This is a genomic window from Prauserella sp. PE36 (assembly GCF_003311655.1).
Taxonomy (GTDB): Bacteria; Actinomycetota; Actinomycetes; order Mycobacteriales; family Pseudonocardiaceae; genus Prauserella_A; species Prauserella_A endophytica.
Map to the genome: position 1 here is coordinate 1 of NZ_QEQT01000107.1, position 115343 is coordinate 115343.

At 71.3% G+C, this 115343-nt stretch carries 106 protein-coding genes, 1 rRNA gene and 1 other RNA gene (1 of these 108 running past the window's edge); 33 read left to right on the plus strand and 75 right to left on the minus strand.

Translation table 11 applies throughout. The annotated features are described in order from the left end of the window. Positions 1-112 precede the first annotated feature (112 nt). The 3 genes from DI005_RS34300 to DI005_RS34310 all read right to left on the minus strand — a co-directional run bounded on the left by DI005_RS34300 (position 113) and on the right by DI005_RS34310 (position 4648). Positions 113-1639 (minus strand): 16S ribosomal RNA (locus tag DI005_RS34300). Positions 1640-1998: 359 nt separating this feature from the next. Then, positions 1999-3342, minus strand: coding sequence for a type I glutamate--ammonia ligase (glnA, locus tag DI005_RS34305; protein WP_112276160.1), 1344 nt, complete (start codon positions 3340-3342; stop codon positions 1999-2001). Between the two features lie 28 nt (positions 3343-3370). Further along, positions 3371-4648, minus strand: coding sequence for an MFS transporter (locus tag DI005_RS34310; protein WP_228714170.1), 1278 nt, complete (start codon positions 4646-4648; stop codon positions 3371-3373). Positions 4649-4719: 71 nt separating this feature from the next. Between DI005_RS34310 and DI005_RS34315 the strand changes: the two genes are divergently transcribed. Both DI005_RS34315 and DI005_RS34320 read left to right on the plus strand, forming a co-directional pair. Then, positions 4720-5709, plus strand: a complete 990-nt coding sequence (locus DI005_RS34315; protein ID WP_113644850.1) for a GlxA family transcriptional regulator — start codon at positions 4720-4722, stop codon at positions 5707-5709. Between the two features lie 10 nt (positions 5710-5719). Next, on the plus strand, positions 5720-6412 hold the full coding sequence (locus DI005_RS34320; protein WP_112276156.1) for an LppX_LprAFG lipoprotein: 693 nt from the start codon (positions 5720-5722) through the stop codon (positions 6410-6412). On the opposite strand, the gene DI005_RS34325 is transcribed toward DI005_RS34320, so the two are convergent. Continuing rightward, on the minus strand, positions 6409-7989 hold the full coding sequence (locus DI005_RS34325) for an alpha/beta hydrolase (RefSeq protein ID WP_369973651.1): 1581 nt from the start codon (positions 7987-7989) through the stop codon (positions 6409-6411). The two genes, DI005_RS34320 and DI005_RS34325, sit on opposite strands and share 4 nt — an antisense overlap. 84 nt (positions 7990-8073) lie before the next feature. Between DI005_RS34325 and secA2 the strand changes: the two genes are divergently transcribed. From secA2 to DI005_RS34340, 3 genes are all read left to right on the plus strand, one after another. Beyond that, positions 8074-10398, plus strand: coding sequence for an accessory Sec system translocase SecA2 (secA2, locus tag DI005_RS34330; protein WP_113644851.1), 2325 nt, complete (start codon positions 8074-8076; stop codon positions 10396-10398). 154 nt (positions 10399-10552) lie between these two features. After that, complete coding sequence (locus DI005_RS34335) at positions 10553-12277, plus strand: NAD+ synthase (RefSeq protein WP_112276222.1); 1725 nt, start codon at positions 10553-10555, stop codon at positions 12275-12277. A gap of 147 nt (positions 12278-12424) precedes the next feature. Then, entirely contained in the window at positions 12425-12970 is a 546-nt protein-coding gene (locus DI005_RS34340; RefSeq protein WP_199543474.1) for a methylated-DNA--[protein]-cysteine S-methyltransferase, read from the plus strand. Here the strand turns inward: DI005_RS34340 and DI005_RS34345 are convergent. Both DI005_RS34345 and DI005_RS34350 read right to left on the minus strand, forming a co-directional pair. Continuing rightward, a complete protein-coding gene (locus DI005_RS34345) occupies positions 12937-13515 on the minus strand; it encodes a DinB family protein (protein WP_113644852.1) in 579 nt (192 codons plus the stop codon). The genes DI005_RS34340 and DI005_RS34345 overlap by 34 nt on opposite strands. A gap of 27 nt (positions 13516-13542) precedes the next feature. Further along, positions 13543-14232, minus strand: coding sequence for a DUF998 domain-containing protein (locus DI005_RS34350; RefSeq protein WP_112276150.1), 690 nt, complete (start codon positions 14230-14232; stop codon positions 13543-13545). 188 nt (positions 14233-14420) lie between these two features. Between DI005_RS34350 and panB the strand changes: the two genes are divergently transcribed. Together panB and pip are read left to right on the plus strand one after the other, a co-directional pair. After that, positions 14421-15293 (plus strand): 3-methyl-2-oxobutanoate hydroxymethyltransferase, encoded by an 873-nt coding sequence (gene panB, locus DI005_RS34355; protein ID WP_113644853.1) that lies wholly within the window; start codon positions 14421-14423, stop codon positions 15291-15293. Between the two features lie 53 nt (positions 15294-15346). Then, a complete protein-coding gene (pip, locus tag DI005_RS34360) occupies positions 15347-16306 on the plus strand; it encodes a prolyl aminopeptidase (protein WP_112276146.1) in 960 nt (319 codons plus the stop codon). On the opposite strand, the gene DI005_RS34365 is transcribed toward pip, so the two are convergent. Next, positions 16307-17755 (minus strand): PucR family transcriptional regulator, encoded by a 1449-nt coding sequence (locus DI005_RS34365; protein ID WP_113644854.1) that lies wholly within the window; start codon positions 17753-17755, stop codon positions 16307-16309. It lies immediately after the preceding gene. Between the two features lie 75 nt (positions 17756-17830). Between DI005_RS34365 and gabT the strand changes: the two genes are divergently transcribed. Both gabT and DI005_RS34375 read left to right on the plus strand, forming a co-directional pair. Continuing rightward, complete coding sequence (gene gabT, locus DI005_RS34370) at positions 17831-19162, plus strand: 4-aminobutyrate--2-oxoglutarate transaminase (protein WP_112276142.1); 1332 nt, start codon at positions 17831-17833, stop codon at positions 19160-19162. Then, positions 19159-20586 carry an aldehyde dehydrogenase family protein gene (locus DI005_RS34375; RefSeq protein WP_113644855.1) on the plus strand — a complete coding sequence of 476 codons (1428 nt, stop codon included), beginning with the start codon at positions 19159-19161 and terminating at the stop codon, positions 20584-20586. Before gabT ends, DI005_RS34375 begins: the two co-directional genes overlap by 4 nt. On the opposite strand, the gene DI005_RS34380 is transcribed toward DI005_RS34375, so the two are convergent. From DI005_RS34380 to DI005_RS34390, 3 genes are read right to left on the minus strand one after another with little or no spacing between them, the layout of a single operon-like run. After that, positions 20558-21328: a helical backbone metal receptor gene (locus DI005_RS34380; protein WP_113644856.1), complete on the minus strand. Its 771-nt coding sequence runs from the start codon at positions 21326-21328 to the stop codon at positions 20558-20560. The genes DI005_RS34375 and DI005_RS34380 overlap by 29 nt on opposite strands. Further along, positions 21325-21705, minus strand: a complete 381-nt coding sequence (locus tag DI005_RS34385; RefSeq protein ID WP_112276136.1) for a DUF4326 domain-containing protein — start codon at positions 21703-21705, stop codon at positions 21325-21327. The genes DI005_RS34380 and DI005_RS34385 overlap by 4 nt, the downstream gene beginning before the upstream one ends. Then, a complete protein-coding gene (locus DI005_RS34390) occupies positions 21692-23104 on the minus strand; it encodes an RNB domain-containing ribonuclease (protein ID WP_113644857.1) in 1413 nt (470 codons plus the stop codon). Before DI005_RS34390 ends, DI005_RS34385 begins: the two co-directional genes overlap by 14 nt. A gap of 113 nt (positions 23105-23217) precedes the next feature. On the opposite strand from DI005_RS34390, the gene DI005_RS34395 reads away from it, so the two are divergent. Continuing rightward, positions 23218-24165 (plus strand): AAA family ATPase, encoded by a 948-nt coding sequence (locus DI005_RS34395; RefSeq protein ID WP_113644858.1) that lies wholly within the window; start codon positions 23218-23220, stop codon positions 24163-24165. A gap of 258 nt (positions 24166-24423) precedes the next feature. Here the strand turns inward: DI005_RS34395 and DI005_RS34405 are convergent, their stop codons facing one another. The 10 genes from DI005_RS34405 to DI005_RS34450 form a co-directional block, all read right to left on the minus strand. Further along, a complete protein-coding gene (locus DI005_RS34405) occupies positions 24424-24633 on the minus strand; it encodes a hypothetical protein (RefSeq protein WP_110335235.1) in 210 nt (69 codons plus the stop codon). A gap of 38 nt (positions 24634-24671) precedes the next feature. Next, positions 24672-25874 (minus strand): hypothetical protein, encoded by a 1203-nt coding sequence (locus DI005_RS34410; RefSeq protein ID WP_113644859.1) that lies wholly within the window; start codon positions 25872-25874, stop codon positions 24672-24674. 21 nt (positions 25875-25895) lie between these two features. After that, the gene (locus DI005_RS34415; protein WP_112276128.1) at positions 25896-26888 is read right to left on the minus strand and encodes a C40 family peptidase; all 993 of its coding nucleotides are present in this window, start codon (positions 26886-26888) and stop codon (positions 25896-25898) included. 1 nt (position 26889) lies between these two features. Next, positions 26890-27486, minus strand: coding sequence for a hypothetical protein (locus DI005_RS34420; protein ID WP_112276126.1), 597 nt, complete (start codon positions 27484-27486; stop codon positions 26890-26892). Positions 27487-27495: 9 nt separating this feature from the next. Then, positions 27496-29574 carry a magnesium transporter gene (locus tag DI005_RS34425; RefSeq protein ID WP_113644860.1) on the minus strand — a complete coding sequence of 693 codons (2079 nt, stop codon included), beginning with the start codon at positions 29572-29574 and terminating at the stop codon, positions 27496-27498. After that, positions 29571-32453, minus strand: coding sequence for an ATP-binding protein (locus DI005_RS34430; protein WP_113644861.1), 2883 nt, complete (start codon positions 32451-32453; stop codon positions 29571-29573). The genes DI005_RS34425 and DI005_RS34430 overlap by 4 nt, the downstream gene beginning before the upstream one ends. A gap of 3 nt (positions 32454-32456) precedes the next feature. Then, positions 32457-32984, minus strand: coding sequence for a hypothetical protein (locus DI005_RS34435; protein WP_112276120.1), 528 nt, complete (start codon positions 32982-32984; stop codon positions 32457-32459). A 15-nt stretch (positions 32985-32999) separates the two neighbouring features. Further along, the gene (locus DI005_RS34440) at positions 33000-33263 is read right to left on the minus strand and encodes a hypothetical protein (protein ID WP_110335228.1); all 264 of its coding nucleotides are present in this window, start codon (positions 33261-33263) and stop codon (positions 33000-33002) included. Between the two features lie 502 nt (positions 33264-33765). Next, positions 33766-34635, minus strand: a complete 870-nt coding sequence (locus DI005_RS34445; protein ID WP_113644862.1) for a hypothetical protein — start codon at positions 34633-34635, stop codon at positions 33766-33768. Between the two features lie 107 nt (positions 34636-34742). Then, a complete protein-coding gene (locus DI005_RS34450) occupies positions 34743-36371 on the minus strand; it encodes a serine/threonine-protein kinase (RefSeq protein WP_199543475.1) in 1629 nt (542 codons plus the stop codon). A gap of 185 nt (positions 36372-36556) precedes the next feature. On the opposite strand from DI005_RS34450, the gene DI005_RS34455 reads away from it, so the two are divergent. Together DI005_RS34455 and DI005_RS34460 are read left to right on the plus strand one after the other, a co-directional pair. Next, on the plus strand, positions 36557-36931 hold the full coding sequence (locus DI005_RS34455) for a hypothetical protein (protein WP_228714169.1): 375 nt from the start codon (positions 36557-36559) through the stop codon (positions 36929-36931). A gap of 14 nt (positions 36932-36945) precedes the next feature. Then, the gene (locus tag DI005_RS34460; protein ID WP_113644864.1) at positions 36946-37137 is read left to right on the plus strand and encodes a hypothetical protein; all 192 of its coding nucleotides are present in this window, start codon (positions 36946-36948) and stop codon (positions 37135-37137) included. Positions 37138-37261: 124 nt separating this feature from the next. On the opposite strand, the gene rnpB is transcribed toward DI005_RS34460, so the two are convergent. From rnpB to DI005_RS34480, 4 genes are all read right to left on the minus strand, one after another. Further along, positions 37262-37653: RNase P RNA component class A (gene rnpB, locus DI005_RS34465), an RNA gene on the minus strand. 128 nt (positions 37654-37781) lie between these two features. Beyond that, positions 37782-38891, minus strand: coding sequence for a bifunctional RNase H/acid phosphatase (locus DI005_RS34470; RefSeq protein WP_112276114.1), 1110 nt, complete (start codon positions 38889-38891; stop codon positions 37782-37784). After that, entirely contained in the window at positions 38888-39625 is a 738-nt protein-coding gene (locus DI005_RS34475) for a zinc ribbon domain-containing protein (protein ID WP_112276112.1), read from the minus strand. The genes DI005_RS34470 and DI005_RS34475 overlap by 4 nt, the downstream gene beginning before the upstream one ends. Continuing rightward, the gene (locus DI005_RS34480; RefSeq protein WP_113644865.1) at positions 39622-40443 is read right to left on the minus strand and encodes a Nif3-like dinuclear metal center hexameric protein; all 822 of its coding nucleotides are present in this window, start codon (positions 40441-40443) and stop codon (positions 39622-39624) included. Before DI005_RS34480 ends, DI005_RS34475 begins: the two co-directional genes overlap by 4 nt. A 127-nt stretch (positions 40444-40570) precedes the next feature. Between DI005_RS34480 and DI005_RS34485 the strand changes: the two genes are divergently transcribed. Continuing rightward, positions 40571-41806, plus strand: coding sequence for a cytochrome P450 (locus DI005_RS34485; RefSeq protein WP_112276108.1), 1236 nt, complete (start codon positions 40571-40573; stop codon positions 41804-41806). Here DI005_RS34485 and DI005_RS34490 read toward each other — a convergent pair. The 5 genes from DI005_RS34490 to DI005_RS34510 form a co-directional block, all read right to left on the minus strand. Continuing rightward, positions 41772-43007, minus strand: coding sequence for a cytochrome P450 (locus DI005_RS34490; RefSeq protein WP_112276107.1), 1236 nt, complete (start codon positions 43005-43007; stop codon positions 41772-41774). The genes DI005_RS34485 and DI005_RS34490 overlap by 35 nt on opposite strands. Continuing rightward, positions 43004-43558, minus strand: coding sequence for an ATP/GTP-binding protein (locus DI005_RS34495; RefSeq protein ID WP_199543476.1), 555 nt, complete (start codon positions 43556-43558; stop codon positions 43004-43006). Before DI005_RS34495 ends, DI005_RS34490 begins: the two co-directional genes overlap by 4 nt. 34 nt (positions 43559-43592) lie before the next feature. After that, the gene (locus DI005_RS34500) at positions 43593-43952 is read right to left on the minus strand and encodes a DUF742 domain-containing protein (RefSeq protein ID WP_113644866.1); all 360 of its coding nucleotides are present in this window, start codon (positions 43950-43952) and stop codon (positions 43593-43595) included. Continuing rightward, positions 43952-44368 carry a roadblock/LC7 domain-containing protein gene (locus DI005_RS34505; RefSeq protein WP_113644904.1) on the minus strand — a complete coding sequence of 139 codons (417 nt, stop codon included), beginning with the start codon at positions 44366-44368 and terminating at the stop codon, positions 43952-43954. The genes DI005_RS34500 and DI005_RS34505 overlap by 1 nt, the downstream gene beginning before the upstream one ends. Before the next feature lie 69 nt (positions 44369-44437). After that, positions 44438-45757 (minus strand): sensor histidine kinase KdpD, encoded by a 1320-nt coding sequence (locus DI005_RS34510; protein WP_233520423.1) that lies wholly within the window; start codon positions 45755-45757, stop codon positions 44438-44440. Positions 45758-46024: 267 nt separating this feature from the next. Here DI005_RS34510 and DI005_RS34515 point away from each other — a divergent pair, with 267 nt between their 5' ends. From DI005_RS34515 to DI005_RS34525, 3 genes are all read left to right on the plus strand, one after another. Continuing rightward, entirely contained in the window at positions 46025-46483 is a 459-nt protein-coding gene (locus DI005_RS34515) for a low molecular weight protein-tyrosine-phosphatase (protein ID WP_113644867.1), read from the plus strand. After that, a complete protein-coding gene (locus DI005_RS34520) occupies positions 46480-47355 on the plus strand; it encodes a fructosamine kinase family protein (RefSeq protein WP_113644868.1) in 876 nt (291 codons plus the stop codon). Before DI005_RS34515 ends, DI005_RS34520 begins: the two co-directional genes overlap by 4 nt. A gap of 231 nt (positions 47356-47586) precedes the next feature. Beyond that, positions 47587-48411: an SURF1 family protein gene (locus tag DI005_RS34525; protein WP_113644869.1), complete on the plus strand. Its 825-nt coding sequence runs from the start codon at positions 47587-47589 to the stop codon at positions 48409-48411. Between the two features lie 104 nt (positions 48412-48515). Here the strand turns inward: DI005_RS34525 and DI005_RS34530 are convergent, their stop codons facing one another. From DI005_RS34530 to DI005_RS34545, 4 genes are read right to left on the minus strand one after another with little or no spacing between them, the layout of a single operon-like run. Beyond that, entirely contained in the window at positions 48516-49466 is a 951-nt protein-coding gene (locus tag DI005_RS34530; protein WP_113644870.1) for a cobalamin biosynthesis protein, read from the minus strand. Between the two features lie 49 nt (positions 49467-49515). Next, on the minus strand, positions 49516-50517 hold the full coding sequence (gene nudC / locus DI005_RS34535) for an NAD(+) diphosphatase (protein WP_113644871.1): 1002 nt from the start codon (positions 50515-50517) through the stop codon (positions 49516-49518). Continuing rightward, the gene (locus DI005_RS34540; protein WP_112276091.1) at positions 50514-51896 is read right to left on the minus strand and encodes a pitrilysin family protein; all 1383 of its coding nucleotides are present in this window, start codon (positions 51894-51896) and stop codon (positions 50514-50516) included. Before DI005_RS34540 ends, nudC begins: the two co-directional genes overlap by 4 nt. Then, positions 51893-53179, minus strand: coding sequence for a pitrilysin family protein (locus tag DI005_RS34545; RefSeq protein WP_112276089.1), 1287 nt, complete (start codon positions 53177-53179; stop codon positions 51893-51895). Before DI005_RS34545 ends, DI005_RS34540 begins: the two co-directional genes overlap by 4 nt. 101 nt (positions 53180-53280) lie before the next feature. Between DI005_RS34545 and DI005_RS34550 the strand changes: the two genes are divergently transcribed. Next, positions 53281-54087, plus strand: a complete 807-nt coding sequence (locus DI005_RS34550; RefSeq protein WP_113644906.1) for an SDR family NAD(P)-dependent oxidoreductase — start codon at positions 53281-53283, stop codon at positions 54085-54087. Here DI005_RS34550 and DI005_RS34555 read toward each other — a convergent pair. Beyond that, on the minus strand, positions 54080-54928 hold the full coding sequence (locus tag DI005_RS34555; RefSeq protein ID WP_113644872.1) for an RDD family protein: 849 nt from the start codon (positions 54926-54928) through the stop codon (positions 54080-54082). The genes DI005_RS34550 and DI005_RS34555 overlap by 8 nt on opposite strands. A gap of 52 nt (positions 54929-54980) precedes the next feature. On the opposite strand from DI005_RS34555, the gene DI005_RS34560 reads away from it, so the two are divergent. After that, positions 54981-55988, plus strand: a complete 1008-nt coding sequence (locus DI005_RS34560; RefSeq protein WP_113644873.1) for a stage II sporulation protein M — start codon at positions 54981-54983, stop codon at positions 55986-55988. 282 nt (positions 55989-56270) lie between these two features. On the opposite strand, the gene DI005_RS34565 is transcribed toward DI005_RS34560, so the two are convergent. The 5 genes from DI005_RS34565 to DI005_RS34585 are packed head-to-tail and all read right to left on the minus strand — an operon-like array spanning position 56271 to position 61177. Then, positions 56271-57566 carry a DUF58 domain-containing protein gene (locus tag DI005_RS34565; RefSeq protein ID WP_113644874.1) on the minus strand — a complete coding sequence of 432 codons (1296 nt, stop codon included), beginning with the start codon at positions 57564-57566 and terminating at the stop codon, positions 56271-56273. After that, positions 57566-58525, minus strand: a complete 960-nt coding sequence (locus DI005_RS34570; RefSeq protein WP_112276081.1) for a MoxR family ATPase — start codon at positions 58523-58525, stop codon at positions 57566-57568. Before DI005_RS34570 ends, DI005_RS34565 begins: the two co-directional genes overlap by 1 nt. Then, positions 58522-59601: a DUF4350 domain-containing protein gene (locus DI005_RS34575; RefSeq protein ID WP_113644875.1), complete on the minus strand. Its 1080-nt coding sequence runs from the start codon at positions 59599-59601 to the stop codon at positions 58522-58524. The genes DI005_RS34570 and DI005_RS34575 overlap by 4 nt, the downstream gene beginning before the upstream one ends. Next, positions 59598-60224, minus strand: a complete 627-nt coding sequence (locus tag DI005_RS34580; RefSeq protein ID WP_113644876.1) for a DUF4129 domain-containing protein — start codon at positions 60222-60224, stop codon at positions 59598-59600. The genes DI005_RS34575 and DI005_RS34580 overlap by 4 nt, the downstream gene beginning before the upstream one ends. Further along, positions 60221-61177, minus strand: coding sequence for a hypothetical protein (locus tag DI005_RS34585; protein ID WP_112276074.1), 957 nt, complete (start codon positions 61175-61177; stop codon positions 60221-60223). Before DI005_RS34585 ends, DI005_RS34580 begins: the two co-directional genes overlap by 4 nt. A 130-nt stretch (positions 61178-61307) precedes the next feature. Here DI005_RS34585 and DI005_RS34590 point away from each other — a divergent pair, with 130 nt between their 5' ends. Then, positions 61308-62402 carry a neutral zinc metallopeptidase gene (locus DI005_RS34590; protein ID WP_113644877.1) on the plus strand — a complete coding sequence of 365 codons (1095 nt, stop codon included), beginning with the start codon at positions 61308-61310 and terminating at the stop codon, positions 62400-62402. Between the two features lie 108 nt (positions 62403-62510). Here the strand turns inward: DI005_RS34590 and DI005_RS34595 are convergent, their stop codons facing one another. The 4 genes from DI005_RS34595 to DI005_RS34610 all read right to left on the minus strand — a co-directional run bounded on the left by DI005_RS34595 (position 62511) and on the right by DI005_RS34610 (position 70565). Further along, entirely contained in the window at positions 62511-62951 is a 441-nt protein-coding gene (locus DI005_RS34595) for a hypothetical protein (RefSeq protein ID WP_112276070.1), read from the minus strand. A 107-nt stretch (positions 62952-63058) separates the two neighbouring features. Beyond that, positions 63059-64063 (minus strand): TrkA family potassium uptake protein, encoded by a 1005-nt coding sequence (locus DI005_RS34600; RefSeq protein ID WP_112276210.1) that lies wholly within the window; start codon positions 64061-64063, stop codon positions 63059-63061. A 78-nt stretch (positions 64064-64141) separates the two neighbouring features. After that, the gene (locus DI005_RS34605) at positions 64142-67345 is read right to left on the minus strand and encodes an ATP-dependent DNA helicase (RefSeq protein WP_113644878.1); all 3204 of its coding nucleotides are present in this window, start codon (positions 67343-67345) and stop codon (positions 64142-64144) included. A 34-nt stretch (positions 67346-67379) separates the two neighbouring features. Beyond that, positions 67380-70565, minus strand: a complete 3186-nt coding sequence (locus tag DI005_RS34610; RefSeq protein WP_233520424.1) for an ATP-dependent DNA helicase — start codon at positions 70563-70565, stop codon at positions 67380-67382. 88 nt (positions 70566-70653) lie between these two features. Here DI005_RS34610 and DI005_RS34615 point away from each other — a divergent pair, with 88 nt between their 5' ends. Together DI005_RS34615 and DI005_RS34620 are read left to right on the plus strand one after the other, a co-directional pair. Beyond that, positions 70654-70944 (plus strand): MGMT family protein, encoded by a 291-nt coding sequence (locus DI005_RS34615; protein WP_112276066.1) that lies wholly within the window; start codon positions 70654-70656, stop codon positions 70942-70944. Between the two features lie 13 nt (positions 70945-70957). After that, positions 70958-71806: a siderophore-interacting protein gene (locus DI005_RS34620; RefSeq protein WP_113644879.1), complete on the plus strand. Its 849-nt coding sequence runs from the start codon at positions 70958-70960 to the stop codon at positions 71804-71806. 99 nt (positions 71807-71905) lie between these two features. Here the strand turns inward: DI005_RS34620 and DI005_RS34625 are convergent, their stop codons facing one another. Both DI005_RS34625 and DI005_RS34630 read right to left on the minus strand, forming a co-directional pair. Continuing rightward, on the minus strand, positions 71906-72712 hold the full coding sequence (locus DI005_RS34625; protein WP_113644880.1) for a uroporphyrinogen-III synthase: 807 nt from the start codon (positions 72710-72712) through the stop codon (positions 71906-71908). Next, positions 72705-73670: a YafY family protein gene (locus DI005_RS34630; RefSeq protein WP_112276060.1), complete on the minus strand. Its 966-nt coding sequence runs from the start codon at positions 73668-73670 to the stop codon at positions 72705-72707. The genes DI005_RS34625 and DI005_RS34630 overlap by 8 nt, the downstream gene beginning before the upstream one ends. Positions 73671-73731: 61 nt before the next feature. Here DI005_RS34630 and DI005_RS34635 point away from each other — a divergent pair, with 61 nt between their 5' ends. Beyond that, positions 73732-74133: a DUF3224 domain-containing protein gene (locus DI005_RS34635; protein WP_113644881.1), complete on the plus strand. Its 402-nt coding sequence runs from the start codon at positions 73732-73734 to the stop codon at positions 74131-74133. Between the two features lie 9 nt (positions 74134-74142). After that, on the plus strand, positions 74143-75261 hold the full coding sequence (locus tag DI005_RS34640) for a DNA glycosylase AlkZ-like family protein (protein WP_113644882.1): 1119 nt from the start codon (positions 74143-74145) through the stop codon (positions 75259-75261). A gap of 75 nt (positions 75262-75336) precedes the next feature. Here DI005_RS34640 and DI005_RS34645 read toward each other — a convergent pair whose 3' ends face one another. From DI005_RS34645 to DI005_RS34695, 11 genes are all read right to left on the minus strand, one after another. Further along, the gene (locus DI005_RS34645) at positions 75337-76011 is read right to left on the minus strand and encodes a sirohydrochlorin chelatase (RefSeq protein WP_113644883.1); all 675 of its coding nucleotides are present in this window, start codon (positions 76009-76011) and stop codon (positions 75337-75339) included. Further along, on the minus strand, positions 76008-77126 hold the full coding sequence (locus tag DI005_RS34650) for a uroporphyrinogen-III synthase (protein ID WP_112276052.1): 1119 nt from the start codon (positions 77124-77126) through the stop codon (positions 76008-76010). The genes DI005_RS34645 and DI005_RS34650 overlap by 4 nt, the downstream gene beginning before the upstream one ends. Then, positions 77123-77467, minus strand: coding sequence for a nitrite reductase small subunit NirD (gene nirD / locus DI005_RS34655; RefSeq protein ID WP_113644884.1), 345 nt, complete (start codon positions 77465-77467; stop codon positions 77123-77125). Before nirD ends, DI005_RS34650 begins: the two co-directional genes overlap by 4 nt. Beyond that, entirely contained in the window at positions 77464-79983 is a 2520-nt protein-coding gene (nirB, locus tag DI005_RS34660) for a nitrite reductase large subunit NirB (protein WP_113644885.1), read from the minus strand. The genes nirD and nirB overlap by 4 nt, the downstream gene beginning before the upstream one ends. Before the next feature lie 127 nt (positions 79984-80110). Then, complete coding sequence (locus DI005_RS34665; protein ID WP_113644886.1) at positions 80111-81478, minus strand: NarK/NasA family nitrate transporter; 1368 nt, start codon at positions 81476-81478, stop codon at positions 80111-80113. Between the two features lie 138 nt (positions 81479-81616). Further along, positions 81617-83062, minus strand: coding sequence for an FAD-dependent oxidoreductase (locus DI005_RS34670; protein WP_112276044.1), 1446 nt, complete (start codon positions 83060-83062; stop codon positions 81617-81619). Then, positions 83059-85149 carry a molybdopterin oxidoreductase family protein gene (locus DI005_RS34675; RefSeq protein WP_113644887.1) on the minus strand — a complete coding sequence of 697 codons (2091 nt, stop codon included), beginning with the start codon at positions 85147-85149 and terminating at the stop codon, positions 83059-83061. Before DI005_RS34675 ends, DI005_RS34670 begins: the two co-directional genes overlap by 4 nt. A gap of 220 nt (positions 85150-85369) precedes the next feature. Next, entirely contained in the window at positions 85370-86170 is an 801-nt protein-coding gene (locus tag DI005_RS34680; RefSeq protein WP_113644888.1) for a TIGR02569 family protein, read from the minus strand. A 294-nt stretch (positions 86171-86464) separates the two neighbouring features. Beyond that, positions 86465-87643 carry an adenylyltransferase/sulfurtransferase MoeZ gene (moeZ, locus tag DI005_RS34685; RefSeq protein WP_112276206.1) on the minus strand — a complete coding sequence of 393 codons (1179 nt, stop codon included), beginning with the start codon at positions 87641-87643 and terminating at the stop codon, positions 86465-86467. Between the two features lie 99 nt (positions 87644-87742). Next, positions 87743-88855 carry a DUF3152 domain-containing protein gene (locus tag DI005_RS34690; RefSeq protein WP_112276038.1) on the minus strand — a complete coding sequence of 371 codons (1113 nt, stop codon included), beginning with the start codon at positions 88853-88855 and terminating at the stop codon, positions 87743-87745. A 90-nt stretch (positions 88856-88945) separates the two neighbouring features. Then, positions 88946-89950 (minus strand): alpha/beta fold hydrolase, encoded by a 1005-nt coding sequence (locus DI005_RS34695; protein ID WP_113644889.1) that lies wholly within the window; start codon positions 89948-89950, stop codon positions 88946-88948. Positions 89951-90036: 86 nt separating this feature from the next. Here DI005_RS34695 and DI005_RS34700 point away from each other — a divergent pair, with 86 nt between their 5' ends. Beyond that, entirely contained in the window at positions 90037-90705 is a 669-nt protein-coding gene (locus DI005_RS34700) for a TetR/AcrR family transcriptional regulator (RefSeq protein WP_113644890.1), read from the plus strand. A gap of 128 nt (positions 90706-90833) precedes the next feature. Here the strand turns inward: DI005_RS34700 and DI005_RS34705 are convergent, their stop codons facing one another. Then, positions 90834-91778 (minus strand): alpha/beta fold hydrolase, encoded by a 945-nt coding sequence (locus DI005_RS34705; protein ID WP_233520426.1) that lies wholly within the window; start codon positions 91776-91778, stop codon positions 90834-90836. After that, positions 91775-92680, minus strand: a complete 906-nt coding sequence (locus tag DI005_RS34710; RefSeq protein WP_112276031.1) for a diiron oxygenase — start codon at positions 92678-92680, stop codon at positions 91775-91777. Before DI005_RS34710 ends, DI005_RS34705 begins: the two co-directional genes overlap by 4 nt. 56 nt (positions 92681-92736) lie before the next feature. Here DI005_RS34710 and DI005_RS34715 point away from each other — a divergent pair, with 56 nt between their 5' ends. After that, positions 92737-93498, plus strand: coding sequence for a TetR/AcrR family transcriptional regulator (locus DI005_RS34715; RefSeq protein ID WP_369973652.1), 762 nt, complete (start codon positions 92737-92739; stop codon positions 93496-93498). Continuing rightward, entirely contained in the window at positions 93495-93818 is a 324-nt protein-coding gene (locus tag DI005_RS34720) for a DUF4873 domain-containing protein (protein ID WP_113644891.1), read from the plus strand. Before DI005_RS34715 ends, DI005_RS34720 begins: the two co-directional genes overlap by 4 nt. Positions 93819-93874: 56 nt before the next feature. Here the strand turns inward: DI005_RS34720 and DI005_RS34725 are convergent, their stop codons facing one another. After that, entirely contained in the window at positions 93875-94114 is a 240-nt protein-coding gene (locus tag DI005_RS34725) for a DUF3107 domain-containing protein (RefSeq protein WP_110335174.1), read from the minus strand. Between the two features lie 45 nt (positions 94115-94159). Then, positions 94160-94816: a ferritin-like fold-containing protein gene (locus DI005_RS34730; protein WP_112276027.1), complete on the minus strand. Its 657-nt coding sequence runs from the start codon at positions 94814-94816 to the stop codon at positions 94160-94162. A 406-nt stretch (positions 94817-95222) separates the two neighbouring features. Between DI005_RS34730 and DI005_RS34735 the strand changes: the two genes are divergently transcribed. The 3 genes from DI005_RS34735 to DI005_RS34745 are packed head-to-tail and all read left to right on the plus strand — an operon-like array spanning position 95223 to position 99069. Continuing rightward, positions 95223-96806: a DEAD/DEAH box helicase gene (locus DI005_RS34735; RefSeq protein WP_369973653.1), complete on the plus strand. Its 1584-nt coding sequence runs from the start codon at positions 95223-95225 to the stop codon at positions 96804-96806. A 5-nt stretch (positions 96807-96811) separates the two neighbouring features. Then, the gene (locus DI005_RS34740; protein WP_199543479.1) at positions 96812-98194 is read left to right on the plus strand and encodes a hypothetical protein; all 1383 of its coding nucleotides are present in this window, start codon (positions 96812-96814) and stop codon (positions 98192-98194) included. Then, the gene (locus DI005_RS34745) at positions 98191-99069 is read left to right on the plus strand and encodes an alpha/beta fold hydrolase (protein WP_113644893.1); all 879 of its coding nucleotides are present in this window, start codon (positions 98191-98193) and stop codon (positions 99067-99069) included. The genes DI005_RS34740 and DI005_RS34745 overlap by 4 nt, the downstream gene beginning before the upstream one ends. Position 99070: 1 nt before the next feature. Here the strand turns inward: DI005_RS34745 and DI005_RS34750 are convergent, their stop codons facing one another. From DI005_RS34750 to DI005_RS34775, 6 genes are all read right to left on the minus strand, one after another. Then, a complete protein-coding gene (locus tag DI005_RS34750) occupies positions 99071-99427 on the minus strand; it encodes a hypothetical protein (RefSeq protein WP_233520427.1) in 357 nt (118 codons plus the stop codon). A 20-nt stretch (positions 99428-99447) separates the two neighbouring features. Continuing rightward, positions 99448-100302: a PD-(D/E)XK nuclease family protein gene (locus DI005_RS34755; RefSeq protein ID WP_113644894.1), complete on the minus strand. Its 855-nt coding sequence runs from the start codon at positions 100300-100302 to the stop codon at positions 99448-99450. 135 nt (positions 100303-100437) lie between these two features. Continuing rightward, the gene (locus DI005_RS34760; protein WP_112276023.1) at positions 100438-101064 is read right to left on the minus strand and encodes a MarC family protein; all 627 of its coding nucleotides are present in this window, start codon (positions 101062-101064) and stop codon (positions 100438-100440) included. A gap of 5 nt (positions 101065-101069) precedes the next feature. Then, positions 101070-101939: a PHP domain-containing protein gene (locus tag DI005_RS34765; RefSeq protein WP_113644895.1), complete on the minus strand. Its 870-nt coding sequence runs from the start codon at positions 101937-101939 to the stop codon at positions 101070-101072. Between the two features lie 24 nt (positions 101940-101963). After that, positions 101964-102524: a PH domain-containing protein gene (locus DI005_RS34770; protein WP_112276021.1), complete on the minus strand. Its 561-nt coding sequence runs from the start codon at positions 102522-102524 to the stop codon at positions 101964-101966. Between the two features lie 19 nt (positions 102525-102543). Then, entirely contained in the window at positions 102544-102705 is a 162-nt protein-coding gene (locus tag DI005_RS34775) for a hypothetical protein (RefSeq protein WP_168213889.1), read from the minus strand. A gap of 158 nt (positions 102706-102863) precedes the next feature. On the opposite strand from DI005_RS34775, the gene DI005_RS34780 reads away from it, so the two are divergent. After that, a complete protein-coding gene (locus tag DI005_RS34780) occupies positions 102864-103274 on the plus strand; it encodes an NUDIX hydrolase (protein WP_112276020.1) in 411 nt (136 codons plus the stop codon). On the opposite strand, the gene DI005_RS34785 is transcribed toward DI005_RS34780, so the two are convergent. From DI005_RS34785 to DI005_RS34795, 3 genes are read right to left on the minus strand one after another with little or no spacing between them, the layout of a single operon-like run. Beyond that, on the minus strand, positions 103271-104890 hold the full coding sequence (locus DI005_RS34785; RefSeq protein ID WP_113644896.1) for an acyl--CoA ligase family protein: 1620 nt from the start codon (positions 104888-104890) through the stop codon (positions 103271-103273). The genes DI005_RS34780 and DI005_RS34785 overlap by 4 nt on opposite strands. A 24-nt stretch (positions 104891-104914) precedes the next feature. Further along, positions 104915-106030, minus strand: coding sequence for a DUF2332 domain-containing protein (locus DI005_RS34790; RefSeq protein WP_113644897.1), 1116 nt, complete (start codon positions 106028-106030; stop codon positions 104915-104917). Next, positions 106023-106526: a MaoC family dehydratase gene (locus DI005_RS34795; RefSeq protein ID WP_110335161.1), complete on the minus strand. Its 504-nt coding sequence runs from the start codon at positions 106524-106526 to the stop codon at positions 106023-106025. Before DI005_RS34795 ends, DI005_RS34790 begins: the two co-directional genes overlap by 8 nt. Positions 106527-106832: 306 nt before the next feature. Here DI005_RS34795 and DI005_RS34800 point away from each other — a divergent pair, with 306 nt between their 5' ends. From DI005_RS34800 to DI005_RS34810, 3 genes are all read left to right on the plus strand, one after another. After that, entirely contained in the window at positions 106833-107921 is a 1089-nt protein-coding gene (locus tag DI005_RS34800; RefSeq protein ID WP_113644898.1) for a magnesium and cobalt transport protein CorA, read from the plus strand. A gap of 167 nt (positions 107922-108088) precedes the next feature. Continuing rightward, on the plus strand, positions 108089-108742 hold the full coding sequence (locus DI005_RS34805; RefSeq protein WP_112276012.1) for a metallophosphoesterase: 654 nt from the start codon (positions 108089-108091) through the stop codon (positions 108740-108742). After that, complete coding sequence (locus tag DI005_RS34810) at positions 108739-109584, plus strand: ParB N-terminal domain-containing protein (protein WP_113644899.1); 846 nt, start codon at positions 108739-108741, stop codon at positions 109582-109584. Before DI005_RS34805 ends, DI005_RS34810 begins: the two co-directional genes overlap by 4 nt. A gap of 86 nt (positions 109585-109670) precedes the next feature. On the opposite strand, the gene DI005_RS38400 is transcribed toward DI005_RS34810, so the two are convergent. From DI005_RS38400 to DI005_RS34840, 6 genes are all read right to left on the minus strand, one after another. Further along, positions 109671-110546 carry a hypothetical protein gene (locus DI005_RS38400; protein WP_112276008.1) on the minus strand — a complete coding sequence of 292 codons (876 nt, stop codon included), beginning with the start codon at positions 110544-110546 and terminating at the stop codon, positions 109671-109673. Beyond that, a complete protein-coding gene (locus DI005_RS34820; RefSeq protein ID WP_233520428.1) occupies positions 110543-111238 on the minus strand; it encodes a DUF998 domain-containing protein in 696 nt (231 codons plus the stop codon). Before DI005_RS34820 ends, DI005_RS38400 begins: the two co-directional genes overlap by 4 nt. A gap of 254 nt (positions 111239-111492) precedes the next feature. Further along, a complete protein-coding gene (locus DI005_RS34825) occupies positions 111493-112674 on the minus strand; it encodes an ABC transporter ATP-binding protein (RefSeq protein WP_112276006.1) in 1182 nt (393 codons plus the stop codon). Between the two features lie 4 nt (positions 112675-112678). Continuing rightward, positions 112679-113521 carry a carbohydrate ABC transporter permease gene (locus DI005_RS34830; protein ID WP_113644901.1) on the minus strand — a complete coding sequence of 281 codons (843 nt, stop codon included), beginning with the start codon at positions 113519-113521 and terminating at the stop codon, positions 112679-112681. Then, on the minus strand, positions 113521-114465 hold the full coding sequence (locus tag DI005_RS34835; protein WP_112276002.1) for a carbohydrate ABC transporter permease: 945 nt from the start codon (positions 114463-114465) through the stop codon (positions 113521-113523). The genes DI005_RS34830 and DI005_RS34835 overlap by 1 nt, the downstream gene beginning before the upstream one ends. After that, positions 114462-115343: the 3' portion of an ABC transporter substrate-binding protein gene (locus tag DI005_RS34840; RefSeq protein WP_112276000.1), read on the minus strand. It continues 444 nt past the right edge of the window; only the last 882 of its 1326 coding nucleotides appear in the window; its start codon lies off the right edge, out of view; its stop codon occupies positions 114462-114464. Before DI005_RS34840 ends, DI005_RS34835 begins: the two co-directional genes overlap by 4 nt.

Consider the following 115343-nt stretch of genomic DNA (forward strand, 5'->3'; position numbering starts at 1 on the left):
AATAGTCTTTGGTCCACAAATCCTCGAGCAACCACCATCCGAACACTCGCCGGATCCAGTGGCCACCCCCACACCAGCCAAAACCAGCGCGGGAAGTGAAAATGCTCCTTAGAAAGGAGGTGATCCAGCCGCACCTTCCGGTACGGCTACCTTGTTACGACTTCGTCCCAATCGCCAGTCCCACCTTCGACCACTCCCCCCGGGCGAACCCGGTTGGGCCATGGGCTTCGGGTGTTACCGACTTTCGTGACGTGACGGGCGGTGTGTACAAGGCCCGGGAACGTATTCACCGCAGCAATGCTGATCTGCGATTACTAGCGACTCCGACTTCACGCAGTCGAGTTGCAGACTACGATCCGAACTGAGACCGGCTTTAAGGGATTCGCTCCACCTCACGGTATCGCAGCCCTCTGTACCAGCCATTGTAGCATGTGTGAAGCCCTGGACATAAGGGGCATGATGACTTGACGTCATCCCCACCTTCCTCCGAGTTGACCCCGGCAGTCTCCCACGAGTCCCCGGCATAACCCGCTGGCAACATAGGACAAGGGTTGCGCTCGTTGCGGGACTTAACCCAACATCTCACGACACGAGCTGACGACAGCCATGCACCACCTGTACACAGGCCACAAGGGAACCGACATCTCTGCCGGAATCCTGTGCATGTCAAGCCCAGGTAAGGTTCTTCGCGTTGCATCGAATTAATCCACATGCTCCGCCGCTTGTGCGGGCCCCCGTCAATTCCTTTGAGTTTTAGCCTTGCGGCCGTACTCCCCAGGCGGGGCGCTTAATGCGTTAGCTACGGCACGGGATACGTGGACAGCACCCCACACCTAGCGCCCAACGTTTACAGCGTGGACTACCAGGGTATCTAATCCTGTTCGCTCCCCACGCTTTCGCTCCTCAGCGTCAGTATCGGCCCAGAGACCCGCCTTCGCCACCGGTGTTCCTCCTGATATCTGCGCATTCCACCGCTACACCAGGAATTCCAGTCTCCCCTACCGAACTCAAGTGATGCCCGTATCGACCGCAAGCCCCAAGTTAAGCCTGGAGTTTTCACGGCCGACGTGACACACCGCCTACGAGCTCTTTACGCCCAATAATTCCGGACAACGCTCGCACCCTACGTATTACCGCGGCTGCTGGCACGTAGTTAGCCGGTGCTTCTTCTCCAGGTACCGTCAGTCACCCTTCGTCCCTGGCGAAAGAGGTTTACAACCCGAAGGCCGTCATCCCTCACGCGGCGTCGCTGCATCAGGCTTCCGCCCATTGTGCAATATTCCCCACTGCTGCCTCCCGTAGGAGTCTGGGCCGTGTCTCAGTCCCAGTGTGGCCGGTCGCCCTCTCAGGCCGGCTACCCGTCACCGCCTTGGTAGGCCATCACCCCACCAACAAGCTGATAGGCCGCGGGCTCAACCTGTACCGCCGAAGCTTTCCACCACCACAGATGCCTGCAATGGTCCTATCCGGTATTAGACCCAGTTTCCCAGGCTTATCCCAGAGTACAGGGCAGATTACCCACGTGTTACTCACCCGTTCGCCACTCATCCACCCAGCAAGCTGAGCTTCAGCGTTCGACTTGCATGTGTTAAGCACGCCGCCAGCGTTCGTCCTGAGCCAGGATCAAACTCTCCAACAATGCTGTCAAAGAAACCTGGCTATCAAACAACAATAGCCTCAAAGAAACCCACAAAAAAGGGGCAAAACTATCAAAGACTACAAGCTCACAAACACACTGTTGAGTTCTCAAACAACACGATGTTGTATTTCCAGCTTTTTGACCCGAAGCGTCGTGCAACTTCAAGACTTATGTCGGAAGACTTAGCTCGGAAGTTGTACCCGCTTCAGGGCCGACCAGTAACGCTACCCGGTACGTTTCGCGGTGTCAACCCGCTCGTCCCGGCCGCTCCTGGCGACGAAGAGAAGATTACACGCCCTGGAACAGGCCGGAACGAGGGGGGTACCTAACGTGAGTATTCGCAGGTCAGGGCCTGTTTCTCACAGCACGGGCAGCAGCGTGCGGAGTTCGTAGGGAGTGACCGCGCTCCGGTAGTTGTCCCACTCGACGCGCTTGTTCCGGAGGAAGAAGTCGTAGACGTGCTCGCCGAGGGCATCCGGCAGCAGCTCCGACTGCTCCATCTCCGTGAGCGCCTCACCCAGGTTCTGGGGCAGCTCGGCGTAGCCGGCGGCCTTGCGCTCGGAGTCCGACAGCGTCCAGATGTTGTCCTCGGCGGCGGGCGGTAGCTCGTAGCCCTTCTCAACGCCCTTCAGTCCGGCGGCGAGGATCACCGAGTACGCGAGGTAGGGGTTGCACGCCGAGTCCAGCGTGCGGATCTCCACCCGGCGCGACGACGCCTTGCCGGGCGAGTACATCGGCACCCTCACCAGCGCCGAGCGGTTCGCCCTTCCCCACGACACCGTCGTCGGGGCTTCTCCGCCCCTGATCAGGCGCTTGTAGGAGTTGACCCACTGGTTGGTGACCGCCGAGATCTCCCTCGCGTGGTGCAGGAGCCCCGCGACGAACGCCTTGCCCGTGTCCGACAGCTCGTACGGATCCTCCGGGCTGTAGAAGGCGTTCTGATCACCTTCGAACAGCGAGACGTGCGTGTGCATACCCGAGCCGGGCTGGCCGGTGAAGGGCTTCGGCATGAACGTCGCGCGCACGCCCTGCGTGAGGGCGACCTCCTTGACGACGTACCGGAACGTCATGACGTTGTCGGCCATCGTCAGCGCGTCGGCGTAGCGCAGGTCGATCTCCTGCTGGCCGGGAGCGCCCTCGTGATGGCTGAACTCCACCGAGATGCCCATCGCCTCGAGCGCCTCGATGGCGTGCCTGCGGAAGTGGGTCGCCGTGGCGTGGCTGGCCTGGTCGAAGTAGCCGCCGTTGTCCGCGGGCTCCGGCTCGCTGCCGTCCTCGGGGAGGCTGGCGAGCAGGAAGAACTCGATCTCCGGGTGCACGTAGCAGGTGAAGCCGGCCTCCCCCGCCTTCGAGAGCTGCCTGCGCAGCACGTGCCGGGGATCGGCCCACGACGGCGAGCCGTCGGGCATCGCGATGTCGCAGAACATCCGCGCCGAGTAGTGCCCGCCCTCCGGCGTCTCCCAGGGCAGCACCTGGAACGTCGACGGGTCGGGCTTGGCGACCATGTCCGACTCGTAGACGCGCGCGAAGCCCTCGATGGCCGAGCCGTCGAACCCGATCCCCTCGCTGAAGGCCCCCTCCAGCTCGGCGGGCGCCACGGCGACCGACTTCAGAAAACCGAGCACGTCGGTGAACCAGAGCCGCACGAACCGGATGTCGCGTTCCTCCAGCGTGCGCAGCACGAACTCCTGCTGGCGATCCATGCCGCGACCCTAAACGCGGCTTGTTAACTCAATGTTTCGGGGTTGCGCGCTCGTTCGGGCGAATCCGCAGCGACATCAGGGCCGCGAACGCGCAGAGCCCACCCGCGACGTACCACGCGAGGTCGTAGGAGCCGAGGTGGTCGCGGGTCACCCCGGCACCGAACGCCGCGAAGGCCGCTCCCACCTGGTGCGAGGCGAACACCCAGCCGAACACGATCGGGCCCGCCATTCCGAAACGTTCCCGGCACAGCGCGACCGTCGGCGGGACCGTGGCCACCCAGTCCAGGCCGTAGAAGACGATGAACGCCCACATCGGCGGTTCGGTGGTGGGCGCGAAGAGCTGCGGCAGCACGATCAGCGAGGCGCCTCTGAGGGTGTAGTAGGCGCCGAGCAGCCAGCGCGGGTCGACGCGGTCGGTCAGCCAGCCCGACGCGATCGTGCCCGCGATGTCGAAGAGGCCCACCAGCGCCAGCAGTCCGGCCGCGGTGGTGTGGGGCATCCCGTGGTCGTGTGCCGCGGGCACGAAGTGGGTGCCGATGAGACCGTTCGTCGAGGCACCACAGATCGCGAATCCGCCAGCGAGCAGCCAGAACGTCGGCGTGCGGGCGGCGTCGCGCAGCACGGTGAGCGCACGGACCGCGCTGCCCTTCGGCGCCGGGGGCGGCTCCTCCTCCGCCTCTCCCCCGTACGGGGTCGTGCCGACGTCACTGGGCCGGTCACGCAGCAGGAGCAGCACCACCGGCACGACGGCGAGCGCGGCACCGGCCACCGTCAACGACGCGGGTCGCCAGCCGTGCTCGGTCGCCAGCGCCGCGATCAACGGCAGGAAGACGAGCTGTCCGGCGGCGCCCGCCGCCGTGAGCACCCCGCTCACGAGTCCCCGGTGCCGCACGAACCACCTGCTCGTGACGGTCGCGACGAACGCCAGCGCCATCGCACCGGTACCAGTGCCGACCAGCACACCCCAGCACAGCAGCAGCTGCCAGCTCGCCGTCATGAAGACCGTGAGCCCGCTGCCCGCCGCCACGAGCAGCAGCGCACCGGCGACGACGCGCCGCATGCCCAGCCGCTCCATCAGCGCGGCGGCGAACGGGGAGATGAAGCCGTAGAGCAGGAGGTTGATCGACACGGCCGCCGAGATCGTGCCCCGTGACCAGCCGAACTCGTGATGCAGCGGGTCGATCAGCACGCTCGGGGCCGCCCGGAAGCCGGCAGCGCCGACGAGGGCGACGAACGCGGCCACGGCGACGAGCCAGGCCCAGTGGACACGGCGGGAACGCAGCGGTACGGCGCGAACTTCGGTCACGGGCAACAGCCTGAAGAACAACGATGATCCACACGAGCGGCAAGAATGCCAATATGTGCAAGAATCTTGCCATGCACAGGGTCGTCGTACTCGCGATCTCCAAAGCCGTCGGCTACGACATGCAGATTCCGCCCGCGATCTTCAAGGCCGCCCGGCGGAACGGCCGACCGCTCTACGACGTGCGGATCTGCGGGGTCGACGACCAACCGGTGCGCGTCAGCGCCGGCTACAGCGCCGTGCTCGAACACGGGCCGGAGGCGCTCGACGACGCCGACACCGTGATCATCCCCGGCACGCACGTCGAAGGACCCCGCCGCCACGGCACGCTGCCCGACGACATCGCGGCCGCGCTGGATCGCGTGCCCGCGCACGCGCGGATCATGTCGATCTGCACGGGTGCCTTCGTGCTCGGTGCGGCCGGCCTGCTCGATGGCAGGCCCGCCACCACGCACTGGGCCTTCGCCCAGAACTTCCGCGCCCTCTACCCGAAGGTCCGTCTCGACGAGAACGTGCTGTTCGTCGACGACGGCGACGTGCTGAGCTCGGCCGGGCTGGCCGCGGGCGCCGACCTTTGCCTGCACGTCATCCGCGCCGATCACGGCAGCGAGGTCGCCAACTCCGCCGCCCGCTACTGCGTGGTGCCGCCGTGGCGGGACGGCGGGCAGTCGCAGTTCATCGACCGGCCGCTGGTCGAGGCCGGGGTCGGCAGCACGGCGCCGACGAGGGCGTGGGCGCTGGAACGGCTCGGCGAGCCGCTCGATCTGGCCACGCTCGCGGCCCACGCCAACATGAGCCTGCGGACGTTCAGCAGGCGCTTCCGGGAGGAGACCGGCCTGCCGCCGCACACCTGGCTGACGCGGCAGCGAGTGCTCCACGCGCGGCATCTGCTCGAGACGACGGACCTGCCCGTCGACCGGGTCGCCGCCGAGTCGGGTCTCGGCAGCGCGGCGTCGCTGCGCCAGCACCTCAACGCGGCGATCGGGGTGTCCCCGCTGGCGTACCGGAAAACGTTCTCCCAGCGAGCGGGAGGCGTGAGCGAAAGGGTCGAAACGCACCGCTAACGTAGGTCGCATGGTGTCCCGACGGATCCTGCTCGTCGTCCTCGCGCTCGGGTTGCTCACCGGCTGCACGTCGGCGCCGGGCACCAGCGGCCCCCTGCCCGACGGAGCCACGCTGGTCGACGCCTCGGCCGATGCCCTGCGCGACCTCGAGAGCGTGCGGTTCGACTTCCGCGTGAGTAGTGCGATCCCCGGGCTTTCCATCCGCGCCGTCGACGGCGTGGCACGGCGCTCGGACGGGCGGTACGGCTACGCGCGCGGTGACGCCGACGTGCAGCGGCACACCGACCGGGCGCAGTACGACTTCTTGCTCTCCGGCGACCGGCTACGGCTGACCGACCGCGACGGCGACCAGTTCGAGCAGGCCGTGCCCGAGCAGTTCGTGCCCGCCCGGATCCTCGACCCGGAGCACGGCCTCTACCAGCTGCTCACCCACGCGACCGCGCTGCAGACCGAGACCCGCGAGGAGCTCGACGACGTGACCGCGTACCGGGTCAACGGCGAGCTGTCGCGAAAGGTCGTCTCGCAGCTCGTGCCGGGCATCCAGGCCGACGTCGACGTGAAGTTCTGGGTCAGCGAGCAGCAGAACCGCAACCTTCTCCGGCTCTGGATCCAGGTGCCGCCGCGGCAGAAGAACGAGGGCTCGGTGATGCTCGAACTCGCGCTCTCCGACCACAACCGGCCCGTCGAGAGCATGCAGGACTAGCAGCGGGCCCCTTCTTCGGGGAGTGTGCCCTCGACGAGGTACTCGACGCCGATGTCGTCGACGCAGGAGACGCCCTGCAGGAACACCGTGTGCTGGTTGCCCTCGTACGTGAGCAAAGCTCCCTTCATCGCCTTCGCCAGGTTGACTCCGGCCTGGTACGGGGTCGCCGGGTCGTTGGTCGTGGAGATGACGAGGGCGGGCGGCACGCCCTCGACGTTCGGCAGGTGGGGCTCCGAGGTGTTGGGCACAGGCCAGAAGGTGCACGCGTCACGGGCCGACGACGGGGGCGTTCCCGGGTCGAGGAACGGCGCGACCTTGGCGTAGCGCTCCTGCGCCTCGCGGATCTTGTTCTTGTCCGTGACCCTCGGGTCGTCGACACAGCGGACGGCGACGAACGCGTCCTGCGTGGTCGAGTACTCGCCGTTCGCGCTCCGCTCGTTGTACATGTCGGCGAGCCCCATGAGCGCGCTGCCCCGGCCCTGCCTCAGCTCGCCGAGCGCGCTGTTGAGGTGCTCCCACAGCTGCTCGGTGTAGAGCGCCTGGATGGTGCCGGTGGTGGCGTCCTCGTAGGAGAGGCCACGCCCGTCGCCGACCTGGACGGGGTTGTCGATGAGCGGGCGGGTGAGGTCCTGGTAGGCCTTGGTCGCGCCGGCGGGGTCGCTGCCCAGCGCACAATCCTGCTGCTGCGCACACCAGCCGGCAAACTCGCCGAACGCCTTGCCGAAGCCCTCGCCCTGCGCGACCAGCGACTCCACGAGGTCCTGCTCCGGGTCGAGCGCACCGTCGAGCACGAGCGCGCGCACGTTCTTGGGGAACGCCTCGGCGTAGGTGTAGCCGATGCGCGTGCCGTAGGAGTAGCCGAGGTAGCTGAGCTTCTCGTCGCCGAGCACCGAGCGCAGCACGTCGAGGTCCTTCACGACGTCGCGCGTGCCGAGGTGGGCCAGCATGTCCTTGCCGTGTTCGGTGCGCTGGGCACACCGCTGCGCGAACTCCCGCTCCTGCCGCTCCGTCTCGGCGACGCCCTGCGGGGTGCCGTCGAGCTCGGAGTCGTCGCCGCGATCCGCGTCGCGCTCGTCGCCGGTGAGGCACTGCACGGCGGGCTCGCTCGCGCCGATCCCGCGCGGGTCGAAGCCGACGATGTCGAAGCGCTCGCCCAGCTCCTGGTTCGCGACACCGGGGGCGAGCGAGGCCGCGGCGGTCATCCCGGACGCACCCGGACCGCCGGGGTTGAGCACGAGGGATCCGATCTTGTCGTCGCCGCTGGCCCGCTGGCGCAGCACGCCGAGGGTGATCGTGGTGCCCTCGGGATCGGAGTAGTCGAGCGGCACGGTCAGCCGCGCGCATTCGAGGCCGTCGCCCTGAAACGTGGAGCGGGCGCTGTCCGATGTCGCGTAGGGCGCACAGTCGCCCCAGTCCAGCGCCTGGCCGTAGAACCGGTCGAGGCCGGCGGGCACTGGGCCGGTCGGGCCGGTCGGCTCCGACCTCGGCTCCGAGTCCGAGGCCGACGAGCAGGCCACCAACCCGCTCAAGGCGAGTAGACAGGCAGCCAGGGACAGGTAGCGTTTCTGCGCGGGCACATGTCGATCGTGCCATTGGCACAGGAACTCGACGGCACCAGCATTGCGTTGGGCGTGGCAGAGACTCGAGATGGGAGACCACGGGTGGCGTTGATGAGCCGGGTGGGCAAACGGCTGCGCAGGATCATCCAGCGCCCGGGGAGCGTGGAGCTCACGCGCTACGAGGCGCTGCTCCCCGCGATCGAGAAGCGGGAATCCGAGCTGGAGGGCCTCTCCGACGAGCAGCTCACCGACGCCGCCGCCGCGCTGCGGAAGGTGGACCCCTTCGGCAACGAGCAGCTGATCGCCCTGTGTGCGCTCGGCCGGGAGGCGGCCCGCCGCGGGCTCGGCGAGCGCGCGTTCGACGTGCAGCTGCTCGGCACGATGGGCCTGCTGTCCGGCCACGTGGTGCAGATGGCGACAGGCGAGGGCAAGACACTCGCCGGCGCGCTGGCGGCGGCAGGGTACGCGCTGCAGGGCAAGCGCGTGCACGTCATCTCGGTGAACGACTACCTCGCCCGCCGCGACGCGGAGTGGATGCGCCCGGTGTACGAGCGGCTGGGCGTGCGGGTCGGCTGGGTGGAGCCGTCGCTCACCGCGGAGGAGCGGCGCGAGGCGTACTCGGCCGAGGTCTGCTACGGCGCGGTGAGCGAGATCGGGTTCGACGTGCTGCGCGACCGGCTGATCACGCGGGAGGAAGACCGCGCGCAGGCGTCGCCGGACGTGGCGATCGTCGACGAGGCCGACTCGGTGCTGGTGGACGAGGCCCGCGTGCCGCTCGTGATGGCCGGGTCGGTGGACGCGGGGGTCGCCGACGAGGAGGTCGCCAACATCGTCCGACGGCTGCGTCCGGGCCTGCACTACGAGACCGACGCGGACGGCCGCAACGTATGGCTCACGTCGGCGGGCGCGTCGGTGGTGGAGAAGTCGCTCGGCGGGGTGGACCTGTACGACGAGGAGGGCTCCGACCGGCTCGCGTCGGTGAACGTCGCGCTGCACGCGCACGCGCTGCTCACGCGCGACGTCGACTACCTGGTGCGCGACGGCAAGGTGCAGCTCATCAACGCCTCGCGGGGCCGGGTCGCCGAGCTGCAGCGGTGGCCGGACGGGCTGCAGGCGGCCGTGGAGGCGAAGGAGCAGCTGGCGCCATCGGACCACGGCGAGATCCTCGACTCGATCACCGTGCAGGCGCTGCTGGCCGGGTATCCGCAGGTGGCGGGCATGACGGGCACGGCGGTGGCGGTGGCCGAGCAGCTGCGCGAGTTCTACAAGCTCGAGGTGGCGGTGATCCCGCCGAACACGCCGAACATCCGCGAGGACTCGCCTGACCGGATCTACGCGTCGCCCGGCAAGAAGCTGCGGGCGATCGTCGAGGAGATCCGCACCGTGCACGAGAGCGGACGGCCGATCCTCGTCGGGACCCAGGACGTTGCCGAGTCGGAGGAGCTGGCGGAGAAGCTCGCGAAGGCGGGCCTGCCGTGCGTGGTGCTGAACGCCCGCAACGACGCCGAGGAAGCGGCGATCATCGCGGAGGCGGGTACCTACGACCGGATCACGGTGTCGACTCAGATGGCGGGCCGGGGCACCGACATCCGCCTCGGCGGCGCCGACGGGGCGGACCGGGAGCGGGTGGCCGAGCTGGGTGGGCTGCACGTCATCGGCACGGCGCGGTACCCGAGCAGCAGGCTCGACGATCAGCTGCGCGGGCGCGCGGGCCGCCAGGGAGACCCTGGCAGCTCGGTGTTCTTCGCGAGCCTCAACGACGAGCTGGTGCTGGCGAACGCTCCGGACGTACCGGAGGGCATCGAGGCCGACGACGAGACCGGGGAGATCACGGACCCGGCCGCGCACCGGCAGATCAACCACGCGCAGCGGGTGGCCGAGGGCGTGGACCTGGAGATCCACCGCAACACGTGGCGCTACACCCGGCTGATCGAGCATCAGCGGGCCGAGCTGCTGAAGTGGCGGGACGAGGTCCTGAGCACCGAGGCGGCTCGGGAGCTGCTGGAGGCGGCGGAGCCGGACCGGTTCAAGGAGCTGGCGGAGACGCTGGACGAGGACGCGCTCACGCGGGTGTGCCGTGAGGTGCTGCTGTACCACCTCGACCAGCTGTGGGCGGACCACCTGGCGTTCCTGACCGACGTGCGCGAGACGATCCACCTGCGGGCGATGGCGCGGGAGACGCCCCTGGACGAGTTCCACCGCGCGGCGATCCCGGAGTTCCACAAGATCCGTGGCGAGGCTGAGAAGCGGTCGGCGAAGACGCTGGTGGAGGCCGAGATCACCGAGGACGGCATCGACCTCGCGGCGGCGGGCGTGCGCAGGCCGACCTCGACGTGGACCTACCTGGTGCAGGACAACCCGTTCGACTCCGACGCCGAGCAGGCGTTGAAGAAGGTGCGCGGGCTACTGCGGAAAAAGCGCGGCTGAGCGGAGGCTCATCGGGGAGCAAGGGAGCTTTGCTCTCGTTTCGCGGGAGTAAAGCTCCCTTGCTCCCATTTTCGTGGGGTTCCTGAGGCGGGTGGGACACCCGGGTGCGCGCCGACACATGAGCATCGGCGCGGCCGTGCGCGAGAATGGGGGCATGCCGCAACTGCGCATCGCACTGGCCCAGGTGAACCCGACCGTCGGCGACCTGACCGGCAACTCCGAACTGATCGTCGACTGGGCGCGCAAGGCCGCGGAGGCCGGCGCGCACGTCACCGTCTTCCCCGAGATGTCCCTCACCGGTTACCCGGTCGAGGACCTCGCGCTGCGCAAGGCGTTCGCACAGGCGTCCCGGGCCCAGGTCGAGACCGTCGCCCGATCGCTGGCCGACGCCGGCTGCGGCGAGATGCTGACCTACGTCGGCTACCTCGACCAGGACGAGGAGGGCCCGCGCAACGCGGCCGCCGCGCTGCTCGGCGGCGAGATCGTGGCGAGCCAGTTCAAGCACCATCTGCCCAACTACGGCGTCTTCGACGAGCGTCGCAACTTCAAGCCCGGCCACACGCTCGACGTGGTCCGGCTGCACGGGCTCGACATCGGGATGGTGATCTGCGAGGACCTCTGGCAGGACGGCGGGCCGGTGTCCGCGCTCGGCGAGGCAGGCGTGGACCTGATCGTGTCGCCGAACGCCTCGCCGTACGAGAAGTCGAAGGACGACGTGCGCCTGCCGCTGGTCGCCGGGCGCGCCCGCGAGGCTGGGGCCCCCGTCGTCTACACCAACCAGGTCGGTGGTCAGGACGACCTCGTCTTCGACGGTGACTCGATCGTCGTCGGCGCGGACGGGCAACTGCTCGCCCGCGCGCCGCAGTTCGTGGAGCACCTGCAGGTGCTGGATCTGGACCTCCCCGCGGGCGGCCACTCCGCCGAGGGCGAGTTCGCCGGGCTGCGCGTCAGCCGCCGGATACTGAACGCCGAGCCGCTGCCCGCCTACGAGCCGCTGCCGGAGCCGACGATCAGCGAGCCGCTGTCGGAGGACGCCGAGGTGTGGTCGGCACTAGTGACCGGCCTGCGGGACTACGTCCGCAAGAACGGCTTCCGCTCGGTGATCTTCGGCTTCTCGGGCGGCATCGACTCGGCCGTCACCGCCGCGCTGGCCGTCGACGCGCTCGGGCCGGACGCCGTGCACGGGGTGTCGATGCCGTCGGAGTACTCGTCGGAGCACTCCCGTTCGGACGCCGCGGAGCTGGCGCGCAGGCTCGGCTGCCACTTCCGGACCGAACCGGTGGCGGACATGGTGAAGGTGTACGTGGACCAGCTCTCGCTCGCGGGGACCGGTCTCGCCGAGGAGAACATCCAGGCCCGCACCCGGGGCATGCTGCTCATGGCGCTGTCCAACCTGGAGGGTCACCTGGTGCTGGCCACCGGGAACAAGACCGAGCTGGCCGTGGGCTACTCGACGATCTACGGCGACGCCGTCGGTGGCTTCGCGCCGATCAAGGACGTGTTCAAGACCCACGTCTGGGCGCTCGCCCGGTGGCGCAACGCCGAGGCAGAGAAACGGGGCGAGACCCCGCCGATCCCGGAGAACTCGATCAGCAAGCCGCCGTCGGCGGAGCTGCGCCCCGGTCAGCTCGACACGGACTCGCTGCCCGACTACCCGCTGCTCGACGACATTCTCGACGACTACGTGGAGGGCGACCGCGGCTTCAAGGACCTGCTCGCGGCCGGCTTCGACGCCGAGGTGGTCGACCGGGTCGTGCGCATGGTGGACAAGGCCGAGTACAAGCGCAGGCAGTATCCACCGGGCACGAAGATCACCTTCAAGGCGTTCGGGCGGGACCGCCGGTTGCCCATGACGAACGCCTGGCGCGAGACACACTGAGGCCTAGACGGGAGCAAAGCTCCCTCGCTCCCGTCTGGCCGGAGCAAAGGGTCCCCCGCTTCCGAAAAACGGGAGCAAAGCTCCCTTGCTCCCTTGCTCCCTCAGGGCGGGGCGATTCTGTCGGACCGGGGGCGTAGCGTGCGGATCGTGGCGACACAGGGGTTCGCGGTGTACGAGACGCCGATCGGGCACTGCGGCATCGCGTGGGACGAGCACGCCGTAATCGGCAGCCAGCTGCCAGAGGGCGGTGAGGAACGGACGCGCGCCCGCATCGCGCGACGCTTCCCGGATGCCGTCGAGCAGGAACCGCCCGAACACGTCCGGCGCGCCGTCGACGCCGTCAGGGCCCTCCTGCGTGGCGAGGACTCACCCGAGCTCGCCCACGTGCCCCTGGACTTCGGCCGCGTGCCGCCCTTCCACGCGCGCGTCTACGAGGTCGCGCTCGCGATCCCGGTGGGGCGGACCATGACCTACGGCGAGATCGCGGCACAGCTCGGCGATCCCGGTTCCGCCCGCGCGGTGGGCCAGGCACTCGGCAGCAACCCGTTCGCGCCCATCGTGCCGTGCCACCGCATCCTGGCGGCCGGCGGCAAGAAGGGCGGCTTCTCCGCGCACGGCGGCACGAGGACGAAGCTGGAGATCCTCGCCATCGAGGGCGTTCACGTCGAGGAGCCCACGTTGTTCGACCTGTAGCGCCACGGCTTCAGGAACGGCGTCTCCGGCCAGCCCTCGGCCGCCGCCATGAGGGGGAACGCGGTGGCCCCGTCGATCGACTCGCGCAGGATGTCGGCGTGCCCCGCGTGGCGCGCCGTCTCCTCGATCACCCGCAACAGCACCCAGCGCACCGACCACGCCCCCACGTCGTCGGGGAACCACGGCACGTCCTTGGGCACGGGCACGGGCCTGCCGAGGTCGTCGATCCCGGCGACGATCTCCTCGGTCTCCGTGGCCACGAGCTCGTACTCGGTGATCACGTCGGCGAGCGTCTCCCCAGGGGCCATCCCGAAGTCGGCTCCGCCGTCGGGGACGTGGCCGAGCACAGTGCCCAGCCAGCCCCGCTCCGTCGCCGCCACGTGCTTGATCAACCCGCCGATGCTGAGCGCGCTGACGGTCGGTGTCGCCCTCGCCTGCTCGTCGGTGAGGCCGTACGCCGCCAGGCACAGGACGTAGCGCTGCTGCGCGAGGTACCCGAGGAGCGCCTCCCGCTCATCGGCGACCGGACCGACCAACCCGGGCATGCCACCTCCTCCCCGTCCGCACGGCGCTCACCCGCGCGAATCCTCCCATCGCGTCCGCACGTGCCGACCCGTGGTGAGCAGGTACGTCCCGCCGCACACGAGCACCGCGGCGCCGCCGAGCAGCTGCATCCGCATCACCAGGCCCACGAACTGGCCGGATGCCGCCACGCTCAGCGCTACGAGCGCCACCCACGCCGCCGACTCCACCGCCACGATGATCGAGGGCACGATCCGCCAGCGCCCCTCCCACCAGAGCAGCAATGTCACCGGGCCGAGCACGTAGACCACGCTCAACAGCACGGAGATCACGAAGTTGAGGTTGTGGGACACCGAGTGCGCGGACTGCCGGCACATCGACTCGATCGACGAGGCACAGTCGAGGGGGAACGCGGCTCGCAGGATCAGCAGCGCACCGAAGACCCCGACCGCCACGATCGTCGTCCGTGCCCGCCACTGCACGGGCGCCAGCCGCGCGAGCGGCGGGCAGGCCAGCAGGAACGCGATTCCCGCCGTGAGCTCCAGGGTGCGGAACAGCTCCCCGTACGGCTGTCCCCGCGCGCTGAGGTCGTTGGGCGCGGCGTGCAGCGGGGAAAGCCCTGTGTCGAGGAAGAACTCGGCCATCCAGCCCACTTGAGCGGTGGTGCCGATGCCGACCAGCCCCACTCCGGCCACGCGGACCGCCGCGAGAGTGTGGATGCGGTTCAGGGTCGGCAGCATGGCGAAGTACTTATCACGCTGGGCGATCAGTCGGGAACCCAACAGGTTCGCCCGGACTCCCCGCTCCGGCGTGTGAAGCTGGTCGCAGGGACTTGGACGGGACCCTTCGCGGTGCCACGCTCGTGTCATCAGCGATCCACGACCCGGGGACCTCGCACGAGGCCTCGAGGGAAGGACGGTCGACGACGATGTCCATGCCTGACAACGCGGGCGAAGTCTCCGCACCTTACGGTTCCGGCCCCTCGGCGCAGGCCACTCCGCCGCGCAAGAAGGTCCGCATTCACCACCTCCGTGAGCTGAAGGAACGCGGCGAGCCGTGGCCCATGCTCACCGCCTACGACATGTACACGGCCGAGCTGTTCGACGAGGCGGGCATTCCGGTGCTGCTGGTCGGCGACTCGGCCGCCAACAACGTGTTCGGCTACGACACCTCGCTGCCGGTGACGGTCGACGAGCTGCTCCCTCTGGTCCGCGCGGTGACGCGCTCGGTCAAGCGGGCGCTCGTGGTGGCCGACCTGCCGTTCGGCTCCTACCAGCTCTCGCCGCAGCAGGCGCTCGAGACGTCCGTGCGGTTCATGAAGGAGGGCCGCGCGCACGCCGTCAAGCTCGAGGGCGGGCGCCGGTTCGCGGCGCACGTCGAGGCACTGACCTCGGCAGGCATCCCCGTGATGGGGCACATCGGGTTCACGCCGCAGAGCGAGCACAACCTCGGCGGCTACCGGGTGCAGGGCCGCGGCTCCGCGGCCGACGACCTCCTCGCCGACGCGCTGGCGCTGCAGGAGGCGGGTGCGTTCTCCGTCGTGATGGAGATGGTGCCCGCCGAAGCCGCCAAGCGCGTGACCCACGAGCTGAAGATCCCGACCATCGGCATCGGGGCGGGCCCGGACTGTGACGCGCAGGTGCTGGTGTGGCAGGACATGGCGGGCCTGCGCCGAGGCAAGGCGCCGCGATTCGTCAAGCGGTACGCGGACGTGGCGGGGGTGCTCTCCACCGCCGCGCAAGCGTTTGCCGACGAGGTCCGCCGCGGCGAGTTCCCCGCCCCGGAGCACGCCTTCCACTGATCCGGGTGCTATGAACGTCGCGGAGACGTTCAGGGCTGGAGGCGTGGGGCCACATGGAGGAGCTGTACCCGGCGCTCTCGCCGCACACCTCGGGAATGCTCGACGTCGGCGACGGCCACTCCCTGTACTGGGAGGTCAGCGGCAATCCCGCCGGTAAGCCCGCCGTGGTGCTCCACGGCGGGCCCGGCAGCGGGAGCGCTCCGTTGAGCCGTCGCCACTTCGACCCGGCCGCGTACCGGATCGTGCTGTTCGACCAGCGCGGCGCGGGGCGCAGCACGCCGCACGTCAGCGATCCAGAGGCCGACCTCTCCGCCAACACCACCTGGCACCTCGTGGCGGACCTGGAGAAGCTGCGCGAGCACCTCGGCATCGAGCGCTGGCTGGTGTTCGGCGGCTCATGGGGCGCGACGCTCGCGCTGGCCTACGCCGAGACGCACCCCGAGCGCGTCAGCGAACTCGTGCTGCGTGGCGTGTTCACCGCCAGGCGCAGCGAGCTGGACTGGATCTACAACGGCGGCGCGGCGAACCTCTTCCCCGAGGAGTGGGCCGACTACCTCGCGCCGGTGCCCGAGGACCAGCGCGGCGACCTCGTCGACGCGTACCGGCGGCTGCTCGACGACCCCGATCGCGCGGTCGCCGAGCGGGCGGCGGTGGCCTGGAGCGCGTGGGAGGGCGCGATCGTCTCGGTCGTGCCGCAGCAGGGCTACCGGGTGGGCTACAGCGCGCCCTCGTTCGCGGTGCCGTTCGCTCGCATCGCGCTGCACTACTTCGCCAACGACGCGTGGCTGGAGGACGGGCAGCTGATCCGCGACGCGGGCAAGCTGGCCGGCATCCCCGGCGTGCTGGTGCAGGGCCGCTACGACGCGGTATGCCCACCGGCGACGGCGTACGAGCTGCACCGCGCGTGGCCGGACTCGGAGCTGGTGCTGCTCGAGGGCGCGGGTCACGCGATCACCGATCCCGGGATGCTCGCCGCTCTGCGCAGGGCGCTGGACTCCTTCGCCGGCACCTGATCAGACCTGCAGGGCGAGCCACAGCTCCGCGCGCACGCCGGGCGAGCCGAGGTCGCGGCCGGTCAGCTCGGCGACCTTCGTGATGCGGTTGCGCAGCGTGTGCCGGTGCACGCCGAGCCTGGCCGCCGCGGCGTCCCAATGCCCGTTGTGCTCCAGCCAGCAGCGCAGCGACTCCAGCAGCTCGCCCCGGCCGGTCGCGTCGTGCTCGCGCAACGGAGCCAGCAGCTCGCGCGCGAACCCTCGGGCCGCGGCCGGGTCGATGAGCGCGAGAACTCCGTCCGCGGCGTGGTCGGCGTGGCGGACCGTCGGCCTGCCCGCCGACCGCGCCGCCTCTGCGGCCTGCTCCGCCCGCCGTCGAGCCAGTTCGAAGTCCACTGTGGACAACGAGACCCCGGCGTGCAGCCCGGTGATCCGCTCCGGCAGGTTCAGGATCTCCGGCTCCTCCCCAAGCACCACCACGGTCTCGCCGTGTTCGGCGAAGAACGCGCGCTCGTGCTCGCTCTCCAGGATCTCCAGTGCCGCAGCCCTCGCCCGAGCCGTGCCCACCAAGACCACCACCGGCCCCGGCCCGGCGGGCGCGTCACCGAAGACGGTGCGGGCGGTGTCGAGCGCCAGCTCCGTCCTGCCGTCGAGCAACAACCGCAGCAGCCCCGCACGCAGGCCCCGGAACATCGCTCCCCGCGCCCGGTCACGTTCCTGCGCAAGCGAGAGGAGAGCGGTCGCCGTGGTGACGATGTGCTGACCGGCCGCGTCGAGCCGCGTGGGCCTGCCCACCGCGAGGAACCCACGTGTTCGCGTGCCCAGCGCCTGCACCACCACCTCCTCGCCCGCCACGGTCGCCAGCCGCGAACCGGTGCGCACGCGGTCCAGCTCGGCCCGCAGCGGCTCCGCGAACGACCGGGCCGACGCCGGAGCGGACTCCCGCACCCCGCCCGTGCCGTCGAGCAGCAGCACCCAGCCGTCGACGAGCTGCGCGAGCCTGCGCACGAGCGCGCCGGGGCCGCTGCGCCGCAGCGCGGTCCTGGTCAGCTCCTGCTGGCCCCGGCCGGTGCGCACGACCGACTCGTACTGCTCGGCAGCCAGCGCCGCCGACACCGCCTTGGTGATCGCGATGAACGGCGTGGGCACGGGCACCTCCAGCAACGGCAGCCCCACTCGCTCCGCCGCCTCCACGAGTTCGCCGGGCACCTCGGCGTGACTGAGCCCGACCCCGAAGCCCAGGCCGGTCACGTTCGCGCCGACGAGCCTGCCGACGTAGTCGCTCGCCTGCTCGGCCGCGAAGGTGAGGCCCGTGGTGAGCAGCAGCTCGCCCCCGTCGAGGTACGGCGAGGGATCGGCCAGCTCGGTCGGGTGCACCCACGTGATCTCGCGGTCGAGCCCGGCCCGCCCGGCACGGACCCGCAGGCCGAGCGAATGCCGGGCGACGAGCGCGCGCGGGGTGAGTGCCATAGTGGCCAATTCTAGGCGCGAAATTGGACGATTCGGCAGGCTGACGGCGCTCGAACCCCGACTCATCCTGGGGGCATGACCGCCACGACACACCGCCGCTTGCGTACCGAGATCCCCGGCCCCGCCTCGCGGGCACTGCAGGAGCGCCGCGCGGCCGCCGTCGCGAACGGGGTCAGCTCGGTGCTGCCGGTCTACGTCACCTCCGCCGACGGCGGCCTGCTCACCGACGCCGACGGCAACACCCTCATCGACCTCGGCTCCGGCATCGCCGTGACCAACGTCGGCCACGGCGTGCCCGCCGTGGTGGACCGGATCCGCGAGCAGGCGTCGGCTTTCACGCACACGTGCTTCATGGCGACGCCCTACGAGGGCTACATCGAGGTGTGCGAGGCGCTCGCCGAGCTGACCCCCGGCGCGCACGAGAAGCGTTCGGCGCTGTTCAGCACGGGCGCCGAGGCCGTCGAGAACACGGTGAAGATCGCGCGGGCCGCGACCGGGCGGCAGTCCGTCGTGGTGTTCGACCACGCCTACCACGGGCGCACCAACCTGACGATGGCGCTGACGGCGAAGTCGATGCCGTACAAGCACGGCTTCGGCCCGTTCGCGCCCGAGGTGTACCGCGTCCACGGGTCCTACCCGTTCCGCGACGCACCAGGGCTCACCGGCGAGCAGGCCGCCGCTGCCGCCATCGACCAGATCGAGAAGCAGCTCGGCGCCGACTCGGTGGCCGCGGTGGTGATCGAGCCGATCCAGGGCGAGGGCGGGTTCATCGCGCCCGCACCCGGATTCCTGCCCACGCTCTCGCGCTGGTGCACCGCGAACGGCGTCGTGTTCGTCGCCGACGAGGTGCAGACCGGGTTCTGCCGCACCGGCGACTGGTTCGCGTGCGACAACGAGGGCGTGGTGCCCGACCTGGTGGCCACCGCGAAGGGCATCGCGGGCGGGATGCCGCTCGCCGCCGTCACCGGCCGCGCCGAGCTGCTCGACGCCGTCCACCACGGCGGGCTCGGCGGCACCTACGGCGGCAACCCGGTCGCGTGTGCGGCCGCGCTCGGTGCCATCGAGACGATGCGCACCCGCGACCTCGCCGCCGCGGCGCGGAAGATCGGCGAAGCCACGCTGCCCCGCCTGCGCGCCCTGGCCGCCGAGACCGGCGTGATCGGCGACGTCCGGGGCCGCGGCGCGATGCTCGCGGCCGAGTTCTGCAAGCCGGGCACCACCGAGCCCGACCCGGAGGCGACCAAGCGGGTCGTCGCGGCCTGCCACGCCGAGGGCGTGGTGGTCCTGACCTGCGGCACGTACGGCAACGTCGTGCGACTGCTGCCCCCGCTGACGCTGCCGGAGGAGCTGCTCGAAGAGGGCCTCGCCGTGCTGGAGCAGGCCGTCCGCGAGGAGGCCGCCCGATGACCACACCGTTCTGGGTCGCGGGCAAACCGGTGAGTGGCGCCGAAACCGTCACCATCCGCAGCCCCTACGACGGCGCGGAGGCCGGCCGCCACGCCGTACCGTCCACATCGGACATCGAGTCGGCCGTGGCCGCCGCGGACGCGGTGCGACACGAAGCCGCGACACTGCCCGCACACGTGCGCGCCGGTGCACTGGACCACGTCTCGCGCGTGCTCGCGGAACGGGCCGAGGAGTTCGCGGCGCTCATCACCGCGGAGTCGGGCAAGCCCCTCAAGTGGGCACGGGCCGAGGCGGGCCGCGCGGCGTCGACGTTCCGCTGGGCCGCCGAAGAAGCCCGCCGCTTCTCCGGCGAGCTGCAGCGGCTGGACACCGATCCCGGCGCGACGGGGCGGCTCGCACTCGTGCGCAGGGTGCCGAGGGGTCCGGTGCTCGGCATCACGCCGTTCAACTTCCCGCTGAACCTGGTGGCACACAAGGTGGCGCCCGCGCTCGCGGTCGGCGCGCCGATCGTGCTCAAGCCCGCGCCCGCGACGCCACTCACCGCGCTCGGTCTCGGCGAGGTGCTCGCCGAAACCGACCTTCCCGAGGGCACCTGGTCGATCCTGCCCGTCGGCAACGAGCAGTCCGCCGCGCTGGTGACCGATCCTCGGCTGCCGGTGGTGTCGTTCACCGGCAGCGTGCCGGTCGGCTGGGGCATCCGCGACGCGGCTCCCCGCAAGCACGTCACGCTGGAGCTGGGCGGCAACGCCGCTGTCGTCGTCTGTCCCGATTGGACCGAACTGGACTACGCGGCGGAGCGGATCGCCACGTTCGCGATGTACCAGGGCGGCCAGTCCTGCGTGTCCGTGCAGCGGGTCTACGCACACCGTGACGTGGCGACCGAACTCACCGAGCGCGTGATCGAGAAGGTGCGCGCGCTCGGCACCGGCGACCCGCGCTCGGCCGCCACCGACGTGGGTCCGCTCATCAACACGGCCGCGGCGGAGCGCGTGGAGTCCTGGGTCTCCGGTGCGGTCGCGGCGGGCGCCCGCTGCCCAGTCGGCGGGCAACGCGACGGCGCGACCGTGGCGCCGACCGTGCTCACCGACGTGCCCGAGGACACGCAGGTGATGGCCGACGAGGTGTTCGGCCCCGTCGTCGCGATCAACACCGTCGACTCGGTCGATGAGGCGTTCCGGCACGTCAACGCGTCGCGCTTCGGACTGCAGGCCGGGGTGTTCACGCGCGACCTGCCCACCGCGTTCGCGGCGTCGGCGCGGCTGGAGGTCGGCGGCGTGGTGATCGGCGACGTGCCGAGCTTCCGCGCCGACCAGATGCCCTACGGCGGGGTGAAGGACTCCGGCGTCGGCAGGGAGGGCCCCGCCTCCGCGATGGCCGACCTGACCGAGGAGCGGATCACCGTGCTGACCGGAGTGCGGCTGTGAGCTCGCGGTGGGCGTCGACGAGTGACGGCCCGTACCAGGTGAGGTAGCGGCCCGAGACGAGCACGTACGGCACGCCGGGGAACGCCTCGGGCCCGTCGTCGTCGGTGAACTCGTACGGCTCGTCGGGCAGCACGAGCAGGTCGGCCTCGCCAGAGTCGAACCAGCCGCGCAGTTCGTCGAGCTTCGGGCGCGGGTAGCGGTCGGTGTGGTCGCCGTACACGGTCGCGACACCGAGGCGGTGCAGCACGTCGCCGCCGAAGGTGTCACGGCCGAGCACCACCCACGGCTTGCGCCACACCGGGACCACGGCGCGCGCGGAAAGCGGCGCGGTCTCGCCCCACAGCGCCTCGGCCTCGGTCAGCCAGCCCGGAGCGTCCACGCCGAACGCCTGCGTGAGCAGCGCTCGCAGCGACACGAGCGCGGCAGGGACGGTCTCGGGCGCGGCCATGACCCACACCGGCACACCCTCGGCGCGCAGCCGCTCGACGTCCTCGGGCCTGTTCTCCTCGGAGTTGGCGAGCACCAGGTCCGGCCGCAGGTCCAGTACCTTGTCGACCTTCGGATACTTCGACCCGCCGACTCGGGGCACGGCCAGCTCCGCCGGGTGCGTGCAGTAGTCGGTGGCCCCGGCGAGCGCACCCGGCACCGCGGCCTCGATCGCCTCCGTCAGCGCGGGCACGAGCGACACCACGTGGCCCGGACTTCCGCGCAGGGGGACGTCGGCACCGAGGTCGTCCTTCATCGGCAGTACTCCAGCAGCACGTCGGCGTGACAGGGTTCGGGGGCGCACCAGCAGCCCAGCGCGCGCCCGGAGAGCTCCCCGTCACGCAGCCGCTGGATCAGCTCCGGCCTGCCCTTCAGGTACTCACGGTAGTGCCTGACCATCGCCGCCCGGTCGGTCTTGGCCTCCTTGACGAACGGGTTGGCGAAGTCGGACTGCGGCCACGAGTGCCGGTTGCCGGAGTGGCCGATGTAGACGATCAGGTCGTGCTCGACCAGCCACGGCACGAGATGCTTGTGCGGGCCGGACTTCCGCACGTTCACCACGACGCTGTGCCCCGCGAGCACCTCGTCGCGCAGCTTCTCCTCCGCTTTCGTCCACGTGTCACGCGCGCTCAAAGGACACCTTCCTCTTCTCGATGTCCACCGCGGTCAGCCGCACCGTGATCCGGCCACTGTCGGGGAAGCCGGTGCCGCCGCACTTGCCCAGCACGGGCGGGTTCTCCAGGAACACCTCCGCCTTGGTCTCCTCGGCCCGCAGCACCACCGCGTCGAACGTCCGCCCGACGTGCTCGGCGAGGATCCACGCCTCCACCTGGTCGAGGCAGGCGCGTTCCACCCTGGCCGCACGGTTGTCCGAAGCGCTCATCAGCTCGGGCAGCTCGCCGAGCGCCTCGCGCACCCAGTCCGGCACGGGTCTGCCGTGAGTGACCGCGAGGCAGACCTCTGTCGCGAACCGGTCGACCAGCCGCCGGATCGGTGCGGTCACATGGGCGTAGGGGCCGCCGATGCCTGCGTGGGCCGCGGCCGAGGGCCTGCCGCCGTCGAACGACGTGTACCCGGCGCCGCGAAGCAACCGCGTGGTGCCCGCGTAGAGCGCGAGCGACGCGGGGTTGCGGGGGTCGAGCCCGGCCAGCAGCTCGGAGACCGTCGCTCCCCGCGGCCAGTCGATGCCCAGCGCGTGAGCGGAGCGGCGCAGCCAGTTGACCGTCTCGTCGTCGGCCTCGGGCAGCGTCCGCAGCACCCCGACCCCGGCCTCGAGCATGATCGACGCCGCGACCATGCCGGTGAGCAGGGAGATCTCGGCGTTCCACGCCTCGACGTCAGGACGCGGACGGCGGGTGAGGATCCACCCGCCGTCCGGCCCCGCGACGATCTCCTGCTCGGGCAGTTGCAGCTCGACCGCGCCCCGGCGCACGGCCAGCTCGCGACGGCGCCTGCCGAGCGCGGGCAGCGCCGACATCGAGGGGTGCGCGGTGCCCGCGGCGAGCCCTGCGGCAACCGTCTCGTAGTCGAACCGCTCCGTCGAGCGCACGAGCGCGCGGCGGACGTGCACCGACACGGGCTCGCCCTCGGCATCGGTGTCGATCGTCCACAGCACCGAGGGCCGCACCATGCCGGGCAGGAGGCTCGCGGCACCCTCGCTCAGCTCGGGCGGATGCAGCGGGACGTTGCCGTCGGGCAGGTACAGCGTCTGGCCGCGCCTGCGGGCCTCCCGGTCGAGCGGCCCGCCGGGCGGCACGAACGCGGCGAGGTCGGCGATGGCGTACTGTACCCGGAAACCGCCCCCGGCCAGCGGTTCGATGAGCACCGCCTGGTCGAGGTCCTTCGAGCCGGGAGGGTCGACGGTGACGAGCGGCAGGTCGGTCGCGTCCTCCCTGGACCCGTCGCCCGCGGGATCGCCCGCGACGGACTCGGCCTCCGCCAGGACGTCGGCGGGGAAGGATTCCGGCAGCTCGAACTCGGCGCGCAGCGAGGCGAAGTCGCCGGCGCCCGGCGTGTGGACCGCGAGAGCCACCCTTGAACCCTAACGCCGTTCCGCCGTTGACATGACCTGATCGGGTCCGAGCCGCCCGGGTGTACCTTGCCACCAAAACTAATGAAAACCGGTCTCACTTTCAGGAGCTCTTCGTGAAGGTCGCCTTCGTCGGCAAGGGCGGCAGTGGCAAGACCACGCTGGCCTCGCTGTTCACCTCCTCGCTCGCCGATGCCGGACTCCCCGTGCTGGCCATCGACGCGGACATCAACCAGCACCTCGCCGTGGCGCTCGGCGCGAGCCAGGAGCAGGCGGACGCGCTGCCGACCCTCGGCGACAACCTGCCGCTGATCAAGGAGTACCTGCGCGGCGACAACCCCAGGATCGCGAGCGCGGACGCGATGATCAAGACGACCCCGCCCGGCCGCGGGTCGCGGCTGATGACGCCGAGGGAGCACAACCCGATCACCGACGCCTGCTTCCGCGACATCGCGGGCGTGCGGCTGGCCGTAACCGGCCGGTTCGCCGAGGACGACCTCGGCGTTGCCTGCTACCACTCGAAGACCGGTGCGGCGGAGCTGCTGCTCAACCACCTCGTCGACGGTCCGGGCGAGTACGTGGTGGTGGACATGACCGCGGGCGCCGACGCGTTCGCCTCGGGTCTCTTCACGCGCTTCGACGTGACCTTCCTCGTGTGCGAGCCGACAGTGCGCAGCGTCGGCGTCTACCGGCAGTACACCGAGTACGCGCGGGACTTCGGCGTTCGGCTCGCGGTGGTTGGCAACAAGGTGACCGACGAGGAGGACGTGGACTTCCTGCGTGAAGCGGTGGGCGCCGATCTGCTCGGGTGGGTCGGCACGTCGAAGCACGTACGCGCCGCCGAACGCGGGCAGACGAGGCCGATCGGCGAGCTGGAGCCGCACAACCTCGGAACCCTGCGCACCATGCTGTCCACAGTGGATGCGACCGAGCGCGATTGGGAGAGGTACCACGCGCAGGCGGTGGAGTTCCACCTGCGCAACGCGCGGTCGTGGGCGGGTCAGGAGCTGGCCGACCAGGTGGACCCCGATTTCGTCCCGGGCCCCTTGGCGGCAGTGGACTGACGGCGGCTGCCGCGAGTCCCCCGCTCCCGCACGCGAGTGGCCCGCTCCCGCACGCGAGTGGCCCGCTGCCGCACGCGAGTCCCCCGCTCCGGCACGCGACTGGCCCGCTCCCGCACGCGAGTGGCGCGTTCGGGCGCGCGGGGCGCGCGCTCGAACGGGAAACTCATGGGCTTCAACGGGAGACTCGCCGTCCTGAACGGGAGACTCGCCGTCCTGAACGGGAGACTCGCCGTCCTGAACGGGAGACTCGCGGGCTGGTCAGTCCTCGCTGTCCCAGTCGGCATCGGCTCGGTCCGCGGCCCGGGTCCGCTCGCGGGCGATCTCCAGTGCACGGCGAGCGGTCGCCTCGTCCGGGTACGGCCCCAGGCGATCGATCGAACGCGACAGCTCGCCGTGCTCGACCTCACCGGTCCGGGTGTTGTACCACCAGCCTGCGGCCGGGTTCGGGTCCTTGCTCATCGGTGCCATGTTCCGAGCCTGACACGTGGCCGCCCCGGCGGCCACCGTCAGCGGCGGTACCGATACGGGATCTCCGTGGGTTCGTCACCGGTAGGCCCGAACTCGCCGCCCTGACCCGCCTCACTCGGCTCCGCGCGGCCGGCTCGCTCGCCACCCCGATCCCCCGGCATCTCGTCGAACCAGCCCCGCTCTGACCGCGCTTGCCCAGCGGGCGGCTGCTGCGCCGCCGGCTCCGCCGCGGTTTCCGCGGGCCGTTGAACGGCGATGCCGCGTGGCGGGGTGTCCACGTCGACGTCCTCGGCGGACGGAGCCGACGGCGGCTCCGCGGGCGGCTCGGGCGCCGCGGCAGGTTCCCGAACCGCGGACGATCCGGACGCCGGAGCCGACGGGGGCACCGGACGCGCGACGGTCTCCTGCTCCGCAGGAGACTCGGCTGCCGAGGCCGAGGGGGACACCGGAGGCGCTGGGGTCACCGCCGCAGGTGGCTCCGGCTCGGGCGACACCGCCACCGCAGGTTCAGGCGCAGGGGTCACCGCCGCAGGTGGTTCCGGCGCGGCCGCCGGTGCCGATTTGGCTTCCGCGGGCGACGCCGGGGGCTGCTCCACCGACTCCCTCGCCTGCGGCGAGGACACCGAGGGCGCCGTCGGCGGAGGCGGCAACGGTGGAGCCGACGGTGCCGAGGCCGACGTCGTACGCCACACCGGCTGCGGACCGATGTTCATCGGCGCCGGCCTGCCCTGCGCGGGCGCCGGCGCCTGCTGCACAGTCTGCTGTGCACCCCGCACGATCGGGTCGAGGCACGACACCAGCACCGTCGTGTGCTCTGGATCCTCCACCTTCCGGCCGCTGCGCTCGCGGTAGACCATCTCGCCGTCAGCGTCGATCTCCACCAGGTAACCGGCCTCGGCGAGCTGCTCCTCGTCGAGGTCGATGAGCCGCTCCGGCCGCGAAGGCACCACCCGGTAGGTCGGCCACGACAGCCGGGCGTGGGTGTCGTGGAACTGGGCGAGCAGCGCCGCCATCTGCTGCTGCCACGGCAGCGGCATCGACTCCGCGATCGAGCGCGGCAGCACGACGTACCCCGCGTCGACTCCCGGCCAGCCCCGGCGCAGGTGGTCGGCGAGCGGCGTGCTGGACGCGGGCGGAGCGCTTCTCGGCGCCTGCGGGTACCCGAACATGTTCCGAGGGTCGGCGTCGAGTCCGGCGGACTGGCCACCCTGCTTTCCGCGTTTACCCCACTTCTTGGCCACGACACTCACTCCACGTAGTACTCACACGCCAGGCCTGACCGCCTGCGGAACGAGCTCGGCCTCGTCCCACGACACTTCCCTCGTGTGCACCGGCACACCACTCTGCTGCGCTTCCACCATCTTCCCGTCACCGAGATACATCGCCACGTGGTGGATGGTGCTCGGGTTCGACGGGTCGTACGCCCAGAACAGCAGGTCGCCCGGCTGGGCCTGCTCCACCGGCAGCATCGCGCCCGCCTTGTACTGGTCCCTGGACACACGCGGCAGCGTGATCCCGGCCGCCTCGTACGCCCGCAGCATGAGTCCCGAGCAGTCGTACGAATTCGGACCGGTCGCGCCCCAGACGTACGGCTTGCCCTGCTCCCCCAGCGCGAACTGGATGGCCTGTCCCGCCACCTGGTTCGGCGGCAACACCGGTCCGGCGCTCTCACCGCAGCCCGACGCGTTCTCGACCTGGCCCATGTTCTCGACGAGGTGGACCGCCATCGGCTCCCAGTTGTGGTAGCGGTCGGGGAACGCCGAGCGCTCGACGGCCTGCGCGACGTCGCCGGGCCGCATCTCCTCCCAGCCGTCGACCTCTTCCAGCACGTCGTAGAACTTGTTGACCTGGTACGGCGGATTGGTGACCTGCTCGACCGTGCCCCAGCCCATCGACGGCCGCATCTGGAAAATGCCCAGCGAGTCGCGGTCGCCGTAGTTGAGATTGCGCAGCCGCGACTCGGTCATCCCGGCCTGGATGGCGATCTGCCATGCGCGCGGGGAGAGCTTGCGTTCCTTGCCGATCGAGATGATGAGCGAGACGATGCCCCGCTGCTCCTCGTCGAGTTCGCTCGCGTCGGCCTCGCCCTTGCTCGCCAGGCCGGGTTGCGTCGGTCCGATCGCCGCGTCGCAGCTCAGCGGCGTCACGCCCTGGGCCTGCTGCCGCTGGCTGTCGATGATGGCGACCATCCCGACGGCCAGCAGCACGGTGATGACGGCCGCGGTGACACACCCGACCAGTAGCCCCGCGCGCACGCTAACCCGCCTGGTGGTAGTCGGCGACACGCCAGCCGGCGTTCGTGCTGACCACGGTGATGCTCAGGGTGGGGCCGTCCGTGGGTACCTGGACCTCGACGGAGCTGGTGAAGGAGGCGGTGGCGCTGGGCTCCCCGGTGACCTTCGTGGCCGGGATGTTCGCCGGATTCACGCTCCGCATCACCGGCAGGTACTCCTCCGTGGTGTACGGACGCAGGCCTTCGAGCCATTGCTCGTTGGTGACGCCCTGCGGGTGGTTCACCCAGGCCGCCGCCCAGTTGGCCGCGACCCGCAGCGCGGCGGGTGCTGGCGGCGCGGTGGTGGGCTTGGCGAGCGGCTCGGACAGCCGCGTCGGCAACGGGCTGGTGGTGGTCAGCCGGTCGCCAGTGGCCGAGCCGGCGGCACCGGTCGACTGGCCCGCGGGCGGGGTGGCCCCCGCGCCGGAGTCGCCGACCAGCCTCGGCACCACGATCCCCGCGGCCACGAGCACGGCAACGACCACGATGAACGTGCCGATCAGGTGCGTCGGCGAGCGCAGCGGCCAGCCCCACAGGCGGCGGTACACGGCCGCCCGGCCACGGTTGGTACGAATCGGCATCGCGACCCCCTACCGCACCACGTGGTCCGTGTCGCGGGACTCCCCGTGTTCACTGCCCCGAACCTCGAGTCCCCTGGACGGCCGGTACAGCACGAACACCGGCTTGCCTGCCACCAGCTCCGGTTCGACCCGGCGCGGTTGCGGCGGCACGGTCGCCGGTGGCGGCGGTCCCGGCATCGTCTCGCGAGGCTGGTCGGACGACGCCGACCCGACGCCCACGGACGCCATGCGCGAGGGCACGACCACCGGATCGTCGTCGCCGCGGTCCCAGCCGCGGTCGGTCACCGGCGCGGTGTCGACCCGCCTGCTCGACGCGATCACCGTCCGCGGCTGGGCATAGTCGCCCGGCGATCGGCCCGGCACGTAGCTCGCGAAGGCGCCCGCGGGCGCGCCTCCACCCGCGGGCAGCGCGGGACGCCCTTCGGCACCGCCCACCGCGGTCGGCCAGTTCGTCGAGGGGTGAGCCGCCGCCGCTCCGCCGGTGTCGAGGCGCTGGGAGTTGGCGAACACGGTGGCCTCGGGACGGAACCGGCCGCCGCTGGTCGCGCCGGCGTGACCCCTGGTCGCCGCACCGCCCGCCGCCTCGTCGTCGTCACGCACGTTGCGCCAGAACTCGTCCTGCGGCGTCGGCTCGTCGCTCTTCTTGCGGAACCGCGAGAGGAGGCCACCTCTCGGTGTCGGGACGGCGGAGCCGACCATGCTCACCGACATCTCGACCATCTGCCAGAGCCGCCTCGCCGGCCTGCCGACGAGGAACAGCAGGATCGTCACCAGGCCCGCGAGCACGATCTGAGTCAGCATCGACAGCGAGTTGCCCGCCGCGAAGATCGCCTGCAACAGCAGCGCGTGCACACCGGCGAGCACGGAGAGCACGATCAGGTTGAACGCCACCGACCCGATGACCTTGCCGACGCGCCGCAGGACATCGTGATGCAGGATCGCGACGAGCCCGATCAGCGGCGCGGTGAGCGTGAACAGGCGCACGAGGATCTGCGCCAGCAGCACGGCCGCCTTGGCGAACAGCTGGAACAGCGCGTACGCGAGGCTCTGCAACAGCGAGAGGAAACCGGCACCCGTCCGGCTGCCGTCCTCACCCGTGAAGTAGCCGGCCGCGGGACCCAGCTGCGTGGAGATGTTCTTGAACTCTTCCTTCTTGCCGTCGATGACGGCTTGGTCCGCGTCGTCGCCCGCGCGCATCTGCTCCCACGTGAACGCCTGCGCGTCCAGCAGGCGCCTGCCGAACTCCTCGGCCTGCGGCGCCTCCGGCGAGCCGAACATGCCGCGCAGCCAGCTCTCGTAGACCACCTTGTCGTGCAGGTCGGTCGGCAGCACGTGCCGGACGACGCGGTTCTCCGTCTCGTCGACGAAACCGGCCTGGATGTTGGTGGTGGTCTGGACGATCGCGCGGTCGATCTCGTCGTAGTAGCGCAACAGCGCCAGTGACGACGCCGCGAGCCAGATCCCGCCCAAAGCGAACAGCGCCCGTTTGCTCACCGTCGCGAGGTCACCGCGCCAGATGTTGCGGAACATGAAGATTGCCAGCAACAACGCCGCGAGCCCGAAGAGCTGGGCGTAGATGTTGCTGTAGACGGCCTCGGCGCCCTTGGAGACGGCGTTGTAGATGGGGTTGAGCAGCCCACCCTCGAGCACCGTGTAGTGCAGTGAGTTGGTGGCCCCGACGATGTTCTTGCCGATGTTGAAGAGCTGGTTGCCCGCCCACGTGTCCACGGTGGTGTTGGGGTCGGTGAGCCCCAGCGCACCACTGTCGCAGTCGTAGACGTTCCACACCATTCCGGCGTAGCCGTAGTCGAGGTACGTGCTGCCGGCCTCGCCCTGGCCCCTGGTCGGGTCGATCGCGCCGACCATGCCGGATCCGGGGCGTTCCGGGTTGGGGGCCTCGCAACCCTGTGCGTGGGCGGGGGGTGCCGTGACGACGGCCTGCAGACCGAGGATCGCGATGGTCGCGACCAGTGCCGCGTATCTCTTGCGGCCCCGTGCGGGGCCCTCACCTCGTCGTCGCCTCGTCCGTGCGCCGTGCCAGGCCCAGGCGCACAGGAAAACGACGAGCAGCGTCAGCACGGTGTTCATGCGGCGTCCCGGCCGGTGCCGTTCTTGCCCGCCCTCGCCGGTTGCCTCTCCTCACCCGTCCGCTCCGGCACACGGTCGGGATCGGCTTCCTCCAGCACCTGCTCCTCGGTGAGGCCTACCTCCAGCTCGGCCGCCCGCTCGAGGTCCTCCTCGAAGTCGTCCTCCGGAAGCGGGGGCTCGGGCACGTGGTACTCGGGCTCCCTCGGCTGCTCCGCGCCGGGCCTTGCCGGGGTTCGGTCCTGTGTGGAGCCGGGCGTGGTGTCGAGCGCGTTGCGCAGGTGCTCGAGGTGCGGCCCGGAGAAGTCGACACGGATCCGCTCGACGCCGCCTGCGCCGTCGGCGAAGATGAACTGCCTCGGGTCGCGGTCGCGTTCGACCTCGCGCTGCGAGCCGGGCCGCCTGCCGAGCGCCGCCACGACCTGCTCGTAGCCGACGCCGACGGGCACTTTCAGCAGGCGCAGCGCGTCGGACTGGGTCTCGTCGTCGTCGAGCCTGCCGACGAACACCGAGTCGAGCAGCGCCACGAAGCCCTGGATCTTCAGGAAGTCGGCGGGAATCTGTGACGACAGCAGCACGCGGACGTTCCACTTCCGCGAGTCACGCGCGAAGCGGTTCATCAGCACGCGACCGGTGGGCACCTCGGAGAGGAAGAACGCCTCGTCGATCCAGACGCCCTTGCGCTGGTCCTTCGGCTTCTCGTAGACCGAGCGCTGGGTGAGCCACGCGGCGAGGTTCAGCATTTCCACGCCGAGCGCCTCGGCGTCGGTCCAGTGCTCGCGCCCGACGCCCTCCTTGGGCAGCGTCAGCCCGGCCATCGTGAGCACGGTGAGCCGGTCGTCGCGGGTGTCGGAGTATGGGTCGGCACCGGTCTCGGGAATGAGCAGCGACATGCGTTCGCGCAGCTCGTCGAGGAAGTCCGCGACCACGACGGCGTGCTCGTGATGCTCGCTGGAGTCGCGCCGCAGCGCGTCGATGACCTGGCCGGGGTCGGCGTCGTAGCGGCCACCGACGGTCCGCACCGCACGCAGGAGCACGATCCGGGTCTGCGGCATCCTTGCGACGTCGTAGGGCAGCACGCCCGTGAGCACGTCGAGGACGAGACGACGCCGGGTGGCGCCTGCGAGTGCCCGCTCGCGCCGCCACGCGCGCTCCGGGTCCTCCTCGTCGAGGAAGTGGTCGAGCTGCGGTTCGGCGACCACCCGGTACGGGTTGAGGATGCCGGGCTGCGCGTTGAGCAGGTTGATCGGCCGTGCGTACGGGCGCAGCTCGGGCAGGTCGCACAGCCGCGACAGCGGTCCGGACGGGTCGAGAATCGTCCAGTGCGCCCCTGCGCGCAGTGTCTTGTAGACGATGCCGCCGCCGAGGAAGGACTTACCTCCACCGAGTCCGGCGACCATCGCGGTGAGACCGGAGCCGTCGCGGATCTCCTGCGCCATCCACGGGTCCCAGGCGACGGGACGCCGCGTGGCCGTGCAGGTCTCGCCGAGCAGGATCCCGCGCCGGTCGCCGACCTCGGCCGTCGCGGTCGGCACCGACGAGGCGGCCCAGACCACCGAGCCGCGCCGGAGGTAGGCGCCGTTCGACAGCGGCTCGCCCGGGATGAACTCCCTGGCCATCGCGTACTGCGCCTCGGGGTGCTCGATGGCGACCTTGGGCTTGTAGAGGTCCAGCAGCTGCTGGGCCAGGCGCAGGGCCTCGCGCTCGGTGGGCCCGGACACCGCGAGCCGCCACCACGACCGCACGCGGGTGGCCAGCGCGGTGAAGCCCGACGTCATCTCGTCGTCGATCTCCAGCACGCGCGACGCCTGCCGCGCCAGCGACTGCGGCGGTTCCAGCTCGTGCTCGTCGGTGTAGTGCTTGACCTGCGAGCGCACCTTGTTCATCTGGCGCTGCAGCTCTCCCGCGACCTCTTCGGGCCTGCGCACGTAGATGCGGGCCGACCACTCGACGGCGGCGGGCAGGCGGTCGGCGTGCTGCACCCACGGGTCGTCGACCTCGGGGATCTGCAGGCCGTGCATCTGCCCCACGGTCAGCACGGCGACGTGACGCTTGACGCCCGCGTTGGAGCCGGTGCGGCCGCGCACGGTGACGGTCGGCGCGTACGGGTCGCTGTGGAAGTCGGCGGCGTCGGTGAAGCTCGCGAGGTCCTCCGGCTCCCACGCCGCGCCCGGCACGGCGGGCAGGTTGCGGGGCGCGGGCAGGCCCAGCGAGCACGAGCGGTGCATCAGCCAGGACATCTCCTCGGCGTGCACCGGCCTGCCCTCGAGCCCGCTCGACCCGATGACCTGGTCCAGGTGCTCGACCTCGGAGTCCAGCGCGGTCAGCTCGGCGTCCACGGCCTCGGGCAGGATCTTGCGCAGCAGCGGCGCTGCCCGCTCGACGGCACGGTCCACGACCCGGCGGGTCTGGACCTGCACGCCGAGGTAGACCTCCTTCTCCGCCATGGAGCGGCCCATCAGCTGCTGCTGCTCGCCGACGAGGTAGTCGTCGAAGGACAGCGAGCCCGGCACGTCGGACGGCCGGTCGTGGGCGTTGTGCACGTGCGCCTCGGCCCACATCCGGATCGGGTACGGCCGCGTGGTCACGCGCAGGTGCATCCATCGGCCCTGCAACTCGGCGTACTGGCCCGCGATGGCGGCGATCAGGTCCTTGCGCTGCGAGTCGGACCGAAAGGACCAGCGTTGCGGGGCGAGCCGGTACCAGGCGTAGACCTCGTGGCCGGTCCGGAGCAGGTGCCCGTCGATCGAGCGCGCCGCGATGGACGGCGTGTAGGTGGGTATGGCCTGCTCACCGGGCAGCCGCCTGCCTCGGCGGCCGCCCTCGGCCTGCTTCGACTGTGCCGGCTGCTGTGCCTTCCGGCTGCGGTCGCGACCGAACAAGGACTACCTCCCCACCGGCGCCGAGGTACGGCGGCGGCGTGCTCGTGCTGTGCTGTCTCGGGACGGGTACCGGGCGGGGCTCGCAGTGCTCACCGGCCTTCCTGGGACGGGCGGGTTGTGGTCATAGCGTGGGGCCGGGCGCCGCGCCCTGCCCCTGGCACGCTTCGGCCTCGGCCGCTCGGTGCGCACCTTGATCTTGCTGGCGCTCGCCGCCCCGCCGGTGCCGCTGGTCTTCTCGCGCGGCGCCTGCAGCTCCCTCACCCACATCGCGAACACCGCGCTGAGCGGCCGTTCGTGGCTGATCTTCGCGGTGATCAGTCTGGTGAGGGCGATCGTGATGACGAAGGCCCACGCCGTGGTGAAGAAGCCGAAACCGAAGCCGAGCTGCCGCTCGACGCCGAGGGTGACGAGGAACAGTGGAATCCCGATGCCCCACGCCACATACCGGGCGCGCCACGGGAACGTGGCCTTCGGCGGGCCGAGCCAGACCGCGTCGACCCGGTAGACCTCGTCATCGGTTCGAATGCGCACTGCGGCGGCCCCGGGTCAGCCTGTGAACAGGCCGGCGATCCATTCGCCGACGTTGACTCCGAGACCGCTGACCGCAAGCCCGATGATCGCCAACGCGATCACCACACCGGCGAGCCTGCGCATCACGCCGGCGTTGTCGCCCTTGCCGCCGCCCAGCCAGAGCAGCAGCAGAGCGACCGCGAGCAGTACCAGCGGGACAATGTTGTCGAGGAGCCATTGCCGGACGTTGCCGGTGCCGAGCTCACCTTGCGCCAGTGCCGCAAGCGTCATCGTGGTCATCGCGTACTCCCGAGTGCCCGGAGTGTGGTGTGCGACACACTGGTGTGTGCCACACAGAGGTTCCAGCACTTGCCGTGTTCAAACAACATCATGGCGTTACGACACATAGTGGTCAAAGGGCTACGGGCCATAGTGGACCCTTGCGCCCGGTGGTCATCGCCATTGCGCTCACTGAAACTCGTCCGCCCTCCATCATCGCCGGAACAGCGTCCAGGATTAACCCTGTCCACCCGGATTTCCTAGTGTGCGCATGGACTCACTCACACGCGTAGATCCTTCTCACTGTGAGTACGGGGTTCCACCGGTTGATGCTGGCGAGAACAGTGAACCATGCCCCGATCGGCCGCAGCACCGGGCTCCGGTCCGTGACAGGGGTTGCGAGCGCCGTCGTGACCGAGCTCCAACCGAAAGAGCGAAGGGCACTACGGCGCGCACAGTCTGGCCCCCTGTTTTCGGCACTCTCCGTGACGCTTAGCCCGTTGTGGGGGTTTTCGTCAGGAGCTCACTTACGCCCAGCGAAGATGCCTGGTGGGAACGCGCCCTCGGCGAGGGCCTTCCTGCTCAGCTCTCGACCGAGCGCGTGGATCCGCTCCGCCTTGTCCGCGCCGATCCACCGGAACGGCGCGACCGCGGCGGCATTGGTCTGGTCCTCGATCCGCTGCCGCGTCTCGGCGCCGAGTTCGGTCAGTTTCCCTTCCGCGTCGAGCAGTCCTCGCTCGCGCAGTTCGTCGGCGGCCTGGGCCCACTGCTCCTCCGACCAGCCGCGCAGCGTCCTGGCGACGTCCTCGATGAAGCCCTTGCCCGTCGCGGTGTGCGTGATCAGCGCGGGCAGCCCGGCGAGGCCCTCGCTCACGAGCACGGCGATGTGCCCGTCGCCCCGGTACTCCCGCAGGAGGGAGGCGCCGTGCCAGAGGACGAGTACAGGATCGTCCGGCCAGTCCAGCGCGGCATGCGCCGCGTAGAGGACGCGGCCTTCGGCCACACAGCCGTCGGCCGCCTCGCGCACCAGCGCGGCGAGCTCGGTGAGGGTGTCCGATTCGGCGAGCTCGGAGCCGAGCAGTCTGCGCAGCGCGGCGCCCGCGGCGTCGAACCGGGCGCCGATGATCGCCTCCGGGCTCGCGATCGTCCACGCGCGCGGGATGTGGCGGGCGACGAGCTCGGGGTTGAAGTTGTAGAACGTCGCGGCGACCACCTCGGGGCCGACGGGGCCGAGCGGGGCGCCCCTGCTGGCGAAGTACTGGAGCCTGCCCCGGGCAAGGCCGACACCGGCATAGGCCTCCTCGGCCTCGGGCGCGAAGTAGACCATCGAGTGGAGGGGTTCGAGAGCACGGTGACAGCGGGCCGCGGCGGCGCGGGCTTCTGCGTGATCCATGGGGGCGAGCGTAGCGGCGCCAGCCGGCCCGGAACGGTCGGAACTGGACGGAACCAACGGCATTGGACGGACTGGGTTGGCCCGGTGGGCCGACGTGTGATCTCGGCTCAGCCGCCGTCGCCGTGGCCCTTCTTTTCCTTTTCGCCCTTCTTGTCCTCCTCGCCCTTGCGGTCCTCGTCCGCCTTCTCGTCGTCGCCTTCGTCCTTGTCGTCATCACCGCGGTCGTCCTCGGCCGGTAACGGCGGAGGTGCGGGTGCCGTGGTCTGGCTGTGCAGGATGGTGTCGGTGACGAGCCGCGGCGTGCCGTCGATGTCGGCGACGCCGAACTGGTGGAACTCGGTCACCGTGGTGCCGTCGGCCATGGTCAGCGTGACACCGGCGTGAACGGTGCCCTGGCCGGTGGCGCGGGGCGCGGAGATGATCTCGACGGCATCGACTCCCGCCCAGTAGCCGTCGAACCGGTCCTTGCCCTGCGCGCGGAGCGTGGGCGCGAGGTGTGTCCAGGCGCGGTCGGGGTGCTCGGGCAGCGCGGCGTAGAACGCGGAGACGACCTTCTGCAGGTCACCCGCGGTGAGTGCGCGCGTGGTGGGGGCTGCTGGGCGGGTCGTGGTTCCGGTGGCGGTGTCGTTGTCCCCGGTCCAGTTCGCGAGGGCGATCCCGGCCAGCACGAGCGCGACGAGCGCGCCTGCGGCGGCCAGCCACCACCGGCGACGGGGGCGAGGAGACGGCGCCGGGGTGGCGGGCTGCTCAGGTGTCAGGTCGTCCAGCGGTCGCAGGTCCAACCGGGTGCCGGACCCTCCGGGCGCAGGCCGGACGGTCATCGTGGGCGCGCTCGTGCTGGCCATCGGGTCGGTGGCGGCGTCGGGCGCTCCCGCGCCGACGAGTGCCGCCGCCGCGGGGGCGAGCATGGGCTCCTCACCCTTCGCCACGGCTCGCAATGCCTGAGCGGCCTCGGCGCCGGTGGGTCGCGCGGCGGGATCCACGGCGAGCATCGCGGTCAGGACCGGCGCGAGCGGGCCGGCCTGTCGCGGCGGCGGCAGTACCCCTGCGGCGACCTGGTGCAGGACCGCGATCGGGTTCTCCTCTCCTTCACCGAAGGGGAGAGCGTCCTCCACCGCCGCGTACAGCGTGGTGCCGAGGGAGAACACGTCCGAGGCGGCCGTGGGCGGTTTGCCCTGGGCGATCTCCGGCGCGAGATAGGCGGGTGTGCCCGCGAGAACTCCGGTCTGGGTCACGGTGACGTCGCCGGTGGCACGGGAGATGCCGAAGTCGGTGATCTTCACCGTGCCGTCGTCGCCGAGCAGGAGGTTGCCCGGCTTGACGTCGCGATGCACGATCCCGGCCTCGTGCGCCGCGGCCAGTGCCGAGGCGGCCTGCGCCCCGATGTCGGCCACCTCGATCGGGGTCAGCGGCCCCTCGGTGAGGACATCGGCGAGACTGCGACCCGGGAAGTACTCCATGACCAGCAGCGGCGAACCGTCGTGCTCGTCGACGTCGTGTACGGCGATCACATGGGGATGCCGCAGCTTGGCGGCGATCCGCGCCTCGCGCATGGCCCGCTGTCGCGCCTCTTCGGCCCGCACGGCGTCCGAGCCGGGCTGGCGGAGCAACTGCTTCACGGCGACCGGGCGGCCGAGCCGTTCGTCGACGGCCTTCCACACCACGCCCATCGCGCCGCTGCCCAGCCGACGCCGTAGCCGGTAGCGACCGGCGAGCAACTGCCCGACCTCGCTCACAACGTGCCTCGTCTGCCGTTCACCCGGACAGGGTAAAGGCCGTGAAAGGCAGAAATCGCTCCGCACCACGACAAGAATTGTGAAAAGTGTCCGTTTCCGCAGGTTATGACGCCCGTCCACCGGATGGTGGTCCATATCTCAGAGGGGGTTGTTATTCACGAACCCGGTTGTCAGAATTCGCGGCCATGACTTACGACCCCTACCACGGTTCCGACCCGTACCGCGGCGACCCGCGTGCAGCCGGATACGCCGGCCGCGCCCCCGAGCCCGAGCGGCGCCGCGACGACGGGGCCAATGCCGTCATCGCGCTGGTTCGGGCCGTTGTCAGTGTCGTCGTTGCCGTGTTCGTCCTGCACATCCTGTTCGTGGTACTGGACGCCAACCAGGGCAACGGGTTCGTCGCGACCATCTACACCGTCGCCAAGGCGCTCGTACTCGGCCTGGGCGATGTCTTCACCCCGGACGACGCGGTCCTCGGCGTGGTCATGAACTACGGCCTGGCCGCTTTGCTCTACCTCGTCATCGGCCAGCTTGTGATCAAGGCCCTTCGCCGGCACTGACCCACGAAACCACCATGAGCAGACATCGGCTCGATGACGAGCACAACCCGCACCGCTGGGGAGGTCCCGCGCTCACCTCGACGCCGGGAAAGCGCGCCGGCCGACACGACGCGGATCAGAAGACCGAGCCGCTGCCCACGGGCGCGAACCTGGCCACCGGCAGCACCACGACCCCGTCGCGCGACGGTGAACGGCCGCAGACCTGAGTCACGCGAACCCGGCGCGGCGATTGAAGCAGCCCTGTGTTCCGGCGACGGGAGTTCAGATGGCGTCGCAGGGGGTGTCTCCAGACCAGATCAGCGCATCCGGCCGAGGCCGGGACCTACTGGGTGGACGAGTTGGCATGTAAGCCGGATTCTGTTCCCGCGCGAACGCGGGCGGCGACCATCCATCTCGGCCTGCCGTCGCCGGCAGGCTCCAGCGGCCTACCCGCAGGCATCGGGCGGGCTACCCTCGAACGCCTGCGCAGGAGCGTCAGCTCCCTCTTGGCCTTGCTCCGGGTGGGGTTTACCGAGCCGTCCCGGTCACCCGGGACGCTGGTGGTCTCTTACACCACCGTTTCACCCTTACCCCGCGTTGCCGCGGGGCGGTCTGTTTTCTGTGGCACTGTCCCGCGGGTCACCCCGGGTTGCCGTTAGCAACCACCCTGCCCTACGGAGTCCGGACTTTCCTCGGCCCGGCGCCCTCGCGGGCACCGAGGTCGCGGCCGCCCTGCCAACTCGTCCACTGGACGAGGGTACGCCCGCCCTCCCGGCCCCTGCGCCAAAGGGGTGATCTCCTGCGGGAGCAAGGGAGCTTTGCTCCCGCCAAACGGGAGTAAAGCTCCCTTGCTCCCGTTCGGCGGCGTGGGTCAGCGGAGGTGGGAGATGTCGTTGACGAGGCGGACGGAGGCGTTGCCGTCCGGGTAGAAGTCGGCGATCGAAAGGGACGCCGGGTCGAGGTGCAGGCGGAACAGCAGCGAGGGGCCCGCTTCGAGCGCCACGCGCAGCAGCGACTTGATCGGCGTCACGTGGCTGACCACCACGACCGTCCGGCCCGGGTACGCCGCGAACAGCTCGTCCAGAGCCTCTCGTACCCGCTTGTGCACCTGGTCGAAGCTCTCGCCGCCCGGCGCGGCCACCGACGTGTCGCTCATCCACCGCCGGTGCACGTCCGGGTCGCGGCGCGTGGCCTCCGCGAACGTCAGGCCATCCCACTCCCCGAAGTCGGTCTCCACCAGCCCCGGCAGCGTGCTCACCCGCCCGCCGACGGCGTCCGCCACGGCCTGCGCCGTCTGCATCGTCCTCGTCAGCGGTGACGCCACGATCGGCAGCGGCTCGTCGCCGAGACCTTCCATCCCGGCGAGCCGCTTCGCCGCGGCCTGTGCCTGCCACCTGCCCTGCTCGGTGAGGCCGACGTCGCCGCGCCCCGAGTAGCGGCGCTCCACCGACATCTCCGTCTGCCCGTGCCGCAGCAGCAGCAACCGCGTCGGCGTGCCCGTCGCGCCCGTCCAGCCCGTCGGGCTCACCCGGTCGGGGCCCTTGTCCGCTGAGGGCTCCTCGGAGGAGCCGGACTCCTGGGTGTCCATCGCCTCGTTGGCGAGCCGGTCGGCGTGGGAGTTGAGGGCGCGCGGGATCCACTCGTACCGGACGCCCGCGAACCGGCCGGCCAGCTCACGCGCCCGCGTCGCGAGCGGCTGCAGGGCCGCGTTCTTGATCTTCCACCGCCCGGACATCTGCTCCACCACGAGCTTCGAGTCCATCCGGACGTCCACAGTGGACGCACCCGCCTCTTCGGCCGCCTCCAGGCCGGCGATCAGGCCCCGGTACTCGGCCACGTTGTTGGTCGCGACGCCGAGCCCCTGCTTGCGCTCGGCGAGCACCTGCCCGGTGTCGGCGTCCTTGACCACCGCGCCGTAGCCCGCCGGGCCGGGGTTGCCCCTCGACCCGCCGTCGGCCTCGACGACGACGCGCTCGGTCACAGACCCGACTCCAGCGTGCGCACCATGATCGCCCCGCAGTTCTCGCACCGCACGACCTCGTCCTCGGCCGCAGCCTTGATCTCCGAGATCGCGTTGCGGTCGAGCTCCAGCTGGCACGCCCCGCACCGGCGCGAGCGCAGCAGCGCCGCCCCGATGCCCTTCTGCTCCCGCACCCGCTCGTAGAGCGCGAGCAGGTCGGCAGGGAACCTCGGCACCAGCGCGGCCCGGTCCTCGTCGCGGCGGGCCTGGGTCGCGTCGAGGTCGGCGAACACCTCGTCGCGCCGCTTGCCCGCGTCGGCGAGCTGCTGCTCGGCGTTGCTCACCTCGGCGCTCGTGCGCTGCATGTCCAGCTCGACGGCCTCCCGCCGCTCCATCAGCTCCAGCAGGTCGTCCTCCAGCGCGGACTGCCGCCGGTCGAGCGTCGCCAGCTCGTGTTCCAGGTCGGTGAGCTGCTTGGCCGAGACCGAGCCCGACTCCATCAGCTTGCGGTCCCGGTCGGCGCGGGCCCGCACCGACTCCACCTCGCGCTCCTGCCTCTGCACCTCGCGGTCGAGGTCCGACGCCGAGGTCTGCACGGCAACCAGCGCGTCCCTGCGCTCCCGCAGCGTCTTCTCAGCCTCGGCGATCTCCGCCAGCTCGGGCAGGGTGCGGCGGCGATGCGCCACCCGGGAGAGCTCGGCGTCCACCTTGGCGAGGTCGAGCAGCTGCCGCTGCACGGCGGGGTCTGCCTTCACTTCGTACTCCCGTTCGCTCGGACGTTCCACGGGTCGGTACACCGCGTGGAGACGTGAACCTCGACGGTACCCGCAGACCGGATCACCTCGGCGGCTTGCCCGCACCACGGCCACTCGCTGGCCCAGTGCGTGACGCCGACCAGAGCGGGCGCGGGGCCGCGCTGCTCCAGGTGCTCACCCGCCGGGTGGTGCCGGAGGTCGGCGGTGACGTAGGCGTCGACGCCGGCCTCGGTCGCCGCCGCCAGGTAGCTGTCCCCCGCTCCGCCCGACACCGCGACCGTCCTGATCGGACGGTCCGGGTCGCCGGCGCCGTACACCCCGGGCGCGGTGGACGGCAGTGCCGCGCCGACGCGCTCGACGAACCGGGCGAACGGCTCCGGACCGGGCAGCTCGCCGATGCGCCCGATGCCGGTGTCAGCGTCGTCGGCGTGGGGCGCGAGCGGGCGCAGCACGGTCAGGCCGAGAGCCGCGGCGAGCGCGTCGGAGACGCCGGGGTTGGCGGAGTCGGCGTTGGTGTGGGCGCAGAACAGCGCGATGCCCTCGCGGATCATGCGGTGCACGAGCGAGCCCTTGGCCGAGTCGGCCGCGACCCCGTGCACCCCGCGCAGCAGCAGCGGATGGTGCGCGACGATCAGCCGCGCCCCGGTCTCGATGGCCTCGTCCACGGTCGCGGCGACGGGGTCGACACACACCAGCACGCGGTCGGCGGGCTCGGCGGGATCACCGCACACGAGTCCCACCGCGTCCCACGATTCGGCCAGCTCACGGGGGTACGCCGCGTCCAGCGCGGCGATCACGTCGGCAACGCTCACGGACATGCGCACGATCCTCGCACGAGCGTCACCGGCTTAGGCCAACCGTCTGAACTTGGCGCGGGACCGCCCAGCGCGACCATGATCATCGCTAGCCTCGAACGGTCATTTTCCCGGCTGACCGAGGAGAGCAATGACCGCGGCTCGCGAAGTACCCGACATCCTGTCCGCCGAATTCGCCGAGGATCCCTACTCCGCCTACCGGATCATGCTCGAGGACTCGCCGCTGATCTGGCACGAGCCCATGCAGAGCTACATCGTCTCCCGCTACGAGGACGTGGCCAGGGCTTTCAAGGAGCCCGCGTTCACCACGGACAACTACAACTGGCAACTCGAACCCGTGCACGGCAGGACGATCCTGCAGATGAGCGGGCGAGAGCACGCCGTGCGCCGGGCGCTCGTGGCCCCCGCCTTCCGTGGCCAGGAGCTGCAGGCGAAGTTCCTCCCGGTGATCGAGCGCAACTCCGCCGAGCTGATCGACGGCTTCCGCGAGCGGGGCACCGCCGACATCGTCAACGACTACGCGCGGCACTTCCCCATCAACGTCATCGTCGACATGCTCGGCCTCGACCGCGCCGAGCACGCGCGTTTCCAGCGCTGGTACACCTCGATCATCGCGTTCCTCGGCAACCTCAGCCAGGACGAGCGGATCGCCGCCGACGGCCTGCGCACCCGCGACGAGCTGGCCGAGTACATGATCCCGATCATCCGGGAGCGGCGGCGGAACCTCGGCGACGACCTCCTCTCCACGCTGTGCGCCGCCGAGGTCGACGGTCAGAGCATGAGCGACGAGGACATCAAGGCCTTCGTGAGCCTGCTGCTGGCCGCGGGCGGCGAGACCACCGACAAGGCGATCGCGAGCATCATCAAGAACCTGCTGGAGCACCCGGACCAGCTACGAGCCGTGCGCGAGGACCACGGCCTCATCCCGAGGGCGTTCGCGGAGACCCTGCGCTACACGCCTCCGGTGCACATGATCATGCGGCAGCCCGCGGAGGACGTGGAGCTCGGCGGCGGCACCGTGCCCGCCGGCAGCACCGTCACGTGCCTGATCGGCGCCGCGAACCGCGACCCCAGCCGCTTCAGCAACCCCGACACGTTCGACATCTTCCGCGACGACCTGCCCACGGACACCGCGTTCTCGGCAGCGGCGCAGCACCTGTCCTTCGCGCTGGGCAGGCACTTCTGCGTCGGCGCGCTGCTGGCCAAGAGCGAGGTCGAGGTCGGGGTGGGTCAGCTGCTCGACGCCCTGCCGGACCTGGAGCTCGCCGAGGGCGCGGCCCCGGTCGAGCAGGGCGTGTTCACGAGGGGCCCGGCTTCGCTGCCGGTCCGCTTCACCCCAACCCCGCGGGCACGTACGTCGGCGTGAACCGCACCGGCAGGCTCGCCAGACCTCGCATCCACACCGACGGATGCCACTCCAGCGCGTCCGAGGGCACCGCGAGTGCGAGGTCCGGCAGCCGGTCGAGCAGCACCTCGACGGTGGTCCGCGCCATCACCTCGGCCACCTCGGGGGCCGGGTAGGGGCAGCCGTGCTCACCGTGCCCAAAGGACATGTGGGCGTGGTTGCCGACCGAGTCCGGCGACTCCAGCCGCACCTTCGGGTCGGCGTTCGCGGCGGCGAGACCGAGCACCAGCAGGTCGCCGGTCCTGATGCGCATGCCGGCGAGCTGCGTGTCGCGCGTGGCGAACCGGCCGATGAAGTTCTGCGTGGGCGTGTCGTGCCAGAGCACCTCGTTGAGGGCCTGGCCGACGCTCTCGCGCCCGCCGGCGAGCGTCAGCGCGAACCGCTCGTCGGTGAGCATCAGCCGGATCGTGTTGCCGATCCAGTTCGCCGTGGGCTGCTGCGCCGCCGCGGTGACCACCAGCAGGTCCTGCACGATCTCGTCGTCGGTGAGGTTCGCGTCGTGCTCCAGCAGGTACGACGGGATGTCGGGACCCGGCATCGCCCGCTTCGCAGCGAGCAGCTTGCCCATCGTCTTCTGCACGCGCAGGTAGGCGTCGGCCGCGCCGGGCCCGGTGTCGAGCGACTCGGCGATGTCGCGCACCAGCTCCGGCGTCTCCGACTCGGGCATGCCGAACATCTGCGCGATCACGTTGAGCGGGATGCGCAGAGCGTACTGCGCCATGAGGTCGGCCTCGCCCCTGCCGGCGAACGCGTCGATGAGCGTGTCGGCGACCCGCTCGGAGTACTGCGCGAGCTCGAACTGGTCGAACGCGCCGAGCGCGTCCCCGATCGCTCCGGCTCTGCGCTGGTGCTCGGCGCCCTCGGTGAACATCACCGACGGGTTGTGGGCCACGTACGGCAGCAGCGGCCAGTCGGCCGGCACCTGCTCCCACATGTTCCACCGGCGGGTGTCGCGGGCGAACAGCTGCGAGTCGCTGGTGACCTGGTGGACTTCGCGGTAGCCGCACACGAACCACGCGGGCACGTCGCCGTCGAGCAACACGGGCGCGACGGGTCCGTAGGTGTTCCTGATCTCGGCGTAGAGCGCGGCCGGGTCCTGCTGGAACCGCGGCCCATAGAGCCGGACGGGGCCGTGCTGCCGGGCGTGCTGCGGGTCGGTCATGAGGCGGTCTCCCTGGCCGATGAGAGCGCGTAGAGGTGGTTGACGAGAGTGATGAGGACCTGTTTGGCGGAATCGCGCTCGCGCGCGTCGCAGTCGATGAGCGGCACGTCCGGAGACAGCGTGAGCGCGTCGCGGACGTCCTCCAGCCCGTGCTGGGGGCCCGGGAAGTTGTTGCGTGCCACGATGAACGGCGTTCCGTGGTGCTCCAGCCGGTCGATCGCGTACCAGGAGTCCTCGAGCCTGCGCGTGTCCACGAGCACCACCGCCCCGAGCGTGCCGGAGAACAACCGGTCCCACAGGAACCAGAAGCGCTCCTGGCCCGGCGCCCCGAACAGGTAGAGCACGAGCTGCTCGCTCAGGCTGATCCGGCCGAAGTCGAACGCGACCGTGGTGGTGGTCTTGTCGGCGACGCCGCCGTTGTCGTCGATCCCGAGGCCGGCCTGCGTCATGGTCTCCTCGGTGTTCAGCGGGCGGATTTCGCTGACCGAGCGGACCATCGTCGTCTTGCCGACCCCGAACCCGCCGACCACCACGATCTTCAGGCCCTCCATGGCCGTACTGGGCAGCGGCGTTCTTTCGATGGGATCAGAGATTGTGGAGTCCAACGAGCACCTTCTTGAGGAATGCGGGATCCGGCAGTTCGGCGCTGGCGCGGGGCGACGAGGGGTGCCGCGCTGAGACCTGGCCCGCGTCGAGCAGATCGGACACCAGGATCTTCACCACGCTCACGGGCAGGGCGAGCTCGGAGGCGAGCTCGACGACCGCGGTCGGGAACCGGCAGGTCCGCAGGATCTTGACGTGTTCGGACTGCATGCCCGGCGTGGGATCGGCCTCGCTCACGATCAACGTGACGAGGTCGAGATCGCGGACCTCCGCCCGGCTCCGGCCACCGGTGAGGGTGTAGAGCCGGTCGGGGTCCTCGCTGTCGACTGCCCCTCGGACCATCATGCCGGCTGGCTGTGCCGGGGGTGACGTGGCGGCGAGGTGAGGAACGCGCCGATCTGCTCGACCAGCTCGTCCATCTTGTGCCCGATGAGGCCCACGTCGGACTCCTCGGACGCGAGCACCGCGAGGTGCGCGCCCTCCCCCGCCTCGACGATGAACAGCAGACCACCGTGGAACTCGGTCATGGACTGGCGCACCCCGCCGGTGCCGTCGCCGAACTCCACCGACGCGCTCTGCGACAGCGCCTGCACGCCGGCGGCGATGGCCGCGAGCTGGTCGGCCCGGTCGACACCGAGCGCGCGGGTGTGGCACAGCTTCAGGCCGTCCCTGGACAGCACCAGTGCGTGTGTGGCACCCGGCGTGGAGTCGACCAGGTTGTCCAGCAACCACTCGAGGTTCGGATTCGTCGTGCTCATCGGGTATCCGGGGCGCGTCGTCCCGATCTTGGCACCGGGCACGGCCTCGCCCCTCACTCCAATCTGTTGCTAGCTGTCCTGGTTGGCTGAGGGGGAATCGGGTTTCTGTCCGCGCGAGGTGCTCTGCCGGAAGGCACCGAACTTCGCGCCAGCGTCGGTGCGGGGCCTCGGCGGGTGCTGGGGCCTCGGCGACGGGGACGGCTGCGGCGAGTTGGCGAGCGTCTGGCCGCGCCGCCGCTTCGGCAGGCTGCGCAGCGGCTGCTGGGGCTGCTCGCCGTCGAGCACGGCCGTCATGGTCTCGCCGGACGGCGTCCGCGTCGCGCCGGCCGAGGCCGTCCGGACCGAACCCGTGGCCGTGACCGCGGGCTGGGGCGCGGTGGGCGGGTTCGGGAACTCCGTCCTCGGCTGCGTCACCAGCTGGTTCGGAATCCGCAGCACCACACCGGTCCCGCCGCGCGAGGACGGCCGGAAGAACACGTGCAGGTCGTGCTTGCGGGCGATACAGCCGACCACGGCGAGTCCGAGGCGGGTCCCCGAGAGCTTGGTCAGGTCCAGTTTCTCGGTGGTCGAGACCGCGGTCTTGGCGCGCTCCAGCGCCTGCGGCTTCATGCCGAGTCCACCGTCCTCGATGGTCACCACCACGCCGGTGTGCAGTTCCTCCACGTAGACGTGGACCTCCTCCGACGGCGCGGAGAACTTGGTGGCGTTGTCCATCAGCTCGGCGAGCGCGTGCATCACGTCCTCGGCGGCGTAGCCGACGATCGCGGAGGTGCTGGCGGAGTGGATGCGCACGCGCTGGTAGGCCCGGATCCGGCCCATCGCACCACGCAGGATGCTCTCCATGACGATCGGTTTGGTCCAGCGCCTGCCGGACCGCGCGCCGGTGAGCACCGCGATGCTGTCGGCGAGGCGGCCCGCCTGCGCCGTGCTGTGGTCGAGCTTGAGCAGATCACCGAGCACCTCTTCGGAATGCCGGTTCTCCATCTCGCGGAGGTCGGCGAGCATGCTCGTCGCGAGTGCCTGCACGCGCCCCGCGGCATTGGCGCACGCGGCCATCGCGGCGGCGCGCTGCCGGTGCCCGACGCTGATCTCCTTGGTCAGGGTGCGCAGGATGCGTTCGTGGGTTTCGTTGTCCGGCAACGGAATCTCGGTAAAGACCGTGTCGGCCGAAGCGCCCTCGCGCAGCCTGCGCGCTGCGGCGGGCAACGTGTCGTCGGCGAGGTGGTCGAGTTCGGCCTGCAGCCCGGCGACCTCGGCGCGCGCGGCACGCACCTGCTGGTCGCGCAGCACGGCGAAGAACGCGGCGGCGCAGAGCAGCGCGGCGGTGACGCCACCGGCGACGGCGACCGGGAGGCGGTCGGCGGCGGAGGCCTGGAGGGTGACCCACACCCAGGCTCCACCGGTGACGATCAGTGTGGCGAGGAGAACGAGCAGGGCCCGGTTCTGCGGTGATCGCTGGACGTTGGCGCGGTTCGCGGTGGACAGGGAAATGGGAGCCCCCAATGACCTGTGGTGTCTGCTTGCTCCCGCCAACGAGGGCGAGAATCGAGCCGTTGACGAGATCGGGAGCTTAGTACGTTCGCCGCATCGGGGGCTAGGCCTTGCCGAAGGTGTGTCCCCCCGAGGCGCCAGGAAACCGCTTGGCACACTGGGGGCATGCACGTCTGTTTCGTGTGCTCGGGAAACATCTGCCGCTCACCGATGGCGGCGATCGTCTTCCGCGAGCACCTCCGCCGGGCGGGGCTCGCCGGGGAGGTCCACGTCAGCAGCGCCGGCACGGGGCCGTGGCACGTGGGCGAGCCCGCGGATCCGCGCGCCCGCGCGACGCTGGAGGCGAACGGCTACGACGTCGGCCACGTCGCCGCGCAGATCGGCGAACCGCACCGCGACGCCGATCTGTTCCTGGTGGCGGACAAAGGCCATCTGCGGGATGTGCGCGCGCTCGTGGGCGACCCCGGGAAAGTCGTGCTGCTGCGCGATTTCGACCCCACCGCGCCGCCGCATTCCGAGGTTCCCGATCCCTACTACGGCGACGGCGACGGCTTCACCGACGTGCTCGGCATGATCGAGCGCGCGATGCCTGGGCTGCTCGACTGGGTGCGGGAACGGCGATGACGGCCGAGGAGGCCAGGGCGGCGGTGCGGCGGCACGTCGGCGTCGAACCGGGGCGGACCTACTCGCTCGGCGGTGCCGTGGTGGTGAGCCTGTCCGGCGGCGGCCAGGTGGTCGCCAAGCGGGGCGCGGGCGTGAACGCGACGGCGGCCGAGGCTGCGGGACTGCGCTGGCTCGGCGAGTCCGGCGACGTGCCGGTGCCAGGAGTGCACGGCGCCGACGACGAGTGGCTCGTGCTCGACTACGTCGCGCCGGGTGCGCCGAGCGTCGAGGCGGCCGAGGCGTTCGGGCGCGGGCTCGCGGCGCTGCACCTGCGCGGGGCGCCCGCGTTCGGGTCGCCACCGCCCGGCGGCCCCGCCGACGCGTGGATCGGCCTCGCGCCCATGCGCGCCGAGCCGCGCGCGGACTGGGCGGAGTTCTACGCGCGCGACCGGATCGAGCCGTACGTGCGCGACGCCGTCGAGCAGGGCCTGTTCACCACCGAACAGGCCGCCGTGTTCGACCACGTCTGCGCGCGCCTTCCCGAGCTCGCCGCGGCGCCGGAACCACCGGCCAGGCTGCACGGCGACGCCTGGAGCGGCAACGTCCACTGGGCCGCGGACGGCAGGGCCTGGCTCATCGACCCCGCCGCGCACGGTGGACACCGCGAGACCGACCTCGCCATGCTGCGGCTGTTCGGCACGCCGTTGCTCGACCACATCCTCGGCGCCTACACCGAAGCGGCGCGGGACGCGGACGCCCCACTCGCCGACGGCTGGCCGGAACGCGTGCCGCTGCACCAGCTGTTCCCCCTGCTCGTGCACACGGTGCTCTTCGGCGGCGGCTACGCCCGGCAGACACTGAGCGCCGCGAAGGCCGCCCTTCACGCAGGCTGACCACACTCGGTCGATTCGTTGATCGTTCTTCCCGCCGCTTCCTGGCGTGCCAGCTGGTCACGGGGCGAGGCGGGCGGGCCACGCGCCACACCGTGACGATGCCGGTGGCGGGCTGGGACGGTGCGCCAGATGGTGCCGCGCGGGGTCCCCGACGGCGGGAGCTGGGTGGCGCGCCGGGAGGGACTGTCCCCCGCGCTGTGAGTGGCCCGCGCCACGGCATACCGTTGAGGGGTGCGGTGGAAGTTCCTGCTCAAGCCCGGCTGGCTTGCGTTGACGGCGGTCGTGTTCGTCTTCGCCGTCTGCTGCTACACGCTGCTGGCGCCGTGGCAGTTCCAGCGCCACGAGGAGCGCGCCGCACAGAACGCCGCCGTGTCGGCGTCGTTCAGCGCGACGCCGAAGCCGATCTCCGAGGTCGGGCCGCAGGACCAGGAGTGGGAGCGCGTGCTGATCGAGGGCACGTACCTGCCGGAGGCCGAGGTGATCGCGCGACTGCGGACCGTGCAGGGTGAGCCCGCGTTCGAGGTCCTGACGCCGCTGCGCACCACTGACGGTCAGGTGGTGCTCGTCGACCGGGGCTACGTGCGGCCGGACGACCGCACCCGGGTGCCCTCCTACGCGGCGCCGCCGCAGGGCGTGGTGCGGGTCGAGGCGCGGATCCGCAGCGACGAACGGGACCCCAACGACCGGGATGCCTTCGCCAACGCGTCCACCGGCGGGCGCCTGCACGCTTACTCGGTGAACTCGCAGGTCGTCGCCAGGGCGACCGACCTGGACATCCGGCCCGGCTACTTCCAGCTGAGCGCCGACCAGCCGGGCGTGCTTGGCGCGCTGCCGCTGCCGCAGCTGCAGGCGGGGCCGTACTTCTCGTACGCGCTGCAGTGGATCGCGTTCGGCACGATGGTGCTGCTGGCCTGGCTGTACTTCACCATCCGCGAGATCAAGCCGGGCGGGGCGCTGGCGGAGGACCGCACCGCTCAGGAGCGGACCCGCCGCAAGTCGGTGGCCCAGATCCTCGCGGAGGACGAGGAACGCGAGCAGGCGAGCACCACGCCCTGAGCAGGGTCACCCGTCACCAATGGAGCCCTCACAGCCCTGTAGCTGCCCCCAAGGCCACCTTTGTTGCGTTGAGCGCAACAAAGGTGGCCTTGGGGGGCAGTGGCTCAGCTGCGGCGGCGCAGGAGGCCGAGGGTCAGCGCGAGAGCGGCTGAGGTGACGCCCGCGAGCCAGCCGACCACCCGGGACAGCTCGACGGCGCGGGTGACGTGGCCCGCGTCAGGGTTGCGGCCGTTGCCGAGCACGGGCAGCTCCTCGACACCATGCGGGTAGACCGTCCGCCCGCCGAGCCGGATCTCCAGCGCGCCCGCGAACGCCGCCTCGACGCGCCCCTCGTTGGGGCTCGGGTGCACCACGGTGTCACGCCGCCACGCCTCCCAGGCGCGGCCTGCCGAACCGCCGACCACCGGCGCGCCGGTGACCGTCAGCAGCGCCGCGACCCGCGTCGGCAGCAGGCTCACCAGCTCGTCGAGGCGCGCGCCGACCCAGCCGAACCGGCGGTACCTCGGCACCTTCGGCGCGACAAGCCCGGCGAGCACCGTCACCGCGCGCGAGCCGAGCAGCCCCGGCACCCCGGCGATCGCCCCCCAGACGAGCGGACCGACCACGGCGTCCGACGTGCTCTCCGCGAGCGTCTCCACCGACGCCCTCGACAGCGCGGGCACGTCGAGGTCATCGGTGCACCGGGTGTCCAGTGTGGACAAGGTCTCCCGGGCCGAGTCGAGGTCGCCGGTCTCCAGGTCCCTGGCCAGCTCCGTGCCCTCGGCCACCAGCCGAGCCCCGCCGACCACGGCCCACGTCGCCACGGCGGTGCCCGCCACCTGCACCAGGGGACGCCCGCGGCCGGCCCGTTCGGTCAGCACACCGAGGGCGACGGCCCCACCGGCGAGCCCACCCGCGTAGAGAGCGCCACGCGCGGGGTGGTCGGCGTAGACGCGCTCGCGTACGGCGGACGCGGCCTTCGCGAAGCCGGTGATCGGCCGCCCGCGTCTCGGGTCGCCGATCGCCCCGTCGGCGATGACACCCAACAGCAGTCCGATGGCCCGTGCCGCGCTCACCCGGAAACTCCCCCGATCCTCCGCCCGAATGCGGCGAGACTACTGGACGCTACGCCTCCGCCCGCGCCCACGCCCTGAGCATCACGTGCGCGATCGACGAGTTGCCCGGCAGCAGCAGCTGCTCGTTCTCGCCCCGGAACGCGGCGCGGACCGCTTCCCTGGGCACCCACCGCGCGTCCTCGATCTCCCCGTCGGCGGGGCTCAGCGCGGCACCGGCGTCGGCGCGCGCCGCGAAGCCGAGCATGATCGAGCGCGGAAACGGCCACGGCTGGCTGCCGAGGTAGCGGATGTCCCGGACCTCGACACCCGCCTCCTCGCGGATCTCCCGCTCGACGCAGCCCTCCAGCGACTCGCCCGCCTCGACGAACCCGGCGAGCACCGAGTACCGCTTCGGCGGCCAGATGGGCTGGCGGGCCAGCAGCACGTGCTGCCCGTTGACGCCGACGTCGTCGTGGACGAGGCAGATCACGGCGGGGTCGGTGCGGGGGTACTCCTCGCGCCCGCACGAGGAGCACTGCGTCGCCCAGCCGAACTGCCGCCGCTGGGTGGCGCCGCCGCAGCGGGCGCAGAACCGGCCCCGCCAGTGCCAGTTCCGCAGCGCCTCGGCGGTGGTCAGCAACCCGGCGGAGGTGTCGTCGAGCAGCGAGCCGTGCCCGCGCAGCTCGACCCACGCCTCGCCCTCGGCCGAGGGTGCCTGCTGGCGAACGCCCCAGACGCCCTCTATGTCGATCATCTCGGCGTCCTCGGGCGGGGCTCCCGGCACGAGCCAGTAGTCCGTGTCCTGCCACTGCCCGAGGAACGCCGCCGTCTCGGGCGGCTCCTCACCGAAGCTCAGCGCCTTGCGCGTCGCGAGCGGGATGCCGCCCGGCGGCAGCTCGTGCACGGCGGCCAGCGGCACCGGGGAGCGGCCGTAGCGGTCGACCACCACCACACGCGCGTCCGGCCACCGCGACAGCAGCCGTTCCGGGTCCGCCCGCAGTGTCTCATTACGGTCCACAGTGGACCTGGACAGCGCAGGCAGCGCCCCAAGCTGGAAGGGCGCACTGGTCATGACTCGGAGCTCTCCACGGTCACGCCACCGAGCGCGGTCAGCTGCGGGGCCAGCGTCTCCGCGTCGCCCACCACCACGCCGGTGAACCGGCTCGGCGCGAAGAAGTCCAGTGCCGCCTGCGCCACCTCGTCGGTGGTCACCGCTGCGACGCGGCCGGGGTGTTCGACCAGCCACTCGACCCCGAGCCCGACGGCCGCGAGGCCCAGCAGCTGGCTCGCGAGGCCCGCCTGCGACGAGGAGCCGATGAGCAGCGAGCCGACGGCGTACTGCCGCACCGACTCCACGTCGGCGTCGGTGGGTGGCACCAGGCCGAGCCTGCCCAGCTCGTACCGGGTCTCCAGCAGCGCCGCCGCGGTCACCTCGTTCGCCGTGTCGGCCTCCACCTGCACGGTCGCGTTCTGCCCGGTGAACTCGAAACCGGAGTGAGCGCTGTAGGTGTAGCCCTTGTCCTCGCGGATGTTCTCCACCAGACGCGACGAGAAGTAGCCGCCGAACACGAGGTTCGCGAGCTGCAGCGCCGGGTAACGCGGGTCGGTCCTCGGTAGCGACTGCGCCGAGAGCCGCAGCTGCGACTGCACCGCACCGGCTCTCGGCACGAGCAGCAGGTCGCCGCCTTCCAGCACGGGCAGCGCGGGCAGCTCCCTGGCCGCCTTCTCCGAGGCCCACGCGGACAGCGCCCGCTCGAGGTCACCGATCACGGCGTCGGGGTCGATGTCGCCCACGAGCACGAGCACGGAGCCACTCGGCAGCACCGCGGAGGCGTGCAGCGCGCGCACCGCCTCGGGGGTCACCCGTGCGACGTCCTCCGGCTTCGGCACCTCACGCGTGTACGGGTGGTCGCCGTAGCGGTGCCGCTGCAGCGCCTCGCGCGCGATCACGCGCGGCTGCGTGCGGGCGACGGCGAGCCGTTCGACGATGCGGTCGCCCTCCCTGCGCACCTCGTTGTCCACATAGGACGCCTCGGTGAGCACGTCGGCGAGCACGTCGAGCAGCGTGGGCAGCCCGCTCGCCAGGGAACTGGCCGACACCGAGAGGTGCTCGGGGTCCACGGCGGTGCCGAGGTCGCCGCCGATGAGCGCGAGCTCGGTGTCGATGGCGACCCGGTCGCGACGGCGGGTGCCGGTGGCGATGGTCTCGGCGAGGACCTCGGCCGTGGCCGGGTGCGACGGATCGTCGCCCGCGAACGGGATGGCCATCCGCAGTTCGACCATGGGCACGTTGGCCTTGCGCACGGCCAGCACTCGCAGGCCGTTGCCGAGCACGGTGTCGGTGTGGGCGAGGTCGGCCGCCGCGCGCTGCTCACCGAGCGGCGGCAGCGCCCTCGGCCCGGTCGCCGTACGGCCGATCTCCTCCGCGCTCCGGTGCGTCGCTGAGGTCACTGGGCGTCCCCCTCCTGAGGCTTGACGACGAGCACGGCGCGCGAGTCGGGGCGCAGGCCCTTCGCGGCCTCGGCGACCTGCTCGGGGTTGACGGCCGCGATGCGGTCGGCGACGCCGTAGGCGAGCGCCGCGTCACCGTAGAGCAGCTCGAACGCCCCGAACGCGAGGGTCCGCGAGACGAGCCGGTCGTGCTCGGAGTGCAGGTTGGCGCTCCACCGCGCCGTCACCTTCGCGAGCTCCTGCTCGTCGGGTGGCGTGCTGGCGAGCGCGTCGAGCTCCTCGTCGAGGGCGCCCAGCACACGGTCGGCGGTGACGTCGGGCGCGTGGATGGCCGTGACCGAGAACGTGTCGGGGTCGCGCGCCTCGAACGGTCCGAACAGGCCCGCGCCCGCGTTGATGTCGGTGACCAGCGGCTCGCGGTGCACCAGCCGCTGCTGCAGCCGGGAGCCGTCGCCGTCCGCGAGCACCCCGGCGAGCACGAGGTGGGCCAGGTAGCCGTCGAGCTCGTTGACCGGGTCCGGCATCCGGTAGCCGACCGCCAGCGCCGGCAGGGGCGCGTGCGGGTCGGTGTGGGTGTCGCGCAGCTCCGTGGTGGGCCTCGGCTCGGCGAACGACGGCCGGTGCGGCATCGGCCGCGCGGGCACGTCGCCGAAGTGCTTGTCGATCAGCTCACGCGCGCGGTCCACCTCGAAGTCGCCCGCGACCGTCAGCACCGCGTTGGCGGGCGCGTAGTAGGTGTCGAAGAAGGCCGCGCAGTCTTCGAGCGAGGCCTGTTCGAGGTCGGTGAAGTCGCCGTACCCGTTGTGGGCGTTGGGGAAGGTCGAGTAGAGCACCGGGGGCAGGAGGATCCACGGGAACCCGCCGTAGGGCCGGTTCAGCACGTTGAGGCGGATCTCCTCCTTGACCACGTCGATCTGGTTGGCCAGGTTGTCCCGCGTCAGCTTCGGCGCCCGCATGCGATCGGCCTCGAGGAAGAGGGCCCGCTCCAGCGCGGCGGACGGCAGCACCTCGAAGTAGTCCGTGTAGTCCGGGTGGGTGGAGCCGTTGAACGTTCCACCGCTGCCCTGGATGTGCCGGAAGTGCGCGAGCTTCTCGAGGCTCTCGCTGCCCTGGAACATCAGGTGCTCGAAGAGGTGCGCGAACCCGGTCCGCCCCTCCGGCTCGGACCGAAAGCCCACGTCGTAGTGCACGCTTACACCGACGACCGGCGCGGTCCGGTCGGGCGCGAGCACGACCCGCAGGCCGTTGTCGAGGGTAAGTCTGTATAGCTCGGGTGCGGCCATGCTCACACCCTACGGGAGCGGTGCCACTCGGCGGCCCGGCCCGGACTGGGTAGTGTCGAGGTCATTGTGGTGACTGTCACTTCGCACCGATGGGCGAGCACATGAGACCACTCCGCGAACAGACCATCCTCATCACCGGCGCCACCGACGGTCTCGGCCGCCGCCTCGCCACCGAGCTGGCCGGGCAGGGCGCCCGCGTGATCGCACACGGCCGCGACCCCGGCAAGCTGATGGCGCTCCGCGACGAGGTGGGCACCGAAACGGCGAGGGCCGACCTGGCCGAACTGCGCCAGGTCGAGCGGCTCGCCGAGGAGCTGACCCAGCGGTACGACCGCATCGACGTGCTGGTGAACAACGCCGGTGTCGGCTTCGGCTCCGACCCGGCGCTTCGCGAGGAGAGCGCCGACGGCATCGAGCTGCGGTTCGCCGTGAACTACCTCGCCGGCTACCACCTCACGCACAAGCTGCTCCCACTGCTCTACGCGCCGGCGCGGATCGTCAACGTGGCGTCGGCGGGCCAGGAGGAGATCGACTTCGCCGACCCGCTGCTGCACGAGGACTACGACGGCGTCCGCGCCTACCGGCAGAGCAAGCTCGCGCAGGTCATGTTCACCATCGACCTCGCAGAGGAGCTGCGCGGCACCGGGATCACCGTGAACGCGCTCCACCCGGCGACGTTCATGGACACCACGATGGTCCGCGAGACCGGCACCACGCCGCACAGCAGCATCGACGAGGGTGCCGCCGCGACGCTGCGGCTCATCACCGCGCCGGAGCTGGGCGGGGTGAGCGGGCACTACTTCAACGGCCTGCGGCCCGCACACCCGCACCGGCAGGCCGAGGACCTGAAGGCTCGCGAGAGCCTGCGCCTGCTCAGCGACGAGCTGATCGCCGCCGCGCTCAGCTAGGCGGCGTGAACGGCGACTCCCCCGGCGAGTCCGAAGTGGACGGCCGTGGCGGCTCGGCGGGCTGCTGCTGCGGCCTTGGTGCGGCCGAGAGCCGGGCGTAGTCGCGGGCCTGACGCTCGGCGAGGACGGCGGAGAGGTAAGCCCAGGCAGGCGTGTACGGCGGCACCGGGGCGCCGACGTGCTCCGCGACCTCGGCGGCCAGCTCGGCGCCGATGCGGTCGCGGGCGCCCTGGTTCAGCTCGTGATAGCGGCCGAGGTACTGACGTGCCTGCAGGGCCAGCACGTCGGGCAGGCGTGTGAGGTCGAGCTGGGCAGCCCAGTGCGCGAGCGCGGGCGGCATCATGAAGCCCGCGCTGCGCGACTCCGGCACCCGCTCCCTGATCACGACCGTGCCTGCGAGGTAGTCACCCACCCGCTTGCCCTTCGCCGAGGCCAGCGAGGTCAGGAATCCGACGAAGCTCCAGGCGCCGAACGGCCCGAAGTCCACGAGCGCGCCCGCGAGCGCGCGGATGAGCGCGTGCCGGAAGCGGATCGGGCCGCCGTCGTCGCGCACGACGCGCAGGCCGAGCGCGGCCTTGCCGAGCGTGCGGCCCCTGGTGAGCGTCTCGCAGACCGCGGGGTAGCCGACGAGCACGAGCACCTGCACGGTGGTGACGATCGCGACCACGAGCGCGGTGTCCTCGGGCACGGCCGTGAGCGCGAACACGAGGAGCACCAGCAGCAGCGAAGCCACCTGCACGAGGAGGTCGACGCCGTAGCTCAGCGCGCGGCTGGCCGAGCGCGCCAGCCGCAGGTCGAGCACGACGGCGTCACCGGTGACGAGATCGGGTTCCCGCTGCACACGACCAGTATCGTTTGCCCACAGGGGCCAACGGATCGGCAGGGGTGTTCGCGTGGATCTGGATGTGTTCGTCGCCGCGCACAACGCCGAGTGGGACCGGCTGGCCGAGCTGGTCTCCCGCGGCTCGCGGCTGCGGGGCACCGAGGCCGACGAGCTGGTGCGGCTCTACCAGCGCACCGCCACTCACCTGTCGATCCTGCGCTCGACCGCGCCCGACCCCGCTCTGCTGGCGCGGTTGTCGGCGCTGGTGGCGAAGGGCCGCTCCGCGGTGACGGCCACCCACAACCCCGCCTGGCGCGAGGTCGGGCTGTTCTTCTCGCGCCGATTCCCCGCGGCGGTGTACTCCAGCCGCGCGTGGTGGGGAGCGACGGCGGCGGTGTTCGTGCTGGTCACCGGAGTGCTCTCGGCGTGGGTCGCCGGTGACGAGCGGGTGCGGGCGACCATCGCAGCGCCCGAGGAGATCCGCGCGATGACGCAGCCGGGCGGCGCCTACGAGAGCTACTACTCCAGCGGGCCCGCGGGTTCGTTCGCGGCGCAGGTGTGGACCAACAACGCGCAGGTGGCCGCGGCGTGCCTGCTGCTCGGCGTGCTGCTGTGCGTCCCGGTGGTGCTGGTCCTGTGGCTGAACGCCCTGAACCTGGGCGTCGGCATCGGGCTCATGGCGTCGGCGGGCCGCGGCGAGTTCTTCCTCGGCCTGCTCGCCCCGCACGGGCTGCTGGAGCTGACGGCGGTGTTCGTGGCCGCGGGCGCGGGGCTGCGGCTCGGGTGGACGGTGATCGACCCAGGAGGCAGGCCCAGGTCGGTGGCGCTCGCCGAGACGGGGCGCGCCGTGGGCGCGATCGCGCTCGGCCTGGTGTGCGTGCTGCTGGTGTCCGGCGTGATCGAGGCGTTCGTGACGCCATCGGGCCTGCCGACGTGGGCCAGGGTGGGCATCGGCTGCCTCGCCGAGGCCGCGTTCCTCGCCTACGTGTTCGTGTTCGGTAGGCGCGCGGCGGCCGAGGGCGAGACGGGCGACGTGGACGCCCGGCACGCCGGGGACACGCTGCCCTCGGCCGGGTAGCGACGCGCGACCGGGTAGCCCCGCGGCCGGGTACCGACACGACCGGATAACCGCGCGGCCGGGTAGCCCCGCGATCGGATGGCCCCGCGGCCGGGTACCGACACAACCGGATGGCCCGGGTACCGACGTGACTGGGTAGCGACGCGCGGCCGGGCCGCAGCCACGAGCCCATTCGCGGCGGCATTCTCCTCGAGAAAGCCCCGCGACGCCGCGAGCATCTGGGAGCAAGCGAGCTTTGCTCCCGTTTTCCGGCAGTAAAGCTCCCTCGCTCACCCACGGCGGTCAGAGCCGGCCTGCCGCCTTGAGGTCGAGGTAGCGGTCGGCGAGCGCGGGCGGCAGCCGGTCCGGGACGGCGTCCACCACCTCGGCGCCGTGGCGGGCGAGCAGCGCGGTGACGTGTGCGCGCTCCGCGAGCGTGCGTTCCGCCGCGGCGGCTCCGTACACGGCGTCGGCGTCACCCCGCCCGCGCGCCAGTTGGGCGACGGCGGGATCGGCGACGGCGGCGACCAGCAGCCGATGCCGCGCGGTGAGGGACGGCAGCACCGGCAGCAAGCCCTCCTCCAGTGGCGCCGGGTCGAGCCCGGTCAGCAGCACCACGAGCGAACGGCGCCGCGTCCGCCGCAGGACCTCGCCGACGAGCCCTCGCGCGTCGGACTCCACGAGCTCCGGTTCCAGCGGAGCCATCGCCGTCACCAGCGATGGCAGCAGCTGCGCGGCGGCGACCCCCTGCACGCTCGCCCGGACCCCGCGGTCGTAGGCGAGCAGGTCCACGCGGTCGCCCGCGCGCGAGGCCAGCGCGGCGAGCAGCAACGCCGCGTCCATCGCCGCGTCGAGCCGGGTGCCGTCACCGATCCGGCCCGCCGCCGTGCGCCCGGTGTCGAGCACGAGCAGCACGTGCCGGTCGCGCTCGGGCCGCCACGTGCGCACCATGACGTCCGCGGCCCTGGCCGTGGCCCGCCAGTCGATGGAGCGGACGTCGTCGCCGAGGACGTACTCCCGGAGCGAGTCGAACTCGGTGCCCTGCCCGCGCACGTGCGCGGCGCTGCGGCCGTCGAGCCTGCGCAGCCGGTCGAGCCTGCCGGGCAGATGCCGTCGGCTGTGGAACGGCGGCAGCGCGCGCACCGCCCACGGCACCTCGTGCGAGCCCTGCCGCGCGGCGAGCCCGAGCGGGCCGACGGCGCGCACGGTGACGCGGTGCGCGAGGCGGTCGCCGCGCCGGGTGGGCCGCAGAACGGTCGTCACCGTCCGGGCCTTCCCCGGTGGCACGGCGACGCGGTGACGGTCGGTCTCGGCGCCAGCGCTCGGCTGCCACGCGTCACGCAGCACACCACGCACGGTGCGCCTGCCGGGGTTGGTCACGCGCAGGCGGACCTCCGCCCGCTCCCCGAGTCGCACCGACGTCGCGCCGTCGCGCGAGAACGTCAACGCCCGCACGCTGCCCGCGAACAGCAGGTCGGCGACCACACCGGCGAGAATCACCGCGCACACCGCGAGCACCCCGGCGAGCGTCGGCGCGAGCAGCGCCACGACGAGCGCGCCGGCGAGTGCCAGCAGTGGGGTGCGTGCGGTGAGCGCCATCAGCGGGGCACCGGGACGGTCGCGAGCAGGCGGTCGAGCAGGCCGTCGGCCGTCGCGCCCTCCAGCTCGGCCTCCGGCCGCAGCTCGACGCGGTGCCGCAGCGCGGGACGGGCGAGCGTCTTGACGTCGTCGGGGGTCACGTAAGCGCGGCCGGAGAGCCACGCCCACGCCCTCGCGACCGACAGCAGCGCGGTGGCCCCTCGCGGCGAGACGCCCAGCCGCACCGCGGGTGCCTCGCGGGTGGCGCGGCACAGGTCGACGACATAGCCCGTCACCTCGGGGCCGACGGTCACCTCGCGCACCGCCGCCCGCGCGGCGGCGAGCTCGCCCGCGCCCGCGACGGGCCGCACCCCGGCACCGGCGAGATCGCGTGGGTCGAAGCCCTCGGCGTGCCTGGTCAGCACCGCGATCTCGTCCTCTCTGGACGGTGCGGGCATCGTGAGCTTGAGCAGGAACCGGTCGAGCTGCGCCTCCGGCAGCGGGTAGGTGCCCTCGTACTCGACGGGGTTCTGCGTGGCGATCACCACGAACACCTCGGGCAGCTTCCGGGGCTCGCCGTCGACGGAGACCTGCCGCTCCTCCATCGCCTCCAGCAGCGCCGACTGGGTCTTCGGCGGCGTCCGGTTGATCTCGTCCGCCAGCAGGAGGTTGGTGAACACCGGGCCCTCGCGGAAGGAGAACTCGGCGGTGTGCGGGTCGTAGACGAGCGAGCCCGTGACGTCGCCGGGCATGAGGTCGGGGGTGAACTGCACGCGCGTGGTGCGCAGGTCGAGCGCCGCTGCCAGCGTGCGCACGAGCAGCGTCTTCGCCACGCCGGGCACGCCTTCGAGCAGGACGTGTCCCCGGCACAACAGCGCGAGGATCAGTCCGGTGACGGCGGCGTCGTTGCCGACGATCGCCTTGGCGACCTCGGAGCGCAGCGCGATGAGCGACTGCCGGGCGTCGTTCGATGCGGTCACAGGCGAACCTCGTTCTCGAGTGCGTCCAGTTCGTCGGCGAGCCGCACGAGGGCGGCGTCGTCGGCAGGGGGCGGACCGTACAGCAGCGCTGCGGTGTCGCGGCCGGTCCGTGCCGCGATCGCCGCCACGACGGCGGCCGGTTCGGCGTCGCAGGGCAGGCCCAGCGCGGACAGCAGCCGCTCGATGCTCGCGCGGCGCAGTGCCTCCGCGGCGTGGTCGGCGGCACCGCCCCTGCGGTAGAGGCGCGCCCTGCCCTCGACGGTCTCGGCCGCGCGCACCACCACCGGCAGCGGCTCGCTGACGACGGGGCCGAGCCTGCGGGCACGCCACAGCGCGAGCAGCACCGCGGCGACCCCCACCTGCGCGGCGCCGAACACCCAGGCGTCCGGCAGCAGGTCCGTCAGCGCCTCCTCGCCGCGCAGCGCGGGGTCGCCGGGCGAGGGCAGGTACCAGACGAGCCGCTCGTGCCCGCCGAGCACGCGCAGGGCCAGCGCGGCGTTGCCCTCCTCGTCGAGCCGGGCGTTGGTGAGCGGGGCCGGCCCGCCAAGCACGGTCACGGCCCCGTCGGTCGCCAACGCGCCGTCGTAGCACGTGAGCACCGCGGCGTAGTCGGTGCCGCCGAGCGTCACACCCCCTGCGGCGACGGCGGCGGGCAGCGCACAGCCGGGCCGCCGGACCTCCTCGGCGAGCGGTCCGACCTCGGCGATCCCCGGCGCGACCGCGTCGAGCGTGGCCTGGGAGGGCGCGAGCAGCACCACCGAGGCCGCCTCACGGGTCAGCGTCCGGAGCGTGCCGGGGTCGACCAGGTCGGGCCGGGTCACGAACAGCGTCGCACCGCGCGCGTCCAGGCCCCGGCTGGAGTGGCGGGCCTCCACGGTCACACCCTGTGCGCCGAGCAGCCTCGCCACGGCGCGGCTGCCGTCCTCGGTCGCCGACTCCGGGTCGAGCGCGCCGCCGTCGCCGCTGCGCGACAGGCTCAGCACCACGGCGGTGGCGAGCACCGCGAAGACGATCACGAGCGGCGCTCTCGCGGCCCGCCACACGCGTGCGGCGTCGGGTGAGACCGAGGTGCTCACCGGGCCACCGTCCTGCGCTCGCGCACGGCGGCCTCGAGCGCGGCGAGACGTTCGACGCCCTCGGCCGTGGCCGCGCTCCCGCCGTAATGCACCTGATCGAACAGCACGGCCGCGGCTCTCAGCTCGCCGGCCGAGCCGGGCAGCAGAGCCCCGGCCTCAGCGGCGACCTCGGCGGCGGTGCGCCCGGAACGCTCGTCGAGCACCCCGCCTTCCTCCAGCCCACGCACGATCGCGCGGAACCACTCGCGCACAGCCTCGGCGTGCTCGCCGTCCGCCCGCGCCCGTTCGGCCGCGAGCCGGTGGGCGGCGGCCGTGCGGACCGGACCGGAGAACACCTCGGCCCGGCGCGCCCGCCGCCGTCGCACGATCTTGCCCGTGCGCAGGCGGACCACGGCAGCGAGCACGACGAGCAGCACCAGGAACAGCACCAGCCCCGCCACGCCGCCGGGCGCCCCGTCGAGGGCGCCGAAGAAGTCCGCGAGCAGGTCGGCGACCCAGTCGACGACGCGCTCGACCGGACCGGGCCGCGCCTCCTGGTACACCCGGTCGGCCAGCTCATCGCGAGCGGCCCGCTGGGCCTCGTCGCGACCGACGTCGACCGGGACGTCGGCGAGTCCGATCATTCGCCGCCGGCCGCGCGCGCCAGCTCCCTGTCGAGTCCCTCGCGGCGCATGCGCTGGTCGATGTAGAGCAGCGCGGTGACACCTGCCGCGAACGGCACCGTGATGGTCTGCGCGATCGCCCTGCCCAGCTCACCGATCAGCAGGTCGCCGGTCGAGGCGCCCTGACCTATGTCGGCGCCGCCCGCGAACCCGAACGGGATCTGGATGATGAAGCTGATCACGAACGTGATGATCAGGGCTACGAGCAGGATGCCGAACACTCGCCACCACGAGCCGCGCACCAGGGCCGTGGAGCGGCCGAGCGACCTGCCGACCTTGCCCCGCTCCAGCACCAGCGCGGGCGTGGCCAGGCTCAGGAACACGTAGGCCACGATGCCGGGGACGATGAAGAGCACCGTGCCGACCGCGACGATCAGCGCTACCAGCAGGGTGAGCCCGAGCAGCGGCAGCAGGCGCGGCCGCAGCTCCTCCCACGCCTCGGCGAAGGTGATCGGCTGGCCCAGCACGGCCTTGCCGACCACGACCATCAGCAGACCGGTGAGGAAGGTCTGCGTCACCATGGTCACGATCAGGATCACGGCGTTGACCGGCAGGGTCTGGCGCAGGGCCTCCCACAGCGCGTCGAGCTGCTCCTCCTGCGTCGCGTTCGGGCTGAGCATGACCTGCTCGACCGAGCCGAGCAGCCACATGTCGGCCAGGAGGAAGAGCACCGCGCTGATCAGGGCGACGACAGCCGAGGAGCCGAACACGATGCCCGCGTACTTGCGCATCGTGCCGATCGCGCCGTCCAGTATCTCGCCGAGCGCGAGGGGCCGGAGCGGGATCACGCCAGGCTGCCCCTGCGATCCGCCGCCCGCGCGGGGGTTCTGCGGATACTGGGGGTACTGCGGGTACTGCGCGCGGCGGGGCTCGTCGCCGGAGTCCGGCGAGGACCAGCCACTGGGATCTGTCATTGAGCAATCCTCGCATTTCGTAGGAACCACGCACGTCGTCGGTGCCGCCCAGATTAGGCAAGCCGCACCCCGGTGGCTCACCCGCTCGTTATGCTGAGCCGGAAATCGATCTAGGCGTCGGGACGAGCACATGACACAACCGCCGCAGGGCCCCTACGGTCCCCAGTGGCCGCAAGGACCACAGGGGCCGCAGCAGCCCCCGGCTCCGCATCCGTACGGGCAGGCCGGGTACGGGTACCCGGGCTACCCGCCGCGGAAGCCACGCGGTCCCCTCATCGTGGCGTCCATCGGCGGTGCCACTCTGCTCGTGCTGAGCCTGATCGTCGTCTTCACCCTGACGAACGGCCGGGACAACGAGCCGTCGGCCGACGGCGGCTACACCAACAACGCCGCCACAAGCACGGTCGAGTCGACCACCACGACGGCGTCGAGCACCACCTCGACCACCACCGAGAGCAGCGAGACGTCCACCGAGTCCAGCACCTCGGAGGTCGAGCAGGGGCCGAGGAAGATCCTCGCGCTCGCCGACCACCCGATCCTGCAGGACCCCGACGCCGGCCTGCAGAACCTCGCGTGCCACCTCCCCGCGTGGGAGAGCAACCCCGCGGCCGCGGAGGCGTTCTTCACCGCCGCGGCGGGCTGCCTCGACGCGGCGTGGGGACCGTTCCTCGAGTACTACAACCTGCCGTTCGTGTCGCCGACGCTGCACTTCCCCTCGGGCGGCGGCTTCGACACCCCGTGCGGCACGATCGAGGTGGGCATCGCCACGGCCGCCTACTACTGCGAGAACAACCTGTACGTGCCCTTCGCGGGGCTGCAGACCGAGCAGTACGGCAACAACCCCGGCGTGTACCTGGCGCTGTTCGCCCACGAGTACGGCCACCACGTGCAGGAGGTGGCGGGGATCATGGACGCCGCGTGGGAGGAGATCTACGCGGCGGGCCAGAACAGCCCGGCGGGACTGGAGATGTCACGGCGCAAGGAGCTGCAGGCCCAGTGCTTCTCGGGCATGTTCATGGGCGCGCACGTCGACCGTGGCGGCACGATCACGAGGGACATGTACGACAAGGCGTGGTACGACCAGGAGACCCGCGGCGACGACACGTCCGGCACCCAGGACCACGGCAGCAACCAGAACTACGCGGCATGGTGGCGGGCCGGCGCCTACGACAACCGCATCGTCGACTGCAACACCTTCGCGGCCAGCAGCGCCGACGTAGCCTGACCAGCCAACCCCAGTCAGCCCCAGCCAACCGCAGTGAAGGCCACCTTGCCTGCGTTGAACGCAGTGATGGTGGCCTTCACTGCGGTTGGGCAGAGTGGCCGGTTTGCGTCAGAGGACCGCGGCCGGGCGGCGGGGGCCCCGGGCGAGGAGGAAGGCGTAGGTGCCGCCCCCCGCGCAGCTCAGCACCAGCAGCGCGAGCCCGACGGGGCGCCGCAGGTCACTGCTGCCCACCGCGGCGTTGGCGAGCTGCACGTCGATCAGCCCTTCGGCCGCCGCGTGGGGCACCGCGATCTCGATCCGCTCGTCCTGGTTGTGCCCGCAGCCGCTGAGGGTGCCGTTGCGGGTGACGCCGTCCAGCTCGAAACGCACGGTCTCCTCGGCGTTCGGCCTGGTGCAGTCGGCAGGCAGCGTGACAGTGGCCTCGACGGTACGCGTGTCGGCGACCTCAGCGGTGCCGAACAGCGAGGGACCCGCCCACCAGGCGGCGAGAACGATGAGAATGCCAGTGGCGGCGGAGACGCCGAGGACCTTCCACGTCAGCGGCGGCATCGGCCGCCCGGATCCATTCGCTCGCTGCCACACGCGGCCAATCGTTCCAGATCATCGAACCGAATCACAGAAAGTGCAGTGCTCCCAACATCACACGACCGGGCACCTCAGCGCGCCGCGTGCTTCGCGGGTGTGACCTTGCGGACGTACAGCAGCCGGTCGCCCCGCTCGATGGCGTCGACCTCGGGCGAGTCCACGCGGTAGAGGCTGCCGTCCCGCACCACTCCGAGCACGATGTCGGGCAGGTGCCGGGGCGAGCCGCCCTCCTCCGACGGCTCCACGGGCCGCTCCGCGATCGCCAGCCCCGTCTCCGGGGTGAGCAGGTCCTCGACCATGTCGACCACGAGCGGCGTGCGCGTCGCGATGCCGAGCAGCCTGCCCGCGGTCTCACTCGACACCACCACCTGGTCGGCACCGGACTGCTTGAGCAGGTGGACGTTCTCCGCCTCCCGCACCGAGGCCAGGATTCTGGACTTCGGGGCCAGCTCCCGCGCGGTGAGCGTCACCAGCACGGCCGTGTCGTCGCGGTTCGGGGCGACCACGATCGCGCGCGCCCGCTGCGCACCGGCCACCCGCAGCACGTCCGAGCGGGTCGCCGACCCGTGCACGGTGATGAGCCCGAGCGCGCTGGCCGCGTCGAGCGCCGCCTGGTCGGTGTCCACCACCACGATCTGGCTCGGCTCGGCGTCTTCCTCGGCGAGCAGGGAGTTGACCGCCGACCGGCCCTTCGTGCCGAAGCCGACGACCACCACATGGTCCCGCACCCTGTGCCTCCACTTCTGGATCCTCAGCGCCTGCCGCGAACGCTCGGTCAGCACCTCCAGTGTGGTACCGACCAGGACGATCAGGAACATCACCCGCAACGGGGTGATCACCACGATGTTGATCAGCCTGGCGAAGTCGGTCACCGGCGTGATGTCACCGTACCCGGTGGTCGACAGCGAGACGGTCGCGTAATAGAAGCAGTCCAGGAACGACAGGCCGTCCTCGTTGGCGTCGCTGTAGCCGTCCCGGCCGATGTACACGATCAACACGGCCGCGAACAGGAACAGAAATGCCCCGATGATCCGCCGCCCGATCGAGCGGAGCGGGCTGACCTTCGTCTCCGGCATGCGGATGACGCCGACGAGCGCGTGACCGGGCTGGTCGGACAGCGGCTGCCGGATGAGGCGCTTGATCACGCGCGAACCTTAACCGCTTCCCGGGACTCCGCGCAGTAGCTCGCGCAACCCGTCCGCGTCGAGCAGATCCACCGGCCGCACCGTCCGGTCGGGCCGCACGTAGTGGAACGCGGCCCGAACCTTCTCCAGAGGGGCGCCCGACAGGCCCGCCCACGCCAGCCGGTACGCCGCGAGCTGCACCGACAGGGCGGGCAGCTTGCCGTCCTCCGGCACCGTGCCCGTCTTCCAGTCCACGACGGTCCAGCCGCCGTCGTCGTCGGCGAACACGGCGTCCATCCGCCCGCGCACGGTGACCCCGTCGATGTCGGTGGAGAACGGCACCTCCACCTCGTGAGGCGTGCGGTGCGCCCACGCGCTTCGCTCGAACGCCTCCTGCAGCGCCTCCAGCTCGGCGTCACTCGCCTCGCCGAAGTCGGCGGCGCCGGGCAGGTCCTCCAACTCCAGGAGCCGCTCCCCGGCGAACCGCCGCTCCAGCCAGCCGTGGAAGGCGGTGCCCCTGCGGGCGAAGGCGTTGGGCGGGAACGGCAGCGGCCTGCGCAGCCTGCGCGCGAGCGCCTCGGGCTCGCCGGCGAGTTCCACGAGCTGACTCACCGAGAGCTGACCCGGCAGGGTCACCTGGTCGCCGTCGCCCGACGCGCGCTCCCGTTCCGCGAGCAGCACGTCGGTGTCGGCGATCCACCCGTCCGGATCGTCGTCCGCGATGGGCAGGTCCAGCTCCTCCAGTGCGGCGAGCACCAGGTCGGCGCCCTCACGCACGGCCGCGCGCCGTTCGCCCAGTGGGTCCACCGGCCAGCTCGCGGAGCGCGACGCCGTCACCAGCGGGTTGTCCTCGTCCTCGCCGGGCGGCTCGGCCCAGTGCACGACCGTGCCGACGCCTTCCTCCGCTCTGAGCACGTCGGCGATCTCGGTGAGGAACTCCGAGGGCCCCTTCGGCCGCGCGCTGCTCTCGTTCCACCAGTGGCCGGAGGCGAGCAGGCAGTGCTCGGCCCTGGTCAGCGCGACGTAGCAGAGCCGCCGCTCCTCCTCGGCGTGCCGCGCGGCGAACCGCTCCTCGTGGTCGGCGCAGGCGTCGAGCACCTCCTTGCGGTTCTCGTCGCCGTGCAGCCGAAGCTCGGGCAGGTCCTGTGCGTCGCCACGCAGCGCGGCGGGCAGCTCGGGCACGGTCCGCAACCACGACGACGAGCGCCGTTTGCCGGGGAAGGTGTCCTGCACCAGGTGCGGCACCGCCACGACCCGCCACTCCAGGCCCTTCGCGGAGTGCGCGGTGAGCACCTGCACGCGGTCGGCCACCACCTCGACCTCACCGGGCGGCAGACCGTCCTCCGCGTGCTCCGCCGTCGCGAGGTAGTCCACAAAGGACAAGAGGGTGCCGGTGGGCGCGTGCTCGGCGTACTCGGTGACCACGTCGGCGAACGCGTCCAGGTGCGCACGCCCCGCGCTGCCCGGCCTCGCCAGCGCCTCGACGTCGAGCAGCATCGTGCGCTCGACGTCGGCCACCAGCTCCGGCAGCGGCTGGTCGAGTCTGCGCCGCAGCGCCCAGAGTTCCCTGCTGAGCCTGCGAATCCGGGCGTAGCCCTCCTCGGAGTAGCGGGCCGGGTCGCCGGGGTCGTCGATCGCGTCCACCAGCCCGGCCTGCTCGGCGCGCTCGGCGACGAGCACGTCGTCGTCGGCCGACAGCTCTCCCGCCCGCCGCCACAGCGCGCCGAGGTCGGCGGCCGCGAGCCGCCAGCGCGCGCCGGTGAGCAACCGGGCGGCGGCGGTGCCCGACAACGGCTCGGCCAGCACCCGCAGGGTCGCGACGAGGTCGGCCACCTCGGGCTCGTCGAGCAGCCCGCCGAGACCGACGACCTCCACCGGCAGCCCCCGCGCCCGCAGTGCCGCGGCGACCGGGGCCATGTCGGCCCTCCTGCGCACGAGCACCGCGGCCGTGGGCGGCGTGCCCGTCTCCTCGCGCTCGGCGAACCACACCGAGGCCAGCTCGCCGGCGAGCCAGTCGCGTTCGGCCCGAACGTCGGGCAGCAGCGCGCACCGCACGTCGGCGGGGCCGGCGCCGTCGCGGGCCCGCAGGCGCTGCACGCCGAGGCCCTGCGCGCGCAAGGGCTCGGCGACGGCGTTGGCGAGTGTGAGCACCTCGGGCGGGTTGCGGAAGCTTGTCAGCATCCCGTACTCGCGCGCGGGCAGCAGACCTTCCTTGCCGCGCCGGGGGAAGTCCGTGGTGAAGCGGGGCAGGTTGGCCGCGCTCGCCCCGCGCCAGCCGTAGATCGCCTGCGCGGGGTCGCCGACGGCCGTCACCGGCATCGGGTCCGTGCCGCCGAACAGCGACCGCAGCAGCACACGCTGGGCGTGCCCGGTGTCCTGGTACTCGTCGAGCAACACCGCGCCGTAGCGATCGCGCTCCCCCGCGACGACCTCGGGCTGCGACTCGGCGAGCGTGGCCGCGAGCGACATCTGGTCGGCGAAGTCGAGTGCGCCGTCGGCGCGTTTGCGCTGCTCGTACGCCTCGATCAGCGGCAGCAGCTCGAGCCGGAACCGTTGGGCCACCAAAATGTCGTTGAGCGCGACCGGCAACGCCTCCCGCTGCCCCTTGGCCCTCGGCGCGTTCTCGACGATCCGGCAGAGCCATGCCGTGTAGGCCCGCAGCTGCTCCGGGTCCACCAGGTGCTCCCCCAGCTCCCCGGCGAGGCCGAGCAGCTGCGCGGTGACCGATGGCGGCACGCGGTCGGTGTCCAGGTCACTGTCCCACGTGGACACCACGCGGTGCGCGAGCTGCCACGACGCCGTCTCCGACAGCATGCGCACGCCGGGCTGCACGGGCAGCCGCAGCCCGTGCTCGCCGAGCAGGCGGCCCGCGTAGGCGTGGTAGGTGAGCACGGTGGGCTCGCCGGTGAGCACGGCCATTCGCCGCTCGCCGCCGGGATCGAGCCGGTCGAGCAGGCCGGACCCGGCGAGGCGGCGCAGGCGGGCGCGCACGCGGTCGGCGAGCTGCCGCGCGGCCTTGCGCGTGAACGTCAGCCCCAGCACGCGTTCCGGCGTCACGAGACCGTTGGCGACGAGCCACACGACGCGCGCCGCCATCGTCTCGGTCTTGCCCGCACCGGCACCCGCGACCACGAGCGCGGGCTCGGCGGGCGACGCGATCACGGCGGCCTGCTCGGGCGTGGGCGGATGCAGGCCGAGCGCGTGGGCGATCTCGGCGGGATCCACGAGGCTCATGGCGCCTCCGCGGGAGAAAGCACGTCGGCGCGCCTCATGGCCCGGTCACCTGCCTGCCCTCGGGCCGCAGCGGGCACGACGAACGGCCGGGGCAGCGGTCGCAGTCCGCGTTCTCCTGCGCCGCGTACTCCGGACCAGCCGTCGCCGCGGCGGCCTGGCGCACCAGCTCGAGCCACTGCCTGCCGCCGTCCTCGTCGAGCGGCGGCTGCGAGCGCTGGGAGGCGCCGGTCTTGTTGTGCGCCTTGGCGACGTAGACGAGCTTCGCACCGCCCGTGGTGCCGCCGTGCTCCGCGAACGCGCCCAGCAGCAGCGCCAGCTGGTAGGCAGCGAGCTGCGGGTGCTTCTCCGCGTCGGCGGCGCTCACCGGCGTCTTGCTGGTCTTGACATCGATGATCACGGGCCTGCCCTGGTTGTCGACCTCCAACCGGTCGACGCGGCCCGCGAGCTTGACCCGCAGCTCGTCGGCACCCGCGGGCAGCTCCACCTCCATGTCCTGCTCCACCGCGAGCTGGGTCAGCTCGCCCCGGCTGTTGCGGAGCCAGGCCAGGAAGTTCTGCACCATCTGCTCGACACGGCGGCGTTCCCGCCGCGAGAACCACGGCGCTCCCGCGTCGACCTTGGCCCACGCGGCGTCCAGCTCCGCCTTGAGCTGCTCGTCGTCGGCACCGCTCGCCGCGGCCTGCGCGAGCGCGTGCACGAGCGTGCCCGTGACGGCGGCCAGCTGCGCCGGATCGCTGCCGCCGTGCCGCTCGAGCAGCCAGCGCAGCGGGCACTTCGCAAGCACGTCCACAGTGGACGGTGAGACGCGGATGAGCGCGTCGGCTGGCCGCAGCGGCTCCTCCGTGCTCGGCCCGTGCAGGCCGTACCACTGGTCCGGATGGGCGCCGGGCACCCCGGCGCGCGCGAGCCGGGCGAGCTGCCGGACGGCGATCTCCCGCCTGCGCGGCTCGGCGTCGGAGTCGCAGGCCACGGACCGCAGCTCGCCGACCAGTTCGGAGAGCACGAGCGAGCGCTCGCGCGTGTAGCGGCGGACGTCGGGACCAGGGTCGTCGCCGCCCTCGTCGATCAGCTCGTCCACGAACCGCGACGGCTGCTCGTCCTCCCCCTGCACGGCACTGACCAGCAGCACGCGGCTCGCCCGGCTCGCCGCGACGTAGAAGAGCCTGCGCTCCTCGGCCAGTAGCGGCGCCGTCGCCGAGAGAAGCTCACCATCCACACCGGACAGCAGATCGACGAGCCGCTCGACGCCCAGCAGTGTGCCCCGCAGGCGCAGGTCCGGCCAGCTGCCCTCCTGCGCGCCGACGACGGCGACGACCGTCCACTCCCGACCGGCGGCACCGTGCGCCGTGAGCAGGGAGACACCCTTGCCCCGCGCGGCCGTCGGCGCCAGGCTGTCGCCCGCGATGTGCTGCGAGGTCAGATACTCGGCGAATCCGGCGACGCTCGCCTTGGGCAGCCTGTCGACATAGCGACCCGCGGCGTGGAAGAGGGCAACGACGGCGTCCAGGTCGCGGTCGGCCTGCGCGGCGAGCGAACCGCCACGCGCGATCTGACGGAGCAGCCTGCCCTCCAGCTTGCTGGCCTGCCACACCTGCCACAGCACGTCCTCCACGCCGAGTCCCCTGCTCACGCAGTCGCGCGCGGTGGCGAGCAGCCCCCCGACACGGCGCACCGGCGCGGCCTCGGCGTCGGCGAGTCCGGCGAGAATGTCGTTGTCCCGCAACGCCTCCACGAGCAGCTCGTCACTGGAGCGCTCCCCGCCCGCGGCCAGCTCCAGCCTGCGCAGCCCCCGGCGCAGGCGGCGCAGCGCGAGCGGGTCGGCCCCGCCGAGTGGCGAGGAGAGCAGCATCTCGGCGACGTCGACGTCGAGCGCGTCGGGCTCGGTGGCCAGGCGCAGCACCGCCAGCAGCGGGCGCACCCCCGGCTGGCGGGCGAGCGGCAGCTCCTCGGTGGCCGAGGCGATCGGCACACCCGCAGCGCCGAGCGCGCGCTGCAGCACGGGGAACGAGCGCGACGGCGAGCGGACGAGCACGGCCATCTCCGACCACGGGATCTCGTCGATCAGGTGCGCGCGCCGCAGCTGGTCGGCCACCCAGCTCGCCTCCGCGGCCGGGGTCGGCAGCAGCTTGGCGCGCACCACGCCCTCGTCGTCGCTCGCGGGCTGCACCGGGCGGCGCGCGCCCGGCAGGTTCGCGGCCACGCGCGAGACGGCGGCGTGCACCTCCTCGGTCATCCGGTGGCTGCGGGTGAGCGTGATCGTGCGGTCGCCGTCGTCGTCGAGTCCGGCGAGCAGACGTGGATCTGCGCCGCGGAACGAGAACACGGACTGGTCGGGGTCCCCTGCGACCACGAAGTCGTCGGCCGCGCCGCCGAGCAGCCGCACGAGCCGGAACTGCAGCGGATCGAGATGCTGGGCATCGTCCACGAAGAGGTACCGGATGCGCCGCTGCTCGCGGGCCAGCAGCTCGGGGTCGCCCTCCAGTTCCACGAGCGCGCTCGCCACCAGCTCGGCGGCGTCCAGCGCGGGCGCGCCGGGCTGGCCGAGCGCGTTGCCTCCCGAGCCGAGCAGGAGTGTGACCTCCTCGTACTGCCGCCAGAACGTCCCGGCCGCGACCCACGCCTCACGCTGGTGCTGGCGGCCGAGCTTGACCAGGTCCTCCGGGCCGAGGCCGCGTTCGGCGGCGCGCAGCAGGAGGTCCCGCAGCTCCTCGGCGAAGCCGGGCACGAGCAGGGCGGGGCGCAGGGTCTCTGGCCAGTAGCCGGCGCCGCGTTCGAGGTCACCCGCGAGCAGCTCACGCACCACGACGTCCTGCTCGGGACCGGAGAGCAGGCGCGGCGCGGGAAGGTCCTGGAGCCCGGCCTGCAGGCGCAGCACCGCGAAGGCGTAGGAGTGCACGGTGCGCACGAGCGGCTCGCGGATCGTGCGGCCGCTGTGCTCGGGATCGGCGGTGAGCCTGCGGGTGATGTCGGCGCGGACGGCGTCGGCCGCGCGGCGCGAAGCCGTGAGCACGAGCAGGCTCTCGGGGTCGGCGCCGTTCCGGACGCGTTCGGCGGCGACCGTGGCGAGCAGCGTGGTCTTGCCGGTGCCGGGGCCGCCGAGCACCCGCCGGAAGCCCGAGGGGGCCTCGATGAGCCCGGCCGCGCCGCCCTCCCACACCTGTGGCCGGGGAGGCTGAGCCGGCGAGCGCACGAGCCTCGCGTTCAGTCCACTCCTGCTCACGATCTGATGGAACCACGCCGGACCGACGAAACCGCACAGCGCCACGGCAGATCACAGTTGACCAGGGAATTTGCCTAGAGTGTGCACTATGGACGAGGAGCTGCACGAGCGCGTGCGGGAGGTCGTGGCGGCGATCCCGCCCGGCTCGGTGTCGACCTACGGCGACGTCGCCGCGGCGGCGGGCGCGAACACCCCTCGGCTGGTGGGGCGCATCCTCTCCGAGGACGGGCACGATCTCCCCTGGCACCGGGTACTGCGCGCGAACGGCACTCCCGCGCCGCACCTGGTGCACCGGCAGCTGGAGCTGCTGCGCGCGGAGGGCGTGCTCGCCGACGGGCAGCGGATCGATCTCAAGAGGTACCGCTGGCGCCAGTCGTAGGTTAGCCTGCCTAATGACGACGGCCGCGCCTCAGCTGACCTACCGCTCGCTCCAGGTGACCGCGATCCGACGGCTCACCCCGCACATGGCCCGGATCACCTTCACCGGCGAACTGGACGGCTTCCTGAGCGTGGCGCCGGACCAGTACGTCAAGGTCTTCTTCCCGCTGCCCGGCGAGGACCGGCCGCAGCTGCCGCCGCCCGTGTCCTCGGACGTCACCTCGTGGTACCGCACCTACCTCGCGATGCCCGACGGCGTCCGCCCGCCGATGCGGACCTACACGGTGCGGGCGCACCGGCCCGAGGCACGGGAGATCGACATCGACTTCGTGCTGCACGGCGACAGCGGTCCGGCGTCGGCGTGGGCCGAGCGGGCAGTGGTCGGCGGCCAGGTCGCGCTGCTGGGTCCGCACGGCCTCTACTCGGTGCCGGAGGGCACGTCGTGGCAGCTGCTCGTCGGCGACGAGACGGCTGTGCCCGCGATCGGCGCGATCGTCGAGGCGCTGCCGTCGGGGTCGGCGGCGCGGGTGTTCATCGAGGTCGGCGACCCGAGCGACCGGCAGGACTTCACCACCGAGGCCGACGTGGAGATCAACTGGGTCACCCGCGACGGCTCCCCGCACGGTCAGCCCGTGCTCGACGCCGTGCGCACCGCGACGTTGCCCCCAGGGCGGCCGTACGCATGGGTGTCGGGCGAGGCGGGCATGGTCAAGTTCGCGCGACGGCACCTCGTGCGCGAACGGGGTGTCGACAAGCGGGCCATCACGTTTACGGGCTACTGGCGGATCGGTCGCAGCGAGGAGGACACCGGCCGGGAGAGCCTGCGGCAGATCGACTCCGGCGCTGCTCCCGAGGAGGATTAGACCGCCGTCGGCCTTCGGGAACGCAGAACTCGCGGGCTGGAGCGGGGGACTCGCGGGCTGGAGCGGGGGACTCGCGGGCTGGAGCGGGGGACTCGCGGGTCAGCGGGCCAGTTCGGCCACCAGCAGCTTGACGAGGGCGCCCAGGCGCTGACGTTCGGGCTGCAGGGTCGCCACGTCGAGCGCCGTCAAGGGCGCGGCCGTCACCGGGCCGACGCAGGCGCACACGACGTCCTTGCCGAGCCTGGCCACGAACTCGTCGTGCACACCCAGTTCGCGCGCCAGCGCGAGGAGGTTCGCCGTCGCGGGCGCGCTGGTGAACGCCAGCGCGTCGACCTCCCCCGCCAGCACGCCGTCGATCAGGCGGTGCGCGGGTGTGAGATCGGCGGGCCACTGCCAGCGGTACGGCTGCAGCTCGGTCACCTCGGCGCCCGCCTCGCGCAGCGAGTCGGTGAACTCCGGCAACGGCTGACCATGCAGCTGTACGGCCACCCGCTTGCCGTGCACGCCCTGCTCCAGCACGTGCTCGAAGAGCTCTCGGTTGCTCTCGCCGGGCGCCGACCACTGCTCGGTGAGTCCCCGCCCGCGCACCGCGCCCTTCGCCTTCGGGCCGCGCACGTAGACCTTCGCCCGCGACAAGGTGCCGTGCAGTCGCTCGGCGAGACCCCACTGCTCCGCGGCGGAGAACCAGCCGCGGAACCCAGCGCCCGTCGTCACCGCCGCGAAGTCGACGTCCGCGGCCAGCACGGCCTCCGTCGCGGCCCGGAGCCGCTCATCGCCGGAGAGCGGGACGATGCTGATCGTCGGCGCGTGCCACACCGTCGCACCGTGGCGCTCCAGCGCGCCGATGAACTCCTCCGCACGCCGCTCAGCGGTGATGCCGATGGTCACTCCGCCCAGCTCACCCATACAGCGCACCCATCCTCGCCACCGCTTCGGCCACCTGTTTCCGGAGGTCGGCGGGCTCGAGCACCTCCAGCTCGGCACCGAAGTGCAGCAGCTCGCCGAGTGCGGGGGCGCCCGGTTCGACCGGCAGCTCCACGCGCGACCATCCGTCCTCGTCGGGCTCGCCGCCGCTCTCGCGCAACGCCCGCGCGCCGACGGCTCCCAGGTAGAACGGTACGAGGTCGCGTCCGAGCGGCGAAAGCCGCACCACGGCAACTCTGGGAAACATCCTGCGCTCGAACTGCTCCGACCACTGCCGCCAGTACCCGGCGAGGTCGAAGCCGTCGGGCCGGACGAAACCGCCGTCGTCGGCCAGCTCGTCGATCCGGGAGACGCGGTAGGTCCGTTCGCTGCCGTCGCACCGCGCCGCGAGGTACCAGTTGCCCGCCTTGAGCACGAGCCCGAGCGGTTCGAGGACCCGCTCGACCACGCTGTCGTCCCACCGCCGGTAGGTCACCTTCAGCCGCCGGGAGCGCCACACGGCGTCAGCGACCTCTTCGAGCCGGTCGAGCCGCTCGATGCCACGGTGCCAGCCGGGAACGTCGAGGTAGAAGCGCTCGGCGACCTGGCCGGCGCGCGTACGCAGCTCCTCCGGCAACGCGGCGTAGAGCTTGAGCTGAGCCGCGGCGAGCACCGTGCCGAGCCCCAGTTCCGCCGCGGCGACCGGCAGTCCGGCCAGCGCCAGCGACCTGGCCTCCTCCTCACTCAGCCCCGTCAACCGCGTGCGGTAACCGCCGACGAGCCGGTAGCCGCCGGAGCGGCCGCGGTCGGCGTACACGGGCACGCCGGCCTCGGCGAGCGCCTCGATGTCGCGGTACACGGTGCGCACCGAGACCTCCAGCTCGCTCGCCAGCTCGTCGGCCGTCATCCGGCCCCGGTTCTGCAACAGCAGCAGCACCGACAACAACCTGCTCGCCCGCATGCCACAAGTCTCTCGCCAATACCTGACAGAGGATGACAGTCATGGCTGTGAAAGTGGGCCCATGAACGAGAACACCTTCACGATGAAGAGCTGGGACGAGCAGGTCGTGAGCGGTCCCGAGGACGGGCCCCGCTACGCGCACGCCCACGCGACGTTCGCCTACACCGGCGTCATCGAGGGCACGTCGAGCTGCGACTACCTGCTCTACTACGCCACGCCGGGCTACGACGACGGCAACGGGCAGGCCGCGCCGGGCTACGAGCGGATCGAGGGCAGCGTCGCGGGCCGCAAGGGCAGCTTCCTCGTCCGGCACGACGTACGTTACGGAGCGGACGGCATCTCCGACACGTGGTCCGTTGTGCCAGGTTCGGGCACCGGCAAGCTGGCCGGGCTCTCCGGCACGGGCACGGCGAGCGGCAACTCGGAGACCGTCGACTACACCTTCGACTACACGCTCGGCTGAGGAGAGACGATGCTGGAGGTCGATCGCAGGCAGGTCCTCGCCTACCGGATCGCCGCGCACGGCCTGCACCGCGACGCGCGCGACGCGGCCGAGCTGGCGGTGTTCGACCTCGGCGTGCAGGACGTCACGAAGCGCGACACGGCCGTGCTCGCGCTCGTGGCCCGCCTTCCGGCCGGGGCGGAAACGCTGCTCGACGACACGCGGTTCACTCTCGGCTGGACCTATCGCGGCGCCCCGCACTACCACCGCTCCGAAGAGTTCCGCGCACTGATCCCGGCGCTCGTGCCCCTGGACGACGCCGACGCCGAGGCGCGGATGCTGTGGCAGCGCAAGGAGGTCGTGGCCGCTGGGATGCCTGCGAAGGACGTGCTGCTGACGGCGGCCAAGGCGCTGCGCGACGTGGTGGACCGTCCGATGACCAAGGGCTCTGCGAGCACCGAGGTCACCAAGCGCATCCCCGAGGGTTTCAGCCGGTGGTGCCGGGCCTGCCAGGCCACGCACATCCACGAGCAGCTGATGCGGCTGGCGACACCGCTCGCGGGGCTGCGGCTGGAACCGGGCACGAGCCCGGCCACCCTCGCGCCGCTGGCGAAGCGGCCGCGGATCCCGGCGAAGGCCGACGTCGCGGGAGCGACCCGCCTCGTGGAGACCTACCTGCGCCTGCACGGTCCGGCGACGGCCGCCGACGCGGCCGGCTTCGTCGGAACCACGCGCAAGACGGTCGCCGAGCGGCTGTGGCCGTCCGACCTGGCGGAGGTGAAGGTGGCCGGGCGCACGGCGTACCTGCCCGCCGCGCACGTGGCGGAGCTGGAGAACCCGCCGGAACCGGGCGTGGTGCGGCTGCTGCCGCCGTGGGACCCGCTGCTCCAGGCACGGGACCGCGCGATCCTGGTGCCGGACAAGGCGCACCAGAAAGAACTGTGGAAGATCCTCGGCAACCCCGGCGCGCTGCTGGCCGACGGGGAGATCGCGGGCTTCTGGCGGACGAAGTCGGCGGGCAAGCGCCTTGAGTTCACACTCACCGAACTGTGGGCACTGACCAGGGCCCAGCGCGCCGAGGCGGAGGCGGAAGCCGAACGCGTGGCCGCCGCCCGCGCCTACGCCACCCCGCGCATCACCTGGACGTGACCCCTCCCAACTGGCCCCCAAGGCCACCTTTGTTGCGTTGAACGCAACAAAGGTGGCCTTGGGGGAAGGTTGGGGCTACGCGGCTCGGCGCTCGCGGAGGGCTTCTCGGTAGCGGCGGAGCACCAGGGCGGCGACTGCGGGGTGGGCGCCCAACGGCTCGGCGGTGACGTCCGCGGCCGCGTCGGTCACCCTACGCTGGAACAGGCCGGGCGCCAGCAGCCACGACGCCACCGCGACCCGCCTGCCCTCGCTGTGAGCCGCCGCGACGACCTCGGCCACCGAGGGGCGAGCCGTCGCCGCGTAGCCGACGCGCACGGGGGTGCGCAGCCGTCCGGCAAGGGAGTGCGCCGCCGTGGCGACGTCGCCGCGTGCCCGTTCGTCGCTGGAGCCCGCCGCCGCGAGCACCACCGCGTCGCCGGGCCGACGGCCCGCCTGCCGCAACCGGTCCGTCAGCGCGTCGAGCAGCTCGGGTGCGGGGCCGAACGCCTCGGCCACCACGACGTCGCCGTTGCGGCTGGCCGCGACCTGCGCCGGGATGTCCACGCACACGTGGTACCCGGCGGCGAGGAAGGCCGGTACGACCACCGCGGGTCCGCGCACGGAGTCGAGCACCGTCGTCACGTCGGGCTGCCGGACGTCGGCGTAGGCGATCTCCACCTCGGCGCCCCGCGAGCGCACCAGAGCGGCCAGTTCCTCCGTCACCTTCGATCCCGCCGGGTCACGGGTGCCGTGCGCGACCAGTACGATCACGCCGACTCCCCCTCGGCGACGACGGCGAGGCGGTAACCGCGCTTGACGACCGTCTGCACGAGCCTGCCCTCGCCGAGCGACGTGCGCAGTCTGCCGATCGCGGTCTCCACCGCGTGCTCCTCTCCTCCGCTGGGCAGTGCGGCCGTCAGCTCGCGCCGGGACACGACCCGGCCCGGCTGCCGCGCGAGCGCGCGCAGCACGGCCATGGGCGCGGGAGCCACCTCGCACAGCTGACCGTCGACGACGGCGGCCTGTCCGCGCAGCTCGATCTGCCTGCCCGCGGCACACAGCCGGGGCGAGCGGGCGATCAGCGCCTCCGAGAGTGTGCGCGCGAGCGCACCGATCCTGGCCCGCTGCGGTTGCACGGTCGGGATGCCCAGCGCCGCGAGGGGTCCCGCGGTGATCGGGCCGACGCACGCCACGAGCACGCGACGCGTGAGCGCGTCGACGAGCGCAGGCTGCCGCCCGGTCCGCTTCGCCATCGCGAGCATGCTCGCCGCGGCCGGCGCGCTGGTGAACGGCAGCGCGTCTACGGAGCCGTCCAGCACCGCGTCGATGAGCCGGTCGAGCGGACCCGGATCGGTGGGGCCGACCCAGCGGTACACCGGGATCTCCACCACTTCCGCGCCCGCCGAGCGCAGCGAGTCCACGAAGTGCGGCAGCGGCTCACCGTGCAGCTGCACCGCGATCCGCTGACCGTCCACACCGGAGTCGAGCAGGTGCTGCAGCAGCTCCGCGTTGCTCTCCGACGCCGGGGAGTACGCCTCCGAGAGCCCCGCCGCCCGCACCGCGCCCTTCGCCTTCGGGCCGCGCGTCAGCACGTTCGTCGAGGCGAGCCGGTCGAGTAGCGCCTCGCCGAGGCCCCAGCCCTCCGCGGCCTCGATCCAGCCGCGGAAGCCGATACCGGTGGTCGCCACCACGGCATCCACGGGCTCTTCGAGCAGCAGCCTGGTCGCCGCGTGCAGCTCGGTGTCGTCAGCCAGCGGCACGATCCGGATCGCAGGGCCGTAGCGCACGGTGGCGCCCTTGCGCACCAGCAACGCGCCGAGCTCGTCGGCGCGCCTCGCGGCCGTGATGCCGATCGCGAACCCGGCCAACGGCATCACGTCGGTCACGGCGAGCCCACGTGCACGACACCGTCGACGACGCGCACCGGGTAGGTGGCGACGCGCACGGTCTCGTCGTCGAGACACCGGCCCGTGCGCAGCTCGAACTGCTGCTTGTAGATCGGCGAGGCCACCACGGGGAGGCCGCCCGCGTCGCCGACGATTCCCCGCGACAGCACGGCCGCGCCACTGAAAGGGTCCAGATTGGACAGTCCGTAGAACTCGTCGTCCCAGGTGCGGAAGATCGCCACCTGTTCGCCGTTCTCGAGCAGGGCGGCCACCCCGTACGCCCGCAGCACGGCGTCGGCACGGCACACGGCCACCCAGGTCCGCTCGGCCGTCGCGGTCATCGGCTCACCACCTCCGGAACTCCCAGCAGCACGGGCACCTTCTGCTCACGTTCGGTACGGAAGGAGATCGTCGGGTCCGGCGTGCCGGGCGCGTTGACGAAGGACGTGAACCGCGCGAGCTTCTCCGGGTCCTCCAGTACGCCCTTCCACTCGTCGCGGTAGCTCGCCACGTGTTCGGCCATCGCCTCCTCCAGCTCGGCGCAGATGCCGAGGCTGTCGTCGACGATCACCGCACGCAGGTGGTCGAGCCCGCCCTTCATCTCCTCCACCCAAGGCGCCGTGCGCTGCAGCCGGTCGGCCGTGCGCACGTAGAACATCAGGAACCGGTCGATGATCTTGATCAGCGTCTCCGTGTCCACATCGGATACGAGCAGGTCTGCGTGCCGCGGGATCGCTCCCCCGTTGCCGCCGACGTAGAGGTTCCAGCCCTGCTCGGTGGCGATGATGCCGAAGTCCTTGCTCCTGGCCTCGGCGCACTCGCGGGCGCAGCCGGACACGGCGGACTTGAGCTTGTGCGGTGAACGCAGGCCCCGGTAGCGCAGCTCCAGCTCCACGGCGAGGCCGACGCTGTCCTGCTGGCCGTAACGGCACCACGTGGTGCCGACGCACGACTTCACCGTGCGCAGCGCCTTGCCGTACGCGTGGCCCGACTCGAACCCGGCGTCGACGAGCCTGCGCCAGATGAGCGGCAGCTGGTCGACGGTGGCACCGAACAGGTCGATGCGCTGCCCGCCGGTGATCTTGGTGTAGAGCCCGAACTCCTTGGCGACCTCGCCGATCACGATGAGCTTGTCGGGGGTGATCTCGCCGCCGGGGATGCGCGGCACCACCGAGTAGGTGCCGTTGCGCTGCATGTTGGCGAGGAACTTGTCGTTGGTGTCCTGCAGCGTCGCCTGCTCGCCGCCGAGGATGTGCCCGTTGCCGAGCGTGGCGAGGATCGAGGCGACCGCGGGCTTGCAGATCGCGCAGCCCTTGCCCTTGCCGTGCCTGGCGATCAGCTCGGAGAACGTGGTGACGCGCGTGGCGCGGACGATCTCGAACAGCTCGGCGCGCGACTGCGGGAAGTGCTCGCACACGGCCTTGGACTGCTCGACGCCGCAGGAGTCGAGCAGCTTGCCCAGCATCGGCACGCACGAGCCGCACGAGGTGCCCGCGCGCGTACACGCCTTGATCTTCGCAACGCTGTCGCAGCCCTCCTCGGTGACGGCGTGGACGATCGCGCCCTTGGTGACCGCGTTGCACGAGCAGATCTGCGCGTCGCCGGGCAGCGCGTCGACGCCGACCGCGGGGTCGCCGCCACCGGCGGGGGCGATCAGCGCGGCGGGCTCGGCGGGCAGCTTGTTGCCGACGAGCGGGCGCAGCAGGTTGTACTCGCTCGCGTCACCGACGAGCACGCCGCCGAGCAGGGTGCCTGCGTCGTCGGAGACCACGAGCTTCTTGTAGGAGCCGCTGACGGCGTCGTTGAACACCACTTCCAGCGCGCCCTCGGTGGTGGCGTGCGCGTCGCCGAAGCTGGCCACGTCGACGCCCATCAGCTTGAGCTTGGTGGAGGTGTCGGCGCCGGGGAACGAAGCCTCCTTGCCGAGCAGCGTCGCCGCGGCGACCTCGGCCATCGAGTAGCCGGGCGCGACCAGTCCGTACACCCGGCCCTCCAGCGCCGCGCACTCCCCGATCGCGAAGACGTCGGGGTCGCTCGTCCGGCACGTGGCGTCCACGAGCACGCCGCCCCGCTCGCCGACGTCGAGGCCGCACGCGCGGGCCAGGTCGTCGCGCGGGCGGACACCGGCGGAGAACACGAGCAGGTCGATGTCGAGCTCGGTGCCGTTGCCGAGCTTGGCGACGAGCCTGCCGTGGTCGGCCTCGATCGCGTCGGTCGACGTGCCGGTGTGCACGGTGACGTCGAGGTCGGTGATGAGCCTGCGCAGCAGGCTGCCGCCGCCGTCGTCGACCTGCAGCGGCATGAGCCGGGGCGCCATCTCCACGACGTGCGGGGAGAGGCCCATGTCGCGCAGCGCCTTCGCGGCCTCCAGCCCGAGCAGGCCGCCGCCGACCACCGCGGCGGCGGGCCTGCCGCGGCCGTGCCTTGCCCGCTCGACGGCGTCCCGGATGTCGTCCAGGTCCTCGATGGTGCGGTAGACGAAGCAGCCGGGCAGGTCGTGCCCCGGCACCGGCGGCACGAACGGCCGCGACCCGGTCGCCAGCACCAGCGCGTCGTATGGCTGCACGTGCCCGGTCGCGGTCGTGACGCGCTTCGCCTCGCGGTCGACCGCGACCACCGGGTCGCCGAGGCGCAGTTCGACGTTGTCGTCACCGGCGTAGGTGGAGCCGGGCAGCGCCAGTTCCTCGGGGTCCCAGTTGTCTACATAGGACGTCAGCGCGACCCGGTCGTAGGCGGGGCGGGCCTCCTCCCCGAGCACGACGATCCGCCACGTCCCGTCGACGTCGTCGGAGCGGACGGCCTCCACCAGCCGGTGAGCCACCATTCCGTGCCCGACGACAACCAACGTTCGACTCATAGACCAACCTCCGTAGAACTGCCCTCAATGCTCGCCAGTGCGCGTATCCCCGGCGCTTCCGCGACGTTGCGGCGCTGTTACCAAAAACTCCCTTCGCAGGTCAGAACCCGTGCATGGGGCGAAAAGGTCAGATACCGGCGCCCGCGAGCGCTGCCTTCCTCTCCTCGGTGGTGCGCACGATCGGCCCGCGCAGGTACACGGCCCACGTGGTGAGGAAGCACAGCCCGTAGAAGACGAGGAAGGCCACGAACGCGGGGACCCCGCTGCCGGTGCTCGTGAACGCGGAGCGGAAGGCCAGGTTGATGAACAGGCCGCCGAGCGCGCCGACGGCACCCGCGATCCCGATGAGCGCACCGGAGAGCCTGCGGGCTCTCGGCATCGCCGCCTCCCTGGCCTCACCCTCGGCCACGGCCGCGAGTGCCTTGGTGCGGAAGAGCGCCGGGATCATCTTGTAGGTGGAGCCGTTGCCGATGCCGGAGAACACGAAGAGGCCGATGAACCCGGTCATGAACAACGCCAGTGAGTCCCCATTGGACGCCACGATGCACAGCACCGTGCCCACGGCCATACCGAGGAACGTCCAGAGCGTCACCTTCGCGCCGCCGAGCTTGTCGGCGAGCCAGCCGCCGACCGGGCGGATCACCGAGCCGAGCAGCGCGCCGATGAACGTCACCTGCGCGGCCTGCAGCGGGCTGCGGTCGAACTGGTTCTGCAGCACGAGACCGAAGGCGAAGCTGTAGCCGATGAACGAGCCGAAGGTGCCGATGTAGAGGAAGGACATGACGTACGAGTGCTTGTCCTTCAGCACCTCGCGCATCGCGTTGCCTTCCTTCTTGACGTCGGCGATGTTGTCCATGAACAGCGCGGCGCACGTCATCGCTACGACGATCAGCGGGAGGTAGATGTAGAAGATGATCTGCGGGGCCGAGGCGCCGGCGGTGCTGATCACGATCAGGCCGACGACCTGGATCGCGGCGACACCGAGGTTGCCGCCACCCGCGTTGAGGCCCAGCGCGGTGCCCTTGAGCCGCTCGGGGAAGAACGAGTTGATGTTCGTCATCGACGAGGCGAAGTTGCCGCCGCCGACGCCGCCGATCGCCGCGATGACCATGAAGACCCACAGGGGTGTGCCCGGCTCCATCGCGATCGCGGCGAGAACCGTCGGCAGCAGCAGCATTCCCGCACTGATGATCGTCCAGTTTCGACCGCCGAACTTCGCCACGGCGAGCGTGTACGGAATACGCAGGAGCCCGCCGACGAGCGAGGGCGTTGACACGAGCAGGAACTTGTCGGCGGGCGAGAGCCCGTACTCGGGGCCCATGAACAGCACCAGCACCGACCACAGTGTCCAGATCGAGAACCCGATGTGCTCTGCGAAGATCGAGAACCAGAGATTGCGGTTCGCGACCTTCCTGCCGCCGTTCTCCCAGAACTCGGTGTCCTCGGGATCCCAGTGCTGGATCCACCGTTTGCCGGTGTGCGTCGCAGCGGACATGGTGTCACTCCTCTTCGTCGGGCGGGCCCGTGTTGAGCGCAGAACCTAGGCGGGGCCCGTTTCACGAACCGGCGTCACGTGGTCGCGTCGTTGCTAACTTCTCCTCACCGCAGGCGATCCCCGCTGTGAGGACCGGGTCTACGCGGTGCTCGCGAGCCAGTCGGCGATGCCGCACACCGCGTCCTCGCAGCTGCCGCATCCGGTACTGGCTCTCGTCGCCGCCGCGAGCTCGGCGACGCTCGACGCACCGGCCCGCCACGCGTCGACGAGCTGTCCCTTGCTCACCGAGTTGCACCGGCACACCACCGCAGAGGCGGGCAGATCGGCCGGGCTCGCCGCGTTCGGCGCACCGGAGGGCAGGGCACGGCCGAGCAGCAGCGCGAGCCGGTCGCTCGGCGCGGGCAATCCGCGGTCGTAGAGCTGCGTGATGGTGGCCGCCGCGTCGGGAACTCCGAGCACGATGGCACCGGCGACGCGGTCGTCGCGCAGCACGAGCTTGGCGTAGCGGCCGCGCGCGGGATCGTCAAGGCACAGCACCTCGGCACCGTCGTCCCCGGTCCCGGCCTGGGTCTCGCCGAGCGCGGCGAGGTCGACGCCGCGGGCCTTGAGCCGCGTCACCACCGGCGTGCCCCGGTAGCGGGCCGCCGTGTCGGCGCCGGTGAGCAGGTCGGCCAGCACGTCGGCCTGCTCCCACGCGGGCTGTACGAGCCCGGAAACCGTGCCGGGATGCTGGGCGCAGTCACCGATCGCGTGGATCCGCCCGTCGCTCGTGCGGAGCGCGTCGTCCACGAGCACCCCCCGGTCCACGGCGATCCCGGCCCCGGCGGCGAGCTCGGTCTCGGCGCGCACCCCGGCGGACACCACCACCAGGTCCGCGGGCACATGGCTGCCGTCGTCGAGCTTCAAGCCGTCACCGGGCACGTACTTGGCGGCGAACCGGCCGAGCCGGAAGTCGATGCCAAAGTCACCGAGCGTCCTCGCGAGCACGCGGCCCGCGCCCGCGTCGAGCTGGCGTTCCATCACGTGATCGGCCGGATGAACCACGGTGACGAGGTTTCCGCGTCCGGCGAGGCCCCTCGCGGCCTCCAGCCCGAGCAGCCCGCCACCGAGCACCGCGACCGGCGCGCCGACGGCCGCGGCCTCGAGGATGCGCTCGCAGTCGGTGAGCGAGCGGAACGCGACGGCGCCCTCGGCGAGCTCGCCGTCCTCCCCGGTCAGGCCCTCGACCGGCGGCAGCCACGGCTTGCTGCCGGTGGCGAGCACGAGCGCGTCGTACTCGACGCTCGTGCCGTCGGTCAGCGTTACTGTCCGCGCGGCGCGGTCGAGCTCGCGTGCCTGGACACCGAGCCGCAGGTCGATGCCGTGCCTCGCCGCCCACTCCTCGTCGTGCAGGCGAACGCTCTCCGGCCGCATCGTGCCACCGACCACGGCCGAGAGCAGCACCCGGTTGTACGCATGGTGCGGCTCGTCGCCGATCACGGTCAGCCGCACGCGCTCACCCCGTGGATCGCGGCGGCGGATCTCGTCGGCGAGCCGCGCCCCGGCCATCCCGTAACCGAGCACGACCACGCTGCGCGGGCTCATTCGGCACCATCCTCTTTGGTCAGTCGGACCGCGCAGACCTTGAACTCGGGCATCCTGCTCGTGGGGTCGAGCGCTGGGTTGGTGAGCAGGTTCGCGCGCTGGGCTCCGGGGAAGTGGAAGGGCAGGAACACGACGTCCTGGCGCATCGAGCCGACGCAGCGGACCCGCGCGGTGGTGCCGCCCCTGCGCGAGGTGACGCGCGCGAGGTCGCCGTGGGCCAGTCCGGCGCGCTCGGCGGTGTCCGGGTGCACCTCGACGTAGACCTCGGGCACCGTGTCGTTCAGCTCGGCGACCAGCCGCGTCTGCGCGCCGGACTGGTAGTGCTGGAGCACGCGGCCCGTGGTGGCGAGCAGGCGGAAGCCGGCGTCCGGCGGTTCGGCGGGACCGGTGTGCTCGACGGGCTCGAACCGCGCCCTGCCGTCCGGGTGGGCGAAGGCGTCGAGGAACATGCGCGGCGTGCCGGGGTGTCTCTCGTCCGGCACGGGCCAGTACAGCGCCTCGCCGTCGCGGAGCCGTTCGTAGCTGATGCCGGAGTAGTCGGCGGGACCACCGGCGGAGGCGGCGCGCAGCTCGGTGAACACGGTCTCGGCGTCGGTGGGGAACCGTTCGGCGGGCTGGCCGAGCCGCTCGGCGAGCCCGGCCAGGACGTCGAGATCGGTCCGCACGCCCTCAGGCGGGTCGACCGCCTTGCGCCGCAACAGGATCCGGCCCTCGAGGTTGGTCATGGTGCCGTCCTCCTCGGCCCATTGGGTCACCGGCAGCACCACGTCGGCGAGCGCGGAGGTCTCCGAAAGGACGAGGTCGGCGGTCACGAGGAGGTCCAAACGGGACAGCCGCTCGGCGACCCGCGCCGAGTCCGGCGCGGAGACCACCACGTTGCTGCCGAACACGAGCAGGGCCCTTGGCCCACCCTCGGTGCCGAGCGCGTCGAGCAGCTCGAAGGCGGAGCGACCCGGCCCGGGCAGCGACTCGGCGGGCACGCCCCACACCGAGGCGACGTGCTCGCGTGCGGCCGGGTCGGTGATCTTGCGGTAACCGGGCAGCTGGTCGGCCTTCTGGCCGTGCTCGCGCCCGCCCTGGCCGTTGCCCTGCCCGGTGAGGCACCCGTAACCGGAGCCCGGGCGGCCGGGCAGGCCCAGCGCGAGCGCGAGGTTGATCCACGCGCTGACCGTGGCGACGCCGGTGGCGTGCTGCTCGGCGCCGCGGGCGGTGAGCACGTAGGCGTTGCGGGCACGGGCGAGCAGCGCGGCGACGCGGCGCTGGTCGGCGGCCGCGACACCGGTGACGCGCTCGACCTGCTCGGGCCAGTACCCGGCGACAATGCGCCACACGGCGTCGAACCCGCTCGTGCGGTCCTCCACATAGGACTGGTCGAGCAGCCCGTCGGCCACCACGGCGTGCAGGATGCCGAGCGCGAGCGCGAGGTCGGTGCCCGGTGCGGGCGCGAGGTGCAGATCGGCCTGCTCGGCCGTCGGCGTGCGGCGCGGGTCGACCACCACGAGACCGCCCTTGGCGTTGGCGCCGCGCAGGTGCTGAACGAAGGGCGGCATGGTCTCGGCCGGATTGGCGCCGACGAGCACGATCGCGTCGGCGTCGGCGAGGTCGGTGACGGGGAACGGCAGGCCGCGGTCGAGGCCGAACGCTTTCATCCCGGCCGCCGCGGCGGAGGACATGCAGAACCGGCCGTTGTAGTCCATCTGGGACGTGCCGAGCGCGACGCGGGCGAACTTGCCGAGAAGGTAGCTCTTCTCGTTGGTGAGCCCGCCGCCGCCGAAGACGGCGACGGAGTCGGCCCCGTGCTCGGCCCGAAGCTCCTGGAGCCTGCTGGCGATGAGGTCCAGCGCGGCGTCCCAGCTCGCGGGGCGCAGCTCGCCGTCGGTGCGGACGAGCGGCGTGGTCAGGCGCGCGGGCGAGCGCAGCAGCGCGGGCGAGGTCCACCCCTTCTGGCACAGCCCGCCCGCGTTGGTTGGGAACTGGCGGGGCGTGACGTCGGCCTCGGGGCTGAGGGTCATGCCGCACTGGAGTGCACAGTAGGGACAGTGGGTGGCTACGGCGGTCGTAGTCGTCGGCTCGGCCGTCAGCGTCAACGGGCACCTCCTGCTGCTCGCTGGCAGTCCCTGACGGTAGGTAGCCCGTGTTACTTGGACGTGGCGGAATGTTTCGGCCGTGCGACATTGCCCGCCCCGGTGGTGCCCAATGCAGTGAAGGCCACCTTGCCTGCGCCCACCCGTCTCCCACCACCACCCGAACGGAGACGCTGCGTGCCGCTGTGTTGATCCAGCGCAGTGAAGGTGGCCTTCACTGCGGTCAGATGAGCTCGCTCACCTCGCTGGCCGCCGCTCGGAGGCCGTCGAGCGCGGCCGCGGTGGAGCGCGGATGCAGCGCGTTGAAGGCCAGCCGGAACAGTGCCGCGCGCAGCAGCAGCTGCGACCACTCCGGCAGGTGGGACCAGCGGCGCAGCAGCTCGCCGTCGGCACCACCCCAGGCGATGGCGTCAACGGCGGCGACGGCGGCGCCCCATTCGGCGGGGCGGAAGTACGGGACGAAGTCGACGATGCCGGGCGGGGCGTCGCCGTCGAAGAGGACGGTGCCGAACAGCTCACCGTGCACGAGCTGGTCGGGGAGTTTCACGGGACGCCGCGCGGGAGCGAGTACCTCGAACCAGCGCCCGCCCTTGGTCTCGTCGAGCTCGGCGTCCTGCTCTCCCCATGCGATGCGTTCGGCGACGGAGGCGATGTCGGTGCGGCGGGAGAGGAAGTCGGGACGCGGCAGATCCGCGACGGCGCGGTGGAGCCGAACGGCGGTGAGGACGACGTCGTCGGGGCGGTCCTCGGTGGTGCCGGTCACGTAGCGGCTGGCTGCCCAGCCGGCGATCACCCACCGGCCGTCGGTGGTCTGGAGTGGGCGGGCGATGCGAATGTCGGGGCTGTCGATGGCGGCGAAGGTGCGGGCGAGCCACACGGCATGGGCTCTGTCGCTGACCTGTCTCAGCACGATGTCGCCGCATAGCCACGCGTTGCCCTCGCCGGGAAGGCGCTCGGCGTCGTGGTGGCTGACGCCGAAAGCCGTGCGCACGTGCACAGGCGGCGGCTCACGGCTGGGGACCACAGCGTGCGACGTTACCGCGACCACACCCGGCCGGGCGTTAGCCACCCCGCGCTCGCCGCGCAACCCCGCTTTCCCGCCCCGAAGGGAGCAAGGGAGCTTTACTCCCGTTTTCCGGTAGCAAAGCTCCCTTGCTCCCGCCCGGCCAGGGGCACGAAAAAGGTGAGGGCTCCGTTCGCACCACACGAACGGAGCCCTCACCGCACCCTTGAAACGTACCCGCCAGACGCCCTCGGCGCCTCGGCGCCTCAGCTCGTCAGCACCTCGATACCCCGGCCCTCACGGGCCCGAACGCGATCAGTACGTCGGCAGGCTCTGGTCGATCTGCTTCGCCCACGCGAGCACGCCACCGCCAAGGTGCGTGGCGTCCTTGAAGCCGGCCCGGTGCAGCGCCGCCAGCGCCTCCGCCGAACGCGCACCCGACTTGCAGTGCAGCACGATCGGCTTGTCCTGCGGCAGCTCGACCAGCGCCTCGCCCGACAGGATCCGGTCCTTCGGGATCAGCTTGGCGCCCTTGATGTTGACGATCTCGTACTCGTGCGGCTCGCGGACGTCGATCAGCTCGAAGTTCTCGCCCGCGTCGAACTTGGCCTTCAGCTCGGCCGGGGTGATCGTGCTGCCCGACGCCGCCTCCTGCGCCTCGTCCGACACGACACCGCAGAACGCCTCGTAGTCGATCAGCTCAGTGATCTTCGGGGTGTCCGGGTCCTTGCGGATCTTCACCTCGCGGTACTTCATCTCGAGCGCGTCGTAGCTGATCAGCCTGCCGAGAAGCGGCTCCCCGATGCCCGTGATGAGCTTGATCGCCTCGGTCACCATGATCGAGCCGATGGACGCGCACAGCACGCCCAGCACGCCACCCTCGGCGCACGACGGCACCATTCCGGGCGGCGGCGGCTCCGGGTAGAGGTCTCGGTAGTTGAGGCCCCTGCCGTTCGGCGCGTCCTCCCAGAACACACTGACCTGGCCCTCGAACCGGAAGATCGAGCCCCACACGTACGGCTTGCCCAGCAGCACCGCGGCGTCGTTCACCAGGTACCGGGTGGCGAAGTTGTCCGTGCCGTCCAGGATCAGGTCGTAGCCGCGGAAGACGTCCAGCGCGTTGTCCGTGGTGAGCTGCTCCTGGTGCAGGATCACGTTGACGAACGGGTTGATCTCGGCCACCGACTCCTTCGCCGACTGCGCCTTCGGCTTGCCGACGTCGGACTGTCCGTGGATCACCTGGCGCTGCAAGTTCGACTCGTCGACGACGTCGAAGTCGATCACGCCGAGCGTGCCGACGCCGGCCGCGGCGAGGTACAACAGCGCCGGGCTGCCGAGACCCCCGGCGCCGATCACGAGCACCTTGGCGTTCTTCAGCCGCTTCTGCCCGTCCATCCCGACATCCGGGATGATGAGGTGCCGGCTGTACCGCGCGACCTCGTCCTTCGTGAGCTCGGCGGCCGGCTCGACGAGCGGCGGCAGCGTGCCTGACATCGGGTCCTCCATCTCGCGCGAATCGCGGTCCATCAATCTATAACCGCTAGCCGGGTCCAGGTCTTCCCCCGGTCCACATCGTGGACGTGGAGCGCGTCGTCAGCGCCCCTGCACCTGTGGGTTCGGCCACGCGTTCGGCTTGCACACCTTGCCGTCCGCGGGCACCGTGCCCTGGTCCCCGCCCGGGGTGTCGTTGAGCTGCGCGACGTAGTCGTTGGCGACGCCGAACGTCTGCTGCATCATCACGGGCGCCAGCGCGTCGTTCTGCGCGCAACCCTCGTGACCGTTGCCGAGAGCGTGCCCGACCTCGTGGTTGATGGCGTACTGCCGGTAGCCGGTCATGTCCGAGCTGAAGGCCAGCGCCCCGCGCACCCACCGGGCCAGGTTGATCACGACGCGGTCCTCGCCCTGGACATCGCGCCGGTAGCAGGAGGACTCGAACGGGATCGAGCCGCCGCAGATGTCGGGCCGGTGCGCGGTGTCGGGGGTGGTGAGGCTCACCCGGAAGTCGGGGTCGGGGTGGCTCGCGTCCACGCGCTGCAGCGAGATCTCGCCGCTGCCGGTCCAGCTCCTCGGATCGGAAAGGGTGCCCTCGACGGTGTCGGCGAAGCTGTCGTCGCCCGCGTAGCTCGACGGGTCGATGCCGTCCTCGACCTCGACGGTGTAGGTGAGCACCTCGTCGCTGGCGCCCACCGGATCGCTGGAGCCTGGCACGACGTGCCACGTGCCCGCGCCCTTCTGCGTGAAGTCGCCGCCCTCGGGCAGCTTCGCGGTGGGGATGTCGAGGTCCACGGCCTTCGCCGGGTTCTCGCTGGCCACCGGCCCCTCGGCACGGGCTCCACCGGGGTTCACCGTGTTCTCGGACGTCGAGCCGAGAGCCGTGCCCGACTCGCCGGGGTCACCCCTCGTGGTGTCGACCACCACGAGCGCGGTGATCACCAGCAGCACCGGGATCGCGTAGACCCGCCAGCCGTAGGTGGAGGTGAGCCTGCGCAGGCCCGATGGTCTGGGCGGACGCTCGTCCTCACTCTCCTCCGGCTCGGCCGTCGGCCGCCACGACGCACGTAGCGGCTCGGCCGACACCCGGCGGGCGCCCGGCCGGTAACGATCTTCCGCCGACGGCCTTGACGGGTGTCGGTACGCCGACGACGTACGGCGCGGATACTCGGCCCGCCTGCCATCCCGTCGTACGTCGTGCGTCACCCGGTCCACCGCCCCAGGGTGCCACACTCGCACGGTGAGACCCGTGCCGACCGGCCGCCGTCGACCGTTCCGGCATCACCCGATCGGCGCAACGTCCGGTCACCAGGTGCCGGCTTCGACGCTCTCCCACATGCCCAGCACGGCCCTGGCCACGGTCACCGGACGTTCCATCTGCGCGACGTGACCCGTCTTCGGCAGCACCAGCAGCCGCGCCCTGGGCATCAACTGGGCGGTACGCGCGGCGCGCCGCACGGAGATCACCTTGTCCTTGGTGCCCCACACCACGAGCGTCGGCACTTCGACCGTCGGCGCCACGGCCCACAACGACCGCTCTCCCCTGGTGAACCACGCGCGGAAGATCTCGAAAGTGCTGCGCGCCATCGCCATGTTGGCCCAGGCGAACCCCGCCCGCTTGCTGTGCTCGTCCGCGAGCTCGTCGAACCGGTGCGCGGGGAACGACTCCGGGTCGGCGAAGCACAGCCGGATCACCTGCTGGGCCCGCTCCCTTGGGCCCATCGCGGCGAGCTGCCTGCGCACCCGCCTGCCGACGAACGGCAGGTACGCGAGCGCCATGCGCGGGTCGGACAACCGCCTCGGGTCGGGCCTGCGGTCGGGCATGGCGGGCGAGATCAGCGTCAGCGTGCGCACCAGGTCAGGTCGTTTCGCCGCGAGCAGGAGCGACACCGCGCCGCCCATCGAGTTGCCGACCACGTGCACCGGCCGCGTCGAGTTCCGCTCGATGAAGTCCGCCACCACCTCGGAATGCGCCGTGAGGCTGAACGTGAACCCGTCCTTCGGCTCGGAGAACCCGAAGCCCGGCAGGTCCAGCGCGATCCCGCCGGCGTGCGGTGCGAGCAGGCCCGCGAGGTCCGTCCAGTTGGTGGACGAGCCGCCGAGCCCGTGGACGTACACCACCGTCACGTCGTCGGCACCGGGAGTCCGCCGCACGTGCAGATCGAGGTCACCTACCCTTTCCTGTTGGCCCGGCCACGGGGCCACCGTGGCGTCGAGCGGGGGTAGCGGGGTATTCGACAGCGGTACGTGCGTCAGCGGCGGCCGCTTCGCGGAGCGGGGAGCCACCTGGCGGGACAGTGTTTCCGACACCGTCCCAGGATGCCTCAAGTTCGCCGCCCTTGGCGTTCAACGCGTACCGGCGAGTAATGTGCGGTGGGAATGAAGTTGGAGGCGGGATGACTGAGACGGCGCACCCTCAATCGCAGGGGACGAGCGAGAGCACCGGATCGGCGCAGTTCGGCCGTGGTGTCCGGCTCCCTCGCACGGAGCGCCGCGCCCAGTTGCTGGCGGCGGCGCAGCAGGTCTTCGCCGCGAACGGGTACCACGCGGCGGCCATGGACGACATCGCCGAGCGCGCAGGCGTGAGCAAGCCGGTGCTGTACCAGCACTTCCCCGGCAAGCTCGACCTCTACATCGCGCTGCTGGAGAGCCACGTCGACAGCCTGGTCAAGGCCGTGCAGGACGCCCTGTCCTCCACCACCGACAACAAGCAGCGGGTGAAGAACGCCGTGGGCGCCTTCTTCGACTTCGTCAACGGCGACGCCGGGGCGTTCCGCATGGTGTTCGAATCGGATTTGCGGGGCGAGCCCGCCGTGCAGGAGGCCGTGGACAGGGCCACCTCGGCCAGCGTCGACGCGATCACCGAGACGATCACCGCCGACGCCGGCCTCGACGAGGAGAAGGCGCGCCTGCTGGCCGTCGGGCTGGTCGGCCTGAGCCAGGTCAGCGCGCGGTTCTGGCTGACCCACCACAGCACGATGAGCCGTGATGACGCCGTCGCGCTGACCTCGACCCTGGCCTGGCGCGGCATCGGCGCCGGCTTCCCCCTGCAGCAGCCCCAGTGACGGTCAGGACGCGCTGACCGGCACCGGCCCCTCGAGCCTGCTCAACCGCGCGAAGCGCGTCCGCAGGGATACCGGGTGACGGGTGGGCGTCTCCTCGCGAGGACAGCGCCGACGTGGTGAGTGGGCATTCAGGAGGCGATCCCGGAGCGAGGAGGAGCCATGGGTTCCGCCACCCGCACCAGCCCGCCCAGCTGCACGGCCACCTCGTGCGCTCGTTCCTGGGGCAGCATGTGGCCCGCCCCCGGGTACAGCCGCAGCCTCGCCCCCGGCAGCTCGTCGGCGATCGCCCGCGCGTGCGAGACGGGGCAGAGCCGGTCGGCGTCCCCCGCCAGCACCACGGCGCGTGTCGTCCGCAGCGCAGCGAGCGCCACCCTGCGATCGTGCAGCGAGATGGCGTTCTGGAAACCGCCGATGCTCGCCGGGTGGGCGCACAACAGCTGGTCGACCACGGACGCCACGTCCTGCCTGCGCGGCCTGCGCCCGAACACGAGCCAGCGGGCTCCAGCCCTCGCCGCACCGGGCCGCAGCGGCAAGGCGTCTTTGCGGTAGGCCAGCAGCAGCTGGGCGAGTCGCCGCTCCGCCTTGGCCGCGCCCGCCCCGGCCACACCCGGCAGCCCGAGGGTGATGCGGTCCATGTTGCCGCAGGACGTCGCCACGAACGCTGCTCCGTCCACGCGCTCGGCCACCAGCGCGGGATGCCGGTCGGCGAGCGCCATGATCGTCATCCCGCCCATCGAGTGCCCGGCGAGCACGAGCCTGCCCTCGGGCACCCGCTCGGCGAGGAGCTCGGCGAGGTCGTCGGCCAGCTGGTCGATCGTCGCCGTCCCGGGCCTCGCCGGCGCCGACCGGCCGTGCCCGCGCAGGTCGTACCGCAGCACGCGGAGGCCGGACGGCAGCTCGTCAACCACCCGGTCCCACGTGCGAAGGTCCTGCGTCCAGCCGTGGACCAGCACGAGCGTCACCGCCGAGTCCGAGGGCCCGCTCAGCTCGACGTGCAGGCGCGTGCCGTCGCTCGTGACGAACTCGCCGCGCTTCGCCCGCACGGTGTCCAGCGCAGAACGGGCCGCGGTCACCGGTCGTTCACCAGGAACGAGCGGCGCCACCAGCGCATCCCCGGTGCGCCGACGAGACCGGCCTCCTCGAGGAACGGCATGATCCGCTCGCCCGCGTAGTGGATCGTCTGCTGCCAGTGCGGGTTGTTCATCGCGGCGTGGTAGCCGTCCCGGGGCCGGATGCCGACGGCCTTGTAGACGGCGGGGTTCACGAGGCTGCGCGTGATCTCGTGGGACACCAGGGCGATCAGCAGCCGCTGGTAGGCCAGCTCGGACTTCGAGAGCTTGGCCATGCCGCGCGTGACCTCCTCGCGCGCGAACGTGACGTGCCGCGCCTCCTCGAGGACGTGGATGCGGTTGACCATGCGCACGAGGGGCTGGATGTCGGGGTCGTTCATCTGCTCGCGCTGCAGGCGGTCGAGGATCTCCTCGGCGACCAGGATCGAGCCGTAGAGAGCGGGGCCGTAGCCGATGACGGGCAGGATCTTGCCCAGCCTGCGGCGCCACTTCACCGGGCCGTACGGCGGGCAGCCGATGCGCTCGGCCATGCGGGCGAACATCGTGGAGTGCCTGCACTCGTCGGCGACCTCGGTGAGCGCGTACTGCGCGTGGTTGCTCGTCGGGTCGGCGTCGTATACCTCCTTGAGCAGCATCTGCATCAGCAGGATCTCGAACCACAGGCCGTTGGTGGCCACGCTGGCGATCTCATGCTTGCCCAGCTCGATGCGCTGCTCCGGTGTCAGCTGCTCCCACAGCTCGGTGCCGTACAGGGTCGAGCGGTGTTCCGGGATGTAGCGCTTGCCCTCGACCAGCGGCGCGTCCCAGTCGATGTCGACCTCGGGGTCGTAGAACTTGTTCGCCGACGACTTGAGCAGCCGTTCGGCGGTCTTCTCACGGCCAGCGTCGCCCAGGGTCCGCGTCATCGCCGACACCACCTTCCCCTTGTATGTAACCTCGGGTAACAGTTACTTTTGGTAGCATGAGCCGCATGGCCGACCGTGTCAAGCGCGACAGCAAGCAGAAGGCCCCGAGCAGCCCGGGAGACGCCCGCCGTGACCGGTGGCGCAAACACCGCATCGCCCGGCGCGCCGAGTTCGTCGAGGCCGCGCTCAAGGCGCTCGACGAACACGGCCCCGAGCTCGGCATGGAGGACGTCGCCGCGGCCGCCGGCGTCACCAAGCCCGTGCTCTACCGGCACTTCGAGGACAAGGCCGACCTCTACGTCGCGCTGGGTCAGCGCGGCACCGAGCTGCTGTTCGAGCGACTGATGCCGGCGATCAACGCCGAGCTCGCGCCGGTGCCCCGCATCCGCATGGCGCTCAACGCGTTCTTCACGGTGATCGAGGAGCACCCGAACCTCTACCGCCTGCTCGCCCGCAACTCGTTCGCCGACAAGCCCGTGGACGCCGACGTGGTCGCCGAGGACAAGGAAGTGATCGCGACGGCGCTGACGGCCCTGCTCGGCGACTACATGCGGATGTTCAACATGGATTCCGGCGCCGCGGAGCCGTGGGCCTACGGCATCGTCGGCATGGTGCAGAACACCGGAGAGTGGTGGCTGGACAAGCGGACCATGAGCCGCGACAGCGTCGTGGAGTACCTGACGCAGATCATCTGGGCGGCCATCGACGGCCTGTCCCGCCAGCACGGCGTGACGATCGACCCCGACCAGCCGCTCGAGGCGAACAAGGTCGTGAAGCTGGCGCACGTGCGCACCGAGAAGACGGGAGAGGGATCGTGAGCGAGCACCACCACGAAGAGGACGGTTACACCGGACCCGCGAAGCTGCTGGTCGAGGAGGCCGAGCTCGACATCGAGGTGGAGCTGCGCGGCCACTTCCAGCCGATCGACGGCTACTACCACTGGTACGGCCGCGTGAAGGTGAACGAGCGGCTCTCCGCGCTCGCGGGCGGCAAGAAGAAGAAGGTGGAGATCCGCACCCCGGAAGGCACGGCGCAGGGCGAGATCTCCGACCCCGACCCGTGGGGCCGCTACCGGATCATGGGCACCAGCACGCCCCCGTTCACGGTGCCCACCACGCTCGAGGCGATCAACGGCTGAAAAACGACGCGGGCCGGGGCCGTGCGGCTCGTGCACGGCCCCGGCCCGCGAGTGCGTCAGGAGCCGACGGCGAAGCCGACCTTGCGGACGTCCGACGGCGCGATCTCGACATAGGCGATCCGGTCCGACGGAACCAGGTACTTGCGGCCCTTGTCGTCCGTCAGGCGGAACAGGCCGTTAGCGGCACTGTCGGCACCCAGCGCGTCGGCAACCAGCTTCTCGACCTCTTCGGCCGACTGGCCGCTGGACACCACGAGCTCCCGTGGGGTGTCCTTGATGCCGATCTTGACCTCCACGTGCAACCTCCGCCTGGGTTCATGCCGGTTCGTTCACCGTCAAGGCTAGCCGAGACCGAGCACCTGCATCCGCTTGGTGTGACCCTGCTGCAGCCGCCGGAACAGCGCCGCGATGCCGGAGAGATCGCCGGAGCCCGCGACGATGAGCTCGGCGAGCCCGTCGCGCTCGGCCACGATGTACTGGGCCTGCGTCAACGCCTCGCCCAGCAACCTGCGGCCCCACAGCGCGAGCCGGTCGCGCTGCTTGGCGTCGGCCATGATGCCCGCGGCGACTTCGCGCTCGGCGAACGCGGAGTGGCCCGTGTCGGCCAGCACCGTCAGCACGAGCTTGCGGGTCTCCTCGTCGAGCACCTGGGAGAGCTCGCGGTAGAGGTCGGCGGCGAGGTTGTCGACGACGTACGCCTTGACCAGCGACTCCAGCCACGACCTCGGCGACGTGGAGTTCTGGAAGGCGTCGATGTGCCGCATGAAGGGCTTCATCGCGTCCTCGATGTCCACGCCGTGGTCGCTGAGGTGCCGTTCGAGCATCTCGTAGTGGCCGATCTCGGCAGCGGCCATCGACGCCAGCGCGGCGCGCCCGGCCAGCGTGGGGGCCGTCCTCGCGTCCTCGGCCAGCCGGTCGAACGCGGACAGCTCGCTGTACGCGAGCACCCCCAGCAGGTCGGCGACCCCTGGGGCGATCTGTGCCTTCGCCTCACTCACAGTGTCACCGTAGTGGGGAAACTCGTCCCCGTAACCGGGGAGACCAACAACACGTGACACATTGCGAGCACGGTCACCGACTGAGCAGGTAGACAAGGTACACTTCGGACTGATAGTGAAGTTGTCACTTCATCGTGTGCCGCCGCACGTCGGTGAATACACAGTGTGCGTGCACGCCTCGAGCGGTGTTCCCACGCAGGACGCGTTTCGCGTGACCAACCGCGAAGCGGACCGCAATCCGCGTGGTCGAGTGCCGCGTAATGCCTGGCCGTGCGCGCTGGTATGAGAGAGGCGATCGACAATCGACCAGAACACCAGTCCAAGTACAGACCCCGTCCAGCTCGAACACAGTGAGAGCGGCCTGCCCGCGACCGACACGTCGCACCCGCTGCAGGCCGATGCCCCGGTGAAGCCGGAGTCCCCGACCTTCGCCGAGTTCGGCGTCCGCCCGGAGATCGTCTCGGCGCTCCAGTCGGCCGGAATCGAGCGGACCTTCGCCATCCAGGCGCTGACCCTCCCGCTCGCCCTCGCGGGCGACGACCTCATCGGCCAGGCCCGTACCGGCATGGGCAAGACCCTCGGCTTCGGCGTCCCGCTGCTCCAGCGGCTCGAGCTGCCCGGTGACGGCACGCCGCAGGCGCTCGTCGTGGTCCCCACCCGCGAGCTGTGCCTGCAGGTCACCCACGACCTGACCGACGCGGGCAAGAACCTCGGCATCCGCATCGCGTCCATCTACGGTGGCCGTCCGTACGAGCCGCAGATCGCGACGCTGCGCAAGGGCGTCGACGTGGTCGTCGGCACCCCCGGCCGCCTCCTCGACCTCGCCGAGCAGCGGCACCTCGTGCTCGGCAAGGTCCGCGCGCTCGTGCTGGACGAGGCCGACGAGATGCTCGACCTCGGCTTCCTGCCCGACATCGAGCGGATCCTGCGGATGGTGCCGGAGAAGCGGCAGACGATGCTCTTCTCGGCCACCATGCCCGGCCCGATCATCACGCTGGCCAGGACGTTCCTCAACCAGCCGACTCACATCCGGGCAGAGGAGAACGACGCGGGCGCCGTGCACGAGCGCACCACGCAGTTCGCCTACCGGGCCCACTCGCTCGACAAGATCGAGCTCATCGCCAAGGTGCTCCAGGCGAAGGACCGCGGCCTGACGATGATCTTCGCGCGCACCAAGCGCACCGCGCAGAAGGTGGCCGACGACCTGGCCGAGCGGGGCTTCGCCGCCGCGGCCGTGCACGGTGACCTTGGCCAGGGCGCCAGGGAGCAGGCGCTGCGCGCCTTCCGCTCCGGCAAGGTGGACGTGCTGGTGGCCACCGACGTCGCGGCCAGGGGCATCGACGTCGACGACGTCACCCACGTGATCAACTACCAGACGCCGGAGGACGAGAAGACCTACGTCCACCGCATCGGCCGCACCGGCCGGGCGGGCAAGACGGGCGTCGCGATCACGCTGGTGGACTGGGACGAGATCCCGCGCTGGAAGCTGATCTCCGACGAGCTGAACCTCGACATGCCAGAGCCGGTGGAGACCTACTCCACTTCCGAGCACCTGTTCACCGACCTCGAGATCCCCGAGGACGCGACCGGTCGGCTCCCGCTGGCCAAGCGCACCCGCGCAGGTCTCGCAGCCGAGGAAGAGGAGGACTTCGGCGGCAAGCGCAGGGGACGTTCCTCCGGCACCGCCTCCTCCCGGCGGTCCAGCAGGTCGCGCCGTCGCACGCGGGGCGGCAGGGACGTCGCGGGCGAGGCGAAGTCCGAGGGCGAGTCCGCCGAGTCCGGCGAGGCGGCCGCGGGGACCGAGAACGGCCGCTCCCGCAGCCGGCGCCGCACGCGCGGCGGCGGTTCGAAGCCGGCGGGCGAGTCGCCCTCGAGCAACGAGAAGGCCGACGCGGCCACCGGCGAGGGGGCCGAGCGTCCCGCGCGCCGCCGCCGCAGGCGCAGGGCCGGGGTGCCCAACGCGGCCGAGACGTCGGCGGGGGCAGACTAAGGCACGTGAACACCTCCTCCGGGCGGCATCGCAGGCACGACGACCGCGAACGGCACGACGCGGATCCGCCCGTGCTCCCGCCCGGCACGGAGGACGTGCTCACACCGGCCACGGAGCACCGCGCCGACGAGGCGGACGCCGCACCGGGCAGGTCCCGGCACGCGGCGCTGCCCCGTGTCCGGCCGTCGCCGTGGAACCGCAGGCGGGACCGGGTGGCCGCGGCGCTGATCACGGTGGTCGTGCTGGTCGCCGGTGTTCTCGTCTGGGCGTTCAGCGATCAGCGGGCCACCAGCCACGAGCTGGCCGATCCGCCGGCGGCACTGCCGCCCGCACCCCCTTCGGTGCCCGCGTCCCTGCAGGAGATCTGGCAGGCCGAGAGCCCGGCGACGCCGGTGCCCGTCAGCGAAGGCTCATCGGTGGTCACCGGCTCCGGAGGCGAGGTCGCCGGCCGCGACCCGCTGACCGGTGAGGTGCGCTGGCGGTATGCGCGCGACCTGGAGTTGTGCACGGTCGCGGGCGCCTGGTCGAGGGCGCTCGCCGTCTATCACAAGGACACCGGCTGCAGCGAGGTCACGCAGCTCGACCCCGCCACCGGCAGGCGCACCGCACAGCGCAACGGCGACGCCGAGCTGAACACCCGGCTCGTCAGCGACGGCGGGCACGTCACGACCACGGGCGAGCGCCTGCTCAACACGTGGCGAAACGACCTGGTGAAGAGCCTGGAGTACGGCGAGGTGTTCCCGAAGGTCAACCCCGGCAAGCAGCCAAGGGAGGGCTGCACGTACGGCACGGTCGCGGCGAACGCGGGCGAGGTCGGCGTGATCGAGGACTGCCCCGGCGAACGGGGCGCGCGCCTCACCGTGCTCAAGGCCGCCGGCGAGGAGGCCGACGAGCCCGAGGAGGTGTTCAGCACGGTGTTGTCCGACTCCTCCGCGTGGCTGGTGGCGATGTCCGGCGACACCATCGCGGTCGCGCTCCCCCAACGCCGTCAGCTGGTGCTCTACGGGTCCAAGGGCGAGCAACTGGCGGCGTACCCGCTCGACGTGCCCGCCGCCGATCTGCGGCACGCGCCGGAGGGCGGGGTGACGCCGACCGCCAAGGGCACCGACAACATCTACTGGTTCACGGGTTCGAGCACCGTGGCCCTCTCGCGCAAGGACCTCACGCCGCGGTGGACCCTCGACGGCACGCACGGTCCCGGCGGCATGTTCGCGGGCCAGTACGTGGTGCCGATCGAGGGCGGGCTCGCGGTCGTCGACGAGGGCACCGGCGCCACCGTGCGCACGGTGGGCGTCGACCGGCACGGCTACCGGGGGCAGGTGCAGCTCGCCTCGGCGGGCCCGGTGTTGCTGGAGCAGCGTGGCGGCACCGTGGTGGCGCTGCGATGACGGCCGCCTTCTCACAGCTGTCGCCGCACGGCGCTAGCCGGACGTCGCTGGCGGGCCGGTACGGACCCGTGGCGGCGCTGTCCGGGCCGCGTCCCGCCGAACCGCTGGCCACCGTGCTGCTGCTGCCGGGCTACACGGGTTCGAAGGAGGACTTCGCGCCGCTCCTCGACGGCATCGCCGAGGGCGGTCTCCATCCCGTCGCGATCGACCTGCCGGGCCAGTACGAGTCGCCTGGCCCGGACGACGAGTCGCGCTACCTGCCGCTGGCGCTGGGCGAGGCGGTGGCCGAGCTGATCACGGGGCTCAGCGGCGACGGCCTCCCTGTGCTGCTGCTCGGGCACTCCTACGGCGGCCTGGTTGCCCGTGGTGCGGTGCTGTGCGGTGCGCCGGTCGCCGGGCTGACGCTGCTGGGCAGCGGTCCGGACCGGTTGCCGCCCGGCGCGCGGCTCAGCGCGCTGGACGTGGGCGAGCCACTTCTGCGAGGCCACGGCGTCGAGGCCGCCTACGCGGTCCGCGAGCAGGTGAGCGCGCGGGCGCCGGCCTGGCTCGCCATGGCCGAGGAGCTGAGGGCGTTCCTGCGGACGCGGTTCGTCTCGTCGAGCACGGCGGGTCTGCTCGGCATGGCGGCGGGCCTGCGGTCGGAGCCGGACCGGGTGGAGGAGCTCGCCGCGGCGCTGCGGGACCGCGGTGCTCTGGGCCTGGTGGTGGCCGGTGAGCACGACGACGCGTGGAGCGTGGAGCAGCAGAAGGACATGGCTCGGCGGCTGGAGGTGCCGTTCGCGGTGGTCGAGCGCGCCGCGCACTCGCCGAACACCGAGAACCCGCCGGGATTGCTGGAGATCCTGGTGCCGGAGTGGCGATCCTGGCTCCGGTGAGTCAGGCCCACCAGTAGAGCCACAGCACGCCGCCCGCGATCGCGAGCACACACAGCGCGGCAACGCCCGCGAGGCGCCCGCGACGGCGGTCCACCACGAGCTGAGCGATGACGGCGAGCGCCGCGCCGGCGAGGTGGCCGAGCACGGAGACGAGTCCGGGCCCCTCGGCGTCGCCCAGCCAGCTCACGACCTGCACGCCGAGCACGAAAAGGGCGAGCACCACCAGCCCGGCCGCGAGGGAGCCGGTGAGGCCGCGCCACCACCGGCCCGTGCGGCGAGAAGGCGGCTGCCCCCCGGTGCCGGGCGTGGCCAACTCGACCGTCTCGAGCTCTGTCGTGTTCGGCCCGTGCAATCTCACTCCACGTGTGTCTTCCGCGCTCAGGGCGCGAGCAGGTCCCACGAACGGGCGGCGGGCGCCGCCTGCTGCCCGTCCGGGCAGCTCGGCCGGAAGTCGCACCAGGAACAGCGCCGTGACGTGCGCGCGGGGAACAGCGTGTCGGCGTCTCCGCCCGCCTCAAGGGTATCCGTTGCGGTCTGCAGCTCCGCCGCCGTCTCATCCGCGCGGGTGAGCTGCCTGCGCAGGCTTTCGGGCGTGTGCTCGGCCGCCGCGACGGTGCCGCTGGGCACGTGGTGCAGCTCGACGCGGTGGCAGGGCCTGCGCAGCGTGCGGGCGGCGGCCACGGCGTAGAGGGCGAGCGCCTGGGAGCCGCGGGCCTCGTACTCGTCGGGCGCCTTCCTGCCGGTCTTGTAGTCGATGATCACGAGCTCGCCGTCGCGCTCGTCGATGCGGTCGGCGCGGCCCTCGACGATCAGCGACGGCGGCCCGTCACCCGCGCTGACGGGCGCGGAGACCCAGCGTTCGAGCCCCACCGGGTCGCCGCTGACGTCGTTGTGCTCGACGTACTCGGCGACCCACTGCCTGGCCCGCTCGCGGTACTGCTGCGCCTGCGCGGCGTCGAGGAAGCCGGCGTCGTTCCACTGCTCGGTGACGAGCGCGGCGGCCCGCTCCGGCGTGCGCCGGTCGGCAGGCAGATCGAAGAGGGCACGCAGGGCGTTGTGGACGACGGCGCCGAGCGTGCTGTGCGCCCAGGCGCCGGTGCGCTGCGGGGTGGGACGGTCGAGGTAGGTGAGCCGGTAACGACGCGGGCAGTCGTCGAACGTCGACAGCCGCGCGGGCGTCACCTTCGTCAAACGCTTCGGCTGCACTCCGAAGTCGAAGCCCAGCTGCCCCATGCACACCACCCTGTCCCAGCGTACGTATCCCCACCGACAACCCCGCGCCCGAAAGGCGAGCAAGGGAGCTTTGCTCTCGCCAAACGGTAGTAAAGCTCCCTTGCTCCCGGTGGGGACGGGGCGCGAGCGGAGACCTCACGCCCCCGAGATGAACCCGCGCACCGAGTCGGCGACCAGCTGCACGGCGATCGCGGCCAGCAGCAGGCCGGCGATCTTCGCCAGCAGCGTGATCCCGCTTTCCCTGATCACCTTGATCAGCACGCCCGAGTAGCGCATGCACGCCCACAGCACCACGTGCACGGTCACGATCGCCAGCGCCAGCGCCACGTACGCACCGGCCCGCCCGTCGGCCTGCCGCACGAACACGATCGTCGCCGCGATCGCGCCCGGGCCCGCCAGCAGCGGCGTGCCAAGCGGCACGAGCGCCACGTTCACGTCCTCCGCCGCCTCGGGCTCGGAACCGCCCCGGCCGGTGAGCAGGTCGAGCGCGATGAGCAGCAACAGCAGCCCGCCCGCGCCCTGCAACGCCGGGATGCCGATGCCGAGGTAGGTCAGGATCGCCTGGCCCGCCACCGCGAACAGCGAGACGACCAGCAGGGACACCAGCACCGCCTGCCGCGCCGCCTTCGCCCTCGCCGACGGCGGCTTGCGGCCGACGAGACTCAGGAACACCGGCACGGTCCCCGGCGGGTCCATGATCACGATGAGCGTGATGGCGGCCTCGAAGAACAGGTTCGCGTCGAAGTAGTCCGCGAACGCCACGGCGCTCAGCCCACCTGCACGGCGGCGCCCGAGGCCCGCGCGACGAGCGCCTCGAACTCCTCGGGGGCCGTGGTCTCCTGGCCGATCGCGATCGTCTTGTTCGTGCCGTGGTAGTCGCTGGACCCCGTGCGCACCAGGTCCAGCTCCTTCGCCAGGTCACGCAGTTCGGCGCGCGTCTCGGAGTCGTGGTTCGGGTGGTCGACCTCCAGCCCGGTGAGCCCGCACTCGGCGAGGTCGGCGATCACCTCCGGGGTCACCGTCGGGCCGCGCGAGGCCGCGAACGGATGCGCCAGCACGGTCACGCCGCCCGCGTCGGCGATCATCTCGATCGCCGTCTCCACCGGCGTGTCGCGGCGGGGCACGTAGTAGCCCCGCCCGTTGCCGAGGTAGCTCGTGAACGCCTCGTCGACCGACGACACCAGCCCCGCCCGCACCAGCGCCTGCGCCAGGTGCGGCCTGCCCGCGGGCGCGTCCGGGTCGAGCAGACCGAGAATCTCGTCGGGGTCCACCGGCAGGCCGTCGGCCGCCATGTGCACCGCCATCGTCCGCAGCCGGTCGCGCCGCTCGCGCCGCAGCCGCTGCTGCTCGGCGACGATCGTGGGCGACGTCGGGTCGAACAGGTACGCGAGCAGGTGCACGCTCACCCTGCGGCCGTAGGCGTCGACCGACTCACAGGACAGCTCGGCCCCGGGAACGAGCCGCATACCCGGTGGCAGAGCTTGGGTCGCGGGCTGCCAGCCCGCGGTGGTGTCGTGGTCGGTCAGCGCGACGACGTTCAGGCCGGCGCGTGCCGCCGTGGCCACCAGCTCCGCGGGGCTGTCGGTGCCGTCCGAGACGGTCGAGTGGGTATGCAGGTCGATGCGCACACGGTCCATTGTCCAGCGCGCCCGGCGCGGGAATCAGCCGACCACTCGCTTACCCCGCGCGGCGCGCTGCGCCTTGATCATGGAGAACCGCTCCGCCTGCTTGGCCTTGTCGCCGAACACCAGCGCCGAGATGGTGTCGTAGAACTCCTCCGGCTTCGGCAGGTACTCGATGCGGTTCAGCGCCTGGATCTGCCCCGCCGACTCCACGACCATGGTCCCGTAGCCGAGCATGCGGCCCCAGAACGAGCGCTCGTAGGTGAGGTCGGTGACCTTGGTGATCGGCATCATCAGCACCTTCGTGGTCCAGACGCCGGTGGTCATGATGAACCGTTTGTCGGTGACGACCAGCCGTTCGACCCACCACTCGATCACCTGGTACGCGAAGCGCAGCACGACCAGCAGCGCCAGGTACCAGAGGATGTTCTGCACCACCCACATCGACGGCGGCAGGATGTACGACACCATCACGCAGATCGCGATCAGCGCGATGGCCTCGAACATGTCCCAGGCCAGGCAGGACCAGTGCCGCCTGATCCGGATGACCCTCCGCTCTGTGTCGAGGAGGTACTCGTCTGGGTCGCGCGGAGCGAACATAGAGGAAGGGTAGCGTCGATCAGCTGAAGATGTTGCTCACGAAGGTGATCACGGCCTCCGCCGCGTCGCGGAGGAAGCCGATGATGTTGTTCACGAGGCCCGCCGCGTTTCCGGGTTGGGCGATCACGAAGAACAGAACCAACGCGATACCAGCGAAAGTCGCAAGCTTTTTCGCGTTCACGGCGATCAATCCCGTCTCTCGAGTGCAGACCTGGTGGCAAGGTGCCACTAAGTTTGTACCGCACTGCGCAGCGTTACGGGAGGAAAGTCCTGCGCTTGGGTCAGCGGACTGCGCAAATCGGCCCCATTGACTACCGAGCGTGACATGGAGGACTACACATGGGCGGGGTTCGGTGCGTCGGCGGCATCGTGCACGACGACGCCGGCCGACTGTTGCTCATCCAGCGTGGCCACGAGCCCTCGGCCGGCCGGTGGTCGCTGCCGGGCGGGCGGGTCGAGGAGGGCGAGAGCGACGCCGACGCACTGGCCCGTGAGCTGCGCGAGGAGACCGGGCTGGACGTTGTCGCTGGTCAGCTCGTCGGCAGTGTGACGAGGGGGTCGTACGTCATCTACGACTACGCGTGCACCGTGAGCGGCGGCGAGCTGAAAGCGGGCGACGACGCGGCCGACGCCCGCTGGGTCGACGCCGCCGCCTTCGGAGCACTCGCCGCGGCGGGGGAACTCACCGAAGGGCTCGCGGCCACCCTGCGTGACTGGGGTGTGCTTCCCCACGGCGCGGGTGACCGCTAGCCCTGGACGCGGCTCACCCTTCCGGCCCAGTCCCTCTCGCGCAGCTGGAACTTCTGGATCTTGCCGGTCGACGTCTTGGGCAGCTCTGTGACGAACTCCACCACGTCGGGCACCTTGTACCGCGCGATCTGCCCGCGGACGTGCTCCAGCAACTCCTCGGCGCTCACCTGCTCGCCCGGCCGCAACACCACGTACGCCTTGGGCCGCTCGCCCCACTTCTCGTGCGGCACGCCCACCACGGCGACCTCCAGCACGGCGGGATGCGAGTCGACGGCCGCCTCCACCTCGATCGTGGAGATGTTCTCGCCACCCGACACAATGATGTCCTTGGCCCGGTCACGCAGCTCGATGTAGCCGTCGGGGTGCCACACGCCCAGGTCACCGGAGTGGAACCAGCCGCCGCGGAAGGCCTTCTCCGTGGCCTCGGGGTCGGCGAAGTAACCGGACATCACGTTGTTGCCCCGCATCACGACCTCGCCCATCGTGACGCCGTCCCTCGGCACGTCCGTCATGTCCTCGGCGACCACTCGCACGCCGTCGGTGACCACCATGCCGACGCCCTGCCTGGCCAGCAGCCTGCTCCGCGCCTCGACGTCGAGCTTCGGCCAGCCCTCCTGCCACTCGCACACCGTGTAGGGCCCGTAGGTCTCGGTCAGCCCGTAGACGTGCACCAGCCGCGCGCCCAGCGCCGTCATGCGCTTGATGACCGTCGGGCTCGGTGGCGCGCCCGCGGTCGTCACCACGACCTCCTGGGCGAGCGGATGCGCGCCCTCGAAGTTGGCGATCGTGTTGAGCACGGTCGGCGCGCCGTTGAGGTGCGTGACGCCCTCGGTGTCGAGCAGCCGCCAGATCTCCGCGGCGGCAGGCGCCCGCAGGCACACGTGGGTGCCGCCGATCGCCGTGATCGCCCACGTCGTGCACCAGCCGTTGCAGTGGAACATCGGCAGCGTCCACAGGTACCGCGACTCCGGGGTGTGCCGGGAGTGGACCAGCTCGGCCAGCGAGTTCAGGTACGCGCCGCGGTGGTGGTACATCACGCCCTTCGGCTTGCCCGTGGTGCCCGACGTGTAGTTGATCGAGATGGTGGCGCGCTCGTCGGCGACCATCCACGGGAGCGGCTCCTCGCTCCCGCGCGCGAGCAGGTCGGCGTAGGAGATGCCGCCGGCACCGGCGTCCGGGCTCGCGCCGGACGCCGGGTCGGTGACGGTCACGATCTCCCGCACGGGCGCGTCACCGGGCACCGAGCCGTGCAGCGCGGCGTCGACCACCAGCAGCCTCGCGCCGGAGTGCTCGAGGATGTACCGGATCTCGGCAGGCGCGAGGCGCGTGTTGATCGCCACCAGCACCCCGCCCGCGAGCGGCACCGCGAAGTGCGCGACGAGCATCTCGGGGATGTTCGGCAGCAGGTAGGCGACGCGGTCGCCAGGCTCGACGCCGCTCGCACGCAGTCCGCTCGCGACTCTCGTCGCCTCCGCGGCGAACTCGCGGTAGGTGAGCCGGCGCTCCCCGTAGGCGATCGCGACCTTGTCGGGGAACACCTCGGCCGACCGGCGCAGGAACGACAGCGGGGTGAGCGGCGTGTGCCACGTGTCCGCGTGTTCCGGGGTGACTGCCATCACCCCATCCTGTCCAGCGGCGGCCTACCGGGCAAGCCAGGTCATGCGCTGACCATGCGAGGACGCGAGCGCGAGCGCCTGCGCCTGCACGGTGCCGCCGTTCCACGTGGCCACGCCGAGCACGGACTGGGCGGTGCGGGTGTAGGCAAGCTCGTCGCGGCCCGGCAGCACGTGGACGAGCGCCGACTCGTACGGCTCGGCCGTGACCCACCACAGTGGACGGTCGGCGGCGACCTCGGCGAGCGCGGACACGAAGGCGGCGCGCTGCTCGGCGGCAAGGTAGGCGAGCACCCAGCTGGTGAACACCACGAGCGGCAGCTCGGTGGGCACCCGCGCGGCCGCCGAGGCCAGATCCGCCACGGCGTCGCCGGTCACCAGCTCCGGCGGGTCCTTGCGCTGCGCGGCCGCGGCCGTGCGCAGCAACCGGATCCGGTCGGGCTGGTCGGCCCACACACACGCCTCGAGCCACGCGAGCTCGTCCTCGTCGGCACTGTCCACCGGGGACCGGTCGAGCCCGACCTTGGCGCCGACCACGAGCTTCTTCGGCACCTTCGGCAGCGCCGCGCCCTCGCCGAGCTCCAGCGCGCAGTGCAGCCCGACGGGCGTGCGTGCCGGGCCCGCCGCGATCTGCTCGCCGCCGTCGCACTGGTAGTGGTAGCCGTACGTGGCCAGGCCCAGCAGCAGGCCCGCGCTGCACCCGACCTCCAGCAGGCCGACCGCGCCCTTCGGGCCCTTGGCCTGCTTGGCGACCATCGCGACCGCCGGGTACAGGGTCGTCGCCCTGCGGACCTCGTTGGTCTGCGTGAACCGCGTGCTCACCAGCTCACGCACCTTGTCGGCACGCTCCAGCAGGAACTCGCGGAACAGCGGCCACGTCTGCGAGTCGACGCCGTCGAACCCGCCCAGCGACGGGTAGTAGCGCGAGAGCGGATGGATCGGATCGGCCTGCACGAGCCGGTGCGCGGCGGCCAGCAGCAGCGTGGGCTGCGCGTCCTCCGGATCCGCCGCCGTCAGCAGGCCCGCGATGTCGTCGTCCTCGGCGGCCTGCGCCGCCAGGTGCTCGTACAGCGGCGAGGTGCCGCCCGCGTCGTGCTCGGCGAAGCGGCGCAGGCGGCGCTTGATTCTGTCCAGGTCACTCATGGGGCACCGGACGGCCCGGCTGCTCGCCGCCCCGGGCCTCGCCGTAGGAACGCTTGGGAACCATGACCTTCCTCCGGAACGTGCACACGACGGTGCCGTCCTGCTTGTAGCCGCGGGTTTCCACGTACACCACGCCGCGGTCGTCCTTCGACTTCGACGGCGTCTTCTCCAGCACCTCGGTCTCACCGTAGATGGTGTCACCGTGGAAGGTCGGCTTGATGTGACGCAGTGACTCCACCTCCAAGTTGGCGATGGCCTTTCCGGAGACGTCGGGCACGGACATGCCGAGCAGCAGCGAGTAGATGTAGTTGCCCACCACCACGTTCTTGCCGAAGTCCGTGGTCTCCCCCGCGTAGTGCGCGTCCATGTGCAGCGGGTGGTGGTTCATCGTCAGCAGGCAGAAGAGGTGGTCGTCGTACTCGGTCACCGTTTTCCCGGGCCAGTGCTTGTAGACAGCGCCGACCTCGAACTCCTCGTAGTACCGCCCGAACTGCACCGCTGTAGCCTCCTTGCCGGTAACGTCACACCGCCCTGCGGCGACGTCCAGTGATGTTGGGGAGTACCCTTGACCATTGGCGCGCGGTGCGTCAACGCGAGTAACACCACCCTTCGGCCTGAGGAGGTGAGGAACGCACGATGAGTAGTGGCGATAGTCCGCTCCCTAGTTCAGCCGGCGTTCCCTCCTGGGCCGAGCACGTTCTCTCTCGGTAACCGGGCCGGGTCCGCTGGCAGTGCCGGGCGGACATTTCACGTCTTTCGTCCGGTGCGTCGTCCTCATCAGTGACGAGCCAGGAGATCTCCCATGCCTGCGATTCCCTCCCTCGGTGGTCTGCGCGGCCGGGGCAACGGCCGTGCGGCGCGCGCGGTCACCCCGCCGAAGCCCGTGCCGCCGTCGGCCTACGTGGTCGACTGCGGGGTGTACGTCGACGGGGTCCGTCAGCCTGGTCCGTGGACGCACGCCGAAGCGATCCGCGAGGTCCGGGAGCGCGGTGAGGGCTTCGTCTGGATCGGTCTGCACCAGCCCGACGCCGAGCAGATCCAGGGCGTCGCCGACACGTTCGGCCTGCACGAGCTGGCCGTCGAGGACGCCGTGCACGCCCACCAGCGGCCGAAGCTGGAGCGCTACGACGACACGTTGTTCATGGTGTTCCGCACGGTCCGCTACGTGGAGCACGACTCCCCCACCACGGCCAACGAGATCGTCGAGTCCGGCGAGCTCATGGCCTTCCTCGGCACCGACTTCATCATCACCGTGCGGCACGGCAACCACGCAGGCCTGGCCAACCTGCGCCGTGAGCTCGACGCCGACCCGGAGCGGCTGGCGCCGGGTCCCGCGTCGGTGCTGCACGCCATCGCCGACCACGTCGTCGACCACTTCCTCGAGGTGACCGACAAGATCGAGGACGACATCGACGAGATGGAGACCGAGGTCTTCGCCCCGAGGACCCAGGTCACGTCCGAGCAGATCTACCTGATGAAGCGCGAGGTGCTGGAGCTGCGCAGGGCGGTGTCGCCGCTCGCGACGCCGCTGCGCAGGCTGTCGGAGGGCTACACCCGGCTCGTGCCCGACGACGTGCGCTCGTACTTCCGTAACGTCCACGACCACGTCACGACCGTGGCCGAGCGCGTCGCGTCCTTCGACGAGCTGCTCACGACGCTGGTCGACGCGACGCTGGCCAAGATCACGCTCCAGCAGAGCACCGACGTGCGGAAGATCACCGCGTGGGCGGCGATCATCGCGGTGCCCACGGCACTGGCCGGGATCTACGGCATGAACTTCGACTACATGCCGGAGCTGCATTCCCGCTACGGCTATCCGATGATCATTGCCGTCATTCTCATCATCTGTCTGCTGCTTTATCGAATATTCCGGAAGAACCGCTGGCTCTGACCCGAATCGTTCGACATGCGACTGGAGAATGCCATGCCCCGCATGCTGACCAACATCAAGTTCTGGGCGCTGGCCGCCGCGATCACCTGGATCGTCGTGGTCGTCGCCGTCATCGCGAAGAACCCCGACTACGCGCTCGGGACGCAATAGCCGCTTAGGCTGGCTGTATGCCGCGAGCGCTGGTGGTCGCCGACGAGGTCGACGAGAAGCTCTGGACCGACTGCGTGCGGAGCCTCTCGGTCGACCTCGTGCTGGGTGCAGGCGACCTGCCGTTCGACTACCTCGAACACCTCGCCGACACGCTGGAGAAGCCGCTCGTGTTCGTGCCCGGCAACCACGACCCCGACCTCACCGGGTTCACCCGCTACCGGGGGCTCGTGCTGCGCGCGGGCTTCCCGGCCCGGTGGCCTGGGCCGTGTGGGGGCGTCAACGCGGACGGCCGCGTCGTCGAGGTCGCCGGGCTGCGGATCGCGGGCCTCGGCGGGTCGATCCGCTACAACGAGGGCCCGAACCAGTGGACGCAGCGCCAGCAGGCCCGGCGCGCCCGGCGCCTGGTGCGCTCGGCCCGCGGCAAGGCCGTCGACGTGCTGCTGACCCACTCGCCGCCGCGCGGGGTCGGTGACCGCGAGGACCGCGCGCACCATGGGTTCGACTGCCTGCACCGGACGGTCGAGCGGCTGCGCCCGCGCTGGCTGCTGCACGGCCACATCCATCCGCACGGCGAGAAGGTCCGAGAGCACCGCGTGGGCGATACGCGCGTGCGCAACGTCGTGGGCGCCCACGTGCTCGAACTCGGCAGGCAGGGGGTGGGAGTTCCGTGAGCTCGCGAGAGACCGGGTTCCCGAGGGCCGACGCCGAGCACGACTTCCTGCGGGCCCGCCGCAGACAGGTCCTTTCGCGGCTGGCGACGTGGCTGCGCAGGGAGCCCGACGACGTCAACATCATGCTGCCGTTCGACGAGGTCGTCGACGCGCTGGGCTGGGAGGGCGAGCGCCGCATCGGCCTGCGCGTGATCCGGCTCGACTCGATAGTCGGCAGCGTCGACCGGGGACGGGACTTCGACCGGCGGTTCCGCCCCACGTCGGGGCGGGTAAGGCAGCGCTGGGAACGGCTCGCGCTGGCGAGCCGCCGCGGCGAGGCCATCCCGCCGATCGAGGTGTACCGGATCGGTGAGCTGCACTTCGTGATCGACGGCCACCACCGCGTTTCGGTGGCGCACGCACTGGGGCTGGAATCGATCGAGGCCTACGTCACCGAGGTGCGCACGAAGCTCAACCCGAGCGGCATCCGCTACCGCGGCGACCTGATCGTCAAGGACTACCGGCGGCTCTTCCTCGAACGTGTGCCGCTGACCGGGGAGGCACGCGCGGCGATCGTGCTCTCGGACCCGTGGGACTACGCGGAGCTCGGCGAGCACGTCGAGGCGTGGGGGTTCCGGCTCATGCAGGACGGGGGCACGTTCCTCGACCGGGTCACCATCGCGGCGCGCTGGTACGAGACGGAGTACGAGCCGGTGGTGCGGATGCTGCGGCAGGCCGACCTGATCGGCGACCGAACCGAGGCCGAGGCGTACATGTGGGTGGCGGGCGAGCGCTACCGGCTCATCCGCACCCACCGCTGGGACGACGACGTGATCGAAGCCCTCCGCAGCCGCCGCAGGTAACCCCTCAACGGTCAGCCCCGCTGCAGTGAAGGCCACCTTCACTGCGTTGAACGCAGTGAAGGTGGCCTTCACTGCAGTTGTGTGGGTCAGGAGGAGGTGTGGGCTTCACCGCGCAGGCGGCGGCGTTCCACGGCCTCCGGGTGGTGCCGGGCGAGCACCACGATGCCGCTCACCGCGATCACGCCGCACACCACGAGCGTGGTGAGGAAGTCAGAGCTGATGCCGCCCGCCTCGTCGAGCACGGCGAAGCCGATCGTGGTGGCGACCGCGGGGTTGAGCATGGTCTGCGCGCCGACCACGACGTCCGGCGGTCCGCTGGCGTAGCCGAGCTGGATGAACCAGGAACCGGCGAGGAAAGCCACCGCGAGCGCGACCAGCGAGAGCATCGGCAGATGGGAGATGCCCTCGGTGCGCACGGTGTAGGTCACGTCGCGGATGAGCACCGTCACGAGCCCGTACGCGGCACCCGCCGCCATCGCGAGCGAAACGCACCGCACGATGCCCCTGCTCAGCGCCGCGAGCAGGCCCAGCAGTGCCACGCCGAGCGCCACGAACTGGCCGGCCAGCAGCACCGCGCTCGCCGGGATCTCCTGCTCGGTCACCTCACCGGCCGTGCGGGTCACGAACAGCACGATGGCCGCCGTGGTCGCGCCGACGGCGATCCAGCCAGGGACGTCCAGCTCGCGCGCGTTCAGCAGGGCGACCATCGGCAGCGCCAGCACCACGATGGGCGCTACGACGGTGACGGGGGCGAAGGTGAGCGCGAGGATCTGCAGCACGGCGCAGGCGAACAGCACGGCGAACCCACGCGCCCACAGCGGATTGCGCACCAGGTCGCCGAGCTTGCGCAGCGTCAGCTTGCCGCCCTTGGTCTCGGCGCGGACCCCGTCGTGTTGCAGCTGCGCGCCGATCGCGCTGCACGCCGCGCCGAGCACGGCGAAGAAGATCGCGACGGTGATCATGACGTCAGCACCGGCCCGTCGGCGGTGCGCCGGGGCGCGCGGATGGCCGTCCACGACACCACGAGCAGGCGGACCGCGAGCACGAGCAGCATGGCCAGCTCGAGTGTGAACAGGCCGCGCTGGATCAGGCCCGAGACCGCCCGCCAGTCGAGCACACCGGGGAACTCCCACCACGCCAGGAGATCCGGCAACCGGGCGGCGAGGTAGGCCAGCGCGAGCACGACGCCGCCGAGCGCGAGCCCGCGCAGGACGCGCGCCGTGTCCGCCCAGCCGGGCTGCGTGCCGAGGGCCCTTGCCAGCGCGAGCCCCGCCAGCGGCAGCGTGACGAACAGCGAGGCACCCGCGAACTGGTGGATCCAGCCGCTGGCCGTCTCGATGCGCGGGGAGTTGTCGGTGGGGAACACGGCGCAAAGGACCAGCGCGACACACCACGCGCCGAAGCCGACCACGGCGCGCGCACCGAGGCGGACGCGCAGCTGCGCCATGCCGACCAAGATAGTGGCTGTCGCCATGGCGACAGCGAAAAGCGCGGCGTCGAATGTTTCGGCGCCACGCTCCACGAAGACGTAGTAACTGACCGCGCGCGACAGCGGGTCGACCTCGTCGGCGAAGTGAACGTTCAGGTAGGTCATCGCGAGCACCGAACGCGCGAGCGTCAGCAACGCGAACACCGCAAGTGCACAGGCCAGCACGGAGAACGCACCCGCCCAGCGAGCGCGTCTGACGCTCGGACCCCCTGCGTTCAATCCGGACCTCCCCTACCGCGAGGCTCCCTCAGGTCAACGTCGAGATCGTCGCACCTGTTCCCTGAGAACACGCGGAGAGAAAGGCCCCCAAGGCCACCTTTGGTGCGTTGAACCAACGCTGCGGCGCGTCAGCGTCTCCGTTTGGGTGGTGGTGGGAGACGGGCGGGCGAAGCAAAGGTGGCCTTGGGGGCAGGTGGGCGTTAACCCGAGTAGGTGAGATTGGTTCCGTTGGCGGGGTCGAAGAGCTGGATACGGTCCGGGTCGAACCAGACGTCGAGCGGCTGGCCTTCCCGCGCCTCGGAGCTGGCCGAAAGCCGGGTGACGATGGCGGAGCCGGTGCCGGGGACGTCGGTGGCGCCGGCGTCGGCGGCGAGCTCCTCCAGCTCGGCCGTGGTGGCGAGCTCCTCCTCGACGGTGAAGTAGGCGTACTTCTCGGCGCCCATCGACTCCAGCACGTCGACGGTCGCCGTGAACGTCGAGCCGCCCTGGCGGTGCGACTCCTCCATCAGCGCCGCGTCCTCGAAGTGCTCGGGGCGGATGCCGGCCACGACCTCGCGGGGCGCGTCGGCCGCCTCGGCGAGGCGGCGGACGCGGTCGGTCAGCGTGATGGTGCCCAGCGGGGTCTTCAGGCTGCCGTCCTCGAGGGTCGCGGGGACGAAGTTCATCGACGGCGAGCCGATGAACCCGGCCACGAACAGGTTCGCCGGGTGGTCGTAGAGGAACTGCGGCGAGCCGATCTGCTGCACGATCCCGCCGCGGAGCACGACCACCCGGTCGCCGAGGGTCATGGCCTCGGTCTGGTCGTGGGTGACGTACACGGTGGTGGTGCCGAGCTGGCGTTGCAGCTTCGACACCGAGGTGCGCATCTGGCCACGCAGCTTGGCGTCCAGGTTGGACAGTGGTTCGTCCATGAGGAACGCCTTGGGGCTACGCACGATCGCCCGGCCCATCGCCACGCGCTGGCGCTGGCCGCCGGAGAGGTTCGACGGCTTGCGGTCGAGGTGCTGGGTGAGGTCGAGGATCGCTGCCGCCTCCTCGACCTTGGAGCGCACGGTGGCGTCGTCGACCTTCGCCAGCCGCAGTGGGAAGGCCATGTTCTCCCGCACGCTCATGTGCGGGTAGAGGGCGTAGGACTGGAACACCATGGCGATGTCGCGGTCCTTGGGTGCCTTCTCGTTGGCGCGGGCGCCGTCGATGCGCAGCTCGCCGGAGGAGATGTCCTCCAGTCCCGCGATCATGTTGAGTGCGGTGGACTTGCCGCAGCCGGAGGGCCCGACGAGGATCACGAACTCGCCGTCGGCGATCTCGATGTCCATCTCGGACACTGCCAGTGCTCCGTCCGGGTACCGCTTGGTCACCTTGTCGAGCACGATCTCAGCCATTGCGTTACCCCTTAACCGCACCGGAGGTCAGCCCCGCGACGATGCGGCGCTGGAAGAACAACACGAACAGGATGATCGGGATGGTGATCACCACGGCCGCCGCGGAGATCGTCCCGGTCGGGTCCTCGAACTGCGAGGTACCCGTGAAGAACGACAGCGCCGCCGGCACCGTGCGCGACGCCTCGGTCGACGTCAGCGAGATGGCGAACAGGAAGTCGTTCCAGCAGAAGATGAACACCAGGATCGCCGTGGTGAACACGCCAGGCGCGGCCAGCGGGGCGATGACCCTCCGGAACGCCTGTCCCGGGGTGGCACCGTCCATTTTGGCCGCCTTCTCCAGCTCCCACGGGATCTCGCGGAAGAACGCCGACAGCGTGTAGATCGCCAGCGGCAGCGCGAAGGTGATGTAGGGCAGGATCAGACCGGGCCAGGTGTCGAACAGCCCCAGCTCGCGTTCGATGTTGAACAGCGGTGTCACCAGCGAGATCTGCGGGAACATCGCGATCAGCAGCGAGATGCCGACGAGCAGCTTCTTGCCGGGAAAGTCAAGCCTGGCGATGGCGTAGGCCGCCATCATGCCCAGGATCACCGCGATCAGCGTCGCGATGATCGAAATGCCCAGCGAGTTGATCAGCGGCCGGATGAACTCGTTGGTGGCGAAGATGTCGGCGTAGTTCTGGAACGTCCACTCGCGCGGGATGAAGTTGCCGTCCGACAACGTCTCCTTGGACTTGAACGACAGCGAGACGATCCAGAGCACGGGGAACAGCGCGTACACGACGACGATCACGTCGACGAGCGCCCACCTGGCTTTGCGGCCCGTCGTGACCGCACCTCCGATGGCCATCAGCGCCTACCCCCTTGGTCGCTACCCGGTGCCGCCGTCCCGAACACCTTGACGAAGATGAACGCGATGATGGCGACCGTGATGAAGATCAGCACGGCCATCGTCGAGCCGATGCCTAGGTTCAAACCCTTGATGAGATTGTTGTAGGTCTGCATCGACACCGACGACGTGTCGTTGGCGCCGTTGGTGAGCACGAAGATGTTGTCGAAGATGCGGAACGCGTCGAGCGTGCGGAACAGCAGCGCCACGAGGATCGCCGGTTTCATCACCGGCACCATCACCTTCGTGAACCGCTGCCACGCGTTCGCCCCGTCCATCGACGCCGCCTTCAGCAGGTCGTCCGGCACCAGCGCGAGCCCCGCCATCAGCAGCAGAGCCATGAACGGCGTCGTCTTCCACACCTCGGCCAGGATGATCAACCACAGCGACGGCCACTGCTGGGTCAGTGGCGCGCTCTCCCCGGCCAGCGCGTTGGCCAGATATCCCGTCTCCGGGGTCCACGCGTAGAACCACGAGAACGCCGCCACCACCGTGACGATCCCGTACGGGATCAGCGTCACCGTGCGCACCAGCCCCCGGCCGACGAGAGTCCGGTGCATGACCAAGGCCAGCGCCATGCCCAGCACCAGCTCGATCGCCACCGACACCACGGTCAGGAACATCGTGGTGCCGAACGCCGTCCACCAGTACGAATTGCTGAGCACCGCGACGTAGTTCTCGAAACCCACGAACTGCCGCTCGTCCGGGAACCGCAGGTCGTACCGCTGCAACGACAACCAGATCGAGTACCCGATCGGATAGCCCGTCACCGCGATCATCACGATCGCCGCGGGCGCGCACAGCAGCAGCCCCAGCCGCCGCTCCGCGCGCTTGCCCTCGCTCAGCGCCGGTTTTCCCTTGGCAGGCGCGGGTTTCGCCGGTGCCTCGGTGACTGCGTGGCTCATGGGATCACGCCCTTCGAGTCGAGCGCGTCGGTCAGCTGCTCACGCAACTGCTCCGCCGTGCCTTCCGGATCGATGTCCGACGGCGGGGACAGCACCTTCGACATCACCGTCGACAGGTTCTGGTACGCCGGAGTCAACGGCCGCACGGCCGCGTTCTTCAGCGCCTCCAGGATCGTGTCCTTCATCGGATACTCGGTCGCCATGCTCGGGTTGTTCTCCGGGTCGGCAGGCTTCGAGGGGTCGAGCGGGCGCGGGTCGGTGTAGACCGACTCGATCGTCGGCGGAACACCGTCGTTGAGCGCCGAGAACTTCTGGTTCTCCGCGCTCCGCAGGCACAACGCCGCCTCGAACGCCTCGGGCTTGTGCTGCGACGCCGAGCTGACCGCCAGGTCGTAGCCACCGATCGTGGTGCGGCCGTCGCCGTTCGACCCGACGCCGGGGTACGGCGCCCACTTGAAGTGCTCGAGGTCATCCGGCTTCTCCGACGCGTAGGAGGCGTAGACGAACGGCCAGTTCAGCTCGAACGCGCCACGGCCCTCCTGCATCGCAAGGCGAACCTGGTCCTCCTCCATGTTGGTCAGCGACGGGTCGGTCAGCCCGGAGGCGCTGACCTCCTTGAGGATCTCCAGCGCGCGCACCGCGCCCTCGTCCATCACCACCGACTGCCCGTCCTCGGAGAGGATGCGCCCGCCCGCGGACTCGACGATCGAGTTGTAGACCACCACCAGGCCCTCGTACTGGGCCCCGGTGAAGAGGATCTCGTGCGGCTCACCGCGTTCCTGCAACTCGCGGGACATCTGCATCATCTGGTCCCACGTGCGCGGGGGTTCCGGCGTGATGCGGTCGTCGTACCACAGCAGCTGCACGTTGGTGTTCTT

Excerpts from the sequence above, each read along its gene's own strand:
- glnA (WP_112276160.1), bottom strand. The coding sequence starts at position 3,342 with ATGGATCGCCAGCAGGAGTTCGTGCTGCGCACGCTGGAGGAACGCGAC.
- DI005_RS34315 (WP_113644850.1), top strand. The coding sequence starts at position 4,720 with ATGCACAGGGTCGTCGTACTCGCGATCTCCAAAGCCGTCGGCTACGAC.
- DI005_RS34320 (WP_112276156.1), top strand. The coding sequence starts at position 5,720 with ATGGTGTCCCGACGGATCCTGCTCGTCGTCCTCGCGCTCGGGTTGCTC.
- DI005_RS34335 (WP_112276222.1), top strand. The coding sequence starts at position 10,553 with ATGCCGCAACTGCGCATCGCACTGGCCCAGGTGAACCCGACCGTCGGC.
- DI005_RS34345 (WP_113644852.1), bottom strand. The coding sequence starts at position 13,515 with ATGCCCGGGTTGGTCGGTCCGGTCGCCGATGAGCGGGAGGCGCTCCTC.
- DI005_RS34350 (WP_112276150.1), bottom strand. The coding sequence starts at position 14,232 with ATGCTGCCGACCCTGAACCGCATCCACACTCTCGCGGCGGTCCGCGTG.
- panB (WP_113644853.1), top strand. The coding sequence starts at position 14,421 with ATGTCCATGCCTGACAACGCGGGCGAAGTCTCCGCACCTTACGGTTCC.
- pip (WP_112276146.1), top strand. The coding sequence starts at position 15,347 with ATGGAGGAGCTGTACCCGGCGCTCTCGCCGCACACCTCGGGAATGCTC.
- DI005_RS34365 (WP_113644854.1), bottom strand. The coding sequence starts at position 17,755 with ATGGCACTCACCCCGCGCGCGCTCGTCGCCCGGCATTCGCTCGGCCTG.
- gabT (WP_112276142.1), top strand. The coding sequence starts at position 17,831 with ATGACCGCCACGACACACCGCCGCTTGCGTACCGAGATCCCCGGCCCC.
- DI005_RS34375 (WP_113644855.1), top strand. The coding sequence starts at position 19,159 with ATGACCACACCGTTCTGGGTCGCGGGCAAACCGGTGAGTGGCGCCGAA.
- DI005_RS34380 (WP_113644856.1), bottom strand. The coding sequence starts at position 21,328 with ATGAAGGACGACCTCGGTGCCGACGTCCCCCTGCGCGGAAGTCCGGGC.
- DI005_RS34405 (WP_110335235.1), bottom strand. The coding sequence starts at position 24,633 with ATGGCACCGATGAGCAAGGACCCGAACCCGGCCGCAGGCTGGTGGTAC.
- DI005_RS34420 (WP_112276126.1), bottom strand. The coding sequence starts at position 27,486 with ATGCCGATTCGTACCAACCGTGGCCGGGCGGCCGTGTACCGCCGCCTG.
- DI005_RS34425 (WP_113644860.1), bottom strand. The coding sequence starts at position 29,574 with ATGAACACCGTGCTGACGCTGCTCGTCGTTTTCCTGTGCGCCTGGGCC.
- DI005_RS34440 (WP_110335228.1), bottom strand. The coding sequence starts at position 33,263 with ATGACCACGATGACGCTTGCGGCACTGGCGCAAGGTGAGCTCGGCACC.
- DI005_RS34445 (WP_113644862.1), bottom strand. The coding sequence starts at position 34,635 with ATGGATCACGCAGAAGCCCGCGCCGCCGCGGCCCGCTGTCACCGTGCT.
- DI005_RS34455 (WP_228714169.1), top strand. The coding sequence starts at position 36,557 with ATGACTTACGACCCCTACCACGGTTCCGACCCGTACCGCGGCGACCCG.
- DI005_RS34460 (WP_113644864.1), top strand. The coding sequence starts at position 36,946 with ATGAGCAGACATCGGCTCGATGACGAGCACAACCCGCACCGCTGGGGA.
- DI005_RS34480 (WP_113644865.1), bottom strand. The coding sequence starts at position 40,443 with ATGTCCGTGAGCGTTGCCGACGTGATCGCCGCGCTGGACGCGGCGTAC.
- DI005_RS34485 (WP_112276108.1), top strand. The coding sequence starts at position 40,571 with ATGACCGCGGCTCGCGAAGTACCCGACATCCTGTCCGCCGAATTCGCC.
- DI005_RS34490 (WP_112276107.1), bottom strand. The coding sequence starts at position 43,007 with ATGACCGACCCGCAGCACGCCCGGCAGCACGGCCCCGTCCGGCTCTAT.
- DI005_RS34495 (WP_199543476.1), bottom strand. The coding sequence starts at position 43,558 with ATGGAGGGCCTGAAGATCGTGGTGGTCGGCGGGTTCGGGGTCGGCAAG.
- DI005_RS34500 (WP_113644866.1), bottom strand. The coding sequence starts at position 43,952 with ATGGTCCGAGGGGCAGTCGACAGCGAGGACCCCGACCGGCTCTACACC.
- DI005_RS34505 (WP_113644904.1), bottom strand. The coding sequence starts at position 44,368 with ATGAGCACGACGAATCCGAACCTCGAGTGGTTGCTGGACAACCTGGTC.
- DI005_RS34515 (WP_113644867.1), top strand. The coding sequence starts at position 46,025 with ATGCACGTCTGTTTCGTGTGCTCGGGAAACATCTGCCGCTCACCGATG.
- DI005_RS34520 (WP_113644868.1), top strand. The coding sequence starts at position 46,480 with ATGACGGCCGAGGAGGCCAGGGCGGCGGTGCGGCGGCACGTCGGCGTC.
- nudC (WP_113644871.1), bottom strand. The coding sequence starts at position 50,517 with ATGACCAGTGCGCCCTTCCAGCTTGGGGCGCTGCCTGCGCTGTCCAGG.
- DI005_RS34545 (WP_112276089.1), bottom strand. The coding sequence starts at position 53,179 with ATGGCCGCACCCGAGCTATACAGACTTACCCTCGACAACGGCCTGCGG.
- DI005_RS34550 (WP_113644906.1), top strand. The coding sequence starts at position 53,281 with ATGAGACCACTCCGCGAACAGACCATCCTCATCACCGGCGCCACCGAC.
- DI005_RS34565 (WP_113644874.1), bottom strand. The coding sequence starts at position 57,566 with ATGGCGCTCACCGCACGCACCCCACTGCTGGCACTCGCCGGCGCGCTC.
- DI005_RS34580 (WP_113644876.1), bottom strand. The coding sequence starts at position 60,224 with ATGATCGGACTCGCCGACGTCCCGGTCGACGTCGGTCGCGACGAGGCC.
- DI005_RS34585 (WP_112276074.1), bottom strand. The coding sequence starts at position 61,177 with ATGACAGATCCCAGTGGCTGGTCCTCGCCGGACTCCGGCGACGAGCCC.
- DI005_RS34590 (WP_113644877.1), top strand. The coding sequence starts at position 61,308 with ATGACACAACCGCCGCAGGGCCCCTACGGTCCCCAGTGGCCGCAAGGA.
- DI005_RS34595 (WP_112276070.1), bottom strand. The coding sequence starts at position 62,951 with ATGCCGCCGCTGACGTGGAAGGTCCTCGGCGTCTCCGCCGCCACTGGC.
- DI005_RS34600 (WP_112276210.1), bottom strand. The coding sequence starts at position 64,063 with ATGCCGGAGACGAAGGTCAGCCCGCTCCGCTCGATCGGGCGGCGGATC.
- DI005_RS34605 (WP_113644878.1), bottom strand. The coding sequence starts at position 67,345 with ATGAGCCTCGTGGATCCCGCCGAGATCGCCCACGCGCTCGGCCTGCAT.
- DI005_RS34615 (WP_112276066.1), top strand. The coding sequence starts at position 70,654 with ATGGACGAGGAGCTGCACGAGCGCGTGCGGGAGGTCGTGGCGGCGATC.
- DI005_RS34620 (WP_113644879.1), top strand. The coding sequence starts at position 70,958 with ATGACGACGGCCGCGCCTCAGCTGACCTACCGCTCGCTCCAGGTGACC.
- DI005_RS34625 (WP_113644880.1), bottom strand. The coding sequence starts at position 72,712 with ATGGGTGAGCTGGGCGGAGTGACCATCGGCATCACCGCTGAGCGGCGT.
- DI005_RS34630 (WP_112276060.1), bottom strand. The coding sequence starts at position 73,670 with ATGCGGGCGAGCAGGTTGTTGTCGGTGCTGCTGCTGTTGCAGAACCGG.
- DI005_RS34635 (WP_113644881.1), top strand. The coding sequence starts at position 73,732 with ATGAACGAGAACACCTTCACGATGAAGAGCTGGGACGAGCAGGTCGTG.
- DI005_RS34640 (WP_113644882.1), top strand. The coding sequence starts at position 74,143 with ATGCTGGAGGTCGATCGCAGGCAGGTCCTCGCCTACCGGATCGCCGCG.
- nirD (WP_113644884.1), bottom strand. The coding sequence starts at position 77,467 with ATGACCGCGACGGCCGAGCGGACCTGGGTGGCCGTGTGCCGTGCCGAC.
- nirB (WP_113644885.1), bottom strand. The coding sequence starts at position 79,983 with ATGAGTCGAACGTTGGTTGTCGTCGGGCACGGAATGGTGGCTCACCGG.
- DI005_RS34665 (WP_113644886.1), bottom strand. The coding sequence starts at position 81,478 with ATGTCCGCTGCGACGCACACCGGCAAACGGTGGATCCAGCACTGGGAT.
- DI005_RS34670 (WP_112276044.1), bottom strand. The coding sequence starts at position 83,062 with ATGAGCCCGCGCAGCGTGGTCGTGCTCGGTTACGGGATGGCCGGGGCG.
- moeZ (WP_112276206.1), bottom strand. The coding sequence starts at position 87,643 with ATGTCAGGCACGCTGCCGCCGCTCGTCGAGCCGGCCGCCGAGCTCACG.
- DI005_RS34700 (WP_113644890.1), top strand. The coding sequence starts at position 90,037 with ATGACTGAGACGGCGCACCCTCAATCGCAGGGGACGAGCGAGAGCACC.
- DI005_RS34710 (WP_112276031.1), bottom strand. The coding sequence starts at position 92,680 with ATGACGCGGACCCTGGGCGACGCTGGCCGTGAGAAGACCGCCGAACGG.
- DI005_RS34715 (WP_369973652.1), top strand. The coding sequence starts at position 92,737 with ATGAGCCGCATGGCCGACCGTGTCAAGCGCGACAGCAAGCAGAAGGCC.
- DI005_RS34745 (WP_113644893.1), top strand. The coding sequence starts at position 98,191 with ATGACGGCCGCCTTCTCACAGCTGTCGCCGCACGGCGCTAGCCGGACG.
- DI005_RS34755 (WP_113644894.1), bottom strand. The coding sequence starts at position 100,302 with ATGGGGCAGCTGGGCTTCGACTTCGGAGTGCAGCCGAAGCGTTTGACG.
- DI005_RS34765 (WP_113644895.1), bottom strand. The coding sequence starts at position 101,939 with ATGGACCGTGTGCGCATCGACCTGCATACCCACTCGACCGTCTCGGAC.
- DI005_RS34770 (WP_112276021.1), bottom strand. The coding sequence starts at position 102,524 with ATGTTCGCTCCGCGCGACCCAGACGAGTACCTCCTCGACACAGAGCGG.
- DI005_RS34780 (WP_112276020.1), top strand. The coding sequence starts at position 102,864 with ATGGGCGGGGTTCGGTGCGTCGGCGGCATCGTGCACGACGACGCCGGC.
- DI005_RS34785 (WP_113644896.1), bottom strand. The coding sequence starts at position 104,890 with ATGGCAGTCACCCCGGAACACGCGGACACGTGGCACACGCCGCTCACC.
- DI005_RS34790 (WP_113644897.1), bottom strand. The coding sequence starts at position 106,030 with ATGAGTGACCTGGACAGAATCAAGCGCCGCCTGCGCCGCTTCGCCGAG.
- DI005_RS34800 (WP_113644898.1), top strand. The coding sequence starts at position 106,833 with ATGCCTGCGATTCCCTCCCTCGGTGGTCTGCGCGGCCGGGGCAACGGC.
- DI005_RS34805 (WP_112276012.1), top strand. The coding sequence starts at position 108,089 with ATGCCGCGAGCGCTGGTGGTCGCCGACGAGGTCGACGAGAAGCTCTGG.
- DI005_RS38400 (WP_112276008.1), bottom strand. The coding sequence starts at position 110,546 with ATGATCACCGTCGCGATCTTCTTCGCCGTGCTCGGCGCGGCGTGCAGC.
- DI005_RS34825 (WP_112276006.1), bottom strand. The coding sequence starts at position 112,674 with ATGGCTGAGATCGTGCTCGACAAGGTGACCAAGCGGTACCCGGACGGA.
- DI005_RS34830 (WP_113644901.1), bottom strand. The coding sequence starts at position 113,521 with ATGGCCATCGGAGGTGCGGTCACGACGGGCCGCAAAGCCAGGTGGGCG.
- DI005_RS34835 (WP_112276002.1), bottom strand. The coding sequence starts at position 114,465 with ATGAGCCACGCAGTCACCGAGGCACCGGCGAAACCCGCGCCTGCCAAG.